Below are 95798 nucleotides of genomic sequence, written 5' to 3' on the forward strand. Positions count from 1 at the left end.
ACGTGTTCACTCTTGAGACTTGGTATTCATTTTTCGTCCGAGGACGTTAAGAATCCATGTCACTTTGAGTGCCCACACAGATTGTCTGATAAATTGTTAAAGAGCAGTTGCAACGCGGCTTTCAGCTCACCGTTGCGAGGTCCCGTATAATACGTTTTCCTCATTCAGAGTCAAGCCCTTATTTTGCTTTTCTCTGTCGGTTTTCAGCGCTGAACTTCATCGCCGAAACCCTGCTGACCCGGCGGCTTGCTTGCCGTTGTTCCGTGTCAGTGGAGGCGCATTATAGGGAGTTCTGAGACGTTGACAAGCCCTGTTTTCAAAAAATTATTCAACCGTCTCTTTTTTGTGCAAAACGCCGTTAAAGCGGTAATTTTTCCAGCGTCGAGAAGCCATAGCGATGCAAAACGGGTAAAAGTTGTTCCGTTTCTGCCGTCAACGCCATGCAGAATGCTTTATTCTCGTCGCTGGACTTCGCGTCCGGCGCTTCATGCTCTAACAGCCAGGCGGTGCGACGGGCAATCGCCGCGCCGGAATCGATCAGCCGCGTGCCCTCGGGCAGAACGTGCTGCAGCTCCTCCTGTAAAAGAGGAAAGTGGGTGCAGCCCAGCACCACCGTATCCGGCGGCTCCTGCATCCGCAGCCACGGGCGCAGGATACGGCGCAGTTCTTCTAACGGCACAGGCTCGCCGTGCAGCTTCGCTTCCGCCAGCTCCACCAGCTCCGCCGACCCCAGCATTTCAATCCGACATTCATTGGCAAAGCGGTCGATCAGCTCACGGGTATAAGGACGCTTTACGGTGCCGCGCGTCGCCAGCAGGCCAACAATGCCGTTCGCCGTTAAGCGGGCGGCGGGCTTGATCGCTGGCACCACGCCGACAACGGGGAAGGCGAACTTTTCACGCAGAGCAGGCAGGGAGACGGTACTGGCGGTATTGCAGGCGATCACCGCCAGCGCCAGGGGATAACGCTGCTGGACAGCGGTGACGATTTCCACAACGCGCTCAACGATAAACGCCTCGCTCTTCTCGCCATAGGGGAAGGCAACGTTATCGAAAGCATAGATGTAATGCAGATTCGGCAGCAGCTGCCGAATCTCATTATAAACCGACAACCCACCGACGCCGGAATCAAACACCAGCACGGTGGGACGTGGATCAGAAGGTGTAGCTGCCAGACAAGGTGTATTCCCGTCCTGCAGATTGGTAGCCATAAACTGTCTCGTAATCTTTATCGAACAGGTTGGCTATTTTACCACGAACTGTCAGGTGTGAGGTGACGGGATACGATAAACCGACATCCCAGAGGCTCAACCCACCCATATTGACGGTACGCGAGTTGTCGTAATCATAATCGTAGCGCTTGCCGATGTAGTGATACGTCACATCCCACCCCAGATCGTAGACCTGGCCGTTCAGCTCGTATTTCACCTGCTGCTTCGCCCGGCGATAGAGGATTTTGTTAGTTTCATCATCGCGAGGGTCAACATACTGCAGCGTCAGATGGTGCTCCACCGGCCCTGTGGTGACATTCCCCGTCCACTCCAGCCCCTTGATCGTCGCAGACTTGACGTTGTAATAGGCGTTGTTGTCGTAATCGATGAGGTTTTGAATCTCATAGCGATACGCGGAGAGACGCCAGTCGACCGGCCCCGTCAACCCTTCGAGGCCCGCTTCCCACTGCTTCGACTCCTCTGGCTTCAGGTTCGGGTTAGAGGCGATGCCAAAACGTTCTGCGCCGTACTGCTGTCCGAGGGAGGGGGCGAGGAATCCTGTACCGTACGAGAGCGTTGTCCGATAACCCTCGATAAATTCCCAGCCTGCCGCCGTCTGCCAGGTACCGTGCCAGCCAAACTGCTCGTCATGATCCTCACGGCCGGAAGCTTCCAGCGTCACGCTGTCAATCTGCTGCTGGCCCGTCAGATAAAGACCGGTGGTATCGCGCTTATACACGTCGGTACTGGTCGTTCCGCTGGATTTCAGCTTCTCCTGTTTCCAGTCTACGCCACCGCTCACTGCGCCATGGCCCACCACAACATTATTTCCCCATTGGATATAGCGTTGTTCCATATCATCCAGGGTGGTGCCCGCGGCATAGCGGCCAGCGTCGCTGCTGTAGTTGTAATCTTTAATACGCTGATAGTTCGCAATCAGCTGGGAGGAGTAAATTCCGGAATGGTAGTGCAGACCGGTGTCCCAGGATTGGGTATAGGACTGATCTTCATCGTTTCCACCTGCGTAGCCCCAGTTACCCTGGTCATAGTCAGCATTGGCGGAATAACCATAGCCGCGGAAGAACCCCGAGAAGTTGTCATCGAACTGATGCTGTACCCCGCCCCATAGCATTTTATTGCGGTAGCCGTCGCGATCGCTGTCGCCGCTATAAGAGGAGTTCGGCTGGACGTTAAACCCTTTGGTGGTCTGATAGGCGCCGGCAGCGGTAACCAGCGTATCGCCAAACCGCTTGTTAAAGGCGCCATCGTAGGACTGATAGCCGTTCGTTCCCGCGCCGGCGTTGATCTGCGAACGCTCAGCATCGGTCATGGTGATGATGTTCACCACCCCGCCGATCGCCCCGGAGCCGTACACCGCGGAGCGCGGGCCGCGGATGTATTCCACCCGCTGGACCAGAGAGATAGGGATCTGACTGATATCCACGCCGTTGGAGATCCCCGGACGCGCCATCGGCACACCGTCGATCAGCACCAGCACGTGGCGAGCCTCCGTCCCCCGAACATACAGCGAAGCGCTCTGCCCCATGCCGCCGTTGCGGGCAATATCGACCCCGGGAAGACGACGCATGACATCGTTTAAATCTTTGGACTGCCAGCGGTCGATGTCATCGCGCGTCACTATATCGGTCGGCGCCAGCACGGTATTGACCGGCTGTTGAAAACGGTTTGCTGTCACCACCAACGTGTCTGAATTGCTGTCCTGCGCCCAGCCGGAAAATGCCGTGACGGATAAGGCCGTCATCAGCGAAGCTTTTTTAATCATTGTAAAAGCATCCGAAACAGAAAAAGGATGCCGCAGGTTTTATCAGTTGCTCGCGACGATAAAACCCAGTGCGACGTATTCCGGCAGGTCTTCGGGCTTGGAGGTTGTTTCAAGAAATAATGACTTCCCACGGCTAACCGCAGTGTCTGCACCGAGTGCGCTCATTTCTCACCTTCCTTACCGCTGCGCGTCAGCCCCAGATTTCCACTGGGTTCCCTTTTAACTCACAGGACCGGTAGGCGAATGCTACAATCAGAAACATATAGATGTCCAGACTGCTAATTATATTTCCCGCGGCATTCGAGGCTGGACATCCCCGGCGCTTTCCCTACAATCCCCGCGTACTTATTTTATTCAGGATGCATCATGACCCCCGAACACCTTCCTACCGAACAATACGAAGCGCAGCTGGCAGAAAAAGTCGTCCGTTTGCAAACCATGATGGCGCCTTTCGCCGCGCCGGTTCCGGAAGTGTTTCGTTCGCCGGTCAGCCACTACCGTATGCGCGCCGAGTTCCGTCTGTGGCACGATGGCGACGACCTGTACCATATTATTTTCGATCAGCAGACCCGGTCGCGGATTCGCGTTGACAGCTTCCCGGCCGCCAGCGCGCTCATCAATCAGCTGATGACCGCCATGCTGGAGGGCGTGCGCAACAATCCCGTGCTGCGCCATAAGCTGTTTCAGATTGACTATCTGACCACCCTCAGCAACCAGGCGGTCGTCTCGCTGCTGTATCATAAAAAGCTCGATGATGCCTGGCGTGAGCAAGCGGAGGCGCTGCGTGACGCCCTGCGAGCCCAGGGGCTCAATGTGCATCTGATTGGTCGGGCGACTAAAACTAAAATCGAGCTCGATCAGGATTATATAGATGAACGCCTGCCGGTTGGCGGTCGGGAGATGATCTACCGTCAGGTGGAAAACAGCTTTACCCAACCGAACGCGGCCATGAACATTCAGATGCTGGAGTGGGCGCTGGATGTCACCAAAGGGGCGACCGGCGACCTGCTGGAATTGTACTGCGGCAACGGTAACTTCTCGCTGGCGCTGGCGCGTAATTTCGATCGCGTACTGGCCACCGAAATCGCCAAACCGTCGGTGGCGGCGGCGCAGTACAACATCGCCGCCAACCATATCGACAACGTGCAGATTATCCGCATGGCGGCTGAAGAGTTTACTCAGGCGATGAACGGCGTGCGTGAGTTCAACCGGCTGCAGGGTATCGATCTGCAAAGCTATCAGTGCGAGACTATTTTCGTCGATCCGCCGCGTAGCGGGCTGGACAGTGAAACGGAGAAAATGGTGCAGGCCTATCCGCGCATACTGTACATTTCGTGCAACCCGGAAACGCTGTGCCGTAATCTGGAAACGCTAAGCCAGACGCACAACGTTACCCGGCTGGCGCTGTTCGACCAGTTCCCGTATACCCATCACATGGAGTGCGGCGTTCTGCTGACCCGGAAATAGGCCAAAAAAAACCGGCAACGTCATATTGCCGGTTTTTTATCACTGGCGGCTTATTCAGCGGCGGTATTTTTGCGGTTACGCATCTTGTAGCCAATCCAGAAGACCATCGCGACGGACAGAACGGCCGGGAAGAAGTTAGAGCCGATATCCGGGTACTCCGCACGCACGACGGTGCTGTACAACAGCACCCCGAGAATAAAAAAGGCGGCGGCCAGGCCCGGTAGCCCGACAGGCATACTGCGATTCTGATAGCGCTGATGCAGACAGTAGACCGTCAGCAGCAGGGATAAGATGGGGAAGACGGAAAACGGAACTATCGAACTGAACAGCGCCGCAAAGGCGCCATTAATAGATAACCCGGCAATCAGCGCCAGCAGCAGCGTACCTTTATCTTGAACTGAGTGTTTCATTGCTCGTCCTTCACGTTATTCGGAATGATGTGACATTTTTTCTTGTTCACGGCGATACCAGTAATACGCGCCTTTAGAGATCATTCTGAGCTGCAGTACCAACCGTTCTTCCAGCTGTCGGCGCTGTTCAGGGCCGACATCCAGCGCTTCCGCGCCAGCGCTAAAAACGATGGTGACCATAGCTTCAGCCTGCGCTTCGGTAAAGGCGCGCGGCATATGGTTTTCGAGTTCTAAATAGTCGGCGAGTTCCGCAATAAAATGCTGGATTTCGCGTGCGACGGCGGCGCGAAACGCCGCAGACGTTCCCGAGCGCTCGCGCAGCAGCAGGCGGAAAGCGTTCGGGTTGTTACCGATAAACTCCATAAAGGTCGAGACCGAGGTGCGGATCACGCTGCCGCCTTTGGCAATCCGCTGGCGCGCCTGGCGCATCAGCTGGCGCAGCATCAGTCCGCTCTCATCGACCATCGTCAGGCCTAACTCATCGACATCGCGAAAATGACGATAAAAGGACGTCGGCGCGATCCCTGCTTCCCGCGCCACTTCACGCAAGCTCAGGCTGGCGAAACTCCGCTCAGCGCTAAGTTGGCTGAATGCCGCTTCCACCAGCGAACGGCGGGTTTTTTCTTTTTGTTGTGCTCTTACGCCCATCACGATGTATGAATCCTTCCAATAGCCCTGCTGGCACTATACCAGAGATTAAAACTAATCGGTTTGCCCTGGATTGTGAATGATTGTTTACGAGCCGTTTCTGCTTTTAAGCCGCAAAAAAGCACAACGATAATTGGGTTAAAGCGCAGCGAATGTTATCATCGTGTTTATTTTATGTATAAAACAGGTGAGTAATGCCATGTCACACTCTTGGGATTATGATGCAATAGTGATTGGTTCCGGTCCTGGCGGCGAAGGCGCCGCCATGGGACTGGTGAAACAGGGAGCACGCGTTGCCGTCATCGAGCGCTACCATAATGTCGGCGGCGGTTGCACCCACTGGGGCACCATCCCGTCGAAAGCCCTCCGCCATGCCGTCAGCCGTATTATCGAGTTTAACCAAAACCCCCTCTACAGCGACCACTCCCGCCTTCTTCGCTCTTCTTTCGCCGACATCCTTAACCATGCCGACAGCGTCATCAACCAGCAGACTCATATGCGCCAGGGATTCTATGAGCGCAACCACTGTGAAATTCTGCAGGGCAATGCCCACTTCGTTGATGAGCATACTCTGGCGCTGGAGTGCCATGACGGCACGGTCGAGACGGTGACCGCGGAGAAATTCGTTATCGCCTGCGGATCTCGCCCCTATCATCCGGCGGATGTCGATTTCCACCACCCGCGCATCTATGACAGCGATTCGATTCTCAGCCTGCAGCATGAGCCGCGCCATGTGATCATTTACGGCGCCGGGGTAATCGGTTGTGAATATGCGTCGATCTTCCGCGGCATGGAGGTGAAGGTCGATCTGATCAACACCCGCGATCGTCTGCTGGCCTTCCTCGATCAGGAGATGTCAGATTCGCTCTCCTATCACTTCTGGAACAGCGGCGTGGTCATTCGCCACAACGAGGAGTACGAAAAGATTGAAGGCGTTGATGACGGCGTCATCATGCATCTGAAATCCGGCAAAAAGCTCAAAGCGGACTGCCTGCTGTACGCCAACGGCCGCACCGGCAATACCGACACTCTGGCGCTGGAAAACATCGGTCTGCAGACCGACAGTCGCGGCCAGCTGAAGGTCAACAGCATGTACCAGACCGCCCTTCCGCACATTTATGCGGTTGGGGATGTCATCGGCTATCCGAGCCTCGCCTCCGCGGCGTACGATCAAGGACGCATTGCCGCCCAGGCGCTGGTAAAAGGCGAAGCCTCAGCGCATCTGATTGAAGATATCCCGACCGGGATCTACACCATTCCGGAAATCAGCTCCGTCGGGAAAACCGAGCAGCAGCTGACGGCGATGAAAGTGCCGTATGAGGTGGGTCGCGCTCAGTTTAAACACCTGGCGCGGGCGCAAATCGTTGGCATGAGCGTGGGAACCCTGAAGATCCTGTTCCACCGGGAGACCAAGGAGATCCTCGGCATTCACTGCTTTGGCGAACGCGCAGCCGAAATCATTCACATCGGCCAGGCGATCATGGAGCAGAAAGGTGGTGGTAACACCATTGAGTACTTCGTCAACACCACCTTTAACTACCCGACCATGGCGGAAGCGTACCGGGTTGCCGCGCTGAACGGCTTAAACCGCCTGTTTTAACGCCTTGTCGAAATGGCCATCCATCGTGCCGCGGATGGCCTCCGCCAGATGTTCATAGCGGCTGCGCAGCGGTGAGCCCGGACGGTAAACCAGACCGATGGTGCGTCTTGGCTCTGGCTTAATGCACGGCAGGTAGACCACGCCATCGCGTTTTCTTTCCTGCGGCACTGCCAGCGCAGGCAGCAGGGTAATACCGCTGCCTGCCGCCACCATATTGCGCAGCGTTTCCAGGCTGGTCGCGCGGAAGTGGGTATCCTCATCCGCCCCCGCTTCAAAGCAGAAGCCCATCGCCTGATCGCGCAGGCAGTGGCCATCCTCCAGCATCAGCAGCTTTTCACCGGCCAGATCCGACATCGGCACCCGGTCGCGGTTTGCCCACGGATGATCTTCATAGATAGCCAGCATCATCGGCTCATCGAACAGCGGCACCTCGATAAAGGCCTCGCTCTCTTTGACCAGCGCCAGGATGGCGCAGTCGAGCTTACCGCTGTCGAGCTGAGCCAGCAGCTGATGGGTCTGCGCTTCGTGCAGATACATTTCCAGCTTCGGGAAGGTCTGATGCAGCATCGGAATGATGTGCGGTAGCAGGTACGGGCCAATTGTCGGGATCAAGCCGATATGCAGCGGCCCGGACATGGTTTCCCCTTGTTGGCTTGCCATCTCCTTGAGCACTTTTACTTCGCGTAACACGGTACGCGCCTGATCCACCAGCAACAGCCCCGCCTGGGTAAACAGAACCTTACGGCTGGTGCGCTCCAGCAGCATGACGCCAAGCTCATCCTCCAGCTTGCGGATCTGTCCGCTGAGCGTCGGTTGGCTCACATGGCATGAGTCAGCCGCCCGCCGGAAGTGGCGGTGTTCGGCGAGCGCTACCAGGTATTCAAGATCGCGAATATTCATTATTCATCCTCCATCGCCACGATAGTCCATGGCGATAGATAGCATAGCAACGAACGATTATCCCTATCAAGTTTTCTGTTCAATAATACGCCCATAAAGACGGTGAACCTGTGAAAACCACTGACCCGTCACACTGTTTCTCAACCCGAACAACTAAAGCCAACGTGAACTTTTGCGGACCTTGCGTCCGCTTTTTTTTTGCATAAAAAACCCGGCGTCGCTGGGCTCGGCCGGGTCAGGGAAGACAGATATCTGTGGATTAGCTCAGACGGGCCTTCGCCTCGTCGATAGCCTGCGCCACCTGCTGCGGCGAGACGCCGCCTTTTGCCGCGCGTTTATCAAGGCAGGACTGCAGCGACAGGATCGGATAAACATCGTCCGCAATCACCGGGCTGAATTTCTGCAGGTCGGCCAGGGCCAGCGCTTCCAGCGGTTTCCCTTGCGCAATGGCTTCCACCACCGCTTCACCGACAATATGGTGCGCCTCGCGGAACGGTACGCCTTTCGCCACCAGATAATCCGCCAGCTCAGTGGCGTTGGCATAGCCCTGCTGCGCCGCTTCCGCACAGCGCGGACGTTTCACCTGGATACCATCCAGCACCAGGGTCGCCATATGCAGGCAGTCGAGCCAGGTATCCAGAGCGTCGAAAAGTCCCTCTTTATCTTCCTGCATATCTTTGTTGTAGGCCAGCGGCAGCCCTTTCAGGGTCATCATCATGCCGGTCAGCGCGCCCTGCACGCGGCCGCATTTGCCACGGATAAGCTCCAGGGCGTCCGGGTTTTTCTTCTGCGGCATCAGCGAGGAGCCTGAGGTTACGCGGTCGGAAAGCTCGACGAAATTTGCTTCGCCGGAGTTAAAGAAAATCAGATCTTCCGCAAAGCGCGACAGATGGACCATGCCGATAGAGGCATCGGAAAGCAGCTCCAGAACATGGTCGCGGTCAGACACGCTGTCGAGGCTGTTGCGGGTGGCGGAGGCAAAGCCCAGCCAGCCGGCCAGCTGCTCGCGGTCGATTTCATACGCCGTCCCCGCCAGCGCGCCGCAGCCCAGCGGGCTAACGTCGAGGCGCTTCAGCGCGTCCTGCAGGCGGCTTTCATCGCGCGCCAGCATTTCGACATAGGCCAGACACCAGTGCGCGAACGTCACCGGTTGGGCGCGCTGCAGGTGGGTGTACCCCGGCATCACCGCGTCCTGGTTCTGCTGGGCCGTCTCCACCAGCGCGCTCTGCAGCTGGCGGTTCGCCGACAGCAGTTCGACAACGGTATCTTTGCACCACAGTTTAAGATCGGTAGCGACCTGGTCGTTACGGCTGCGGCCGGTATGCAGTTTCTTGCCCAACTGGCCCACTTTGTCGATCAGTTTGCCTTCCACCCAGCTGTGAATATCTTCAGCATCGCTGGCGAGGATTTGCTGCGGATTGGCGCGCACCTCTTCCAGTAGCACGTTCAGCGCTTCTTCCAGCTGCTGTTGTTCATCGGCACTCAGAACGCCGACCGTTACCAGCGCTTTCGACCAGGCGACAGAGCCAACGATATCCTGCTCCGCCAGACGATAGTCGAAGCGCAACGAGTCGTTGAACTGTTTGAACCGTTGATCTGCTGCCTGTGTAAAACGCCCGCCCCAAAGTGCCATAACATGCTTCCTTTATTCGTTAGTTCCGCCGGTGGCGTTGTGCCTCCCCGGCCTACGGTCTTGTAAGCCCGGCAGACAACGCGCCGCCGGGCATGAAATCTTAAGCCAGAATACGTGTGCCGATAGGCGTGCCGTTAAACAACGCCGGCAGCTGCTCGGCGTGACGCCAGGAGGCGATATCCACCGGACGGCCCAGAGCACGCGCCGCGTCGAGGGCCGCATTCACTTTGACAATCATGCCGTCAGTGATAATCCCCTGCTCGATCAGCTGCTCCGCTTTCTCGGCGGTCATCTCGGCAATACGCTGCCCTTTACCGTCGAGGATACCGCTGACGTCAGACAGCAGGATCAGATCCGCCCCCAGGGTAGCCGCCAGCGCCGTCGCCGCCTGGTCAGCATTGACGTTCATCAGCTGGCCCTCGTCGGTCACGCCGATAGAGCTCACCACCGGCAGGTAACCGCCCGCCAGCAGGGTGTTGATCAGCGTCGGAGAGCCCGGCTGCGCCAGCCCGACATGGCCCAGCTCAGCATCCAGCTGTGTCACCTTCACGCTATCGCCATCGCCGAGGAACAGGCCGACAGAGGCCAGACCGTGCTTTTTCGCCCACGCCAGCAGCGTCTTGTTGGCGGTTCCCGCCAGCGCGCCGGTGATGATGTCGATTTGCTCAGCCGGCGTCACCCGCAGACCATTTTTCTTCTGCACCGGCAGGTTGAGCTGCTTCATCAGCTCATCCACCACGCAGCCGCCGCCATGGACGATAATCAGCGGACGCTGGTGCGCTTCACGGTAATTGACCAGCGCGGTAAACAGACGCTCCAGCGCTTCTTCGCTATCGAGTAATACGCCGCCGAGTTTGATAATTAATGGGTTCATCATCACACCTTAAATAAGAGACTGCGTCTCAGCGAAGCCGAAACGAATATTCGCGCACTGCACCGCCTGCGCTGCGGCGCCTTTCAGCAGGTTATCTTCTGCCGCGACGACGATGAGATGGTCGTCCTGCACGGCAAAACCGATATCACAGAATGGCAGACCTTCGACGCTTTTCAATGCGGGCACGCCTTTATCATATAAACGTACCAGCGGTTTATCGGCGTAAGCCTGCTGGTAAACCGCCGCGATCTGCGCATGGCCAACGCCCGGCTTCAGGCGGCAGGTAATGGTTTCCAGAATGCCGCGCTTAAAATTACCCAGATGCGGGGTAAAAATCACCTTCGCTCCGAGGTGGCTGGCAATCTCCGGCTGATGACGATGGTTAAAGATGCCGTATGGCTGCAGGCTGACTTCACAGAAGCTGTTGCCGATCGCGGCTTTGCGTCCCGCGCCGCTCACCCCGCTGGTGGCGTTGATCACTGGCCACTGGTTGAGATCCAGCAGACTGGCATCAATCAGCGGCTTCAGCGACAGCTGTGCCGCCGTCGGGTAGCAGCCAGGCACCGCGATTAACTGCGCTTCTTTAAGCGCATCCGCGCTCCACTCCGCCAGACCATACACCGCCTGTTTGAGCAGGTCGGGATGCTGATGAGTGAAACCATAATATTTTTCGTAGAACGCCCCATCGTTAACGCGGAAGGCACCGGAGAGATCGAACACCACGCAGCCGGCGGCAAGGAACTGCGGCGCCAGATCGTGACTCACTTCGTGCGCGGTGGCGAGAAACACCACGTCCACGCCAGCGCTGAATTCGCTGATATCGGACATCGGCTGCAGCGGCATATCGACAATGCCTTTGAGCTGCGGATGCAGGTCGGAAATTAATTTTCCCGCATCATTGCTTTGCGCGGAGACCGTCAAAGCGGTTATGTTCATATGCGGATGACGATTGATATAGGTCACCAGCTCTGCGCCGGCATAACCACTGGCACCCACAATCAGCGTATTTAACATTGGAAGCGCATCTCCTTACATTCGATGGGTTTTCTTACGCTCAACGATATTGTATTTTTATTCACAATAAATGCATGAATATTGATACTATCACGACCCAAGGTGTGTCAACAATGAAAAACAATTTACCGCCCTTTATCGAGATTTACCGCGCGTTGATCGCCACACCGTCCATCAGCGCGACCGAAGAGGCTCTCGATCAGAGCAATGAGTCTTTAATCAATTTGCTGGCCGGCTGGTTCCGCGATCTCGGCTTTAATGTCGAGGTACAGCCGGTGCCGGATACGCGCCATAAATTCAACCTGCTGGCCAGCACCGGACACGGCGCCGGCGGCCTGCTGCTCGCCGGGCATACCGATACCGTGCCGTTCGATGATGGCCGCTGGACGCGCGATCCGTTCACCCTTACCGAACACGATAACAAGCTCTACGGCCTCGGCACGGCCGATATGAAAGGCTTCTTCGCCTTTATTCTCGACGCCCTGCGCGATGTCGACGTCACCACGCTGAAAAAACCGCTGTATATTCTGGCCACCGCCGACGAAGAGACCAGCATGGCCGGCGCGCGCTATTTTGCCGAAACCACCCGGCTGCGCCCCGACTGCGCCATCATCGGCGAGCCCACCTCCCTGCAGCCGATCCGCGCCCATAAAGGACATATGTCCAACGCGATCCGTATTCAGGGCCAGTCCGGCCACTCCAGCGATCCGGCGCGCGGGGTCAACGCGATCGAGCTGATGCACGACGCCATCGGTCGGATTATGCAGCTGCGCGATTTGCTAAAAGAGCGCTACCACTTCGAGGCGTTCACGGTCCCTTACCCGACCCTCAACCTCGGCGCCATCCATGGCGGCGATGCCTCAAACCGTATCTGCGCCTGCTGTGAACTGCATATGGACATCCGCCCGTTGCCGGGGATGACCCTCAACGACCTCAATGGTCTGCTGGACGAGGCGCTGGCCCCGGTCAGCGAACGCTGGCCGGGCCGCCTGACGGTCTCGGAGCTGCATCCGCCGATCCCCGGCTACGAGTGCCCGCCGGACCATAAGCTGGTGCAGGTGGTTGAGAAACTGCTTGGCGCCCAGACCGACGTGGTGAACTACTGTACCGAAGCGCCGTTTATCCAGACGCTGTGCCCAACGCTGGTTCTCGGCCCGGGCTCGATCAACCAGGCCCATCAGCCTGACGAGTTTCTGGAGACGCGCTTTATCAAGCCGACGCGGGAGCTGATTAGCCAGGTGGTTCACCACTTCTGCTGGCACTAAAATCGCCCTCTTTTTCCGCCCCGCTCTCCCGGGGCGGAACGGTGACGATCGTCACATTTCCATAAGCGATGCTTATCCAGCGCCCCCTGAGTTAAATTTCGCAAATTACGGGTATTTACTCGTTTGCTGAAGCGATTTCGCAGTAATTGACGTGGGGGTATTTACGTGGCTTTATAAAAGACGGGTTGCTTATCCGTTGCTCACGTTCCAGCGCAGCGGATATAACAAAATAAAATGAGATGGGGTGTCTGGGGTAACATGAACGAACAATATTCCGCATTGCGTAGTAATGTCAGTATGCTCGGCAAGGTGCTGGGCGATACCATCAAGGATGCATTGGGAGAAAATATTCTTGATCGTGTCGAAACTATCCGTAAGTTGTCCAAATCTTCACGCGCCGGCAACGAAGCTAACCGCCAGGAGCTGCTGACCACGCTGCAGAATTTGTCTAACGACGAACTGCTGCCGGTGGCCCGTGCCTTCAGCCAGTTCCTGAATCTGGCCAACACCGCTGAGCAGTACCACAGCATTTCGCCGAATGGCGAAGCGGCCAGCAATCCGGAAGTCATTGCGCGCACCCTGAGAAAGCTCAAAGACCAACCCAATCTCAACGAAGACACCATCAAAAAAGCGGTGGAATCTCTGTCCCTGGAGCTGGTGTTAACCGCCCACCCGACCGAGATCACCCGCCGGACGCTGATCCATAAAATGGTGGAAGTGAACAACTGCCTCAAGCAGCTGGATAACAAAGATATCGCGGACTACGAGCACCACCAGCTGATGCGCCGCCTGCGCCAGCTGATCGCCCAGTCCTGGCATACCGATGAAATTCGTAAGCACCGCCCTTCCCCGGTCGATGAAGCCAAATGGGGCTTCGCGGTGGTGGAAAATAGCCTGTGGGAAGGGGTGCCTAACTACCTGCGCGAGCTGAACGAACAGCTGGAAGCCAACCTCGGCTATCAGCTGCCGGTGGACTTTGTCCCGGTGCGTTTCACTTCGTGGATGGGCGGCGACCGCGACGGCAACCCGAACGTGACCGCCGATATCACCCGCCACGTGCTGCTGCTCAGCCGCTGGAAAGCGACCGATCTGTTCCTCAAAGATGTGCAGGTGCTGATCTCCGAGCTGTCGATGGTGGAGTGTACTGACGAATTGCGCGCCCTGGCCGGCGCCGAGGGCGCTCAGGAACCGTACCGTTACCTGATGAAGAAACTGCGCACTCAGCTGATGGAAACCCAGGCCTGGCTGGAAGCGCGTCTGAAAGGTCAGAAGCTGCCGAAACCGGCGGGACTGATCACTCAGAACGAGCAGCTGTGGGAGCCGCTATACGCCTGTTATAAATCGCTGCAGGCCTGCGGCATGGGCATTATCGCCAACGGCGAGCTGCTCGACACCCTGCGCCGCGTGAAGTCTTTCGGCGTACCGCTGGTGCGTATTGATATCCGTCAGGAAAGCACCCGCCACACCGAAGCGCTGGGCGAAATGACCCGTTACCTCGGGATCGGCGATTACGAAAGCTGGTCAGAAGCCGACAAACAGGCTTTCCTGATCCGCGAACTAAATTCCAAACGTCCGCTGCTGCCGCGCCAGTGGGAGCCAAGCGAAGAGACCCGCGAAGTTCTCGACACCTGTAGAGTGATCGCCGAGGCGCCGCGCGGATCGATCGCCGCCTACGTGATCTCGATGGCCAAAACGCCGTCCGACGTGCTGGCGGTTCATCTGCTGCTGAAGGAGGCCGGGATTGGCTTTGCCCTGCCGGTGGCCCCGCTGTTCGAAACGCTGGATGACCTGAACAACGCCAACGACGTCATGACCCAGCTGCTGAATATCGACTGGTACCGCGGCTTTATCCAGGGCAAACAGATGGTCATGATCGGCTACTCTGATTCCGCGAAAGACGCGGGCGTGATGGCCGCCTCCTGGGCGCAGTACCAGGCGCAGGACGCGTTGATCAAAACCTGTGAGAAAGCCGGGATCGAACTGACGCTGTTCCACGGTCGCGGCGGCTCCATTGGCCGCGGCGGCGCGCCGGCCCACGCCGCGCTCCTCTCACAGCCGCCGGGAAGCCTGAAGGGCGGCCTGCGCGTTACCGAGCAGGGTGAGATGATCCGCTTTAAGTACGGCCTGCCGGAAGTCACCATCAGCAGCCTGTCGCTCTATACCAGCGCGATCCTCGAAGCCAACCTGCTGCCGCCGCCGGAACCAAAACCGCAGTGGCGCGACATCATGGCCGAGCTGTCCGACGTGTCGTGCAAGATGTATCGCGGCTACGTGCGTGAAAACAAAGATTTCGTGCCTTATTTCCGCTCCGCCACTCCGGAGCAGGAGCTGGGCAAACTGCCGCTGGGTTCGCGTCCGGCAAAACGTCGTCCGACCGGCGGCGTCGAGTCGCTACGCGCCATTCCGTGGATCTTCGCCTGGACCCAGAACCGCCTGATGCTTCCAGCCTGGCTGGGCGCTGGCGCTGCGCTGCAGAAGGTGGTTGAAGGCGGAAAACAGAGTGAACTGGAAGCGATGTGTCGCGACTGGCCGTTCTTCTCCACCCGCCTCGGCATGCTGGAGATGGTTTACTCGAAGGCCGACCTGTGGCTGGCGGAGTACTACGATCAGCGCCTTGTGAAACCGGAGCTGTGGGCGCTGGGTACCGAGCTGCGCAAGCTGCTGGCTGCCGATATCAACGTCGTGCTGGCCATCGCAAACGACTCCCATCTGATGGCTGACCTGCCGTGGATCGCCGAGTCTATCCAGCTGCGTAATATCTATACCGACCCGCTGAACGTCCTGCAGGCGGAACTGCTGCACCGTTCGCGCCAGGCTGAAGAAGAGGGCAAAGACCCGGATCCGCGCGTTGAACAAGCGCTGATGGTCACCATCGCCGGCGTCGCCGCCGGTATGCGTAACACCGGCTAATCGCTGTCTTTCCCCCGGCCGCCCGGCCGGGGGATTTTTCACCCGTTCTAGTGGTGCAGCATCTCATCAACGATCTGCTCTTTATGCAGCGCATACGGATAATAGGTCGGCCAGTTATCCATCTCTTTCAGCAACGCTTCCTGTGATTCATTGCCCATGAAAATATGGAAATGCTGCGATTTACGCGGGCCAATGATGTGGTCGCTGAACTGGACATATTTTGGCGCGCTGGCATCGCCCTGCTGGCACTCGAACAGATAACGTACGCCCTTCTTACCGGAGGCGTAATGCAGGATTTTGTAGCCTGAATAGCGGTATTTGCAGCTGTTGACGGTCTCGCCAATGTGGAACTCAATCACGTCATCTTCAATGCCAATCTGTTCCACATCGGTGGCATAGCCCTTCTTATAATAGGCGCGATACTCCTCCACGCTCTTGCCGCCGGGCTTTTTCGCCTTCTGCTCCAGCACCGGATCGAGATCGCCGTTGAGCAGATACGGGTTCACCGACTGCCAGACGCCCTCCCAGTCGCTCAGCGCGCGGTCCTGCACATCTTTATCCGCAAAAATACCTTCGCTGGCCTGACGCTCCACTTCGGTTAGCGCCGGCCCATGGCTATGGTTGCCGTGGGCGAACGCCTGGGCGCTGGCTAGCGCCATACCGAGTCCCAAGGCCAGCAGGGGGATCTTTCTGGTCATTACTCTCTCCTGAGTTTGCTATCAATGGCGACAAATTGTTACGATATAACATATCGTAACTGAGAAGCAATAGCGACAGGCTGGCGCTTTTACCGCTGGAATAATGTCCGGTATGATGAAAAGGGTGATGCGCGGGGCGGAACAATGATGGACAACGATATCAATCAACTTATTGATGCATTGCTAAAAAAGCAGACCAGCCTCGGACGGGTTTATTTCGCCGGCGAGACGCGCTCGCCTGCTGAACCGGTGGTGCAGGTTGATTTTCCCCGTCTGAATATCCTCCTCGATGGGCAGCTGCGCGACCAGGCGCTCGGCGATAACGCCCCGCTCCTGGAGGCCCATGACGTGCTCTATATTCCTGGCGATAGCTGGAACTGCCCACAGTGGCAGGCGCCCTGCCTGCTGTTAAGCATCCTGTTCGCTAAGCAGCAGCTGGAGTGCTCACTGCAGCGCTGGAATGGCAAGACGATCGCCGTTGTTGAAAAGCTACAGGCGCTGCGTCGCGGGCCGCGCGTCGGTTCCTTCCTGCTGCAGGCGCTCAACGAGATCCGGATGCAGCCGCAGGAGCAGCAAACCGCCCGCAGCATCGTCATCAGCCTGCTCAGCCACTGCCATGATCTTCTCGGCAGCCAGGCGCAAACCTCCTCGCGCAGCCAGGCGCTGTTCGAGGCAATCCGTCAGTACATCGAGGTCCATTACGCGGAGCCGCTGAGCCGGGAATCGGTCGCCCAGGCGTTCTATCTCTCTCCCAACTATCTTTCCCATCTGTTCCAGAAATGTGGGCCAATGGGCTTCAATGAATATCTAAACCACATTCGTCTCGAACAGGCCCGTATGCTGCTGAAGGGCCACGATATGAAAGTGAAAGACATCGCCCACGCCTGCGGCTTCGCCGACAGCAACTACTTCTGCCGCCTGTTCCGCAAAACCACGGAACGCTCGCCGTCTGAATACCGCCGTCAGTACCATAGCCAGCTGACGGAAAAATCGTCCGCGGCAAAGAACTAGATTTTTGTGTGTTAAACCTGACTTTTGTGCGCGCTATAGTTTCCTGCCATCCCAGCCAGCGTCGATAAATGTGATCTAAATCATCCTTAATCGCGATGCGTACATTTATCCAGTTTTTGGCAAATTTGTCATCTGGCGATCCTTCGAACGAAAGCCGTATGCTTACCTCAACGACAGCACCGAATTAAGCATTGAGGAAAACACTATGGAACTCTATCTGGATACCGCCAACGTCGCCGAAGTGGAACGCCTGGCCCGCATCTACCCGCTGGCCGGGGTGACCACCAACCCGAGCATTATCGCCGCCGGTAAAACCCCGGTGTGGGATGTACTGCCGCGCCTGCAAAAAGCCGTTGGTCCGGAAGGGATTCTGTTCGCGCAGACCATGAGCCGCGATGCGCAGGGCATGGTGGCAGAAGCCAAACGCCTGAGCAACGCCGTGCCGGGCATCGTGGTCAAAATCCCGGTCACCGCCGAAGGCCTCGCCGCTATCAAGCTGCTGAAGAAAGAAGGCATCCCGACCCTTGGCACCGCCGTCTACAGCGCTTCACAGGGTCTGCTGGCCGCGCTGGCCGGCGCAAAGTACGTCGCGCCTTACGTTAACCGCGTCGACGCTCAGGGCGGAGACGGCATCCGCATGGTGCAGGAACTGCAATCCCTGCTGGAAATGCATGCGCCCGAAAGCAAAGTGCTGGCGGCAAGCTTCAAAACGCCCCGTCAGGCGCTGGATTGCCTGCTGGCTGGCTGCGAAGCAATCACCCTTCCACTAGATGTAGCGCAACAAATGCTCGGCACCCCTGCGGTAGAGTCAGCCATAGAGAAGTTTGAACAGGACTGGAATAACGCCTTTGGCACGCTGAACCTGTAACCGGACCCGCGCGCCGCCTGCGGGCGGCATCACGGTCATCGAGGAGGAATCGAAATGGATCGCATTATTCAATCACCAGGCAAATACATCCAGGGCGCAGGCGCCATCAAGCGCCTTGGCGACTACCTGAAACCGCTGGCCGAACGCTGGCTGGTCGTTGGCGATAAATTCGTGCTGGGATTCGCGGAAGAGATGCTACGCAAAAGCCTGGCTGACGCCGGCCTGGCGGCGGAAATCGCGCCGTTCGGCGGTGAATGTTCGCATAATGAAATCAATCGCCTGCGCGATATCGCCGGCAGTGCGAAATGCACCGCCGTGCTGGGGATCGGCGGTGGTAAAACCCTGGATACCGCGAAAGCGCTGGCCCATTTTATGAAGGTGCCGGTGGCGATCGCCCCCACCATCGCCTCCACCGATGCGCCGTGCAGCGCGCTGTCGGTGATTTACACCGACGAAGGCGAGTTCGACAGCTATCTGATGCTGCCGCACAACCCTAACATGGTCATTGTCGATACGCAGATCGTTGCTGGCGCGCCGGCTCGCCTGCTGGCCGCCGGGATTGGCGATGCGCTGGCCACCTGGTTCGAAGCCCGCGCCTGCTCACGCAGCGGCGCCACCACCATGGCGGGCGGGAAATGCACCCAGGCGGCGCTGGCGCTGGCCGAGCTGTGCTACAACACCTTACTCGAAGAGGGTGAAAAAGCGATGCTGGCCGCCGAACAGCACGTGGTCACTCCGGCGCTGGAGCGGGTGGTGGAAGCCAACACCTATCTGAGCGGCGTCGGTTTTGAAAGCGGTGGCCTGGCGGCAGCCCACGCGATTCATAACGGCATGACGGCCATCCCTGACGCCCACCACTATTATCACGGTGAAAAAGTGGCGTTCGGCACCCTGACGCAGTTGGTGCTGGAAAACGCGCCGGTGGAAGAGATCGAGACTGTCGCCGCGCTGTGTCACAGCGTTGGGCTGCCGATCACGCTGGCGCAGCTGGATATCAAAGGCGACATCCCGACCAAAATGCGCCTGGTAGCGGAAGCCGCCTGCGCTGAAGGCGAAACCATCCACAATATGCCGGGCGGCGTCGACGCCGACCAGGTCTACGCCGCGCTGCTGGTCGCCGACCAATATGGCCAGCGCTTCCTGCAGGAATGGGAATAATCCAGAGCAAAACAAAACACCCGGCGTCAGCCGGGTGTTTTTTTATGTTTATCAGCCGGACGCGTCGCCCACTGACGGCGGAAACGGCAAACACTCAGGCCGGACGCACGCCCAGCGTATGACAGATGGCGTAGCTCATTTCGGCGCGGTTAAGGGTGTAGAAGTGGAAATCTTTTACCCCTTCCCGACTTAAGATCTTCACCATGTCCATGGCGATATTCGCCCCCACCAGCTGACGGGTTTCGGCGTCATTATCCAGCCCTTCGAACATTTTCGACATCCACACCGGGATACGAACGTTGGTCATATCCGCAAACTTTTTCGCCTGTTTAAAGTTGGAAACCGGCAGGATACCCGGAATAATTTCCACGTCGATGCCCGCCGAGACGCAGCGATCGCGAAAACGCAGGTAGCTTTCCACATCGAAGAAGAACTGGGTGATCGCGCGGTTGGCGCCTGCCTCGACTTTGCGTTTCAGGTTGAGCAAATCCGCCTGCGCGCTTTTCGCTTCCGGATGCACTTCCGGATACGCGGCGACGGAGATATCAAAATCCCCCACCTCTTTCAGCAGAGTGACCAGATCGGCGGCGTACATCTCCGGTTTACCGCTGCCCGGCGGCAGGTCGCCGCGCAGAGCGACGATATGGCGGATGCCGTTGTTCCAGTAATCCTGGGCGATAGTTCGCAGCTCATCGCGAGTAGCATCGATACAGGTCAGGTGCGGCGCCGCTTCCAGACCGGTTCGCTCTTTAATACCTTTGATGATGCTGTGGGTGCGATCGCGCTCGCCGGAGTTCGCGCCATAGGTCACCGAGACAAACTTCGGTTTCAGACTGCTCAGGCGATCGATGGATTTCCACAGGGTTTGCTCCATTTCACTGGTGCGCGGCGGAAAGAATTCAAAGGACACATTAATCTGGCCCTGGACTTCCGCCAGGCTCTGATTCAGGGCTTCCCGCTGATTGGCGTGAAAAAAGCTCATACCTTACCTCATCAATCGCATGTAATGGCTGTTGTGTTGCGAACTTCTATACGTTTAGACGTCCAGATGTAAAAATGACGGAAAAGCGCCCGGGCGTCAATAGAAAAATCTGCGTAAAGAGTGAGGAAAAGGCTGCCAACATGAAAAAACTTCATCTACCGGCGCTTTGCCAGCCGAAAGAGCCCGCTCTGCGGTCAACATGGGGTAGAACGATATTCAGCATGGGACGAGCAAGTCGTCAGGCGATCATCCAGCAGTGAGAGCCATTGCCGCACGGCTCCTGCCTGGTGAGGCGCGTAGATCACCCCAAGGCTTAACGGCATGCTGTCGCCTTCAGCGACAGGACAGAACACCACCCCCTGACGCTGGATCGCGGAAAAGGACGCCGGCAGGAGGATCATGCCTTCCCCACGCGCGATTCGCGCCAGCAGCACATCATGTTCGGCAGGCTCTTCCACATAAGCGGGGGTATAGCCAGCCCGGTCGAAAATGCGCCGCGTGTAGTCAAAGAAATCGGGGTTACGCTCGCGTTTAAACCAGAATAGCGGCCGATGATTGAGCGCGCTTAGCGTTAACGCTGGTATGACGGCTTCCGGCCAGGAGGCTGGCACTGCCGCGATGAGCGGCTCCTGATACGGCAATGGATGCAGGTGCAGCCCTTCAGTATTGAGCGGCAGCGCGACCAGCGCCGCATCGAGTTTGCCTTTGCGCACCTGCTGCGCCAGCGCCGGTGAGGCGTGACGGGTGATATGCAACCCGCGGGTATGTTCGCTCAGCGCAGATTCAACAGCAGCGAAAATGCCTTGTTCGAAGGCGGTGGTCACGCCCAGACGCAGAGACGGCGGCGAGTGAACGGAGAGCTCACTCAATGCCGCCAGCGTGCGTTCCTGGAGCGCCAGCATAGGCCGAATGATCGCCAGCACCTCTCTGCCCGCGTCGGTAAGGATCAGGCCTTTGCTATGGCGCTGAAACAGCGTCACCCCCAGCTGCGCTTCCAGATAGCGCATATGGCGACTCAGCGGCGGCTGCGAGATAAATAACCGCTGCGCCGCCCGGCTGATGTTATTTTCCTCCGCCACCACGGCAAAGGCACGCAGCAGGCGGATATCGAGAGAATGTAATCGCGAAGTTGTCATACTGAAAAGGTATCACGAAAAGGGTATTACTCAAGTCCGGTAAACTTCCCTACCCTTCCTCTCAACGCATCATCACAGAGAGGAAAAAACGATGTCCAGCGAACGTTATACCACCGGTCAGGAAATGCTTCAGCGCGTGGACGGTCGCGGCGGGGAGGCCGTCGTCAACAGCCTGCGGGATATCGCCCCCGACTTCGCCCGCTATCTGATTGAGTTCCCCTTCGGCGATATTTACGCCCGGCCAGGGCTTGATTTGCGTAGCCGGGAAATCGCCACCATCGCCGCGCTCACCGCGCTGGGTAACGCCGAGCCGCAGCTGAAAGTGCATATTGCCGCGGGATTAAATGTCGGTCTGACGCAAGAGGAAATTACGGAAGTGATCATGCAGATGGCGGTCTACGCCGGATTCCCGGCGGCGCTAAACGGCCTGTTTGCCGCTAAAGCAGTTTTTGCGGCGCACTAACAAAAAAGACCAGGCCGCGCCTGGTCTTTTTCCCGGGACTACAGCAGCTGCGCCAGACGGTTAATATCCGACTGGATCGCCCCGGCGGTCACATCGCGCCCGGCGCCGGGCCCGCGGATCACCAGCGGATTATCGCGATACCAGCGGCTTTCGATAGCGAACACGTTATCGCACGGCAGCAGCGCCGCCAGCGGGTGCTCTTCGCGTACCGCTTCCACGCCGACGCGTGCTTTGCCGTTGGCATCAAAACGCGCCACGTAGCGGAGCACCAGCCCCATCTCGCGGGCCGCCTCCAGGCGCTGCAGCATCTGCTCGTTCAGCTCTTCGCCATTCTCAAAGAAGTGATCGACCGAACCCTCTTCACAGTGCGCCGGGACCAGTGATTCCACGCGCACCTGATCCGGCTCGATGTCGTAACCCGCTTCCCGCGCGAGGATCACCAGCTTGCGCATCACATCTTTACCGGACAGATCGACGCGCGGATCCGGCTCGGTCAGACCCTGCTGCCACGCCTGATCCACCAGGTCGGTGAACGGCACGGTGCCATCAAACTGCAGGAACAACCAGGAGAGCGTTCCCGAGAAGATACCGCTCAGGCCGAGGATGGTATCGCCGCTGTCGATCAGGTCGCGCACCGTATGGTTCACCGGCAAGCCGGCGCCCACGGTGGCGTTATACAGCCAATGGCGCCCTGTCTTCTCAAACGCGTCGTGGATCTGGCGATACTTATCGCTGCTGCTGGCCCCCGCCAGCTTGTTGGCGCTGATCACGTGGAAGCCATGGCTGGCGAAATCAAGATACTGGTCGGCCAGTTGCTCGCTGGCGGTGACGTCCAGCACCACTAAATCATCATACGGGTGCGCGCGCATCCACAGGAACAGCGACTCTTCATCCTGCTCCACCGCTTCATCGTTGAAGAAAGCCAGCGCCCGGCTGGCGTCCAGCCCGTCGTAGTTCAGCAGACTGCGTTTACTGTCGACCACGCCGGCGAGCACAAACTCAAAGCCGGTGCGCGCCGAGAGCGTGGTTTGTTCACGGGCGAACAGCTCCAGCCAGCGGGAACCGATGTTCCCTTTGCCGAACAGCATCAGGCCGATACGCTTTTCGGCACGAAACAAGGACTGGTGCAGCCCCTGGATCAGGCTTTCCGTCGGCCCGGCGCGCAGGACGGCCACCAGGCTGATCCCCTCTTCCGACTGCCAGGTGAACTCCACCGGCTGCCCTTTCAGCTGCTGCCAGAAACGGTGGCAGTGCAGTGGGTTGCGGGTGACGCCCGCGCCCACCATCGCCACCAGCGCCAGCTTCTGACGCAGACGCAGCTCGCCCGGCAGACCTGCCTCATCGAGCAGCTTCAGCGCGCTGTCGGCCACCTCGGAGGTATAGCAGAACTGCAGCAGTTTGCGGTCGGCATGGACGCCAACGGCTAACGGGCGCAGCTGGGCGCGTTTGAGCAGGGCGTCCAGCTCTTTATGCGCCAGTTTGAAATCGTGACCGGCCGGCACCTGGAACTCCACCAGGCAGACATCGTCATGGCTGGTGACAATCCGGGCGCCAGTGCCGGAGGCCAGCACGCGCTCAATGCGCGTGGAACCCTGTTCCGGCGTATAGCTGCAGCGTAACTGCAGATCGATATCGCTGGCGGAAACCGGCTGTAGCGTGCGGGCATGGAGCACCGGCGCGGCCAGACGCGCCAGCTCGCTGGCTTCGTCCAGACGCAGCAGCGGCAGCAGACAGGCGTCTTTCACCTTGCGCGGATCCGCGCTGTACACCCCGGCGACGTCGCTCCAGATGGTGACGCGGGAAGCACCCGCCAGCGCGCCGATCTGAGTGGCAGAGTAGTCAGACCCGTTACGGCCCAGCAGGACGGTTTCACCGGCCTGGTTGCGGGAGATAAAGCCGGTCACCACCAGACGCTTGTTAGGATGCTGCGCCATCAGCTGCTGCAGCAGTGGATAGGATAATCCTTCATCCACCTGCGGCTGCGCGGCGCGTTCCGCGCGCAGGAACGCGCGCGCGTCCAGCCAGGCGGCTTCCATTCCCAGCTGGTTGAGAACCGCCGCCATCAGGCGCGCGGACCACACTTCCCCATGGCCGACCACTTCCGCATAGACCGCTTCGGAAACCCCGCCGTCCAGCAGACCAGCCAGACGCTCAAGGTCGTGGATAAAGGCGGCGATCAACGTATCCGCCGCCGCAGGCTCCACCAGACCGCCAATCAGCTCGGTGTGATAGCGGCGAAGCGACTGCTGAACCTGATGCGCAGCAAGGCGATCGCTCTGGCTAAGCTTAAGCCAGCTGATCAGCTGGTTGGTGGTGCTGCCAGCGGCGGAGACGACCATCATGTCCCCCGCCTGCGAATACTCCTTCATGATCCCCGCGACGCGCAGGTAACATTTCGCATCCGCTAAACTACTCCCACCAAATTTGTGCAGCTGACGACCCTTCGCCCCTGCCTGCGCAATCACACTCATCTTTATTCCTCGTTTGCTGCCCGGAAGCCATTTTCCAGGTCGGCAATTAAATCTTCACCATCTTCGATACCGGTCGAAATACGCAGAAGCGTTTCTGAAATTCCGGCGGCGGCACGCGCTTCAGGCGCCATGCCGGCATGCGTCATCGTTGCCGCATGGGAAATCAGGCTTTCAACGCCCCCCAGCGATTCCGCCAGTGTAAACAGCGACAGCCCGCTCAGGAAGCGGCGCAGCGTCTGCTCGTCACCATCCAGCTCGAAGCTTAACATTGCGCCAAAACCTTTTTGCTGACGCGCCGCAATTTCATGCCCCTGGTTTTCCGGCAGCGACGGATGATACAGCTTTTTCACCAGCGGCTGGGTTTTCAGATACTCGACGATCGCCAGGGCATTACGTTGCGCCACTTCCATGCGTGGAGAAAGCGTCCGCAGCCCGCGCAACAGCAGATAGCTGTCGAAGGCGCTGCCGGTGACGCCAATGTTATTCGCCCACCATGCCAGTTCGGTGACAGTCGCCGGATCGTTGGCAATCACCACCCCGGCCACCACATCAGAGTGACCATTAAGGTATTTAGTACAGGAGTGCAACACCAGATCGGCGCCCAGCGCCAGCGGGTTTTGCAGCGCCGGACTCAGGAAGGTGTTATCGACCACGCTGATCGCCCCGGCTTCGCGCGCCAGACCACAGATTTTCGCAATATCCACCACCCGCAGCAATGGATTACTTGGGCTTTCGACCAGCACCAGCTTCGGTTTTTCCGCCAGCGCCGCCCGCAGCGCCTGCTCATCGTTTTGATCGACGAACTGAACGCGATAGCAGCCGCGCTTCGCCAGGCTATCGAACAGACGGTAGCTGCCGCCGTAGCAGTCGTGCGGCGCCACCAGCAGATCGCCAGGCTTAAGGAACACCGTCGTCACCAGCAGGATCGCCGACATACCGGTATTGGTCAGCACCGCGCCAGCGCCGCCCTCCAGCTCCGCTAAAGCGCGCTGCACCACATCACGCGTCGGGTTGCCGCGGCGGGAATAGTCGTGAGCGCGAGGTTCATTAAAGTCGGTGAAGTTATAGGTACTGGAGAGGTGGATCGGCGGGACAACGCAACCGTACTGCTCGTCGTCATTTAAACCGCTACGCACTGCGATGGTGGCCTGTTTACGCGTCATGTTGGGAAGTTCCTGGGCTGAATCGGTGAAAAGTCAGGCTTCAGAGTAAACATTGTCATAATAGACGTCAATACATCTGGACATCTAAACTTCTTTGCGTATAGATTGAGCAAAGTGCAAATAGCCGTTAAAATTATATGCATTAGCGCACGTCGGCGGCGGCTTATCTCATGTCAGAAAGCCCGCGCATACGGTAAACTACGCGCGATTATAGCCCGGGCGGAATATTCTGGCCCTTCACTAATAAACAGAGGATTAAGGTATCTCATGGCTGAATGGAGCGGCGAATATATCAGCCCATACGCTGAGCACGGTAAGAAGAGTGAGCAAGTAAAGAAAATTACGGTTTCCATTCCTCTGAAGGTGTTAAAAATCCTCACCGATGAACGCACGCGTCGTCAGGTGAATAACCTGCGTCACGCGACCAACAGCGAACTGCTGTGCGAAGCGTTCCTGCATGCCTTTACCGGACAACCGTTGCCTAACGATGAAGACCTGCGTAAAGAGCGCAGCGATGAGATCCCGGAAGCGGCGAAAGCGATTATGCGTGAACTGGGTATCGACCCGGATACGTGGGAATACTGAGACGATAAAAAGGGCGGAAGCACGCTTCCGCCCTTTTTCTTTCCCGCCCAGGCAGGCGAGAGACACAAAAAAGCCGCCCTGAGGCGGCTTCTTCTGGCAACTTACTTGCTGCCCGGGATGCTGAAGCGCTTGTTGAAGCGGTCAACACGGCCACCGGTAGCAACATCACGCTGTTTGCCGGTGAAGAACGGGTGGCATTTGCCGCACACGTCGAGGTTCAGGTCGTGACCTACGGTGGAGCGGATTTTCATGACATTACCGCAAGAACAGGTAGCAGTAATTTCGTCGTAATTTGGGTGAATACCTTTTTTCATGGGAGAACCTCAGTTAAGGCCGCGTCGCTCTTCCAGCCCTAACGCCAGACACCACGCGATATTAGTAATTTCCCGTCGCCCTCTACGCTGTTGACAGCGTGAAGCACGCGGTAATGGTCAATCTTCAATGCGATATAAAGCGCATTAAAGGCGGCGAATCATACAGAATTTGACCAGCATATGCAAACTGATCCGCGCCGCCTTATCGTAATGTGTATACTATCCCGCCAGATTTCAAGTCAGGAAGATGACATGCCCGTCGCCCACGTTGCCCTACCCGTTCCGCTACCGCGCACTTTTGACTATCTGCTGCCTGAAGGCATGGCGGTCAAAGCGGGCTGTCGGGTGCGGGTGCCGTTCGGCAAACAGGAGCGGATCGGTATTGTCGCGGCGGTCAGCGAACGCAGCGAGCTGCCGCTGGACGAGCTAAAACCGGTCGCGGAAGCGCTGGACGACGAACCGGTCTTCTCCGGTACCGTCTGGCGGCTGCTGATGTGGGCGGCTGAGTATTACCATCATCCGATTGGCGATGTGCTGTTCCATGCGCTGCCCATTCTGCTGCGCCAGGGCAAACCCGCCAGCGCGACGCCGCTGTGGTACTGGTTCGCCACCGAGCAGGGGCAGGCCGTCGACCTTAACGGTCTGAAACGCTCGCCGAAGCAGCAGCAGGCGCTGGCGGCGCTGCGCCAGGGAAAAATCTGGCGTCATCAGGTTGGCGAACTGGAATTTAATGAAGCGGCGCTGCAGGCGCTGCGCGGCAAAGGGCTGGCGGAGCTGGCCTGCGAAGCGCCCGCCCTCATCGACTGGCGCAGCGCGTATTCGGTTGCCGGCGAACGCCTGCGTCTTAATACCGAGCAAGCCACCGCCGTCGGGGCGATCCACAGCGCCGCCGATCGCTTCTCCGCCTGGCTGCTGGCGGGTATTACCGGCTCAGGGAAAACGGAAGTCTATTTGAGCGTGCTGGAGAATGTGCTGGCGCAGGGGCGCCAGGCGCTGGTGATGGTGCCGGAGATCGGTCTGACGCCGCAGACCATCGCCCGTTTCCGCCAGCGCTTTAACGCGCCGGTGGAAGTGCTGCACTCCGGACTCAATGACAGCGAACGTCTTTCGGCCTGGCTGAAGGCGAAAAACGGCGAAGCGGCCATTGTGATCGGCACCCGCTCCTCGCTGTTTACCCCGTTTAAAGACCTCGGCGTCATCGTTATCGACGAAGAGCATGACAGCTCCTACAAGCAGCAGGAGGGCTGGCGCTACCATGCCCGCGACCTAGCGGTATGGCGCGCCCACAGCGAACAGATCCCGATTATTCTCGGCTCGGCGACGCCGGCGCTGGAGACCCTGCATAACGTCCGCCAGGGCAAATACCGCCAGTTAACCTTAAGCAAACGCGCGGGCAATGCGCGCCCTGCCCAGCAGCACGTGCTCGATCTCAAAGGGCAACCGCTGCAGGCGGGTCTGTCTCCCGCGCTGATTAACCGTATGCGCCAGCATCTGCAGGCGGATAACCAGGTGATCCTGTTTCTTAACCGCCGCGGCTTTGCGCCAGCGCTGCTGTGCCACGACTGCGGTTGGATAGCGGAATGTCCGCGCTGCGACAGCTACTACACGTTGCACCAGGCGCAGCACCATCTGCGCTGCCACCATTGCGACAGTCAGCGCCCTATCCCGCGCCAATGTCCCTCCTGCGGCTCCACGCACCTGGTGCCGGTGGGTATCGGCACCGAACAGCTGGAGCAGGCCCTGGCGCCGCTGTTCCCTGACGTGCCTATCTCGCGTATCGACCGCGATACCACCAGCCGCAAAGGGGCGCTGGAGGAGCATCTCGCCGCCGTCCATCGCGGCGGGGCGCGTATTTTAATTGGCACCCAGATGCTGGCCAAAGGCCACCACTTCCCGGACGTCACCCTCGTCTCCCTGCTGGACGTCGACGGGGCGCTGTTTTCCGCGGATTTCCGCTCCGCCGAGCGTTTCGCTCAGCTCTATACCCAGGTCTCCGGGCGAGCGGGACGGGCAGGAAAACAGGGCGAAGTGATCCTGCAAACCCACCATCCTGAACACCCTCTGCTGCAGACCCTGCTGTATAAAGGCTACGACGCCTTCGCCGAACAGGCGCTGGCAGAGCGGCAGACAATGCAGCTACCGCCGTGGACCAGCCATGTGCTGATTCGTGCGGAAGACCATAACAACCAGCAGGCGCCGCTGTTTTTACAACAGCTGCGCAATCTGCTGCAGGCCAGTCCGCTGGCCGACGACAAGCTATGGGTGCTCGGTCCGGTTCCGGCGCTGGCGCCGAAGCGCGGCGGCCGCTGGCGGTGGCAGATATTGCTGCAGCATCCTTCGCGGGTACGCCTGCAGCATATCGTCAGCGGTACGCTGGCGCTGATCAATACGCTGCCGGAGGCGAAAAAAGTGAAGTGGGTGCTGGATGTCGATCCTATTGAAGGGTAAGCCTTCTCTTGCGAGCCGGATCGAAAAATTTAACAAGCATCACGTTTTTCATGAAAATTCTGTAACTCACTGCCGCGACTATCTGATAAAAATGATGCAGCAGTTAGCGCGCAAGGGAAATGCCAGCGCCATTCAGCGAGGAGAAACCAGGTGAAGCCCAAAAAACAAGTGGTTGCCGCCACCATGAAAGACGTCGCCTTAAAGGCAAACGTTTCCACGGCAACCGTGTCCCGAGCGTTGATGAACCCTGATAAGGTGTCGCAAGCCACCCGTAACCGGGTCGAGCAGGCGGCGCTGGAAGTCGGCTATTTACCGCAGTCGCTCGGACGCAATATGAAGCGCAACGAATCGCGGACGATCCTCGTGATCGTCCCGGATATCTGCGATCCCTTTTTTAGCGAAGTGATCCGCGGTATTGAAGTCACTGCCGCCGAGCACGGATATCTGGTGTTAATCGGCGATTGCGCCCACCAGAATCAGAAAGAAAAAACCTTTATCGACCTTATCATCACCAAGCAGATTGACGGCATGGTGCTGCTCAGCTCGCGCCTGCCGTTTGACGCCAGCGTGGAAGAGCAGCGCAATTTGCCGCCGATGGTCATGTCGAACGAGTTCGCGCCGGAGCTGGAGCTGCCCACCGTCCACATCGATAACCTGACGGCGGCTTTTAACGCGGTAAACTATCTTCACGAGCTGGGACACCAGCGTATCGGCTGCATCGCCGGCCCGGAAGATATGCCGCTGTGCCATTATCGCCTGCAGGGTTACGTGCAGGCGCTGCGCCGCAGCGGTATCACCGTTGATCCGCACTATATCGCTCGCGGCAACTTTACCTTCGAAGCTGGCGCCAATGCGCTGGAGCAGCTGCTGTCGCAGCCGGTACCGCCCACCGCGGTCTTTTGCCATAGCGATGTGATGGCGCTGGGCGCCTTATCGCTGGCGAAACGCCGCGGTCTGAAAGTGCCGGACGACCTGTCGATTGTCGGCTTCGATAACATCGCGTTGTCTGAATTTTGCGATCCGCCATTGACCACCGTGTCACAGCCGCGTTTTGATATCGGCCGTGAAGGAATGCTGCTATTACTTGAGCAAATGCAGGGTCATAACGTGAACAGCGGCTCGCGCCTGCTCGATTGCGAACTGATTGTTCGCGGCAGTACGCAAAAAATCAGACGATAACCATCAGGCTTTCGGGCCTGCTCTTCTGGTCAAAGGCCCGCCGCTTAAGTAACATGGCGGGCTGACGAACGAATATAAGACAGCGAAACGATAGTGGCACAACGAGATTATGTACGCCGCAGCCAACCGGCTTCTTCGCGGCGCAAAAAGAGCACTACCCGAAGCTCAAGGAATAAGCAAAGCAGCCTCCCGGCAATTTCACCGGCTATGGTGGCGATCGCGGCGGCTGTGCTGGTGGCCTTTATCGGTGGACTCTATTTCATTACGCACCATAAGAAAGAAGAAGCGGAAGCGATGCAAAATCGCCAGGCCGCCGGCAACGGCTTGCCGCCAAAACCGGAAGAGCGCTGGCGCTATATTAAAGAGCTGGAAAGCCGCCAGCCGGGCGTTCGCGCGCCGACCGAACCGACCGCCGGCGGCGAAGTGATGAAACCGGAGCAACTGACCGACGAACAGCGTCAGCTGCTGGCCCAGATGCAGGCCGATATGCGTCAACAGCCGACTCAGCTGACCGAAGTGCCGTGGAACGAACAAACGCCGGCCCAGCGCCAGCAGACGCTGCAGCGTCAGCGTTTAGCGCAGCAACAGCAGCAGGCGCAACAGCAACAGTGGGCGCAAACTCAGCAGCAGACCGTGCAGCAGCCGCCGCGCGTTCAGCAGCCGAAGCCGGTCCAGCAGCAACAGCCGAAGCAGACCGCGTCAAACCAGCAGCCGTACCAGGATCTGCTGCAGACGCCGGCGCACACTACGACTACGCAGCCGCGCGCGCAGGCCGCCGCGCCGGTGACTCGAGTGGAGGAAGCGCCGAAAACGACCGCCGAGAAAAAAGACGATCGTAGCTGGATGATCCAGTGCGGCTCCTTTAAAGGCGCCGAGCAGGCCGAAACCGTCCGCGCTCAGCTGGCTTTCGAAGGGTTTGCCTCGCACATCACCACCAACAACGGCTGGAACCGCGTGGTCATTGGCCCGCTGAAAGGCAAAGAAAGCGCCAACGAGATGATCACCCGCCTGAAGATGGCTGGACACGCGAACTGCATTCGTCTCGCCGCCAGGGGTTGAAACCCTCAAAATCCCCCCCATCTATAATTGCATTCGGCCCCGCGGACAGCGCGGGGCCCCTGTTCCGCTTTTGCAACCAAGGGGTCTGCTCGTGACTACAATTGTAAGTGTTCGCCGTAACGGCCATGTTGTTATTGCCGGTGATGGCCAGGCCACGCTGGGCAACACCGTAATGAAGGGCAACGTGAAAAAAGTGCGTCGTCTGTACAACGACAAAGTGATTGCCGGTTTCGCTGGCGGCACCGCCGACGCCTTCACGCTGTTCGAACTGTTTGAACGCAAACTGGAAATGCACCAGGGCCATCTGGTGAAGGCCGCCGTTGAGCTGGCTAAAGACTGGCGAACCGATCGGATGTTGCGCAAGCTGGAAGCGCTGCTGGCCGTCGCGGACGAAAACGCGTCGCTTATCATCACCGGTAACGGTGACGTGGTACAGCCGGAAAACGATTTGATTGCTATCGGCTCCGGCGGTCCTTACGCCCAGGCCGCGGCCCGCGCGCTGCTGGAAAACACCGATATGGGCGCGCGCGATATCGCCGAGAAAGCGTTGGATATTGCAGGTGATATCTGCATCTATACCAACCATTTCCACACCATCGAAGAATTACCTTCTAAAGCGTAAGGATCTCCCATGTCTGAAATGACCCCACGCGAAATTGTCAGCGAACTGGACAAACACATTATCGGCCAGGACGCCGCCAAGCGTTCTGTTGCTATCGCCCTGCGTAACCGCTGGCGCCGGATGCAGCTTAACGAAGAGCTGCGTCATGAAGTCACGCCGAAAAACATTCTGATGATCGGCCCAACCGGCGTCGGTAAAACCGAAATCGCTCGTCGTCTGGCGAAACTGGCCAACGCGCCGTTTATTAAAGTTGAAGCGACGAAGTTCACCGAAGTAGGTTATGTCGGTAAAGAAGTGGACTCTATCATCCGCGATCTGACCGATGCGGCGATCAAAATGGTTCGTATGCAGTCCATCGATAAGAACCGTTACCGCGCGGAAGAGCTGGCGGAAGAGCGCGTGCTTGACGTGCTGATCCCACCGGCGAAGAACAACTGGGGCCAGACTGAGCCGTCGCAGGAACCGTCTGCGGCGCGCCAGGCGTTTCGTAAGAAACTGCGTGAAGGCCAGCTGGACGATAAAGAGATTGAAATCGATCTCGCTGCGGCGCCGATGGGCGTTGAAATCATGTCCCCTCCGGGCATGGAAGAGATGACCAGCCAGCTGCAGTCCATGTTCCAGAACCTCGGCGGCCAGAAGCAGAAACCGCGTAAGCTGAAAATCAAAGACGCGATGAAGCTGCTGATTGAAGAAGAAGCGGCCAAACTGGTCAATCCGGAAGAGCTGAAGCAGGAAGCCATCGACGCTGTTGAGCAGCACGGTATCGTCTTTATCGACGAAATCGACAAAATCTGTAAGCGCGGCGGCAACACCTCCGGCCCGGACGTCTCCCGTGAAGGCGTACAGCGCGACCTGCTGCCGCTGGTGGAAGGCTGCACCGTCTCCACCAAGCACGGGATGGTCAAGACCGACCACATCCTGTTTATCGCCTCCGGCGCGTTCCAGGTGGCCAGCCCGTCCGATCTGATCCCGGAACTGCAGGGGCGTCTGCCGATCCGCGTTGAGCTGAAGGCGCTGACCACCCATGACTTCGAGCGCATCCTGACCGAACCGAACGCCTCCATCACCGTGCAGTACAAGGCGCTGATGGCGACCGAAGGGGTGAATATCGAATTCACCGAAGACGGTATCAAGCGTATCGCTCAGGCCGCATGGCAGGTAAACGAAACCACCGAGAACATCGGCGCGCGCCGTCTGCACACCGTGCTGGAGCGCCTGGTGGAAGATATCTCCTATGAGGCCAGCGAGATGAACGGCCAGACCGTCACTATCGATGCCGAATATGTGAGTAAGCACCTGGATGTTCTGGTGGCAGATGAAGATCTGAGCCGTTTTATCCTATAATCCGGTGCAATGCATTTTCATCACTGTTGATGGGGGCTATCGCCCCCATTTTTATTGGCTAAAATAACTATGACTGATATCAGCCGTTCTCAGGCGTGGCTGGAAAGCCTGCGTCCTAAAACGTTACCGCTAGCGTTTGCCGCGATTATTGTTGGCACCGTCCTTGCCTGGGAGCAGGGGCATTTTGATCCCTGGGTCGCCCTGCTGGCGCTGATCACCGCCGGCTTGCTGCAAATTCTTTCCAACCTCGCCAATGACTACGGCGACGCGGTCAAGGGGAGCGATAAACCGGACCGCATCGGGCCGCTGCGCGGGATGCAGAAAGGGGTGATTACCCCCCAGCAGATGAAGCGCGCCTTGATTGTCACCGTCGCGCTGATCTGTCTGTTTGGTCTGGCGCTACTGTGCGTCGCCTGGCAGAGCGTCGGCGATTTCATCGGTTTCCTCGCGCTGGGTGGCCTGTCGATCGTGGCCGCCATCACCTACACAGTGGGCACCCGCCCGTATGGTTATATTGGCCTCGGTGATATTTCGGTACTCGTTTTCTTCGGCTGGCTGAGCGTCCTCGGCAGCTGGTATCTGCAAGCCCACAATGTGGAAGCGGCCATTTTTCTGCCGGCAACGGCCTGCGGTCTGCTGGCGACCGCCGTACTGAACATCAATAACCTGCGTGATATCGACAGCGACCGGCAGAACGGGAAGAACACCCTCGCCGTGCGCCTGGGGCCGGTCAATGCCCGCCGCTATCATGCCTGCCTGCTGCTCGGCGCCCTGCTGTGTCTGGCGCTGTTTAACCTGCTGGCGCTGCATTCTGCCTGGGGCTGGCTGTTTATTCTCGCCACGCCGCTGCTGGTCAAACAGGCGCGTTACGTCCTGCGCGAATCCGATCCGCTGGCGATGCGGCCGATGCTCGAAAAGACGGTCAAAGGGGCTTTGCTGACCAACCTGCTGTTTGTTATCGGGATTATTGCCAGTAAGCTGGCGGCTTAACTGACAAATATCAATTAACAATTGATGATTTTGCCAACAATGCGATTCGCGGGATATACTAAAAACTCTCGCAGCAACTGAACGTTAAGCCTATGAAATACGATACTTCCGAGCTTTGTGACATCTACCAGGAAGATGTCAACGTCGTGGAACCGCTGTTCTCTAACTTTGGAGGACGGTCGTCGTTTGGTGGACAGATCATTACGGTAAAATGTTTCGAGGATAACGGGTTGCTCTACGATCTGCTCGAGCAGAATGGCCGTGGTCATATTCTCCTGATCGACGGCGGCGGCTCAGTACGACGCGCGTTAATTGACGCTGACCTGGCGCGTCTGGCCGTACAGAATGAATGGGAAGGGTTGGTGGTCTATGGCGCGGTGCGCCAGGTTGACGACCTTGAGGAACTGGATATCGGCATCCAGGCGCTGGCGGCCATTCCGGTCGGCGCGGCTGGCGAAGGCATAGGCGAAAGCGACGTGCGCGTCAATTTCGGCGGCGTGACCTTCTTCAGCGGCGACCATCTGTATGCCGATAACACCGGGATGATTCTGTCGGAAGACCCGCTGGATATCGAATAAACCTTGCGCCATAAAAAAGGCCTTCTCCATGAGAAGGCCTTTTGTTTATCCGGCGCGTAACTTAGTACAGTTTCTTCGCGCAATCCAGCCAGTCGTTCTTGAACGGACGCTTCATGTTCTCGATGGCATCGATGATGTCGTGGTGCACCAGCTTCTCGTTCTGGATGCCGACGCAACGGCCGCCATGGCCCTGCAGCAGCAGCTCAATCGCATAGGCGCCCATGCGGGAAGCCAGGATACGGTCGTAAGGAACCGGGGAACCGCCGCGCTGAATGTGGCCGAGGACGGTAGCGCGGGTTTCACGGCCGGTCTCTTTCTCGATGTAGCTTGCCAGCTCGTCAACGTCGCACATGTGTTCGGTGATCGCCACGATAGCGTGTTTCTTCCCTTTCGCGATGCCGGCTTTGATTTCCGCTACCAGATCGTCACGGGTATATTCCACTTCCGGCACCATGATGAACTCACAGCCGCCGGCAATCGCCGCCGCCAGAGTCAGGTCGCCACAGTAACGGCCCATCACTTCCACCACGGAGATACGCTGGTGCGAAGAGGAGGTGTCGCGCAGACGGTCAATCGCTTCCACCACGGTGCTCAGAGCGGTGAAGAAGCCGATGGTGTAGTCAGTGCCTTTGATATCGTTGTCGATGGTGCCCGGCAGGCCGATGCACGGGAATCCCATCTCGGTCAGGCGCATCGCCCCCATATAGGACCCGTCACCACCGATAACCACCAGCGCGTCCAGGCCACGCTTCTTCATGTTTTCGATAGCCACTGCGCGGATGTGTTCTTCGCGGAATTCCGGGAAGCGAGCGGAGCCCAGGAAGGTGCCGCCGCGGTTGATCATGTCGGAAACGCTGTAACGGTCGAGCTGAACCATACGGTCTTCGTACAAGCCGAGGTAACCGTCATAGATTCCAAAAACTTCCAGACCTTCCGTTAATGCCGCGCGCACAACGCCACGAATTGCTGCGTTCATGCCCGGCGCATCACCGCCACTTGTCAACACACCGATTTTCTTAATCATGACTACCTCTGAACTTAGGAAGCAAAAAATAATTCTGTTGCCTGAAGCGCTCCCTCACCAGGAGTGCACGACGCTAATGACAATAGTATATCAAACGCCTCAAGCTGAATTGATTCAGGTCAGACCAAACGGCGGTAATTTATACAAAAAATGCCGAGCTGACCCACATTTTTACATCGAGTTTACAGACTATAACCTAACGCTCAAAAAAGCCCTGCTGCGCCGCCGGCACCACAGAACTGGGATCCTGATGGATAATGACATCGGAACCCGGGAAACGGCGCAGAATCGCCTGCTCCACCTGGTCTGCAATCACGTGGGCTTGCACCAGCGGGAGGTTATCTTCCATTTCCAAATGAATCTGAATAAAGCGGGTCGGCCCTGACTGCCGCGTTCGTAGATCGTGCGCCCCGCGGATGCCGGGCCATGCGGTCACGATGGTGATAATGTCCTGACGCTCCTCGTCAGGCAAAGCGCGGTCGAGTAACGACTGAACCGCCTCATAGCCCATCCGCAGCGCGCTATATAAAATATAGATGCCAATTCCTAAGGCAAACAACGCATCGGCGCGATGCCAGCCGTACCAGGAGAGGCCCAGCGCCACCAGAATGGCGCCGTTCATCATAACATCAGACTGATAATGAAGCATATCCGCCCGCACCGCCTGGCTTTGGGTTTTTCGCACCACCCAGCGCTGGAAGGTCACCAGCGCCAGCGTGCTGAACAGGGCAATCAACGTGACGACAACCCCGACGCCGGCGGCCTGTAGCGGCTCCGGACGCACCAGGTGCTGAATACCGGTAAGAAACAGAAACAGCGCCGAACCGGAGATAAACATGCTTTGCGCCAGCGCCGCCAGCGACTCTGCTTTGCCGTGGCCAAAGGTATGTTCTTCATCAGCAGGCTGCAGCGAATAGCGCACCACCAGCAGGTTGGTCAGCGAGGCGGCAATATCCACCAGCGAATCCACCAGCGCGGCCAGAATACTGACTGAACCGGTATACCACCACGCAAAAATTTTGATCAAAAGTAACGCGGAGGCCATCGCCGTCGCAGCGATAGCGGCGCGGCTGACCAACCGGCCATAAGATTGATTCATATAGGCTCCTTCTCCTGCACTGCGCTTAGTATAACCTGAACTGGTGACGCTCACGGGACAGGCGAAGAAGTTGATTTGCCGAAAAAAGGACAAAAAAAACCCCCACATCATGTGGGGGAAGACAGGGATGGTGTCTATGGCAAGGAAAACAGGGTTTGTTACTGGGGTTGCAGGGTGTTGCTACTACTCGAAAGCATCATCGCTGAGCCTTTCTGCGTCCTTGCAACCTCACGCAACTGATCCATACGTTGCTGGTGCTTAGCATTTAAAACCGCTTGCTGCTCTGGCGTAAGCAGGTGGTACATCTGGTTGCGGACCTTAGCCATCTCGACCTGGCGAGCAACCTGTTCCTGCGCCATCTTTTCTGCCTGAGCGCGCACAGCGTTTTCATCAAAATTTTCTGCGGTGACAAGGCGATGCATTGTCTCCATTTCGCTAACATTAACGGGGAGCCTGTCGTGGCGTGCCCGTTGCATAAGATCCCGTAACTGCTGACGTTGCTGCTCGGTTAAACTTATGCCGTCAAACATATGGCTCTGGCTACCGCGCTGTCCCCCTTCGTCTCCGGGGAGCCAGTTAACGCTGGTAACGACTTCAGCGGCCTGGCTATATGCACTTAGCGCCAGCGTTGAGGCCATGACGGCAGCGATAACATTGCGCATCACATACTCCCAAAACGTTTGTGTCGCGATTCAACGAGAGACAGTCTACGATTCAGGCTGCAAACATGCGTCAGGGGGTGTAAAACAACGTAAAGTCATGGATTAGCGGGCCTTGATGACGTAATTTCTGCCTCGGAGGTATTTAAACAATGAATAAAATCCTGTTAGTTGATGATGACCGGGAGCTCACCTCCCTGTTAAAAGAGCTGCTCGATATGGAAGGTTTTAACGTGCTGGTGGCCCATGATGGGGAACAGGCGCTGGCCCTTCTGGACGACAGCATTGATTTATTGCTGCTCGACGTAATGATGCCGAAGAAAAACGGTATCGATACGCTTAAAGAGCTGCGTCAGACACACCAGACTCCGGTTATCATGCTAACAGCGCGCGGGAGCGAGCTGGATCGCGTTCTCGGCCTCGAGCTGGGCGCAGATGACTATTTGCCTAAGCCGTTCAACGATCGCGAACTGGTGGCGCGTATACGCGCGATTCTGCGCCGTTCCCACTGGAGCGAACAGCAGCAGACGACCGAAGCCGGCTCGCCGACCCTGGAAGTGGATGCCTTAAGCCTCAATCCGGGCCGTCAGGAAGCCAATTTCGATGGCCAGACGCTGGAGCTCACCGGCACCGAGTTCACCCTGCTCTATCTGTTAGCGCAGCATCTCGGCCAGGTGGTGTCACGCGAACATTTAAGCCAGGAAGTGTTAGGCAAGCGCCTGACGCCGTTCGACCGCGCCATCGATATGCATATTTCCAACCTGCGGCGTAAGCTGCCGGAGCGCAAAGATGGCCATCCGTGGTTTAAAACGCTGCGTGGCCGCGGGTATCTGATGGTTTCCGCTTCATGATTGGAAGTTTGACTGCACGCATCTTCGCCATCTTCTGGCTCACGCTGGCGCTGGTGTTGATGCTGGTGCTGATGCTGCCCAAACTGGACTCCCGGCAGATGACCGAGCTGCTGGAAAGCGAGCAGCGTCAAGGCATCATGATCGAGCAGCACGTCGAGGCCGAGCTGGCCAACGATCCGCCAAACGACCTGATGTGGTGGCGTCGTCTGTTTCGCGCCATCGATAAATGGGCGCCTCCGGGTCAGCGCCTGCTGCTGGTCACCAGCGAAGGCCGCGTGATCGGCGCAGAACGCAACGAGATGCAGATCATTCGCAACTTTATCGGCCAGGCCGATAACGCCGATCATCCGCAGAAAAAACGCTATGGCCGCCTGGAAATGGTGGGCCCGTTCTCCGTCAGGGATGGGGAGGATAACTATCAGCTGTATCTGATCCGTCCCGCCAGCACCTCACAATCCGACTTTATCAACCTGCTGTTTGACCGGCCGCTGCTGCTGCTGATCGTCACAATGCTGGTTAGCGCCCCGCTGCTGCTGTGGCTGGCGTGGAGCCTGGCGAAACCGGCGCGTAAGCTGAAAAATGCCGCTGACGAGGTCGCCCAGGGCAACCTGCGGCAGCATCCAGAGCTGGAAGCCGGACCGCAGGAGTTTTTAGCCGCTGGCGCCAGCTTTAACCAGATGGTGACGGCCCTGGAGCGGATGATGACCAGCCAGCAACGGCTGCTGTCCGATATCTCGCACGAGCTGCGCACGCCGCTCACGCGCCTGCAGCTGGGCACCGCCCTGCTGCGCCGCCGCAGCGGTGAGAGCAAAGAGCTGGAGCGTATCGAAACTGAAGCGCACCGGCTGGACAGCATGATCAACGACCTGCTGGTGATGTCGCGCAATCAGGCGAAAAACGCCCTGGTGAGCGAGACGGTCAAAGCCAATCAGCTGTGGGGCGAAGTGCTGGACAACGCGGCGTTTGAAGCCGAGCAGATGGGTAAATCGTTCACCGTTGAGTATCCGCCGGGTCCGTGGCCGCTGTACGGTAACCCCAATGCGCTGGAAAGCGCGCTGGAGAATATCGTCCGCAACGCCCTGCGCTACTCGCACACGAAGATTTCCGTCAGCTTCTCAGTGGATAAAGACGGGATTACGGTTAACGTCGATGACGACGGCCCGGGAGTCAGCCCGGAGGATCGCGAGCAGATTTTCCGGCCATTCTACCGGACCGACGAGGCGCGCGACCGCGAGTCCGGCGGCACCGGCCTGGGGCTGGCGATTGTCGAAACCGCTATTCAGCAGCACCGTGGCTGGGTGAAGGCCGACGACAGCCCGCTGGGCGGTCTGCGCTTAACCCTCTGGCTACCGCTGTATAAGCGGACCTGACGCTAACCCGGCCTGCGCTGCGCCGGGTTACCGCCAGGAACGGTCAGGTCGCCCGGGTAAGGCGCTTGCGCCGCTACCCGGGAGACTCTGCGGAAAGCGCCAATATGGGGGAATTATTTCCCCCACAATCGCCGTGAATTATCCTCGATCTTGCCGCTTAAACGGCGCTTCTGCATGGTTCGACTCCAGCTTACCGACAGGCCCGCTGCCGACAATAAGCGGTGGTACTGATCGTCATCAAACGGCATATGCCAGGCAATCGCCCCGGCCTCATGGACGCTGACATCGCTCAGGCGAGAGACCAGTTCGAGCGGCGCATCGCTGGAGACTTGCCCCCCGGCGATCACCCGGTACAACCAGCCGGTCTTCCCGCTGTTTTGCATCAGCTGCGCCATATCACCGATCGCAAAATGAAAGTTGAGCTTGAAGCACGGAGAGCGCGGCTGGGTGACCTGGATCAGCGCCTCGCCCCAGCGAAAGATATCGCCAATGTAGACGTTTTGTTCGGTGAGGCCGGTAGTGGAGAGGTTTTCGCCGAACGCCGGGGCGCAGAACCGATCGGCCTGCTGGGGGAATTCACGGATCCAGTCGGCATAGTGTTCGCGCGGATAGTGACACAGCGCGCGGTCCGGCCCGCCGTGTATTTTCTTCTCCGCCTGCTCATCCCCTTCGAGACCGAGATCGCCGAGCTGCAACTCGCCGTCAACCTGGATTTTGCCGATCGCGCTGGGACGACTGCCCGTGTAGTCCCTGATTTTGCCGACAAAGACATTCACCGGATAATGCATGTCTGCTCTCCTTGCTACCGATATAAAAAAAGCGAGCCATCAGACTCGCTTCTCTTTTAGCACATTGCAACCTTATTTTTTGGCGGCAAAACGCGCTGCAGCTTCGTCCCAGTTCACCACGTCCCAGAAGGCTTTGATGTAGTCCGGGCGACGGTTCTGGAATTTCAGGTAGTAAGCGTGTTCCCACACGTCCAGACCCAGGATCGGGAAGCCGGAAGCGCCGGAAATGGCTTCGCCCATCAGCGGGGAATCCTGGTTTGCGGTGGAGACAACGGCCAGTTTGTCACCTTTCAGGACCAGCCACGCCCAGCCGGAACCGAAACGGGTCGCAGCGGCTTTTTCGAATTCCGCTTTGAAGTTGTCCACAGAGCCGAAATCGCGCTCGATAGCCGCTTTCAGGTCGCCCTGCAGGGTGGTACCGGTTTTCAGGCCTTTCCAGAACAGGCTGTGGTTCGCGTGGCCGCCGGCGTTGTTACGCAGTACGGTTTTTTTGTCAGCCGGCAGCTGATCCAGCTTGGTGATCAGCTCTTCAGCGGACAGGTTAGCGAACTCCGGCAGGCTTTCCAGCGCGGCGTTGGCATTGTTCACGTAGGTCTGGTGGTGTTTGGTGTGATGGATCTCCATCGTCTGCTTGTCGAAGTGCGGTTCCAGAGCATCGTAAGCGTACGGCAGGGATGGCAGGGTATAGCTCATAATCATCTCCATTATTGTCGAGCGGCTCAAGTGTTAACGCCGCGTAAGCAGTTTGTCCATTATAGTTAATTAAATGGTATTGAAAATGCTTATCAATGCCGTATTTTTCATATGGATATAACCAGAAGAAATACCCGTCGTTTTGTGATGTAGAACAACTAATTAAGCCCATGGTTGCCAGAGTTCGCCATCCTGTGGCAACGTCCTGAAGGCGGCCAAAGCGGCTAATTTTTACACTCATCGCATCGGAAGCCGCCGTCTCCGATAAAAAAAGATGAGGATAAAATCAATGAACCACGCGATTACGATGGGTATTTTTTGGCATTTGATAGGGGCCGCCAGTGCCGCCTGTTTCTATGCCCCGTTCAAGAAAGTAAAACACTGGTCGTGGGAAACCATGTGGTCGGTCGGGGGGATCGTCTCCTGGCTGATCCTGCCCTGGGCCATCAGCGCCACCCTGTTACCCGATTTCTGGGCCTACTACCGCTCCTTTAACGCCTCCACGCTGCTGCCGGTCTTTCTGTTCGGCGCCATGTGGGGCATCGGTAATATCAACTATGGCCTGACCATGCGCTATCTCGGCATGTCGATGGGGATTGGCATCGCCATTGGCATCACGCTGATTGTCGGTACGCTGATGACGCCGATTATTAACGGTCAGTTTTCGGTGCTGATGCACACCCAGGGCGGTCAAATGACGCTGCTCGGCGTGCTGGTGGCGGTGGTTGGCGTTGGCATCGTCACCCGTGCGGGCCAGCTGAAAGAGCGCAAAATGGGCATCAAAGCCGAAGAGTTCAATCTGAAGAAAGGGCTTCTGCTGGCGGTGATGTGCGGTATCTTCTCGGCAGGGATGTCGTTCGCGATGAACGCCGCCAAACCGATGCATGATGCCGCCGCGGCGCTCGGCGTCGACCCGTTACATGCGGCGCTGCCAAGCTACGTGGTGATTATGGGCGGCGGGGCGCTGGTCAACCTTGGCTTCTGCTTTATTCGTCTGGCGAAAGTGAAGACCCTGTCAGTCAAAGCCGATTTCTCACTGGCCAAACCGCTCATCATCAGCAACCTGCTGCTTTCCGCCCTCGGCGGCCTGATGTGGTATCTCCAGTTCTTCTTCTATGCCTGGGGCCACGCCAGCATTCCGGCGCAGTATGACTATATGAGCTGGATGCTGCACATGAGTTTCTACGTACTGTGCGGCGGTCTGGTGGGTCTGGTGCTGAAAGAGTGGAACAACGCCGGTCGTCGTCCGGTGAGCGTCCTGAGCCTCGGCTGCGTGGTGATCATCATCGCCGCCAACATCGTCGGTCTGGGAATGGCCAGTTAAGCACCGGATCATCTGCCTGACAAAGACGCTCTTCAGGCGGCGGCGCGACTGCGCTGCCGCCACTGACCCGGCGACATGCCGATTTCCCGGCTGAACACCACCGAAAAGTAGTTACTGTCCTCAAAGCCGCACTGCATGGCGATATCGCCGATTAAGCGCTCGGTATGCTGCAACAGATACTGCGCATGGCAGATCCGTAGCTGGCGTAAATAGTGATTGATGGTCATGCCGGTTTGCTGGCGAAATTGCTGCCGTAGCGCCCGCTCGCTGCCGCCCTCCTGCTCGCAGAAACGCTCCAGGACAAAGGGTCGGCTCAGGCTGGCCGCCAGCGCGGCCAGCAGTTTGTCCAACAGCGCTTCGCGCTGCGTCGCCGCCAGATTATCCGTCGCGTAGCGATGGCGCTGGAGGGTCAGCGCCAGCTGAGCAAACAGCAGCTCGGCCATCGCATTCCCCTGCGCATCGTGCCGGGAACACTCATGCTCAAGCTGGCTAATTACCTGGCGCGCCTGCGCCATACCGGTGCTGCCCATGCGCCAGTGGGGCTTCCACGGCGTGCCGAAGAGGCCAGGGATCGCCCCCGCCCAGTCGAAATTGAGCTGCAGCCGCTCCGGGCAATAGATGATGTTCTGCAGAACCAGATCGTTAACGGAAGCATAGGAGTGTTTATCTTCGGCGCGAATATAGAACAGATCGCCACGGGTAATGCGCCAGGGACGGTCGTTGAGAACGTGTAGCCCGTTGCCCCGCCACACCAGCACCAGCTCGCAGAACTCATGGGTGTGTTCAGCGAAGACGTTTTGCGGGTAGCGGTCGGCCACCGCCACCGCCTGCGTGGCGGAAGGGAAAAACTCCTCTTTACGTAGAATCAGACCGGCCACGGCTCACACTCCCAACGCGGATAACGGCGCATTATTCGCGTTTTTGGTCCGCAATACGTTGACTCCTCTCGCGTTACTGAAGAATAGCGTCGCGCCCCTGGCGGATATCGCGCGGCGACCAGGAAAACTCGCGGCGAAAAAGCGTCGAAAAGTGGTTACTGTCGCCGAATCCGCAGCGATAGGCGATATCAGTCACGCTTTCATCGCTGTGGCGCAGCAGGTGGCGGGCTTTCATCAGGCGCACCCGATTGAGATAGCGCTGCGGCGTCAGGCCGGTCTGCTGCTTCAGCTGGCGGTGTAGAGTACGCAGCGACAGCGAAAACTGCGCCGCCACCTCCTCCCAGCAGATCTCCTGCGCAAAATGGTCTTCCAGCCAGGCCAGCAGCTGATTCAGCCGCGCATCGTTGTTGGTGGCCTCTTCCGCAAGGCTGCTTTTCCGCAGCAGCACCAGCAGCTGCATAAACAGGATCTCACGGCTGGCGACGGCATGGGTATCCGTTTCGCTCCCCATGGCCTCCATCTGCGCCACGATATGCCGCACCTGCTGCAGGACCGTCTGGTTTACCCGCCAGTGCGACGGGTAGTTGCCCTCCTGCTCCTGGGGCAGCAGCTGGCTGACCCCGGCGAGAAAACGAAACGCATCCGGCGCGCGATAGAGCACGTTGGTCAGACACAGATTGTCTGTGTGCTCGTAAAGATGCCGGTCGTGATCGCGAATAAAGCAGACCGAGCCGCCGCCGATGGTATAAGGCTGGCCATTGAAGACGTGAATGCCCGTGCCCTGCTCCACGATGACAATTTCATGGAAATCATGGTGATGCTCCGGAAAGGCCGACTGAGGGAGGCGGGGTTCAATAGCCACCGTCGAGATCCCGGCCTTAAAGAAATCCGTACTGTGCAATATGGTCATGATGCCACCCTCGTAATGAGAAAAATTATCAGTCACCGGCTGATAGTAATGAAGGGTTGGCTATCCGGCCTTCAATTTTTGACCGCGAAATTCGTAAATCCTGCCGCTTTTTCAAGAATCAGCCGGAAAGATGCGGAACTGCGGACCCCATCACATCCTCCTCACCACCGCCCAAAACCGCAATTTGTGATTTTCCTCACGGTCACCTTTGCTTTCTTGCCAGCGGCCAGTTTCGGCTGTCCGTAGCGAGAAGGTGTTAGTCAGCGCCCTTTTTTAGACTGCGGACAATGATTTTAAGAAGGGTCGTTCCATGAGTATTCGTCATTGTGTCGCCGTCGATTTAGGCGCCTCCAGCGGGCGGGTCATGCTCGCCAGCTATCAGTCCGGGCCGCGCGCCCTGACGCTGCGTGAAATTCATCGCTTCACCAACAGCCTGCAGAAGGTGGATGGCTTCGACTGCTGGGATCTCGATAGCCTCGAAGGCGAGATCCGCCGCGGGCTGGAGAAAGTGTGTGAGCAGGGCATCCTGATCGACAGCATCGGCATCGATACCTGGGGCGTGGATTATGTCCTGCTGGATAAGCAGGGTCAGCGCGTCGGGCTGCCGGTCTCCTATCGTGACGATCGCACCCAGGGCCTGCTACGTCACGCTGAAGAACAGCTGGGCCGGGCGGAGATCTATCGCCGCAGCGGCATTCAGTTTCTGCCGTTTAACACCCTCTATCAGCTGCGCGCCCTGGTGGAGCAGCAGCCGGAGCTGGTCAGTCAGGCCGCCCATGCCCTGCTGATCCCCGACTATTTCAGCTTCCGGCTGACCGGCAATCTGAACTGGGAATATACCAACGCCACCACCACCCAGCTGGTCAACATCCACAGCGATAGCTGGGATGAGACGCTGCTGAACTGGACCGGCGCGCCGCGCGAATGGTTCGGTGCGCCGACGCATCCCGGCAACGTTATCGGCCACTGGATTTGTCCGCAGGGCAATAACATCCCGGTGGTCGCCGTCGCCAGCCACGACACCGCCAGCGCGGTGATCGCCTCCCCGCTGGCCGACCGCCACGCCGCCTATCTTTCCTCCGGGACCTGGTCGCTGATGGGGTTTGAAAGCCTGACCCCGTACACCTGCGACGCGGCGCTGCAGGCCAATATCACCAACGAAGGCGGGGCCGAAGGCCGCTATCGGGTGCTGAAAAATATTATGGGGCTGTGGCTGCTGCAGCGGGTGCTGAAAGAGCAAAACGTCAGCGACCTGCAGGGGCTAATCGCCCGCACCGCCGCGCTGCCGGCGTGCCGCTTCATCATTGACTGCAATGACGACCGCTTTATCAACCCGGCCAGTATGAGCGCCGAGATCCAGGCCGCCTGCCGCGGATCCGGTCAGCCGGTTCCTGACAGCGACGCCGAACTGGCGCGCTGCATTTTCGACAGCCTGGCGCTGCTCTACGCCCGGGTGCTTAACGAGCTGGCGGCGCTGCGCGGCCAGCCCTTCAGCCAGCTGCATATCGTCGGCGGCGGCTGCCAGAACGAACTGCTCAACCAGCTGTGCGCCGACGCCTGCGGGATCGTCGTCGTGGCCGGCCCGACAGAGGCCTCCACCCTCGGCAATATCGGCATCCAGCTAATGACCCTCGACGAGCTGGCCAGCGTCGATGAGTTTCGTCAGGTGGTACGCGGCAACGCGTCCCTCACCACCTTTACCCCCAATCCTGATAGTGAAATTGCCCGTTTCGTGGCGCAGTTTCAGCCACAACAGACCAAGGAGCTTTGCGCATGACCACTCAACTTGAACAAGCCTGGGAAATTGCTAAGCAGCGCTACGCCGCCGTCGGCGTGGATGTCGAGGAGGCCCTGCGCCAGCTGGACCGTCTGCCCGTATCCATGCACTGCTGGCAGGGTGACGACGTCGCCGGGTTCGAAAATCCGGCGGGAAGCCTGACCGGCGGCATCCAGGCCACCGGCAACTACCCGGGCAAAGCGCGCAATGCTCATGAGCTACGCGCCGACCTTGAGCAGGCGCTGAGCCTGATCCCGGGGCCAAAGCGTCTCAACCTGCACGCTATTTATCTGGAATCCGACGCGCCGGTGGCGCGCAATGAGATTAAGCCGGAGCACTTTAAAAACTGGGTTGAGTGGGCGAAAGCCAACAAACTGGGGCTGGATTTCAACCCCTCCTGCTTCTCGCATCCGCTGAGCGCCGACGGCTTTACCTTGTCGCATGCCAACGATGAGATCCGCCAGTTCTGGATCGACCACTGCAAAGCCAGCCGCCGCGTATCCGCTTATTTTGGCGAACAGCTGGGCACCCCGTCGGTGATGAATATCTGGGTGCCGGACGGCATGAAGGACATTACCGTTGACCGCTTCGCGCCGCGCCAGCGGCTGCTGAACGCGCTGGATGAAGTCATCAGCGAAAAATTCGACCCGGCGCATCACATTGACGCTGTGGAGAGCAAGCTGTTCGGTATCGGCGCCGAAAGCTACACCGTCGGCTCCAACGAGTTCTATATGGGCTACGCCACCAGCCGCCAGACGGCGCTGTGCCTGGATGCCGGCCACTTCCACCCGACGGAGGTCATCTCCGACAAGATCTCCGCCGCCATGCTCTACATCCCGCGTCTGCTACTGCACGTCAGCCGCCCGGTGCGCTGGGACAGCGACCACGTGGTGCTGCTGGATGATGAGACCCAGGCCATCGCCAGCGAAATCATTCGCCATAACCTGTTTGACCGCGTGCACATCGGCCTCGACTTCTTCGATGCCTCCATCAACCGCATCGCGGCCTGGGTGATTGGTACCCGCAATATGAAAAAAGCGCTGCTGCGCGCCCTGCTGGAACCGACCGACCAGCTGCGCCAGCTGGAGAACGACGGCGATTACACCGCCCGCCTGGCGCTGCTCGAAGAGCAAAAATCCCTGCCGTGGCAGGCCATCTGGGAGATGTACTGCCAGCGTCACGACACGCCGGCGGGCAGCCAGTGGCTGGACAACGTGCGGGCTTATGAGAATGCGGTTCTGAGCCAGCGCGGGTAATGCACGGGCTTCCCCGGGTCGCGGCTGACGCCTTACCCGGGCTACGAACCGGTAGCCCGGATAAGCCGTTTACGGCGCAATCCGGGGGCACGCACATATTTAGGGTGAGGGGGTCAACCCCTCACCGAATCAACAGGAAAGACAAGACTATGCAGAACATTATCGACGCCTGGTTCGTCCAGGGCATGATCAAAGCCACCTCCGACGCCTGGCTGAAAGGCTGGGACGAGCGCAACGGCGGCAACCTGACGCTGCGTCTGGATGAGGCGGATATCGAACCTTACGTGGCGGATTTCCACGCTAAACCGCGCTATATCGCCCTCAGCCAGCCGATGCCAACCCTGGCTAACCAGCCGTTTATCGTCACCGGCTCCGGCAAATTCTTCCGTAATGTCCAGCTCGACCCGGCCGCTAACCTTGGCGTGGTGAAAGTCGACAGCGACGGCGCGGGATACCATATCCTGTGGGGTCTGACGGAGGATGCAGTGCCGACCTCCGAGCTGCCGGCACACTTCCTGTCGCACAGCGAGCGCATCAAACTGACCGACGGCAAGGACCGGGTGATCATGCACTGTCATGCCACCAACCTGATCGCCCTGACCTACGTCCTGGAGAACCACAGCGATCTGTTCACCCGCAAGCTGTGGGAAGGCAGCACCGAATGTCTGGTGGTCTTCCCGGACGGCGTCGGCATTCTGCCGTGGATGGTGCCAGGCACCGATGAAATCGGCCAGGCCACTGCGGAAACCATGCAAAAACACTCGCTGGTGCTGTGGCCGTTCCACGGCGTCTTCGGCAGCGGCCCAACCCTGGATGAGACCTTCGGCCTGATCGACACCGCCGAGAAGTCCGCCGAAGTGCTGGTGAAAGTCTTGTCCATGGGCGGTATGAAGCAGACCATCACTCGCGAAGAGCTTATCGCCCTTGGCAAACGATTCAACGTGCAGCCGCTGCAGTCCGCGTTAGATCTTTATCCATAACAACATCGCGCCCCGCTCACCGAGACGGGGCGAAGCCTCACCTGCAAACCCTACAAAACTGACTCATGTGGAGTAAAAGCAATGAAAACAAAGACAAGCTTGATCCTCACCGTTGCCGCCCTGGCGTTGTCCGGTTCCGCCTTAGCAGAAGTGAAAATCGCCCTCGTGGCGAAATCGCTGGGAAATGGCTTCTTCGAAGCCGCCAACGTTGGCGCCCAACAGGCAGCCAAAGAGTTAGGTGATGTCAAAGTGATCTACACCGGCCCGACCACCACTACCGCCGAAGCGCAGATCGACGTGCTGAACGGGTTGATCGCCCAGGGGGTGGATGCGATCGCTATTTCCGCTAACGATCCGGACGCGGTGGTGCCGGTGCTGAAAAAAGCGATGCAGCGCGGCATCAAGGTGGTCTCGTGGGACTCCGGCGTGGCGCCGGCAGGCCGCCAAATCCATCTTAATCCCTCCAATAACGCCTTAATTGGCGAGACCAACGTCAAGCTCGCCGCCGATGCGCTGAAGGCGCTGAACGTGGAGAAGGGGGATGTGGCAGTGTTAAGCGCCACTCCGACCTCCACTAACCAGAATATCTGGATTGAGGAGATGAAAAAGGTGCTGCCGCAGTATCCGTCCGTACACCTTGTCACGGTCGCCTACGGTGACGATCTGTCGGATAAAAGCTACCGCGAAGCGGTGGGCCTGCTGAAATCATATCCGGACCTGAAAGTCATTGTTTCGCCGTCATCGGTGGGGATCGTTGCCGCCGCGCAGGCGGTGAAGGACCAGGGCAAAATCGGCAAAGTGTATGTCACCGGGCTGGGGCTGCCGTCGGAAATGGCCGGCGCGATCAAGTCTGGCGCCAGCAAAAGTTTCGCCATCTGGAACCCGATTGACCTGGGCTACGCCGCCACCTATCTGGCCGACGATTTAGTCAAAGGCACCGCGACCAAAACCGAAGCCAGTATGGGCAAGCTGGGCAAAGTGAAGCTGGATGCCGAGGGGAACGGCGCGATGGCCGAGCCGTTTGTCTACGATGCGAGCAACATCGATAAGTTCTCGAAGATTTTCTAACCCTTGTTCCCTCACCCCGGCCCTCTGCGCGATGCGGCCAGCGGGCGCCGGACCGTTCCCTCTCCCCTTTGGGGAGAGAGTTAGGGTGAGGGGCGATTTTACGGAGAACTATCATGTCAGCATCAACGCCACTGCTGTCGCTGAAGGGCATCACCAAGATTTTTCCCGGTGTGCGTGCCCTTGAGAACGTACAGCTTGATCTCTGGCCCGGCAAAGTGACCGCCCTCATCGGCGAAAACGGCGCGGGGAAATCCACGCTGGTCAAAGTCATGACCGGTATTTATCAGCCCGAAGAGGGGGAGATCCTCTATAAAGCGATCCCCATTCATCTGCCGACGCCGGAATCGGCGCACAAGGTGGGGATCACCGCCATTCACCAGGAAACCGTGCTGTTTGACGAACTCTCGGTCAGCGAAAACATTTTCGTCGGCCAGTATCTGTATAAGGGGCTGTTCAAAACGCTCGACTGGCCCGCGATGCATCGCCGGGCTGGCGAGATCCTCGCCCGGCTTGAAGTTCTGATCGACCCGCGCGCCACGCTGAAAACGCTCAGCATCGCCCAACGGCACATGGTGGCGATTGCCCGGGCGCTGGCTTTCGACGCCCAGGTGGTGATCCTGGATGAGCCGACCGCCGCGCTCTCGCAACATGAAATTCTGGAGTTTTATCAGATCGTTGAGCGTCTGAAGCAGGACGGCAAAGCGATCCTGTTTATCTCGCATAAGTTTGATGAGATTTTCGAGCTGGCGGACTACTACACCATTCTGCGCGACGGCGTTTACGTCAGCTCCGGAGCGATAAACGACATCACCGAAGAGCGGATGGTGGCGATGATGGTGGGCCGCGCGATTACCCAAACCTACCCGAAAGTTGACTGTACCCCAGGGGAAACGGTGCTGGAGGTGCAAGACCTCTGTCACCCCACCGAGTTTGCCCATATCAGCTTCAGCCTGCGCAAGGGAGAAATTCTCGGCTTTTACGGCCTGGTGGGCGCCGGACGCACCGAGCTGATGCAGGCGCTCTCCGGCGTAACGCATCCCTCCTCCGGCGAGATCCGGCTGAACGGCAGCCCCATGCGCTTTCGCCAGCCCGCCGACGCCATCCGCGCGGGCATCGTCTGCGTACCGGAAGAGCGGCAGAAACAGGGGGCGATCATCGCCCTGCCCATCGCCCAAAACATCAGTCTGCCGCAGCTCAGTAAGCTCAACCCTAACGGCGTCCTGAACGACGCCCGGGAATGGCGGCTGGCGGACGAGTACGCCTCGCGCCTGCAGGTTAAAGCCTTCAGCTGGCGGCAGCCGGTGGAGACCCTCTCCGGCGGCAACCAGCAGAAAGTGGTGATCGGCAAATGGCTGGCGACTCATCCCGAGGTGATTATCCTCGACGAGCCGACCAAAGGCATCGATATCGGCTCAAAAGCCGCCGTGCATCAGTTTATGTCCGAGCTGGTCAGCCAGGGGCTGGCGGTGATTATGGTCTCGTCAGAGTTGCCGGAAGTGATGGGCATGGCCGACCGGATTATCGTGATGCACGAAGGGCTGATGGTCGCCGAGTACCGGGCCGGAGAAGCGACGGCGGAAACCATCGTCAGCGCCGCCAGCGGCATTGGCCAGGAGGCAGCATGATGGGACACGCATGGCTGAAGCATCGCGAAGCGCTGCTGGCGGTGGTCATCATTTTGATGATCGGCGCCATTGGCAGCCGGGCGCCATCGTTCGTTTCACCGGGCAATCTGGTGGAGATGTTTAACGATACCGCCATCCTTATCATCCTCGCCCTCGGGCAGATGATGGTGCTGCTCACCAAAGGCATCGATCTGTCGATGGCCGCCAACCTGGCGCTGACCGGGATGATCGTCGCCCTGCTTAACGCCCACTATCCGGGTATTCCGGTGGTGGCGCTGCTGGCGCTGGCAACCCTGCTGGGCCTGCTGATGGGGGTGATTAACGGCCTGCTGGTCTGGCGCCTCGGCATTCCCGCCATCGTGGTGACCCTGGGCACCATGAGCATTTATCGCGGCATTATCTTTCTGCTGACCGACGGCGGCTGGGTTAACTCACATCAGATGAGCGCTGATTTCCTCAGTCTGCCGCGCAGCGCCCTCCTGGGATTGCCGCTGCTGAGCTGGTGCGCCATCGCCGCGCTGCTGCTGGTGGGTTATTTCCTGCGCTACAGCCGCACCGGCCGGGCCTTATACACCGCAGGCGGCAACGCGACGGCGGCGTACTACACCGGTATTAACGCCGGGAAAATGCAGTTCGTCAGCTTCTGCCTCTCCGGCGCGCTGGCCGGCTTCTGCGGCTATCTGTGGATCTCGCGCTTCGCCGTCGCCTATGTCGACGTGGCGAACGGCTTTGAACTGCAGGTGGTCGCCGCCTGCGTGATCGGCGGTATCAGCACCATGGGCGGAAGCGGACGGGTGCTGGGCTGCCTGTGCGGCGCGCTGTTCCTCGGCGTCATCAATAATGCCCTGCCGGTGATCGGCATCTCGCCGTTCTGGCAAATGGCGATTTCCGGGGCGGTGATCGTCATGGCGGTGCTGCTTAACGAGCGCGGCAATCGCGGTCACGGGCGGTTAATCCTGCGTAACGCGGCGCTAGCCCGGCAGAAACAGGGGGTGAAATCATGAGCAAGATGATGGTATCTGAAGAGATGAAAAACGCCCCGGCCGCGCCGTCGCCGCTGCGCCGCCTGCTGTGCTGGGAAGGGTTTTTACTGGCGGTCACCCTGGCGGTATTTATCGGCAACGCCCTGGCTTCCCCTTATTTCCTTAATATCTGGAACCTGTCGGACGCCACCTTCACCTTTACCGAGAAAGCGATCGTCGTCCTGCCGATGGCGATGCTGATTATCGCCCGGGAAATCGATCTGTCGGTAGCCTCGACGATGGCGCTCAGCTCAACGGTGATGGGCTTCTGCGCGGCGGCGGGGATGGATACGCCGCTGCTGGTATTGGTCGGGCTGGGCGTGGGTCTGCTGTGCGGCCTGTTCAACGGTATCCTGGTGACGCGTTTTAACCTGTCGTCGATCGTGATCACCATCGGCACCATGAGCCTGTATCGCGGCATCACCTATATCCTGCTGGGCGATCAGGCGCTCAACCACTACCCGGAGAGCTTTGCCTGGTTCGGCCAGGGGTACGTGTGGGGCGCGCTCTCTTTTGAGTTTGCGCTGTTTATCCTCCTCGCGGCCGCCTTCACCTTCCTGCTGCATAAAACCAACTTTGGTCGCCGGACCTACGCCATCGGCAATAACCCGACCGGCGCCTGGTACTCCGGGATCAACGTGAAGCGCCATAACCTGGCGCTGTTCGCGCTGGTCGGGCTGATGGCCGGACTGGCGGCGGTCCTGCTGACCTCACGGCTCGGCAGTACCCGCCCTACCCTGGCGATGGGCTGGGAGCTGGCGGTTGTCACCATGGCGGTGCTCGGCGGCGTCAATATTCTCGGCGGCTCCGGCAGCATGCCCGGGGTGATCATCGCCGCCTTTCTGATGGGGCTGGTGACCTTCGGCCTGAGCCTGCTCAACGTCCCCGGCATCGTGATGTCGGTGATTATCGGCGCGATGCTGATCGTGGTTATCTCCCTGCCGATTATGACCCGGCGGATGCTGCAGCGAAGACGATGTTAATTTCCCCCTCGCCCTAAATCCCGGAGGCGGTGCTACGCACCTGTCCTGGCTACCGGCCTGCAGACGCCAGTGAACCTGTAGCCCGGGTAAGGCGCCAGCCGCGACCCGGGAGCGGGTGAAGGGAAACGGATTACCCAAATCAACATTAAGGAGAATTATCATGAGTTTTATGTTGGCACTACCTAAAATCAGCCTCCACGGCGCAGGCGCTATCGGCGATATGGTCAAGCTGGTAGCGGGCAAACAGTGGGGCAAGGCGCTGATCGTCACCGACGGGCAGCTGGTGAAGCTGGGCCTGCTGGACAGTCTGTTTTCCGCGCTGGATGAACAGCAGATGGCATATCAGCTGTTTGACGACGTGTTCCCCAACCCTACCGAAGCGTTGGTGCAGCAAGGCTATGCGGCGTACCAGGCGGCCCGCTGCGATTACCTGATCGCCTTCGGCGGCGGCAGCCCGATTGATACCGCCAAGGCGATAAAAATCCTCACCGCCAACCCTGGCCCCTCCACAGCCTACTCCGGCGTCGGCAAAGTGAAAAACGCTGGCGTGCCGCTGGTGGCCATCAACACCACTGCCGGCACGGCGGCGGAGATGACCAGCAACGCAGTGATTATCGATAGCGAGCGTCAGGTAAAAGAGGTGATTATCGACCCGAACCTGATCCCGGATATCGCCGTCGACGACGCCAGCGTGATGCTCGACATCCCGCCAGCCGTTACCGCCGCCACCGGCATGGACGCCCTGACCCACGCCATCGAGGCCTTTGTCTCCGTTGGCGCCCATCCCCTGACCGACGCCAACGCCCTCGAGGCCATCCGCCTGATCAACCTGTGGCTGCCGAAAGCGGTAGACGATGGACACGATCTGCAGGCCCGCGAGCAGATGGCGTTTGGCCAGTATCTGGCGGGCATGGCGTTCAACAGCGCCGGCCTCGGGCTGGTACACGCCCTGGCCCATCAGCCTGGCGCCACCCACAACCTGCCGCACGGGGTGTGCAACGCCATCCTGCTGCCGATCATCGAAAACTTTAACCGCCCGAACGCCGTGGCGCGCTTCGCCCGCGTGGCGCAGGCGATGGGTGTCGATACCCGCGGCATGAGCGATGAAGCCGCCAGCATGGAGGCCATCAACGCCATTCGCGCGCTGAGCAAACGCGTGGGGATCCCCCAGGGCTTCAGCCAGCTTGGCGTCAGCAAAGCCGATATCGAAGGCTGGCTGGACAAAGCGCTGGCCGACCCGTGCGCGCCATGTAACCCGCGCCCCGCCAGCCGCGATGAGGTCCGCGAGCTCTATCTGGAGGCATTATGATCCGTAAAGCCTTTGTCATGCAGGTGAACCCCGACGCGCACGAGGAGTACCAGCGCCGTCATAACCCCATCTGGCCGGAGCTGGAGGCTACGCTGAAAGCGCACGGCGCGCACCACTACGCCATCTATCTCGATAAAGAACGCCACCTGCTGTTCGCCACGGTGGAGATTGAGTCGGAAGCCCGCTGGGAGGCGGTCGCCAGCACGGAAGTGTGCCAGCGCTGGTGGAAATACATGCGCGAGGTGATGCCCAGCAACCCGGACAACAGCCCGCTGAGCGCGGAGCTCAAAGAAGTGTTTTATCTGGCGTGAACCCCCACGACGCCGGAGAGTACCTTCCCCGGCCTCCCGCCATGCGTGCTGGAGGCCGTTTCAACGGCGGTAATGCAAAACAGGGGACACGACCCTTTGCGCTCCCCTGTTTCTCTCGCCCATCATCCGGGAAAAAGTACGTATTTGTCTTTATCCGCATCGGTAATTTCTCTTAATACCCGGCAAGGTACGCCTGCGGCAACCACATTCGCCGGTATGGAGCGATTGACCACACTGCCCGCGCCTATGACTGAATTCTGGCCAATCGTTACCCCGGGATTAATAATCACCCCCGTGCCTAACCAAACCCCATCTTCAATCACCACCGGTAATGAAAACTGTTGATGCGTATGGCGCAGCGCGGGGTGGATGGGATGCCCGGCGGTGGAGATAGTGACATTTGGCGCAAACATGACGTTATTGCCGATGATAATGTCCGCATCGTCGACCAGCGTGAGGTTAAAATTGGCATAAAAATTATCACCAATCGTCGTATGGATCCCATAGGCAATATTGATCGGCGGCTCTATCCAGCATTGTTCGCCGACTTTCGCGAACATGCGCTGAATAATATCGTTGCGCAATTCCTGATTAAACGGATGCGAATGATTATATTCATAGGCCCGCGCTTTACCCATCAGCCGCTGCTCCGGCAAGCCATATCCTGCATCCAGGTAAAGCTCACCGCTGTTCATACGTTTTTTCATATCCATCATGACCTCTTCCTTCTCTGTCAGGCACCACCCTGTGCCACGGAATGTTGATAATTAAACCGTCATCGCATTATCGCGCAGCGGCTCAGTTTTCGTCTTACCCGCTAACGTAAACGCCGATATTAAAGTGACGGTGAGGGCAATACCGCCGAGGATCATATAGGTCTCCTGGAAACCGATCCGATCATACATATTGCCGGCGAAGGCGGAGAGGAAGATCGCCGCCACCTGCTTGGCGAACTGGAAGCCCACCAGGTAAATGGTCGCCGACAGCCGGACGTCAAACACGCCGGTAATATATTTAAAGGCGCCCACCAGCAGGAACGGCACCTCCAGCGCATGGAGCATTTTCAGCGCCACCACTTCCGCGGCGGTGGTGGCGAAGGAAGAGCCAATCATTCTTGCCGCCATCACCATCCCGGCAATCAGCAAGGTATTCTTCGCCCCGATGCGGTTAATAATCCACGGCGAGCTGAACATAATGATGGCGTTACAAATTTCTCCCGCGGTGGTGGCGAAACCAAAGGCACGGGTGCCTGCTTCCGGGGTCGCGAAGAACGATTTGAAGAAGGTGGCGAACTGCTGATCGAAAACGTCATACACGCAGGCTACGCCGATGACGTACAGAATAAACATCCACATCTTCCGCTGGCGGAACATGCGCACCGCCGTTTTTAAATCGATCGCCGGGCGATTGGCGCCGAGCGAGTCCATTACCTGCGCGGACTGACTGGCCTGCGGTTTGGCGATAGCCACCAGCACCACCAGCAGCAGCGCGGCGGCCGAGCCCATCCAGAACACCCACTCCGGGTTAACGCTGAACAGCATCCCCGCCGTGGTGGCGCACAGCGCCCAGCCCAGGCAACCAAAGGTGCGCGCCTTGCCGTATTCAAACCCGCTGTTGCGGCTTACCCGTTCGATATAGGCCTCCATCGCGCCGGCGCCGGCGGAGAACACAAAGCCAATGTAAGCGCCGCCGCTCAACGCCCCGAGCCAGATATTGGTTTTCAGCAGCGGAGCGAAAACATAAAGGAAGAAGGGAGCAATCAGCACCAGCAAAACGGTCACGATCCACATCAGGTGTTTTTTCAGCCCCAGCTTGTCAGAGATCACCCCGAGGATCGGCTGGAAACAGATGGCGAACAGCGACAGGCTGGAGAAAACGAGGCCGGTTTCGGTTTTATTCAGGCCGATGACGTCCGACAGCCAGATCGGCAGAAACGGAAAGCAGGTGGCCATGATGAAGAAGTAGAGAAAGAAGAACAGCCCGAAAATCCAGAAGTTGGGGTTGTTTTTGTGGGTACAGACGGTCGGGTTCATTATATTTTCCTCAAGAAGGGCCGCGGCGCGGCCCGGTACCATCACACGCGTTGCAGGCCAATCAGAATGGCGCTTTCCGGGTCGAGGATGGGCAGCGCCAACCCCGCCTGCTGTAGCCACTCACCGCTTACGGTCTGCGGCGTCGTCATCCATGCCGGCAGCTTCCGCATGGTGTGGCCGCCCTCGCCGGTAATCTGTATGTTCGGATGATCGAGGAGCGTCACCTGATAGCGGGCGCTCGCCTCCAGCCCCGCCAGGCGCAGCGGCGCCATCAGGGTGTAGTCCGGCATCGCCAGCTGACTGACCAGGAAAATCGCCTGCGCTTTATCCGGGCTGACGACGCCATGAGCAAGGGTGGTGGCATCCGGCATATCCATCCGCCACTGCACGCCGTGATGGATCACGTCGCGCCACTGCTTATGCAGGGCCGCGTATTTCCGGTAACCGGCGCGTTCTTCTTCATCGGCGCTCACCGGATCCAGCTCAAGCCCCATATGACCGAACAGCGCCGTCAGGCCGCGGAAGGCGATACTGTGCTGGCGGAAGGTGGCATGACAGTGGCGATTACCGATGTGCGCGCCCATCACCTCCGGCGGGAAGAAGTAGCTCATGCCGCGCTGGATGGTATTGCGTTCAAGGGCGTCATTGTTGTCAGAAGCCCAGAAGCGATGGCTGCGCTTGAGGACTTCATAATCGATACGACCGCCGCCGGAGGAGCAGGATTCAAATTCAATATGCGGGAAGCGGGCCACCAGCGTATCGAGCAGGCGATAGAACTGGCGGGTTTGCGCATCGGCGGCAGCTTTACCGTTATGCCCCGGCTGCACCAGCTCGCGGTTCATATCCCACTTCACGTAGTCCACCGCGTGCTCGCCCAGCAGCCAGCTCATCCGCTCCAGCAGATAATCAAAGGCTTCCGGAATATTCAGGTTCAGGACAAACTGATGACGCCCGGGAAGCGGCGTATAGCCCGGCAGCGCCAGCACCCAATCAGGGTGTGCCCGAAACAGATCAGAATCCGGGTTAATCATCTCAGGCTCCACCCAGATGCCGAACTCCATCCCCAGCGATTTCACGTGGTCGATAACCGGCGTCAGGCCGTGGGGATATTTGTCCTCATCGAGATACCAGTCGCCGAGCGCCGCCCAGTCGTCGTTGCGTCCTTTAAACCAGCCGTCGTCAATGATAAAACGCTCCACGCCCAGCGCCGCTGCTTCATCCGCCATGCGCATGATGTAGTCCGGATCGTGGTCGAAATAGATCCCCTCCCAGGTGTTGAGATGCACCGGGCGCGGCTTGTTGCCCGGGAAGCGAATAATCCGTTCGCGCAGATAACGATGGAACTGCTGGCTCATGCCGTTCAGCCCGTTCGCCGAGTAGCTGGCATACAGGTACGGCGTCCATAAGGTTTCCCCTTCCGCCAGCGCCATTTCGCCAGGCAGATAGAGCGCCTCGGCCTGCAGATAGCGGCGGCCATCGGTTTTCACCTCCGCCCGCAGGCGATGGTTGCCGCTCCAGCCCAGATGCACACCCCAGACTTCACCCTGCATCTCGCTAAAGGCGTGGCTGCCGGTGATCAGTGCCGGGAAATGTTCGTGAGAGGTACGCCCGCGGCGGTTCTCCAGCACAAAGCTGTCGTGCTCCAGGGTCAGGCGATGAGGCTGAAACTCGCGGATCCAGCGGCCGTGGAAAGCCATTACCTCGCGAGCGCGTTCGGCGACCGGCAGCGTGACCGCCAGGCGATCCACCTGCCATGGGCTGGCGCGCAGATTGGTCACGCCATGGCGCACGCTCAGCACGCCGCTGCTATCAAGCTGGATTTCACTGCACAACCGCAGGCCGGCCTGCGGGTCTTCGCTGACCAGGGTCAGCGTCTGGCCCACGTGCCGCACTTCGCTGGTAGCAAAAATCGGCGAGGCATCCAGCCCATGGCGATGGCCTTCAATGCCCGGAGTGCCAAACAGACCGTGACCCAGCTCCGCCATTAAGGTGACCGGGGAATCGACGTCGAGGCGGCCGTTGGCGACCGGCCGCGTCAGGCTGTCGGCATCCTGCAGCGAAAAGTGGCTTAAATGCGGCCCCCAGTAGATAATTTCGGCGAAAGGGTGGGTTTTGATCACCACGTCAGCCGCTGCGCTTTGCAGGCGTATAATCGAATCAGACATTAGACATCTCCACTTCAAGGAATGCCTTACTGTTGATCCGAAACGTTTCGGACACCAACCAAAACGTTTCGGATCCGTGATCGAGTTCAGGAAATTAATCTGTGGAGAGCGGTATCAGGCGGTTTCGCCGGGGATGAATTCGGGCTGCCAGAGCACCTGGAGCGAGGCCAGATCCTCGCCGGCGATTAAGCGGCGGACCATCGTGGCTATCTGGCGTCCCACCCCCTGTCGGGTGGACTGAACCACTGCGCCTACCGGGGTGTCGATGATACTGTCCTGCGGCAAACCGTCGTAGACCACCAGTGAGACGCGATCGGCGCCGGTAAGACGCCCAAGCTGAGCCAGGGCCATCGCCGCGCCGTCGCCATGGGTGTTGCAATCGGTGACAATCGCCGTTGGCGGTTCAGGCAAGCGCAGCAGCTCCATCGTTGCCTGAAACCCGCCGCGGCGGGTGGGCGGCACGCTGCGCAGCCAGGTTTCCGCCAGGCCCGCTTCGCGCAGGGCTTCCAGGTAACCGTTGCGCCGTTGGGTAATAAACGCCTGATTATTATTTTCACTCAGCAGCGCGATGCGCCGATGCCCCTGGCTAATCAGATGGCGGGTGGCGCGGTAGGTGCCCGCCTGGTTATCGAAATCAAACCAGGCGTAGGGCTGCGGCAGGCGGCTACGGCCCAGCGCGAGGAAAGGAAAGCCGGAAGAGAGCAGCTGAATCAGGCGCGGGTCGTCGTCCAGGGTATGCGCGACGATCAGCGCATCGACGCGACGACTCTGCACCATGCGCATATACCCGTGCTTATCGGCCTGTTCATCATCGGCGATCAGCAGTAAATCAATCTCATAGCGCGCCAGTTCGTGGCTGATTTCTCCCACCATTTCGAGAAAGACGTTGTTATTCAGCGGCGCGGGGCGCACGGGGAACACGAGGCCAACGGCGTCGATTTTGCCCATTTTCAGGCGACGCGCGAACGTGTTTGGCCGATATCCGCGACGCTGCGCTTCAGCCTCGACGCGAGCACGGGTCTCCTGCGACACATCATCATAGCCGTTTAACGCGCGGCTGACGGTCGTAACCGAGATCCCAAGTTCTTTAGCAATGGCTTTCAGCGACATAGGTATGCCTGTCTTCGCGGAAGAATGCGGCTAGTGTCCCGCAATACGGCTATGGCGTCCAGCGAGAGCGCGACGCCCGCCGGTGCGATATCAGTTTTGCTCAGCGATCAGCAGCGCCTGCGTATCCGGCTCCAGGGCCTGAAACACATGCTCCTGATCCGCCGGGTAGCAGATATAGTCGCCCTCGCCGAGCTCTTCCGGCGCCGACGTCAATCCTACCCGCGCGCGCCCCTGAGTGACGATAATATGTTCCACTGACCCTGGCGGATGCGGATGCGAAATGCGGTCGGCGCCGGGCTGGGTGAGCAGCAAATAGATGTCCCGACGCGCGCCGGGCGGGCAGGCGGCCAGCAAAATAGCCTGATAGTTCGCCTGCTCCGCCACCACTTTTGTCCCCTCGCCGCGGCGGATCACCTGCGTTTTGTTCACCTGCGGCTCAAGCAGCCGGGCAAATGGAATATCCAGCGCCACGCAGAGCGACCACAGCGTTTCCAGACTAGGATTACCGTTGCCGGACTCCAGTTGCGATAGCGTGGATTTGGCGATACCCGCCCGACGCGCGACTTCCGCCAGCGAAAGCCCGGTCCGCGCCCGCTCCCGCACCAGACTTTTGGCGATAACGCTGATTGGCTGTGTCATACCCGCCCCTTTGTTTTTTATATCGAACGATTCGTTCGCCTTGAAAAACGATTATTATGTGTTCATTATAATGGAAATTCGTTCGATATGGCTAAGTGATATGAAACAAACTCTCTCCAGTCTCAGCGGAGACACGATAAAAGCGATTGCTTTAGTTTGCCTCGCCGTCGGGGTGGTGGGCATGTCCTATGGGTCGCTGGCGGTGGCTTACGGCTTCCCCTTATGGGTGCCGCTCGTGCTTTCGGTGTCCGTGCTGGCGGGCGCCTCTGAATTTATGTTTATCGGCATTGTCGCCAGCGGCGGTAGCCCACTTGCCGCCGCCGCCGCTGGCCTGTTAGTCAACGCGCGTCATATCCCTTTCGGGGTGACCGTGCGCGAACTGGTGGGTCGGCGCGGCTTAAGCTTTATCGGGTGCCACATTATGAACGACGAGAGCGTGGTCTTTGGCTTGTCGCAGCCCACCCCCGCGCAGCGCAAAGCGGCCTACTGGCTGTGCGGCGCCGGCGTGGCGCTGATCTGGCCTTTGGGTACGCTCACCGGCGCGGCCGTCGGCAAACTGCTGCCGGCGCCGGAGACCATCGGGCTCGATGCGGTCTTCCCGGCAATCCTGCTGGCGCTGGTGATCCCGGCCTTTAAAAACCGTACCACGCTGATCCGCGCCGCCAGCGGCGCCGCGCTGGCGCTTGCCGCCGTGCCGTTTGCGCCTACCGGGCTGCCGGTGCTGCTCTCGCTGTTTGGTTTACTGTCGAGGAAAAAATAATGGGCAATATGACGCTGTTTATCGCCGGTATCGCCATCCTGTCGCTGGGAACCTATCTGATGCGTCTTGGCGGCGCGAAGCTTGGTAATCGGCTGGCCTTTTCCGAGCGCTCGCAGGCGCTGCTTTCCGATGCGGCGACGGTGCTGCTTTTTTCCGTCGCCCTGGCCACCACTTTCTATGAAGGCGCGCATTTCGCCGGCATGGCGCGCGTTCTGGGCGTTGCAGTCGCCGTGTTCCTCGCCTGGCGCAAGGTGCCGCTGATCGGCGTAATTATCGCCGCGGCGGTGGTGACGGCTCTGCTGCGGCTGGCGGGTATGCCCTAGGACGGGTATGCGAAATTCGCCAGGGCGGTGCGTTGTCCGCTAATTGTGCCTTCAAGCCAGTGAATAACCGGCGTTATCTCCAGCGGGCGCCGCTGGTCTATCGTCAGAAGGGGCCCTAAAGACATGGGCTGCGCACGCCCGGCCAGCTGGGCCAGCTCCGGCAGATACTCTTCGCCGGGGTGGCCCGGCGACCGCGTCGCCAGCCGCGAGGCATAGCGCGCGACCGCCAGCTCGGGGGAGATATGGTTCCAGATCTCAATCACCTGCTCCACGCCCGCCTGCTGCAGCAATTTTTGCAAGGTCTCCCGGGGCTGGAAGCCGAACCAGGCGTCGATCAACCAGACCATGCTGGCAGGCGATGCGCCGACAATCGACCAGATCACCTCATACGCCGCACAGCCCAGTTGGCGATTCATTGGCCGGTCGACCGGGGCCAGACGCGCCATAAACGGCTCTTTGATGCCGTCGATCGTCAATACCGGCAGGCTGAAGGTCTCCGCCAGCAAACGGGTAATGGTACTCTTCCCCGAAGCCGGAATGCCGTTGATTAAAATAGCCGTTTTGCAGACTGGGGTCAGATGTCTGTTCATAGTAATGCGACAACCTCCTCCCGGCTGCGGGCCATCCGCAGTTTGGCCATCGTGTCATTGTTATCCAGCAGCGCGACGATGGAGCGGATCCCCTCCTCGATATGCGCATTGCTATCCCGGGCGCCAAACATAATGACGATGTCGGCCTTTTCACTGTCTGCAAAGGGAATCGGCTTTTCCAACAGCACCAGGCTAAAGCAGTTGCGTCTGACGCCGCACTCGGGTCGGGCATGGGGGATAGCAATACCTTCATCGAAAACGTAATAGGCGCCATGGTTCAGGGTATTGTCGATCACCGCCTGGCTATATTCGGTCGAAATAAAGCCTTTTGCCTCCAGCGGGCGGGCAGCCAGCTTTATTACCCGCTGCCAGTCGGACTCCACAACGCCAACCTGAATGGCATCGGCCTCAATAAGCAGTTCTTTTATGGTCATGCTGTATTCCTAAATATTGCGGCGAATAATATTGCGTAAATTATCAATCTGCAGAAACAGCGTATCAATATCCTGCCGGTGGGTGGTGCTTTTGGCATATATGGATAGCGCCCGGTTGTAAGTCAGCATCAATGTTTTTTGCACCTCGCTATTGCCAGGCTGGCGCTGTAGTTCGCCTTCCAGCCTGGCAATCTCCTCCGCCAACTGACGGGACTGTTGATCATAATCCTGCAGCGGGGTTTGCTCTTTTTTCCACAACGTTTTCAATGATTCAAACATAGCAAGTTCCCTCCCTGGCGGAAGACAGGGCAACGAAATAGAGAGTGACGGAGAAAACGTTATTTAAATAACGCCATTTTTTCCATTAAGACATCAGTGACAGCCTGGTTGGCGGGAATTAAGAATTTCCGTACGCTGTCATTCACTTTCCCTTTCTCAAACGTCGTTTTACAGCGGTCAACCCACTGCACGTTCATTTCCGTCCCGACGTTCACTTTATTAATCCCTTCGGTGACGGCCAGCCGCATATCCTCATCGCTGACGCCGGTACCGCCGTGCAGCACCAGCGGCACGCCGGTCGCCGCGCTAATCTGTTTCAGCCGCTGGTGCTGTATCTGCGCTTTACCGGTGTAGAGGCCATGCACAGTGCCCACCGAGACGGCCAGCATATCGACCTGGGTCTCCTCCACAAAGCGTTTCGCGTCTTCGACGGTGGTAAAACAGATATCTTCCGCCGCCACCGCTTTTCCATCCTCTGACCCGCCGATCGCCCCCAGTTCGCCTTCTACCGTAATATTGCGCGGGCGGGCCATCTCCACCACTATTCGCGTATTACCGATATTTTCCTCAAGGCTTAAATGTGAGCCGTCGTACATCACCGACGAAAAGCCCGCGTTCATTGCCGTCTCGATGGCCTTAATATCTGAGCAGTGGTCAAGATGCAGACAGGTTGGAATATTTTCACTGTCCGCTAATGAACGCACGGCGTCGACCAGCAAACGATAGCCGAGGTACTCCGCGGTCCCGGTTGAAATTTGGATCATTAACGGGCTGTGGCTGTTTTGCGCGGCTTTGAAAAATGCCGGTAGCATCTCAATACAGTGCAAGTTAAACGAGCCAATCGCTTTAAAATTTCTCTCTTGGGCGATTTTTAAAATCTCATTGAAATTATACAGACTCATGAACATTTTCCCCTTTCGGCTTAGCGGATTTCCCGTTGACAAACCATGCCAGTGCGGCGACAAACACAATAAATAAGGCGACAAAGAGCCAGTTATTCTGGAAGGCGTGGCCTAATACCAGACCCGAGCTGATGACGTCAGAGTCGCTGAAGGTGACGCCCGTAAAGCCGTAACTCTCCAGCATGGGCACCAGAATGGCCGGCAGAAACGTGATAAACAGACCGTGAATAACCCCGCCGATCATTGCCCCTCGGCGTCCGCCCAGCGCGTTGCCAAATACCCCTGCCGTGCCGCCGGCGAAAAAGTTGGTTAACAGCCCGGGGAGGATCATCGCCAGACCGAACATTGGGAAGACCAGCATGCCGATAATCGAGCCGACGGTCGTCGCCAGAAATCCGACAATCACCGCATTCGGCGCATAAGGAAACAGTACCGGGCAATCGAGAGCCGGCTTCGCATCCGGGACAATACGCATCGCGATACCGCGAAAGGCCGGCACCAGCTCATTGAGCAATAAACGCACGCCGCTATAGAGGACAAAAACCCCGGCGACAAACTGAATGGACTGCATAAAGGCATACATCAGGTAGTTAATCCCGCCGGAGAACTGCGCGATGTACTGCGGGCCCGCCGCGATAGCCGGGATGAGATACATCGGCACCATCACCACCGCCATGGCCAGATAGGTATCCTGCAGAAACTTAAAGTTATCAGGCAGCTCGAGATCTTCCGTGGAGCGGGAACCTTTGCCGACGACCTTCGCGACGGCGGCCTGCACCAGATAACCGATGGTACAGAAGTGCCCCAGGGCTACGTCGTCAGACCCGGTTATGCGCCTGACCACCGGCTGCGCCAGGGCCGGCATTAACACCGCCATCACGCCGCCGAAGATGCCCCCGGTTAAAATCAGCGGTACGCCGGTGAGCCCGGATTTATAGCCAATCACGGCGCCGATCGTCGCCATCCACAGCAGCGCCTGACCGGTCAGGAAAATATATTTTAGCGGCGTCAGACGGGCGATAATTATATTGACGGCAAAGATCACCAGCAGCGTCAGCGCCACTTCCGAACCTAATTCCCGATTCGCTAACCCGGCGATGGCGGCCACATCGGTAATGTAGCCCTTCATGCCAAACCCCTGGGTGAAGATATCGTTGAGGAAGGTTAGCGTGGCGACAATGATGTTGATCCCGGCCATCATAATTAAGAAGCCGAGCAGCGTTTTAAACGTCCCTTCCGCGGTTTTGCCCGGGGATTTCTTTTGCAGGATCAGGCCAAGCATGGCAATAAAAGCAATAAGAATAGATGCCTGACCAAGTAAATCCTTAACGATAAACGCAACGAAGCTATTCATAATCAGCCACCTTCAGATGACGTTCTTTTAAGAATGCAACGATTTTTGTTTCAATTTCCTCTTTATCCGTAAGCTTATTGAGCACCACGACGCGTTTAATTTCCTCTTCAGTGGCATCGGCGGTTAAGATGTCGGCAAAGGTTTTTTGCGTCAAAATCATATCCGATTTAAAGGCTCCGGCTTCGGATACGGTGGTGTGTTCAATATGAGCGGGAATTTCCAGTTTTTTTAAAACTGCCTTCGCCGTCATTTCAATGGCAAAGCTTGAACCGAGGCCGCAGCCACATACGCATAAAATTTTCAGCATGGAGGGTCTCCTCAAATAATATTGAGTTGCTTGGCAAGTTTATAATGATGTCCTTCAGTATCGACCAGACGTTTTTTCATACTGACTAAATCAATCGGAATAGGTTTATTACTGGAATTAATTATTATGGCTTTATTTTTCATACCTGACTGAATACAGCGAACCACCTCACTGGCCATAATGGTGCCCTGATAAATCTCTTCACAGGTCGGTTCACCGCTGCGTAAGCCATAGCCGACAATCGTTTTACGGATACGGACGCCAATTTGCGGTTCCAGCTGTTTGATCATGGTATCAATCGCTCCCTGAAAGCCGGGAGAGTACTCTTTGGTGTAGCCTTCTGAGCAGAGGATAACGACGCTGTTCTGCATGCTCAGCTTCCGGGTAATCCGTTCCGCAAGCATGGCCAGCGGCATCTGCGCCTCCGGGATCAGGGCAATATCCGCATTGCATTTAATGGCGGACTGTAACGTTAGTTCTCCACAATAACCTCCTAATATCTCAACCATAAAAACCCGCCCCGGCAGCGCTCTTCCGGTATTTCTTAAACGGGAGACTTCTTTAATAATCTGCTCGCAGGCCGTGGAAAAACCAATCGTATAATCACTGCCATACACATCATTATCGATAGTCATTCCCACGCCAAAGCAATTAATATCAAATTCACTTAGGGTATTGAGAAACTGCAGGCTGCCATCCCCCCCGGCCATAATAAGCACATCAATACGCAACGATTTAAGTTTTTTAGCAATCATTTCATATTCGCTGCGCTGCAGTTTGCGACTGGTGCGTCCGGAGGTAATGATCGGCACAGCGGTAATAGAGAAATCAACCAGATCGCGCCACGCGATATCCTGATGATTTTTCTCCAGCAGGCCAGGAATACCGCCATTAAACAGGGTGATCTCGGCATCAGCCTGCCTGGCAATCTGGAATATAAAATTATTCATTCCCGAAACATCCCCGCCGCTAATAACGATGCCAATTTTCATGACGCTTCCTCGCTCATTTGCCTGACGACATTTTTCCCTGACTGCAAGACTTCTATTTGCAATGGAGATCACATAATGCGTATTAAATTAGGTCCGTGAATAGTTGACAAGAGTGATATCACGCTTATTTTTGTGATAAACATCTCATTAAAAGAGAGTGATCTTCATCGCTTTCTGGTTTTAATATCTTTATATTTCATAGCGTTAAAACATCGAGATATTCAGCATTGAAGATGTTTCATTTGCGGTAATAATGGGGATTTAAGAAAAGAACGGAAACGTGAGTACTGCCACATTTTTTTCGCGGCGGTGGGAAATAGTGGCTGTTTTTTGCCAAAGCGGAAACAAAAAAAAGCGCCCTGAGGCGCTCTTTCGACAGTAGCGTTACGCTTATTTGTTCAGTTCCGCAGTCATATGCACGCGGTTGCCGGTAAACGCTTCGGTAATTTTGTAAGACGAAGCGCCTGCTGCCTGGGCCTGTGCGGCGATTTTCGCTTCCGCGCCGTCCATCGTTGTCGCGGTAGCGGTGACGGTTTCAGCAGCGAAGGAAGCAAAAGAGGCGGCCATAGCGATTACTGCGACAAAAGTTTTGATGCTTTTCATGAGATAAACCCTTTCATTTAGTTGTTTAGATAAGGCGTTGTGCCTTGATGTGTTAAATAGTAGCCCGCACATCACCAAACAAAAAGCGGAAGGATTTGCTGTCATTGTTCAAATTTACTGATCAACTTTTAACCCGCATTCAAACGCTGCGGGTGGGTGTAGATCGTCGCCCTGCCCGGCTTGCAAAAGCCCACCAGCGTCAGGTTGCAGCGCTCGGCGACTTCCACCGCTAAGGTGGTAGCTGCTGATACCGCGAACAGGATCTCGACGCCGCACATCGCGGCTTTCTGCACCATTTCATAGCTGGCGCGGCTGGATACCAGCGCGGCGCCAGGCAGCCAGCCCTCGCCGATTTCCGCCCGCCGGCCGAGCAGTTTATCCAGCGCCACATGCCGGCCGACGTCTTCAAAACCGCCCGCCAGTTCGCCCGTCGACCGGACCCAGGCGGCCGCGTGGGTGCAGCCGGTGAGTCGGCCGATCGGTTGAAAGTCGTTAAGATGCGCCAGAGCCTGGTCGAGGTTGGCGAGATCGAACGTCTGGGTGAACGGCAGCGGCTGGACCGGCTTACCAATATCATTGAGCTGCTCGACGCCGCATACCCCGCAGCCGGTGCGCCCGGCCAGCGCGCGTCGCCGGGCTTTGAGCCCCATAAAACGCCGGCTGGAGAGTTCAATCTGCACCTCAAGGCCTTTGCACATCGACACCACGTCCATGCCGAAAATCTCCCGCCGATGCTCAATAATCCCTTCGGATAAGGAGAAGCCGACGGCGAATTGCTCGAGGTCTTTCGGCGTGGCCATCATCACTACGTGGGAGATACCGTTGTAGACCAGCGCGACGGGGACCTCTTCCGCTAACTCATCTGGCTGAGGGTGTTGCAGATCCTCGCGCTTCCAGAGGGAGACCCGGCGATATCCTGTGACGTTCGTCACATTTTCGATTTGTTCGAGAGGCTTCTTGTTCACTTTGCTTTAACCGTATTGGAACAGGCATACACACAATGTGGTATTCTGTTTTTATCCCTTCAGGAATGAGGGAAATATGCCCTAATTCTGAACCTTTGCGGCCTTCACCGCAAAGCAAATAACTACATGTGACAATGTCGAAACAAGGAGCGAACCATGCAGGTCAGCAGAAGGCAGTTCTTTAAGATCTGCGCTGGCGGTATGGCGGGAACCACGGCAGCAGCGCTGGGCTTTGCCCCGGCAACTGCGCTCGCGGAGACACGGCAGTACAAATTGCTGCGCACACGCGAAACCCGTAACACCTGCACATACTGTTCTGTCGGCTGTGGGCTGTTGATGTATAGCCTCGGCGACGGCGCAAAAAACGCCAAAGCATCCATTTTCCATATCGAAGGCGATCCGGATCATCCGGTTAACCGTGGTGCGCTCTGTCCGAAAGGGGCCGGTCTGGTGGACTTTATCCATTCTGAAAGCCGCCTGAAATTCCCGGAATATCGCGCGCCAGGCTCCGATAAATGGCAGCAAATCAGCTGGGACGAAGCGTTCGATCGCATCGCGAAGCTGATGAAAGAGGACCGCGACGCCAACTTTATCGCGCAAAACGACGCCGGCACCACCGTCAACCGCTGGTTGACCACCGGGATGCTGTGCGCCTCCGCTTCCAGTAACGAAACCGGCTATTTAACGCAAAAATTCACCCGCGCCCTCGGGATGCTGGCGGTGGATAACCAGGCGCGTGTCTGACACGGACCAACGGTAGCAAGTCTTGCTCCAACATTTGGTCGCGGTGCGATGACCAACCACTGGGTGGATATTAAGAACGCCAACCTGGTCGTGGTGATGGGCGGTAACGCCGCTGAAGCGCATCCGGTGGGATTCCGCTGGGCGATGGAAGCCAAAATCCATAACGGTGCCAAACTCATCGTTATCGATCCGCGCTTCACGCGTACAGCGTCGGTGGCTGATTTCTATACCCCGATTCGTTCCGGTACCGACATTACTTTCCTGTCGGGCGTGATCCTGTACCTGCTGAATAACGAAAAATTCAACCGCGAATACACCGAAGCCTACACCAACGCCAGCCTGATCGTGCGTGAGGACTACAGCTTCGACGACGGGCTGTTCAGCGGCTATAACGCAGAAAAACGCCAGTACGACAAAACCAGCTGGAACTATGAGCTGGACGAAAACGGCTTCGCCAAACGCGATACCACGCTGCAACATCCGCGCTGCGTCTGGAACCTGCTGAAGCAGCACGTTTCCCGTTATACCCCGGATGTGGTCGAAAACATCTGCGGTACGCCGAAGGCCGACTTCCTCAAAGTCTGTGAATACATTGCCGAAACCAGCGCGCCGGATAAAACCGCGTCGTTCCTGTACGCTCTCGGCTGGACCCAGCACTCCATCGGCGCGCAGAACATCCGCACCATGGCGATGATCCAGCTGCTGCTCGGCAATATGGGGATGGCAGGCGGCGGCGTCAACGCCCTGCGCGGCCACTCCAATATCCAGGGTCTGACCGACCTCGGCCTGCTCTCTACCAGCCTGCCGGGCTACATGTCGCTGCCTAACGAAAAACAGGCCGACCTGCAGACCTACCTGACGGCTAACACGCCGAAGCCGCTGCTGAAAGACCAGGTCAACTACTGGGGCAACTATCCGAAGTTCTTCGTCTCCATGATGAAAGCCTTCTTCGGCGATAAAGCGACAGCAGAAAACAGCTGGGGCTTTGACTGGCTGCCGAAGTGGGATAAGAGCTACGACGTTCTGCAGTACTTCGAGATGATGAATCAGGGCAAAGTGAATGGCTATATTTGCCAGGGCTTTAACCCGGTCGCCTCGTTCCCGAACAAAAACAAGGTCGTCGCTTCCCTGTCGAAGCTGAAGTTCCTCGTGACCATCGACCCGCTCAATACCGAAACGTCCACCTTCTGGCAAAACCACGGTGAGTCGAACGATGTTGACCCGTCGAAAATCCAGACCGAAGTGTTCCGTCTGCCGTCCACCTGCTTCGCCGAAGAGAACGGGTCTATCGTCAACTCCGGCCGCTGGCTGCAGTGGCACTGGAAAGGTGCGGACGCCCCGGGGATCGCTGTCACCGATGGCGAAATCCTCGCCGGTATCTTCACTCGCCTGCGTAAGATGTATGCCGAAGAGGGTGGCCCGGCGCCAGAGCCAGTGCTCAACATGACGTGGAATTACTCCACACCGCATGAGCCGGCGTCGGAAGAAGTGGCGATGGAAAGCAACGGTAAAGCGCTGGCGGATATTACCGACCCGGCGACCGGCGCGGTGATCGTCAAGAAAGGGCAGCAGCTGAGCTCCTTCGCACAGCTACGCGACGACGGCACGACCTCCAGCGGCTGCTGGATCTTCGCCGGCAGCTGGACGCCGGAAGGCAACCAGATGGCGCGCCGCGATAACGCCGATCCGTCCGGTCTGGGCAATACGCTGGGCTGGGCCTGGGCATGGCCGCTCAACCGCCGCATCCTGTATAACCGCGCCTCCGCGGACCCGCAGGGTAAACCGTGGGATCCTAAACGTCAGTTGCTGAAGTGGGACGGCGCGAAATGGGGCGGCGTGGATATTCCGGACTACAGCGCCGCCGCGCCTGGCAGCGACGTCGGTCCGTTTATCATGCAGCCGGAAGGGATGGGCCGTCTGTTCGCTATCGATAAGATGGCGGAAGGACCGTTCCCGGAACACTACGAGCCGTTTGAAACGCCGCTCGGGACTAACCCGCTGCACCCGAACGTGGTCTCTAACCCGGCCGCTCGCGTCTTCAAAGGCGATCTCGAGCAGATGGGCAAAGCGGAGAAATTCCCGTACGTCGGCACCACTTACCGCCTGACCGAACACTTCCACTACTGGACCAAGCACGCGCTGCTTAACGCCATCGCGCAGCCGGAGCAGTTTGTGGAGATCGGTGAAAAACTGGCGAATAAGCTTGGCATCAGCCATGGCGATACCGTCAAGGTCTCCTCCAACCGCGGCTACATCAAGGCCAAGGCGGTGGTGACCAAACGTATTCGCACGCTGAAAGTGGACGGTAAGGATATCGATACCATCGGCATTCCTATTCACTGGGGCTATGAGGGCGTGGCGAAAAAAGGCTTTATTGCCAATACCCTGACGCCGTTCGTCGGTGATGCGAACACGCAGACGCCGGAGTTCAAAGCTTTCCTCGTGAACGTGGAAAAGGTGTAACGGAGACGACTTATGGCTTATCAATCGCAAGATATTATTCGTCGTTCCGCGACTAACGGTTTCACTCCCGCGCCTCAGGCGCGGGACCACCAGCAGGAGGTGGCGAAGCTTATCGACGTCACCACCTGTATCGGCTGCAAAGCCTGTCAGGTGGCCTGCTCCGAATGGAACGATATTCGTGATGAAGTCGGTCACAACGTCGGGGTGTATGACAACCCGGCGGACCTGACCGCCAAGTCATGGACGGTAATGCGCTTCTCGGAAGTGGAGCAAAACGACAAGCTGGAATGGCTCATCCGCAAAGATGGCTGCATGCACTGCGCCGATCCGGGCTGCCTGAAGGCCTGCCCGTCAGAAGGCGCGATCATTCAGTACGCCAACGGCATCGTCGATTTCCAGTCCGAGCAGTGCATCGGCTGCGGTTACTGTATTGCTGGCTGTCCTTTCGATGTGCCGCGTCTGAACCCGGAAGACAACCGCGTCTACAAATGTACCCTGTGCGTAGACCGCGTCACCGTCGGCCAGGAACCGGCCTGCGTGAAAACCTGCCCAACCGGCGCCATCCACTTTGGCTCCAAAGAGGATATGAAAACGCTGGCCGGCGAGCGCGTGGCTGAGCTGAAAACCCGCGGTTACGACAATGCGGGCCTGTACGATCCGGCCGGCGTCGGCGGCACCCACGTCATGTACGTGCTGCACCATGCCGACAAGCCGAATCTGTACCACGGCCTGCCGGAAAACCCGGAGATCAGCCAGACCGTCAAGTTCTGGAAAGGCATCTGGAAACCGCTGGCGGCCGTCGGCTTCGCCGCGACCTTCGCAGCCAGTATCTTCCACTACGTCGGCGTCGGTCCGAACCGCGCGGAAGAGGAAGAGGACAACCTGCATGAAGAGAAAGACGAGGTGCGCAAATGAAACGACGTGACACCATCGTGCGCTACACGGCGCCGGAACGCATCAACCACTGGGTCACCGCCTTCTGCTTCATCCTGGCGGCGGTAAGCGGGTTAGGCTTTTTCTTCCCGTCCTTTAACTGGCTGATGCATATCCTCGGCACGCCGCAGCTGGCGCGAATTCTCCACCCATTCGTCGGGGTGGTGATGTTCGCGTCGTTCATCATCATGTTTTTCCGTTACTGGCACCACAACCTAATCAATCGGGATGATATCTTTTGGGCGAAGAATATTCGTAAGATCGTCGTCAACGAGGAGGTAGGCGATACCGGGCGCTATAACTTCGGCCAGAAATGCGTATTCTGGGCGGCGATTATCTTCCTGGTACTGCTGCTGGTGAGCGGTGTGATCATCTGGCGTCCGTATTTTGCGCCGGCTTTCTCAATCCCGGTGCTCCGATTTGCGCTGATGCTGCATTCATTTGCCGCAGTGGCGTTAATTGTGGTTATCATGGTGCATATCTACGCCGCCCTCTGGGTGAAAGGCACCATTACCGCGATGGTGGAAGGCTGGGTCACCAGTACGTGGGCGAAGAAACATCACCCGCGCTGGTACCGAGAGGTCCGCCAGAAACAGGAAAAGTCATCTGAATGAGTATTCGCATAATCCCGCAAGACGAGCTGGGTTCGAGCGAGAAACGCACGGCGGAAGCCATTCCGCCGCTACTGTTCCCCAGACTGAAAAATTTGTATAACCGCCGCGCTGAACGCCTGCGCGAGCTGGCCGCCAACAACCCTCTGGGCGATTATCTGCGCTTTGCCGCGCTGATCGCCCATGCCCAGGAAGTGGTGCTGTACGACCATCCGCTGCAGATGGATCTCACCGCCCGCATTAAAGCGGCCAGCGAACAGGGCAAGCCGCCGCTGGATATCCACGTCCTGCCGCGCGACAAACACTGGCATAAGCTGCTGCACTCGCTGATTGCCGAGCTGAAGCCGGAGATGAGCGGCCCGGCGCTGGCGGTGATTGAGAATCTGGAAAAAGCCTCTGAGCAGGAGCTGGAGCAGATGGCCAGCGCGCTGTTTGCTTCCGACTTCGCCTCGGTCAGCAGCGATAAAGCGCCGTTCATCTGGGCCGCGCTGTCGCTCTACTGGGCGCAGATGGCCAGTCTGATCCCCGGGAAAGCGCGCGCCGAATACGGCGAACAGCGCCAGTTCTGCCCGGTGTGCGGCTCGATGCCGGTCTCCAGCATCGTGCAGATCGGTACCACCCAAGGGCTGCGCTATCTGCACTGCAATCTGTGCGAAACCGAGTGGCACGTGGTACGCGTCAAATGTAGCAATTGCGAACAGAGCCGCGATCTGCACTACTGGTCACTGGACAACGAGCAGGCTGCGGTGAAAGCTGAAAGCTGTGGCGACTGCGGAACCTACCTGAAGATTATGTATCAGGAGAAGGATCCGAAAGTCGAAGCCGTCGCCGACGATTTGGCATCCCTGGTGCTCGACGCCCGCATGGAGCAGGAAGGCTTCGCCAGAAGCTCAATAAACCCGTTCATGTTCCCCGGCGAAGGGGAGTAAGTTCTCATCAAACCGGGAAGCACTTGCGACCCGGTCTTTCAATGCGTTTCTATAAAGATCATCTTGCTACGCCATTGGCTTACAGTAATCGAATCAGGCTCGTACAGCTACCAGTCACACATTACAAGTCCCAAACCGCAGTATCCAGCACCTCGGCCGGCGTACACGCATTTTTGCGAGCCGCTTTCCAGAACGTAAAGGCGATCTCATCAAGTCTGTCTTTTCGCCACAATCCAGGCTATAACACTGGATATTAAAACAGTATAAGGAACTTCACATGGCGCTGGAAAAAGGGATTGCTTCGCTGGTTGAGGCGTTTATTGCGGCAGAGCGTCCGTCATCACGCGTTCAACATATTGATGATCGGAGAGCCGGCTATATCGCCAGCGCGGTGCTCGCCGGAGAGATGGAAACGAGAGTGCGGGTGGAGGATATCACGCTGGAGGGGATGAACTTCCGCATCGTTTCACCGCCCACCGCCAGCGGCTTGTTGCCGACACTTATCTACTACCACGGCGGCTGTTTTGTCAGCGGCGGCTTTGCCACCCACGACAATCAGCTCCGTCAGCTAGCCTGGTTCAGCGGCTGCCGGGTGATCGCCGTGCAGTACCGCCTGGCGCCGGAGCATACCTTTCCGGCAGCGCACGATGACGCAGAACAAGGTGTCATGATTATCCACCGACACGCGGAGCAGCTTGGCGTTGACGCATCACGCATCACCCTGGCTGGCGACAGCGCCGGCGGGCACCTCGCTCTGGTAACGGCCCTGCGCCTGAAAGCGAATATGGCGTGGCAACCCGCGCAACTGATTCTGATTTATCCCATGCTTGACCCCACCGCCAGCATGGCAAGCTACGTCAGCAACGGCGCTGACTATGTGATTACCCGGGACACGCTGCTGAGCGGCTATGAAATGTACCTCGCCTCGACGCCGGCGAACCACCCGGATGCCAGTCCGCTCTGGCGCGACGATTTTCACGGTTTGCCGCCGGTGCATATTCTGACGGCGGAGTTCGATCCTTTACGCGACGAGGGCGAAGCGCTGCATCGAAGGCTGATGGCGCAAGGGGCGGAGAGTTCCTGTCAGCGCTATCTGGGGGTGATCCACGGCTTCTTTCAGCTGGGGGGGATCAGCCGCGCCGCGCGAGAGGCCATGCGGGATATCGCCTGGCGCGTAGCATCGCCAGGACGATAACCGCCCGGGGCTACTCTTCCTCGTTGCCGCCCTCTTCGTAAGAGCCAAAGGGCTTCGCCGGCAGCACGATGTAGATCCCCTCGAATACGGCGCCCTGTTTATCGTCGCCAAAAAGCTCCACCTGCATTTGCACGCGGGCTTTACGCCCACGCGCCAGACGGTCAAGATCGCCGCTCAGAGAACCGAGGTCGGCAATGGCGCTGGGGCGGCCGCTAATGGGCTGACTGTAGCGGATGTGCGCATCCGCCAGAATGATGGTGCCCCCCAGGTGCCGCTCGCGCAGCATCAGCCAGATAAGCCCCCATCCGGTTAAGGTGGCGAGAGAGAACAAGCTGCCGGCAAACAGCGTGTGGTGCGGATTCTGATTCCCCGCTTCCGGCATGGTAGTAATAAATTTCTGCCCGGTGTACTGCTGAATGCGCACGCCCATCTTTTCACTCAGCGGGATATGCTGATACCACGCCTGCTGTAGCTGCGCGCACCAGTCGCCGCGGTGGAGAATATCGTCCAGCGACGCGACCGGTTTAATCATCAGGAAATGACGGATCGGCGTGGTGGTCGGGGTAGTAATCTCCCCCTGATTGACAAAGCCGAGCTTGGCGAAAAACTCCACCGCATCTTCGCGAGCGCTACAGGTGACCCGCTTAACCCCTTCCTGACGCGCGACGGACTCGAGGGTCATCGCCATCAGCGTACCCAGCCCTTTATCCTGCACCGAGGGATGAACGGCCATAAAGCGAATGGAAGCTTCATTCTCCGCATTGATATATAGCCGGCCGACGGCCACCAGGTTGCCCTCTTCATCCACCACCATCTGATGATGCGCCATCGCATCCCAGGCGTCACGTTCCGAACCCTTAGGCTGATGCAGCGGCTTACGCAGCATTTCCCAACGGAACTGATAGTAGCTCTCTAACTCTTCTGCTGTTTGCGGTACACGAAGGTGATACATAGTCGTACTCTCTTTTGTTACCCGCAGCCTGCCCGGAAGCTGGGTCATACCTGCAACCAAAAGGTCACGGGACCATCATTGACCAAAGAAACCTGCATATCCGCAGCGAATCTTCCGGTCTGGGTGTTCATTTCCTGCTGGCGACAGCGGGCGACAAAATACTCATACAGCGCCTCAGCGCGGTCCGGAGCAGCGCCTTTCGAGAAGCTCGGCCGCATCCCCCGCTCGGTATCGGCCGCCAGCGTAAATTGCGAAACCACCAGCACGCTGCCGCCCGCCTGCTGAACATTCAGGTTCATTTTCCCCTCCGCATCGCTGAAGATGCGGTAGCCCAGCACGCGCTCGCAGAGGCGATTCGCTTTTTGTTCATCATCGTCTTTTTCGACCCCCAGCAGCACCAGAAGCCCCGGGCCAATTTCGCCCGTCACTTCGTCCGCCACGGTAACGCTTGCACGGGATACGCGTTGAATTAATGCAATCATGGTTGTTCTGTTTCTTCTGTTTTAAGTTTGCGGTATTCACCGAGAGTGACAGTAATTTCAGCGCCAAGCAAGACGATACACCAGGTCCAGTACACCCAGACGAACAAAATCGGCACCACCGAAATCACGCCATAAATGAGCTGATAGGACGGAAAGGTGGTGATATAGAGGGCAAACGCTTTTTTACCTGCCTCGAACAGCAGCGCCGCCACCAGCGCCCCGATCACCGCGTCGCGGTTACGCACCTGGGTGGTGGGTACAATACTGTAGAGCAGCCAGAATGCTGCCCAGGAGAGGATCAGCGGGAAAAGGCGGAGCAGATTATCAATTACGCCGTCCAGGTCGCTTGCCCAGCGCAGCGACAGCAGATAGGAACTGATCGCCAGGCTGGCGCCCGCCAGCAGCGGACCAAGGGTCAGGATCATCCAGTAGACGGCAAAGGAGTAAACTTTGGGCCGGCTGCGCGTGCTGCGCCAGATGGTGTTTAGCGCGCTGTCGATCGAGTACATCAGCAGCAGCGAGGTCACGATCAGGCCAAAGGCGCCTACGGCGGTCATGCGGCTGGAATTGGCGACGAACTGCTCGATATATCCCTGGATCACATCCCCGGTCGCCGGAATAAAATTGGCGAAGATAAAATGGCGGATCTGCACGCTGACTTCGGAGAACATGGGGAAGGCCGCAAACAGCGCGAACACGACGGCAATCAGCGGCACCAGGGACAGTAATGACACATAGGCGAGGTTCCCCGCCAGGGTGGTCATATGGTCTTCATCAATACGCCGCCACAGCAGCTTAAGCCACGCCAGCAGCGGCCGGGTATGGTGGAGTAATTTTTGATGAACGGTTCTTAGCATAGCTGTTTCGCGAAATAGTCAGGGATGGTCTTCTTCCCGGTCACCAGAATACTGGTGATCCCCAACCGGTTAGCCCCTGCTATATTATCGACGTTATCATCAAAAAAGACCGTATCTGCGGCGGAAAAACCCTCTTCTTCCAGTACTCGCTGATAAATTTGCGCTTCAGGCTTACGCATTCCCATCTCCTGAGACAGATAGATGCGATCGGCGGCAGCGCGAACTTCCGGGTATTCATCCGGCCAGAACGTGGTGTGAAGACGATTGGTATTGGAGAGCACCACCACGCGATGGCCCTGGGCACGCAGTTTTTGCATGATCGCAATCACTTCCGGACGCAGCGCGACAAACACCGCCTGCCAGCCGTGAGCAAACTGCTCATAGCTGAGGGACATATTCATTTCATGGCACATGGCGGCGGCAAAATCTTCATCGCTGAGCTCGCCGCGCTCATGCTGATGGAAAGCCTCTCCCATGGTGAAATGCTGCTTCAGCGTCGCAAGAGGGATGCGGGTTAAATCGCTCCAGGCCCCCAATACCCGGTTGAAGTCAATGTCGACAATCACATTACCTAAATCAAAGATATAGAGCATTTTCGTCTCCTTCCGCGCCGTGGAAAATTAACTTTAGCGGGAAAGGCAGGATTTGACTATTGGCGTGTGATGCAGGAATCAAAAAAAGAAACCCCGCCGGAGAGGCGGGGTTTTACGAACAACAAGAAGAATAAATTACTCTTCTTTTGCACCGCGCATTGCGCGTTTACGGTCGTTCTCGGTCAGGTGACGTTTACGGATACGGATAGAGGTCGGAGTGACTTCTACCAGTTCGTCGTCATCGATGAACTCCAGAGCCTGCTCCAGGGTCATCTTAACCGGCGGAACCAGAACCGTGGCTTCGTCAGTACCGGACGCACGCATGTTGGTCAGTTTCTTACCGGTCAGGCAGTTTACCGTCAGGTCGTTAGAACGGCTGTGAATACCGATGATCTGGCCTTCGTAAACTTCCGCACCGTGACCGAGGAACAGCTTACCGCGATCCTGCAGACCGAACAGGGCGAACGCTACCGCTTTACCCTGACCGTTGGAGATCAGCACGCCGTTGTTACGCTGGCCCACTTCGCCCGGACGAACGTCGTCGTAGTGGCTGAAGGTGGAGTACAGCAGACCGGTACCGGAGGTCATGGTCATGAACTCTGAACGGAAGCCGATCAGACCGCGGCTTGGGATCACGTAGTCGAGACGTACGCGGCCTTTTCCGTCCGGATTCATGTTTTTCAGGTCGCCTTTACGCTCGCCCAGCGCCTGCATAACAGAACCCTGGTGCTGCTCTTCGACGTCCAGCGTCACGTTCTCGAACGGCTCTTGTTTACGGCCGTCGATTTCACGGAAGATAACTTTCGGACGGGAAACCGCCATCTCGAAACCTTCACGACGCATGTTTTCAATCAGAACGGACAGGTGCAGTTCACCACGACCGGAAACGCGGAACGCATCAGCGTCTTCGGTTTCTTCAACGCGCAGCGCCACGTTGTGCACCAGCTCTTTGTTCAGGCGGTCCAGAATCTGGCGAGAGGTAACGAACTTACCTTCTTTACCGCAGAACGGAGAGGTGTTGACGTTGAAGAACATGGAAACGGTCGGTTCATCGACGGACAGAGCCGGCAGCGCTTCGACATTCTGCGGGTCGCAGATGGTGTCGGAGATGTTCAGCTCGCCCAGACCGGTGATCGCGATGATGTCGCCAGCTTCAGCTACGTCGCTCTCGATACGCTCAAGACCCAGGTGGGTCAGTACTTTACCGACTTTACCGTTACGGGTTTTGCCTTCGCTATCGATGATAGTGACCTGCTGGTTCGGCTTCACTTTACCGCGTTTGATGCGGCCGATGCCGATGACGCCAACGTAGTTGTTGTAGTCCAGCTGGGAGATCTGCATCTGCAGCGGACCGTCAAGGTCAACGTCCGGTGCCGGCACGCGATCGACAATCGCCTGGTACAGCGGGGTCATGTCTTCAGCCATGTCTTCGTGGTCCAGACCCGCGATACCGTTCAGCGCGGACGCGTAAACGATCGGGAAGTCCAGCTGTTCGTCGGTCGCGTCGAGGTTAACGAACAGGTCGAACACCTGATCGACAACCCAGTCCGGACGTGCGCCCGGGCGGTCAACTTTGTTGATGACCACGATCGGCTTCAGACCGTGGGCAAAAGCTTTTTTGGTCACGAAGCGCGTTTGCGGCATCGGGCCATCAAAGGCATCTACCACCAGCAGCACAGAGTCAACCATGGACATAACACGCTCAACTTCACCTCCGAAGTCGGCGTGCCCTGGGGTATCAACGATGTTGATACGGTAATCATTCCATTTGATTGCGGTGTTTTTCGCGAGGATGGTAATCCCACGCTCTTTCTCCAAATCGTTGGAGTCCATCACACGTTCTTGTGCTTCAGTACGTGCGTCGAACGTACCGGATTGCTGTAGCAGCTTGTCAACCAGGGTAGTTTTACCATGGTCAACGTGCGCGATGATGGCGATATTACGCAGATTTTCGATCACAACTTTGCCTCAGGCATTAGAAATAGCGCGTTATTGTACACGTATTAAGCGAAGGACTGAACAGGATCACAAACATCCTCCGCAAACAAGTATTGCAGAGTTTCTTTGTGACCGCTTTCACGGAGCGATAAAAGGGCACCGTAACAAAAATTGCACCAAAATGGTGCTCAATGTTCACACTGAGGCACTATTTTGGTGCATTATCTCCATCATGGTGCAGTCCTTTTGCACTATGGTGCGCATGATACAGCGTTTTATAGGGCATTTAAAAGTTGGCACAGATTTCGCTTTATATTTTTTAAGGCAACAACGCCACTTTTAAGCAGTATGAAGTTTTCGTTACCACGACGACAATGACCAATCCGGGAGAGTTTAAGTATGTCCGCTGAACACGTTTTGACGATGCTGAACGAGCACGAAGTGAAGTTTGTCGATCTGCGCTTCACCGATACCAAAGGTAAAGAACAGCACGTCACGATTCCGTCTCATCAGGTAAATGCCGAATTCTTCGAAGAAGGCAAAATGTTTGATGGCTCCTCGATTGGTGGCTGGAAAGGTATCAACGAATCTGACATGGTCCTGATGCCGGACGCTTCCACCGCGGTCATTGACCCGTTCTACGAAGAACCGACCCTGATCATCCGCTGCGATATCCTCGAGCCAGGCACCCTGCAGGGCTATGACCGTGACCCGCGCTCCATCGCGAAACGCGCTGAAGAGTACCTGCGCGCCACCGGCATCGCTGACACCGTCCTGTTTGGGCCAGAACCAGAATTCTTCCTGTTCGACGACATCCGTTTCGGCGCCTCTATCTCCGGCTCCCATGTCGCGATCGATGACATCGAAGGTGCGTGGAACTCCTCCACCAAATACGAAGGCGGTAACAAAGGTCACCGTCCGGGCGTGAAAGGGGGTTACTTCCCGGTTCCGCCAGTAGACTCTTCTCAGGATATCCGTTCCACCATGTGTATGATCATGGAAGAGATGGGCCTGGTTGTTGAAGCTCACCACCACGAAGTGGCTACCGCAGGTCAGAACGAAGTGGCAACCCGCTTCAACACCATGACCAAAAAAGCGGACGAAATTCAGATTTACAAATACGTTGTTCACAACGTCGCTCACCGCTTTGGTAAAACCGCGACCTTTATGCCGAAACCGATGTTCGGCGATAACGGCTCCGGCATGCACTGCCATATGTCTCTGGCGAAGAACGGCACCAACCTGTTCTCCGGCGACAAATACGCAGGTCTGTCTGAGCAGGCGCTGTTCTACATCGGCGGCGTAATCAAACACGCTAAAGCCATCAACGCCCTGGCGAACCCGACCACCAACTCCTACAAGCGTCTGGTCCCGGGTTACGAAGCGCCGGTTATGCTGGCTTACTCTGCCCGTAACCGCTCTGCCTCCATCCGTATTCCGGTGGTGACCTCTCCGAAAGCGCGTCGTATCGAAGTGCGCTTCCCGGACCCGGCTGCCAACCCGTACCTGTGCTTTGCGGCGCTGCTGATGGCTGGCCTCGATGGTATCAAGAACAAAATCCATCCGGGCGAAGCAATGGACAAAAACCTGTACGACCTGCCGCCGGAAGAAGCGAAAGAGATCCCGCAGGTTGCCGGTTCTCTGGAAGAAGCCCTGCAGGCCCTGGATGCTGACCGCGAGTTCCTGACAGCTGGCGGCGTATTCACTAATGACGCTATCGATGCTTACATCGCCCTGCGTCTGGAAGAGAACGACCGCGTACGCATGACTCCGCATCCGGTTGAGTTCGAACTGTACTACAGCGTCTAATTTTGCTGTAAATCCAGGGTATGTCGTGTTGTGGCGCGGGATGCCCGGGATATTTTGTTGCCGTGGAAACTTTCAGCCCATCTCAGGATGGGCTTTTTTCTCCACCAACACGCTGATCTCGCGAGCTTTTTACCGATAAAAAGCTATACTGCACTAAATTGGTGCACTCTTTTTCAGGAGACTGTCGAATGGCAACAGGCACACTGCCCGATGCTGGGCAGATCCTTAACTCTCTTATCAACAGTATCTTACTGGTCGATGACGACCTGGCGGTGCACTTTGCCAATCCTGCGGCCCAGCAGCTGCTGGCGCAGAGTTCGCGCAAACTGTTTGGCACCCCGTTACCTGAGCTGTTGAGCTATTTCTCATTGAATATCGGGCTGATGCAGGAGAGTCTGCAGGCGGGCCAGGGTTTTACCGATAACGAAGTGACGCTGGTTATCGATGGCCGCTCGCATATCCTGTCGCTGACCGCCCAGCGGCTGCCGGAAGGCTTTATTCTGCTGGAAATGGCGCCGATGGATAACCAGCGCCGCCTGAGCCAGGAGCAGCTGCAGCACGCGCAGCAGGTCGCCGCCCGCGATCTGGTCCGCGGCCTGGCGCACGAGATTAAAAACCCGTTAGGCGGCCTGCGCGGCGCGGCACAGCTGCTCAGCAAAGCCCTGCCCGACCCGGCGCTAACGGAATATACCAAAGTGATCATCGAGCAGGCCGACCGGCTGAGAAATCTGGTCGATCGCCTGCTCGGGCCACAGCATCCGGGCATGCACGTTACCGAAAGCATCCACAAGGTCGCCGAACGGGTAGTGAAACTGGTCTCGATGGAGTTGCCGGACAACGTGAAGTTGATCCGTGATTACGACCCCAGCCTGCCGGAACTCCCCCACGACCCGGATCAAATTGAACAGGTGTTGCTGAACATCGTCCGTAATGCGCTGCAGGCGCTGGGGCCGGAAGGGGGCGAAATTGTTCTCCGTACCCGGACCGCTTTCCAGCTGACGCTGCACGGGGTGCGTTATCGCCTCGCCGCCCGTATTGACGTCGAAGATAATGGCCCGGGTATTCCGCCCCAGCTCCAGGATACGTTGTTTTATCCGATGGTCAGCGGCCGCGAAGGCGGTACCGGCCTGGGCTTATCTATCGCCCGCAGCCTTATCGATCAGCACTCCGGCAAAATTGAATTCACCAGCTGGCCGGGTCATACCGAATTTTCGGTATACCTGCCTATTCGGAAGTAGAGGTGTTTATGCAACGAGGGATAGCCTGGATCGTTGATGACGATAGCTCCATCCGCTGGGTGCTTGAACGCGCGCTCACCGGAGCCGGCTTGAGCTGCACAACGTTCGAAAGCGGCAATGAGGTGCTAGATGCCCTCACCACCAAAACCCCGGATGTACTGCTGTCAGATATCCGTATGCCGGGAATGGATGGCCTGGCGCTGCTCAAACAGATTAAGCAGCGTCATCCAATGCTTCCGGTCATCATAATGACCGCGCATTCCGATCTGGACGCCGCGGTCAGCGCTTATCAACAAGGCGCGTTTGATTATCTGCCCAAACCTTTTGATATCGATGAAGCCGTCGCCCTCGTCGACCGGGCGATTAGCCACTATCAGGAGCAGCAGCAGCCGCGAAATGCGCCGATAAGCAGCCCCACCGCCGATATCATTGGCGAGGCGCCGGCCATGCAGGATGTCTTTCGCATTATTGGCCGTCTGTCGCGCTCATCCATCAGCGTGCTGATCAATGGCGAATCCGGTACCGGTAAAGAGCTTGTCGCTCATGCCCTGCATCGTCATAGCCCGCGCTCAAAAGCGCCATTTATCGCGCTGAATATGGCGGCGATCCCCAAGGACCTGATCGAATCGGAACTGTTTGGGCATGAAAAAGGGGCCTTTACCGGCGCCAATACCGTCCGTCAGGGTCGCTTTGAACAGGCTGACGGCGGTACGCTGTTCCTGGATGAAATTGGCGATATGCCGCTGGATGTCCAGACTCGCCTGCTGCGCGTTCTGGCGGATGGCCAGTTTTATCGCGTGGGCGGTTACGCGCCGGTGAAGGTCGATGTGCGGATCATCGCCGCCACCCACCAGAATCTGGAGCAGCGGGTGCAGGAGGGGAAATTCCGTGAAGATTTATTCCACCGCCTGAACGTGATCCGGGTGCATTTGCCGCCGCTGCGCGAGCGTCGGGAAGATATTCCTCGTCTGGCCCGCCATTTTCTGCAGATTGCCGCCCGCGAGCTAGGTGTTGAAGCCAAACAGCTGCATCCGGAAACGGAGACAGCGCTGACCCGCCTGGCGTGGCCGGGCAACGTTCGCCAGCTGGAAAACACCTGTCGCTGGCTCACCGTCATGGCCGCCGGCCAGGAGGTGCTGACGCAGGATCTGCCGAGCGAACTGTTTGAGACCACCATTCCTGATAGCCCGACGCAGATGCAGCCAGACAGCTGGGCGACGCTGCTGGGTCAGTGGGCCGATCGGGCGCTGCGCTCCGGTCATCAAAACCTGCTCTCAGAAGCGCAACCCGAAATGGAACGCACGCTGCTGACAACCGCCCTGCGTCATACTCAAGGACATAAACAGGAGGCTGCGCGCCTGCTGGGATGGGGTCGTAATACCCTGACGCGTAAGCTAAAAGAGTTGGGTATGGAGTAGGGTTTAACGGCGTGATGAAAAATAGCCGATCAGCGCAAAGTGCTGCTATTTTGTACTTTACTGTTCCGATGAGTTGAGTATGATCGTGCCCGGCATTAGGGGAGAGCATCATGTTTGAATCACTGGTGAGTATGATATCGAGCGGCGCCGCTGCGAGTCACACGCCGCAAACGGCAGTCGCTGCCGTGCTGTGCGCTGCGCTGGTCGGGCTGTTCAGCTAATTGTTCCCCCTCTCCTGCGGGAGAGGGGGAAAACATTAAATCACCCGTGAGAACTGCTGCATCCGAGCCTTTTGCCGGAGATAGGCATCAAAGCACATGCAGATGTTGCGGATCAGCAGGCGGCCTTTCGCCGTTACCTGGATAGCCTTACTCTCCACCACCACCAGCCCGTCATGCGCCAGCGGCGCCAGCAGTTTCAGGTCCTCGGCAAAATAAGTCTGAAAATCCACAGCCCACTGCGCTTCGACGGCATCAATATCCAGACGGAAGTTACAGATCAACGCCTTAATCACGTCGCGACGCAAACAGTCGTCACGGGTTAACGCGATCCCGCGCCACAGGGCGTTCCCTTGCTCTGCCACCTGCTGGTAGTACTGCTTCAGCTCTTTTTGGTTCTGAGCGTAGCTGTCGCCAATCATGCTGATCGCAGACACGCCCATCCCCAGCAAATCGGTATCGCCCTGAGTGGTGTAGCCCTGGAAATTGCGATGCAGTACGCCGTGACGTTGTGCGACCGCTAATTCATCATCAGGACGCGCGAAGTGGTCCATGCCGATAAACTGATAGCCCGCCGCCGTCAGCGAGCCGATGGTCTCCTGGAGGATCTCCAGCTTCTGTTCAGCAGAGGGCAGATCGGCATCTTTAATTTTGCGCTGTGCGGCAAAGAGCGTGGGCAGATGCGCGTAGTTAAACACGCTCAGGCGGTCAGGGTTGAGCTCGGCGACCTTTTGCAGGGTGAAGGCAAAGCTCTCCGGCGTTTGCTTCGGCAGGCCGTAGATGAGGTCGATATTGGTCGAAGTAAATCCAATCTCCCGCGCATGGCGAAGCAAGTCAAAGATGAACGCTTCGTCCTGCTCGCGGTTAACCAGACGCTGAACCTCTTTATTGAAGTCCTGCACGCCCATACTCAGGCGGTTGAAACCCTCAGCGCGTAAATGATCGAGGACATCCAGCTCGATTTCACGCGGATCGACCTCGATAGAGATCTCGGCTTCGGCGCTGAAATGAAAATGGGTACGCAACAGATCCATCAGGCGACTGATTTGCGCCTTATTGAGATAGGTCGGCGTGCCGCCTCCCCAGTGCAGTTGCTTAACCTGACGGTTGGCAAACAGCGGCGCGCGGTGGATGATCTCCTGTTCAAGGAGATCGAGATACTGATCGGCCTTATGCTGCTGGCGGGTGACGATCTTATTGCAGCCGCAGAAATAACACAGCTTATGGCAAAACGGGATATGCACATACAGCGACAGGGGGCGCTGTGGGTAACGGGCCACAGCGGCATCGAATTCCGCCGCGCCGAATTGTGGTGAAAACTCCAGCGCGGTGGGATACGAGGTATAGCGCGGCCCGGAATAGTTATATTTCTGGATCAGGGCCAGATCCCAGTCGATTATCTGCTCAGACATGCTCACTCCTTCCGATGGTGCCGCCGACGGGTACGCCGTCCCGGCCCCACCGCACCGCGGGTCATGAGCCGGTTGCGCAGCCATTTCTGACGCCGCGACAACCGTCGTAGTTTAACGAATAACCACAGCAGATAACATATAACCAGAAGGGTTATAAGCAGTACCGGGGATCCGATGGGATGCAAATGTTATTTTCCACCCTTCAGCAGACGCATCATATCTTCCTGACGCTCTTCCTCTTCTTCATCTTCGTCATCGTAAGAGAGGCCGAGCTGCTGCATCAGCTCATCAATACGATCCAGTTTGGCATCCACCCAGCTCTGCTCTTCTGCATTCAGGGTACCGCCCTCTTCCAGACGTTCCAGCAGCGCGTCCAGGCGCTCATCATTCTCCAGCAACTCCAGCTCAGCCTGCGGTGAAAGCATAGGTTTCTCGCTCTTTGGTTTATGCTGCTTGGGAGCTGGAGCGCTGCTTTCGCTCGCGCCCAGCGGGATTGGTTTTTTGCTGCCCACGCGCGGATCTTGCGCCTGGCGCTGTTTTTTACCCGCTGAAGCCGCATCGCCGCCGTTCGCGCGACTTCCTGCCGCGTGGCCACGATGTTTCTTCTGCCGTTTGCGATCGCGAGCTTCCTGATTTAACTCTTCACGCGACTTGCGGCCGGATTTGCCACGGGTGGCGGATGTCGGTTTTTTCATGGTGTGTAATCTTCAGACAGTATTATTCAGTATAGAATTGAGGCGGAATCTAGCAGAAAGCAAGCAAAGAAAAAAGGCGACAGATTACTCTGTCGCCTTTTTCCTCACTGACCACCCTTAACGGGCTCTTCTTTCCCTGTTCGCTAACGACTTACCCTGTCTTTCCCTTAGCGTCCAACGGTCCCTGTTTCTTCCTTTTCCCTTTGAAACGTTTCCAAAACGCGTGTCATCCTGACAATCCTGTGGTCTTCGCCTCCTGGCGCTTCCTGACCCCTCGTCCTGAGTCCTCATCCTTTTCAGCATCCTCGCCGTTGTGTATTACTTTACCGTGTTGACAAAAATCGACAACCAGTCTGGCCGTTAAAAATCTACTTTCAGATTTCTCTATTTTTATAATTTATTTACTTTCATATGGTTATGATTTGTTGGCCTTATTTTTCTCAGGCATGTCCTATACGAAGAATAGCCAATGTCTCACAAAGTGCAGGGTTTTTACTTACAGAACCGGCGTGCGGTAAAAACAGCCTTTTTCTGCTGTTCAGGTATAATCCCTGCCATAGCCTGTTTTAACGGAGACGACCGTCTTGACCAACTGGAATTATCAACTGACGCACTTTGTCACCAGCGCGCCAGATATCCGCCATCTTCCTGCCGATACTGGTATTGAAGTGGCATTCGCCGGCCGCTCCAATGCGGGAAAATCCAGCGCACTGAATACGCTGACCAACCAGAAAAGCCTGGCGCGGACCTCCAAAACGCCCGGACGTACACAGCTGATTAACCTGTTCGAAGTTGCCGAAGGCAAACGCCTGGTCGACCTGCCCGGCTATGGTTATGCGCAAGTCCCGGAAGAGATGAAGATCAAGTGGCAGCGCGCGCTGGGAGAATACCTGGAAAAACGTCTGTGCCTGAAGGGCCTGGTGGTTCTGATGGACATTCGCCACCCGCTTAAAGATCTCGATCAGCAGATGATCCAATGGGCGGTAGAAAGCGATATTCAGGTGCTGGTGCTGCTGACCAAAGCCGACAAGCTCGCCAGCGGCGCGCGTAAAGCGCAAGTGAATATGGTGCGTGAAGCGGTACTGGCCTTCAATGGCGATGTCCAGGTTGAACCCTTCTCCTCGCTGAAAAAATCTGGCGTGGATAAGCTGCGACAGAAGCTGGATAGCTGGTTTAACGAAATCCCGCCGCAGGAAGAAGAGCGCGCCGTAGACGAGTAATCGTCACGAACAGCCGGATAAGAGCGTACCGCGCCTTATCCGGGTTCCTCTCCAGAATCAAGCACAAGCGTGTCCTGTCCCTTTGCCACTTTTCTTTCGCGCAATAAAAAACGCCCCGGTCATAAATGACCGGGGCGGCTAAAATATTCAGCCAAATCCGATTACGTGAAGTAAAAGGTCTGAAAGATAGAACATCTTACCTCTGTACCCTACGCGAATAACTCTACTCTTCTTTCGCTCACGGATAAAGCATTTTTTGTAGTTTTTTTTCACTATTTACATAGCAAATTCAAATGATCCTCACAAAACTCTATAAGTTATGTTGCTTACTTACAGAAAATCGCGTTGCGCTTTGTATACTTAGTGCGCTTGATCCCAGTTTTCTCCGCTGCCCACTTCCACCAGCAACGGTACCGCCAGCGTAGTGCTGTTCTCCATCAGTTCGTGGATCTTTTTCGATACGGCATCGAGCTCATCTTTATGCACTTCAAAGACCAGTTCATCGTGAACCTGCATGATCATCAGCACGCGAGGCTTCTCGCTGCGCAGCCATTCATCAACGGCAATCATCGCCCGCTTGATGATATCCGCAGCCGTCCCCTGCATCGGGGCGTTAATCGCCGCACGTTCCGCACCGGCGCGACGAGCGCCATTGCTGGACTTGATATCCGGTAAATAGAGTCGACGGCCATCCAGCGTTTCAACATAACCTTGCTCCTTCGCCTGTGCGCGGGTGCGCTCCATATACTCCAGCACGCCCGGATAACGCTCGAAATAAAGATCCATGTACTTCTGCGCTTCTTTACGCGGGATGTTCAGCTGGCGGGCCAGGCCAAAGGCGCTCATGCCATAGATCAGACCGAAGTTGATAGCTTTCGCACTGCGCCGCTGTTCGCTGCTGACGCTGTCCAGCGGTAAGCCAAACACTTCAGCCGCCGTCGCCCGGTGAATATCCTTCCCTTCCGCGAAGGCGGTCAGCAGGCCTTTATCCCGCGACAGGTGCGCCATAATGCGCAGCTCGATTTGCGAGTAGTCCGCCGAGACAATGACGTAATCTTCCGGCGCGATAAACGCCTGGCGAATACGGCGCCCTTCTTCGTTACGCACCGGAATGTTTTGCAGGTTTGGATCGGTAGACGACAAACGGCCAGTGGCGGTAACCGCCTGATGATAGGAGGTATGCACGCGGCCCGTTTTGGGGTTAATCATCAGCGGCAGCTTATCGGTATAGGTCGACTTCAGCTTCGCCAGCCCACGGTACTCCAGAATCACCTTCGGCAACGGGTAATCGAGCGCCAGCTCTTCCAGTACCTCTTCAGAGGTTGACGGCGCGCCGCCCGGCGTCTTCTTCAGCGGTTTGATACCCTGTTTTTCAAACAGGATCGTTTGCAGCTGTTTGGTGGAGGAGAGATTAAACGCTTCCCCGGCGATCTCATGCGCCCGCTGCTCCAGCTCAACCAGGCGCTGGGCAATTTCCTGCGAGTGCGCATGCAGCACGGCGGGGTCGATTTTAACGCCATTGCGCTCAACGCGAGACAGCACCGGCACCAGCGGCATTTCAATGTGCTGGAAGATATTCAGCGGACCTTCATGCTGCTGCAGCTTCGGCCACATTTTCAGATGCAACTGAAGCGTGACGTCGGCGTCTTCCGCCGCGTAGCGACCAGCCTCTTCCAGCGCAATCTGGTTAAAGGTGAGCTGATTCTTACCCTTGCCAGCGATCTCTTCGAAGGTAATCGTTTTATGCTTCAGCCAGCGGTCGGAAAGACTGTCCATATCGTGGCGGCCCGCCACGCTGTCGAGAATGTAAGATTCCAGCATGGTATCGAACGCAATCCCGCGCAGCTCAATGTCGTAATTAGCCAAAATGCCGCGATCGTATTTGAGATTTTGCCCAACCTTGAGCAGCTTCTCATCCTCCAGCAGCGGTTTAAGCAGCGCCAGCACGCGCTCGCGCGGGATCTGGTCCGGCGCATCAAGGTAATCATGCGCTACCGGGACATAGGCGGCCACGCCCGGCTCAACAGCGAATGAAAGGCCGACCATGTTGGCGGAGATGTTATCCAGGCTGTCGGTTTCCGTATCAAAGGCAAAGAGCGGCGCCTGCTTCAGCTTATCGATCCAGGTGAGCAGCGTAGCCTCATCAAGGATAGTGACATAGTGCTCTGCTGAAAGTGCAGTAGCGGCTTCAACCTCTTCTTCGGCTTCTGCCGCTGCTGCAGGCACTGCAGGTTTCGCAGCCGGTTTGCCCCCCTTCGCCTGCAGCCATTTCCCGGCTTCAACGTCGGTGGTCCAGCGCTTAAACTCATACTGTCTGAACAGCGCCAGCAGATCGTCTGCCGCCGGCGGCTGCACCTCAAGCTCTTCACAAGTGAGCTCCAGCTCGACGTCGGTTTTGATGGTCGCCAGCTGATAAGAGAGATAAGCCACCTCCTTGTTCTGCTCCAGCTTCGCCGCCATCGTTTTCGCGCCGCGGAAGCTCAGTTGAGCGATTTTCTCCGGTTCCGCATACAGCGTATCGAGGCCGCCAAGGCCTTGCAGCAGCGCCTGGGCTGTCTTTTCGCCCACGCCCGGCACGCCAGGAATGTTATCCGAGGAGTCGCCCATCAGCGCCAGGAAATCAATAATCAGCTCCGGCGGGACGCCGTATTTGGTAACCACCTCATCCGGCCCGAGGATAGTGTTGGTCATGGTATTGATCAGGGTGATCCCCGGCGTCACCAGCTGGGCCATGTCTTTATCGCCGGTACTGATCAGCACCGGACGTCCGGCCCTTTCCGCTTCCCGCGCCAGGGTGCCAATCACATCGTCAGCTTCGACGCCCGGGACCGCCATCAGCGGCAGCCCCATCGCTTTCACCATCTTATGCAACGGCTCAATCTGCGCGCGCAGATCGTCCGGCATCGGCGGGCGATGAGATTTGTAATGTTCGAACAATTCATCACGGAAGGTTTTCCCTTTCGCATCAAAGACCACGACGGCATGAGTCGGTTGATACTGCAGAATCAAACTGCGCAGCATATTCAGTACGCCGTACATAGCCCCGGTGGGCTCCCCTGCGCTGTTAGTCAGCGGCGGAAACGCATGATACGCCCGATAAAGATAGGAGGAGCCGTCAACGAGGATGAGAGGGTTTTCTGGGATCTGAACCATAATTTCCGTGCCTGTTTATCAGATTATGGATAAAGGATGCCACAGACGGGCATGAAATCCTGAATTTTTCCCGCATTTCGCGGAAAAGATTCAACGATCGTCGCGATCGCGCGACAACTTAGCTTGTGGATAACTTTGTGCATAGTTTTACAACGTCAGCTTATCCGCCCCGGGAAATAAATGAATAAATAGTATTAATTACTATTTATCAATCACTTAAAAACAGATCAACGATCCTGGCATTAATTTGATGACCTAATCTTCCATGTGGATAGAAGATCCTTGTTTTTTTCTGTTCTGGTAAGACCCGTCATTTGCCGCGTTTTCTGGTAAAATCAGCCCCTTGCGCAGCTTAAAGGCGCTCTTTGTCAGCCTAACTTTCTGAATAAACTAACTATGTCGAGATTACTCGCTGCGATAACACTTCCGCTGAGTATCGCCTTAACCATCTTAGTCACCGTTATCTGCTCTGTACCGATCATCGTCGCCGGGCTGATTAAACTGCTGGTCCCCATTCCAGCGGTATGGCGCTCTATATCCGTTTTTTGCAATTTTATGATGTACTGCTGGTGCGAAGGGCTGGCGCTGCTGTTGCATCTCAATCCCTGGCTAAAATGGGACGTCCAGGGTCTGGAAGGCCTGAACAAAAAGAACTGGTATCTGCTGATCAGCAACCATCACAGCTGGGCAGATATCGTGGTGCTGTGCGTACTGTTCCGCAAGCATATTCCGATGAATAAGTACTTCCTTAAACAGCAGCTGGCGTGGGTACCGTTCATCGGTCTCGCCTGCTGGGCGCTGGATATGCCTTTTATGCGCCGCTATTCGCGTAGCTATCTTATTCGTCACCCGGAACGCCGTGGTAAAGATGTCGAAACCACCCGCCGTTCATGTGAGAAATTCCGCTCACATCCGACGACTATCGTCAATTTCGTGGAAGGCTCGCGTTTTACCGACGCAAAAAAGCGCGAGACGCGCTCCCCTTACCACAATCTTTTACCACCGAAAGCGGCAGGTATTGCCATGGCGCTCAATGTTCTCGGTTCGCAGTTCGATAAACTGCTGAACGTTACGCTGTGCTACCCGGAAAATAATGCAAGGCCGTTTTACGACATGTTAAGCGGCCGACTGACGCGCATTGTGGTTCGTATCAATCTGGTACCGATTGGCGAAGAGCTACACGGCGATTACGTCAACGATAAGAACTTTAAGCGTGGCTTCCAGCGCTGGCTGAATGGGCTGTGGGAAGAGAAAGACCGTCAGTTAACTGACATTATGCGGGACAAAGAAGGGGCGCCACGGTAAAGCAGATAGAGTAACGCCGGTCAGTGACCGGCGTTTTTTTTATTTCTTCTCAACCAGCTGCTTCACGGTATCCGCATACTGAGCGACGAAGACATCCATATTGCTGGTGTCCATCCCCTGCGGGTTCAGCTGGTACTTACCATTGACGTACATAGCCGGTACCCCCTGCAGCTGCAGATCGGCTGCCGCTTTCTCCTGCTGAGCGACCAGAGATTTCACCACGAAGCTGTTCCATGCGGCATCGTAGTCTTCCCCTTTCACGCCAGCGTCGACGAACACTTTACGAATGTCAGCCAGGCTCTGCACGGTCTGGTTTTTCTGCACCGCTTCGAACATCGGCGCCGTAATTTTGTCTTCAACGCCCAGCGCGATGGCAACAGCCCATGCCTGCGTCAGCTCCTTGCCCAGCGGCCCCAGGAACTCGACGTGGTATTTGGTCATTTTGGTGCCTTCTGGCAGTTTCTGGCGCACGCTGTCAGAGACATGCAGCACTTCTTCAAACTGATAGCAGTGCGGGCAGTAGAATGAAAAGAACTCAAGCACCTGTGGCTCGCCAGCAACCGGCTTATCAAGGGTGATGTACTGCTTGCCGTCGGTGATCTGGGCAGCGGATGCACTAAAAGCCAGAATCATACCAGCCAGCGCCAGCCAAACTTTTTTCATGATTTACTCTCTCCTGGATATATCACATTAATACATTGGCGTTAACTGAAGCGGGGGTTCCTGTAGAACCTTCACCTGCTCGAGAAAAGTAGACGTCTGCCCTCGCCAGTAATCCTCCCCGGTTAACCAGGGGAAATTAACCGGGAAAGCCGGATCGTCCCAGCGTCTGAGCAACCACGCCAGATAATAAACCAGTCGCATGGCGCGTAAAGGTTCAATAAGCGCGATTTCATCGCTGTTAAAGGGGCTGAATTCCTCATAGGCCTCGACGATGGTCTCCAGCTGCATACGCTGTTCAGCCTTATCGCCGTTGAGCAGCATCCACAGATCCTGAATCGCCGGGCCGGTTCGCGCATCGTCTAAGTCAACAAACAGCGGCCCATCGCGCCAGAGGATATTGCCTGCATGGCAGTCACCATGCAGGCGCAAAGTAGTCCCGCCGCCGTGCCATTGGGTCATGACGGCAGCGATGAGTTTATCGGTCGCCTTCAGGAAATCGGCCTTCAGGCCTGACGGGATAAGCGTCGACTGTTCAAATACCTGGCGCGGTTCCAGCAGATACTCCTGCACGCCAATCTCCGGACGCGCAGAAAAGCGCTGTTTGCGCCCGGTCTGGTGCAGGCGCCCAAGATAACGGCCAACCCACTCCATCTGATCAAGGTTATCCGCCTCGAACTGTCGGCCGCCAAGGCTTGGGAAAACGGCAAAATAAAATCCCTGATGCTGATGAAGCGTACTGTCGTTAAATAACAGCGGCGCAGCAACGGGCACTTCATCTTCTACAAGCTGAAGCGCAAACTGGTGTTCTTCAAGGATCTGCGCTGCCGACCAGCGCTCAGGACGATAGAACTTCACCACATAGCGATGACGCTCTTCGTCCTGGAACTGATAAACGCGGTTCTCATAGCTGTTCAGCGGGGTAAGACCGGAGTCCACCCGCATACCCAGATCGAATAATCCATCGATAATGGTATCCGGGCGAAGCGTCTGAAAAGTAAAAGCCTTATCGTGCATCCTGACATCCGACAATCGTACGAATAGTTCAGGATATCATCTCATTGCGCTTTACGCGGCAGCGCTTACAACCTTTTACTCTTTTATTACGCCGCGGGCGCGCAACAGCGCGGTTTTAAAGTCCTCTTCATAATCCTTCTGAATACCCGGGATGACAGCATCTTTTGAAGAATCACGCATCTTCAGGTGATAAATCAGAATATCATCGGAAAGATCGCTCAGTTCGCCATCATAGCCGGCCTCTTTCGCCAGCTTCTGCAAAAATTGCATCAGGTTCAGTTCAGGCTCTTTCTGCCAGGCGGGCTGGAGGAGTTCAATTACTTCATTCAGACGTTTACATTTCATGGTCATGCTCCTTACTCTTGATAGGGACAAGTTAACAGGGTCAATCCCACAATGAAAGAGGCGATATTCATATGCAAAGCGAGGCGATAACCGGCGTCGTGCTGGCGGGCGGCAGGGCCACGCGAATGGGCGGCATTGATAAAGGATTACAGTTGCTCAATGGACGTCCTCTCTGGCGACACGTCGCGGAGGCATTAGCTCCGCAGGTAGATGAGTTAGTGATTAGCGCCAACCGTCACCTTACGCAGTGGCAAGCCAGTGGATATCCGGTGTTTCGTGATACGCAGGCGGGGTACCCGGGTCCTTTAGCCGGTATGCTTGCCGTGATGCAGCAGGTCGCGAGTCCATGGTTTGTTTTTTGCCCCTGCGACACGCCCTTCATTCCGTCATTTTTAGTTGAGCGCTTTATCCAGCAAAAAAGCGCTGCGCCGGTGGTTTGGGCCCATGACGGCGAACGGGATCATCCCGCCGTTGCGCTGGCGCATCGTCAAATTATTCCGCATCTGGAGGCCTATCTTGCCAGCGGCGAACGCCGGGTAATGGTGTTCATGCGCCAGATGGGCGGCCATCCGGTTAGCTTCAGCGAGGTAAAATCGGCTTTTATGAATGTGAATACGCTCGAGGATTTGCAACGTATGCAGGAGCCATCATGATCCCGCTATTAGCGATTGCCGCCTGGAGCGGTACAGGGAAAACGACATTATTAAAGCGTCTCATTCCTGAGCTGTGCGCTCAAGGATTACGCCCTGGTCTGATCAAGCATACCCATCATGATATGGACGTGGATAAGCCGGGCAAAGATAGCTATGAATTGCGCAAGGCGGGCGCTGCGCAAACCATTGTCGCCAGCGAACAGCGGTGGGCGCTGATGACCGAAACACCCGAGAAGCCGGAATTAGATCTCACATGGCTGGTCAGTCGAATGGATGCCAGCAGACTGGACCTTGTTTTGGTCGAGGGTTTCAAGCATGAAGCAGTGCCTAAGATCCTGCTTTTTCGGCAAAACAGCGGCCATCGTGTGGAAGAGTTAACGATGGATGATCATACGATCGCCGTGGCCAGCGATGTATCGATCGCGACCTCACTTCCGCTGTTGGATTTAAATAATATTCCGCAGATTGCGACATTTATTGTCGGCTGGTTAGCGAAGCAGTAGCAGAACTTCAGGCGATATTTTTCCCTGAGTCAGTGCTGCATATCTTGTCCGCGCCACAGGGGCGTAGCCCCATGTCAGATCCGTAGCCCCGGTAAGCGCAGCGCCACCGGGGAGGCGTACCGGCACCCTCCCCGGAGGACACAAACGCAAAAAAGCCCGGTCTTTCGACCGGGCTTTCTGCTTTATTTGATGCCTGGCAGTTCCCTACTCTCACATGGGGAGACCCCACACTACCATCGGCGCTACGGCGTTTCACTTCTGAGTTCGGCATGGGGTCAGGTGGGACCAC

The 95798-nt window shown here is 57.4% G+C and carries 89 protein-coding genes, 1 rRNA gene and 1 riboswitch; of the genes, 43 read left to right on the forward strand and 47 right to left on the reverse strand.

Annotated features, from left to right (window positions below; all coding sequences use genetic code 11):
* Positions 1-358: 358 nt before the first annotated feature.
* Both murI and btuB read right to left on the reverse strand, forming a co-directional pair.
* Positions 359-1210, reverse strand: a complete 852-nt coding sequence (gene murI, locus ACLH1U_RS23245; RefSeq protein ID WP_032454490.1) for a glutamate racemase — start codon at positions 1208-1210, stop codon at positions 359-361.
* Positions 1155-2993 carry a TonB-dependent vitamin B12 receptor BtuB gene (gene btuB, locus ACLH1U_RS23250; RefSeq protein WP_032454489.1) on the reverse strand — a complete coding sequence of 613 codons (1839 nt, stop codon included), beginning with the start codon at positions 2991-2993 and terminating at the stop codon, positions 1155-1157. The genes murI and btuB overlap by 56 nt, the downstream gene beginning before the upstream one ends.
* Positions 2994-3057: 64 nt before the next feature.
* Positions 3058-3245, reverse strand: a riboswitch (cobalamin riboswitch).
* Between the two features lie 114 nt (positions 3246-3359).
* Between btuB and trmA the strand changes: the two genes are divergently transcribed.
* Positions 3360-4460 carry a tRNA (uridine(54)-C5)-methyltransferase TrmA gene (trmA, locus tag ACLH1U_RS23255; RefSeq protein WP_004203692.1) on the forward strand — a complete coding sequence of 367 codons (1101 nt, stop codon included), beginning with the start codon at positions 3360-3362 and terminating at the stop codon, positions 4458-4460.
* A gap of 50 nt (positions 4461-4510) precedes the next feature.
* Here trmA and ACLH1U_RS23260 read toward each other — a convergent pair whose 3' ends face one another.
* Both ACLH1U_RS23260 and fabR read right to left on the reverse strand, forming a co-directional pair.
* A complete protein-coding gene (locus ACLH1U_RS23260) occupies positions 4511-4870 on the reverse strand; it encodes a YijD family membrane protein (RefSeq protein WP_004203691.1) in 360 nt (119 codons plus the stop codon).
* Positions 4871-4885: 15 nt separating this feature from the next.
* A complete protein-coding gene (fabR, locus tag ACLH1U_RS23265; RefSeq protein ID WP_004151856.1) occupies positions 4886-5521 on the reverse strand; it encodes an HTH-type transcriptional repressor FabR in 636 nt (211 codons plus the stop codon).
* 196 nt (positions 5522-5717) lie between these two features.
* Here fabR and sthA point away from each other — a divergent pair, with 196 nt between their 5' ends.
* Positions 5718-7118, forward strand: coding sequence for a Si-specific NAD(P)(+) transhydrogenase (gene sthA / locus ACLH1U_RS23270; RefSeq protein WP_002883016.1), 1401 nt, complete (start codon positions 5718-5720; stop codon positions 7116-7118).
* On the opposite strand, the gene oxyR is transcribed toward sthA, so the two are convergent.
* The 4 genes from oxyR to argC form a co-directional block, all read right to left on the reverse strand.
* Positions 7101-8018: a DNA-binding transcriptional regulator OxyR gene (gene oxyR / locus ACLH1U_RS23275; RefSeq protein WP_002883015.1), complete on the reverse strand. Its 918-nt coding sequence runs from the start codon at positions 8016-8018 to the stop codon at positions 7101-7103. The genes sthA and oxyR overlap by 18 nt on opposite strands.
* A 259-nt stretch (positions 8019-8277) precedes the next feature.
* Positions 8278-9651: an argininosuccinate lyase gene (argH, locus tag ACLH1U_RS23280; protein WP_044520936.1), complete on the reverse strand. Its 1374-nt coding sequence runs from the start codon at positions 9649-9651 to the stop codon at positions 8278-8280.
* A 100-nt stretch (positions 9652-9751) separates the two neighbouring features.
* Complete coding sequence (gene argB, locus ACLH1U_RS23285) at positions 9752-10528, reverse strand: acetylglutamate kinase (protein WP_085955164.1); 777 nt, start codon at positions 10526-10528, stop codon at positions 9752-9754.
* 6 nt (positions 10529-10534) lie between these two features.
* Positions 10535-11539 carry an N-acetyl-gamma-glutamyl-phosphate reductase gene (argC, locus tag ACLH1U_RS23290; protein WP_025710967.1) on the reverse strand — a complete coding sequence of 335 codons (1005 nt, stop codon included), beginning with the start codon at positions 11537-11539 and terminating at the stop codon, positions 10535-10537.
* A gap of 113 nt (positions 11540-11652) precedes the next feature.
* On the opposite strand from argC, the gene argE reads away from it, so the two are divergent.
* Both argE and ppc read left to right on the forward strand, forming a co-directional pair.
* Positions 11653-12804 carry an acetylornithine deacetylase gene (argE, locus tag ACLH1U_RS23295; protein WP_023291537.1) on the forward strand — a complete coding sequence of 384 codons (1152 nt, stop codon included), beginning with the start codon at positions 11653-11655 and terminating at the stop codon, positions 12802-12804.
* Between the two features lie 258 nt (positions 12805-13062).
* Complete coding sequence (ppc, locus tag ACLH1U_RS23300; protein ID WP_023291536.1) at positions 13063-15714, forward strand: phosphoenolpyruvate carboxylase; 2652 nt, start codon at positions 13063-13065, stop codon at positions 15712-15714.
* Between the two features lie 47 nt (positions 15715-15761).
* Here ppc and zinT read toward each other — a convergent pair whose 3' ends face one another.
* Positions 15762-16412: a metal-binding protein ZinT gene (gene zinT / locus ACLH1U_RS23305; protein ID WP_023291535.1), complete on the reverse strand. Its 651-nt coding sequence runs from the start codon at positions 16410-16412 to the stop codon at positions 15762-15764.
* Between the two features lie 69 nt (positions 16413-16481).
* On the opposite strand from zinT, the gene ACLH1U_RS23310 reads away from it, so the two are divergent.
* The 3 genes from ACLH1U_RS23310 (at position 16482) to ACLH1U_RS23320 (ending at position 19449) form a co-directional block, all read left to right on the forward strand.
* Entirely contained in the window at positions 16482-17423 is a 942-nt protein-coding gene (locus ACLH1U_RS23310; protein ID WP_224256479.1) for an AraC family transcriptional regulator, read from the forward strand.
* A gap of 205 nt (positions 17424-17628) precedes the next feature.
* A complete protein-coding gene (fsa, locus tag ACLH1U_RS23315; RefSeq protein ID WP_004203684.1) occupies positions 17629-18291 on the forward strand; it encodes a fructose-6-phosphate aldolase in 663 nt (220 codons plus the stop codon).
* A 54-nt stretch (positions 18292-18345) separates the two neighbouring features.
* Positions 18346-19449, forward strand: coding sequence for a glycerol dehydrogenase (locus tag ACLH1U_RS23320; RefSeq protein ID WP_032454483.1), 1104 nt, complete (start codon positions 18346-18348; stop codon positions 19447-19449).
* A 94-nt stretch (positions 19450-19543) separates the two neighbouring features.
* On the opposite strand, the gene metF is transcribed toward ACLH1U_RS23320, so the two are convergent.
* Positions 19544-20431: a methylenetetrahydrofolate reductase gene (metF, locus tag ACLH1U_RS23325; RefSeq protein WP_023291532.1), complete on the reverse strand. Its 888-nt coding sequence runs from the start codon at positions 20429-20431 to the stop codon at positions 19544-19546.
* 194 nt (positions 20432-20625) lie between these two features.
* Positions 20626-21567 (reverse strand): LysR family transcriptional regulator, encoded by a 942-nt coding sequence (locus tag ACLH1U_RS23330; RefSeq protein WP_374014426.1) that lies wholly within the window; start codon positions 21565-21567, stop codon positions 20626-20628.
* Between the two features lie 91 nt (positions 21568-21658).
* Between ACLH1U_RS23330 and ACLH1U_RS23335 the strand changes: the two genes are divergently transcribed.
* Positions 21659-22030: a carboxymuconolactone decarboxylase family protein gene (locus ACLH1U_RS23335; RefSeq protein ID WP_049013703.1), complete on the forward strand. Its 372-nt coding sequence runs from the start codon at positions 21659-21661 to the stop codon at positions 22028-22030.
* 38 nt (positions 22031-22068) lie between these two features.
* Here the strand turns inward: ACLH1U_RS23335 and ACLH1U_RS23340 are convergent, their stop codons facing one another.
* Together ACLH1U_RS23340 and metB are read right to left on the reverse strand one after the other, a co-directional pair.
* Positions 22069-24501, reverse strand: coding sequence for a bifunctional aspartate kinase/homoserine dehydrogenase II (locus ACLH1U_RS23340; RefSeq protein ID WP_023291529.1), 2433 nt, complete (start codon positions 24499-24501; stop codon positions 22069-22071).
* A 2-nt stretch (positions 24502-24503) separates the two neighbouring features.
* Complete coding sequence (gene metB, locus ACLH1U_RS23345; RefSeq protein WP_004203678.1) at positions 24504-25664, reverse strand: cystathionine gamma-synthase; 1161 nt, start codon at positions 25662-25664, stop codon at positions 24504-24506.
* Positions 25665-25931: 267 nt separating this feature from the next.
* Between metB and metJ the strand changes: the two genes are divergently transcribed.
* Positions 25932-26249: a met regulon transcriptional regulator MetJ gene (metJ, locus tag ACLH1U_RS23350; RefSeq protein ID WP_002882924.1), complete on the forward strand. Its 318-nt coding sequence runs from the start codon at positions 25932-25934 to the stop codon at positions 26247-26249.
* 101 nt (positions 26250-26350) lie between these two features.
* Here the strand turns inward: metJ and rpmE are convergent, their stop codons facing one another.
* The gene (gene rpmE, locus ACLH1U_RS23355) at positions 26351-26563 is read right to left on the reverse strand and encodes a 50S ribosomal protein L31 (RefSeq protein WP_002882922.1); all 213 of its coding nucleotides are present in this window, start codon (positions 26561-26563) and stop codon (positions 26351-26353) included.
* Between the two features lie 252 nt (positions 26564-26815).
* Between rpmE and priA the strand changes: the two genes are divergently transcribed.
* From priA to rraA, 7 genes are all read left to right on the forward strand, one after another.
* On the forward strand, positions 26816-29011 hold the full coding sequence (gene priA, locus ACLH1U_RS23360; RefSeq protein WP_044520924.1) for a primosomal protein N': 2196 nt from the start codon (positions 26816-26818) through the stop codon (positions 29009-29011).
* Positions 29012-29161: 150 nt separating this feature from the next.
* Positions 29162-30190 carry a DNA-binding transcriptional regulator CytR gene (gene cytR, locus ACLH1U_RS23365; protein ID WP_004203676.1) on the forward strand — a complete coding sequence of 343 codons (1029 nt, stop codon included), beginning with the start codon at positions 29162-29164 and terminating at the stop codon, positions 30188-30190.
* A gap of 93 nt (positions 30191-30283) precedes the next feature.
* A complete protein-coding gene (gene ftsN / locus ACLH1U_RS23370; protein ID WP_071997579.1) occupies positions 30284-31249 on the forward strand; it encodes a cell division protein FtsN in 966 nt (321 codons plus the stop codon).
* A gap of 91 nt (positions 31250-31340) precedes the next feature.
* Positions 31341-31871 (forward strand): ATP-dependent protease subunit HslV, encoded by a 531-nt coding sequence (gene hslV / locus ACLH1U_RS23375; protein WP_002882918.1) that lies wholly within the window; start codon positions 31341-31343, stop codon positions 31869-31871.
* A gap of 9 nt (positions 31872-31880) precedes the next feature.
* Entirely contained in the window at positions 31881-33215 is a 1335-nt protein-coding gene (gene hslU / locus ACLH1U_RS23380; RefSeq protein WP_065806004.1) for an HslU--HslV peptidase ATPase subunit, read from the forward strand.
* A 69-nt stretch (positions 33216-33284) separates the two neighbouring features.
* Complete coding sequence (menA, locus tag ACLH1U_RS23385; protein WP_004203673.1) at positions 33285-34205, forward strand: 1,4-dihydroxy-2-naphthoate polyprenyltransferase; 921 nt, start codon at positions 33285-33287, stop codon at positions 34203-34205.
* Between the two features lie 92 nt (positions 34206-34297).
* Positions 34298-34783 (forward strand): ribonuclease E activity regulator RraA, encoded by a 486-nt coding sequence (gene rraA, locus ACLH1U_RS23390; RefSeq protein ID WP_002882913.1) that lies wholly within the window; start codon positions 34298-34300, stop codon positions 34781-34783.
* Positions 34784-34844: 61 nt separating this feature from the next.
* On the opposite strand, the gene pfkA is transcribed toward rraA, so the two are convergent.
* The 3 genes from pfkA to cpxP form a co-directional block, all read right to left on the reverse strand.
* The gene (gene pfkA, locus ACLH1U_RS23395; RefSeq protein ID WP_002882911.1) at positions 34845-35807 is read right to left on the reverse strand and encodes a 6-phosphofructokinase; all 963 of its coding nucleotides are present in this window, start codon (positions 35805-35807) and stop codon (positions 34845-34847) included.
* A gap of 196 nt (positions 35808-36003) precedes the next feature.
* The gene (gene fieF, locus ACLH1U_RS23400) at positions 36004-36906 is read right to left on the reverse strand and encodes a CDF family cation-efflux transporter FieF (RefSeq protein ID WP_008807873.1); all 903 of its coding nucleotides are present in this window, start codon (positions 36904-36906) and stop codon (positions 36004-36006) included.
* Between the two features lie 158 nt (positions 36907-37064).
* A complete protein-coding gene (cpxP, locus tag ACLH1U_RS23405; RefSeq protein WP_023291526.1) occupies positions 37065-37568 on the reverse strand; it encodes a cell-envelope stress modulator CpxP in 504 nt (167 codons plus the stop codon).
* A gap of 149 nt (positions 37569-37717) precedes the next feature.
* Between cpxP and cpxR the strand changes: the two genes are divergently transcribed.
* Together cpxR and cpxA are read left to right on the forward strand one after the other, a co-directional pair.
* Positions 37718-38416, forward strand: coding sequence for an envelope stress response regulator transcription factor CpxR (cpxR, locus tag ACLH1U_RS23410; protein ID WP_004203671.1), 699 nt, complete (start codon positions 37718-37720; stop codon positions 38414-38416).
* Positions 38413-39786 carry an envelope stress sensor histidine kinase CpxA gene (gene cpxA / locus ACLH1U_RS23415; protein WP_008807874.1) on the forward strand — a complete coding sequence of 458 codons (1374 nt, stop codon included), beginning with the start codon at positions 38413-38415 and terminating at the stop codon, positions 39784-39786. Before cpxR ends, cpxA begins: the two co-directional genes overlap by 4 nt.
* A 113-nt stretch (positions 39787-39899) precedes the next feature.
* Here the strand turns inward: cpxA and yiiM are convergent, their stop codons facing one another.
* Entirely contained in the window at positions 39900-40574 is a 675-nt protein-coding gene (yiiM, locus tag ACLH1U_RS23420; protein WP_064158482.1) for a 6-hydroxyaminopurine reductase, read from the reverse strand.
* A 72-nt stretch (positions 40575-40646) separates the two neighbouring features.
* A complete protein-coding gene (gene sodA / locus ACLH1U_RS23425) occupies positions 40647-41267 on the reverse strand; it encodes a superoxide dismutase [Mn] (RefSeq protein ID WP_004203668.1) in 621 nt (206 codons plus the stop codon).
* A 289-nt stretch (positions 41268-41556) separates the two neighbouring features.
* Between sodA and rhaT the strand changes: the two genes are divergently transcribed.
* Positions 41557-42591 carry an L-rhamnose/proton symporter RhaT gene (gene rhaT, locus ACLH1U_RS23430; RefSeq protein ID WP_411299477.1) on the forward strand — a complete coding sequence of 345 codons (1035 nt, stop codon included), beginning with the start codon at positions 41557-41559 and terminating at the stop codon, positions 42589-42591.
* A gap of 32 nt (positions 42592-42623) precedes the next feature.
* On the opposite strand, the gene rhaR is transcribed toward rhaT, so the two are convergent.
* Both rhaR and rhaS (ACLH1U_RS23440) read right to left on the reverse strand, forming a co-directional pair.
* Complete coding sequence (gene rhaR, locus ACLH1U_RS23435; protein WP_004203666.1) at positions 42624-43469, reverse strand: HTH-type transcriptional activator RhaR; 846 nt, start codon at positions 43467-43469, stop codon at positions 42624-42626.
* Between the two features lie 73 nt (positions 43470-43542).
* The gene (gene rhaS / locus ACLH1U_RS23440) at positions 43543-44379 is read right to left on the reverse strand and encodes an HTH-type transcriptional activator RhaS (protein ID WP_004203665.1); all 837 of its coding nucleotides are present in this window, start codon (positions 44377-44379) and stop codon (positions 43543-43545) included.
* Positions 44380-44689: 310 nt separating this feature from the next.
* On the opposite strand from rhaS (ACLH1U_RS23440), the gene rhaB reads away from it, so the two are divergent.
* The 9 genes from rhaB (at position 44690) to rhaM (ending at position 54710) form a co-directional block, all read left to right on the forward strand.
* A complete protein-coding gene (gene rhaB, locus ACLH1U_RS23445) occupies positions 44690-46156 on the forward strand; it encodes a rhamnulokinase (protein WP_050534178.1) in 1467 nt (488 codons plus the stop codon).
* Complete coding sequence (locus tag ACLH1U_RS23450) at positions 46153-47412, forward strand: L-rhamnose isomerase (protein WP_048336609.1); 1260 nt, start codon at positions 46153-46155, stop codon at positions 47410-47412. The genes rhaB and ACLH1U_RS23450 overlap by 4 nt, the downstream gene beginning before the upstream one ends.
* Positions 47413-47561: 149 nt before the next feature.
* On the forward strand, positions 47562-48392 hold the full coding sequence (rhaD, locus tag ACLH1U_RS23455) for a rhamnulose-1-phosphate aldolase (RefSeq protein ID WP_023291521.1): 831 nt from the start codon (positions 47562-47564) through the stop codon (positions 48390-48392).
* Positions 48393-48473: 81 nt separating this feature from the next.
* Positions 48474-49460 (forward strand): rhamnose ABC transporter substrate-binding protein, encoded by a 987-nt coding sequence (gene rhaS / locus ACLH1U_RS23460; RefSeq protein ID WP_023291520.1) that lies wholly within the window; start codon positions 48474-48476, stop codon positions 49458-49460.
* 113 nt (positions 49461-49573) lie between these two features.
* Positions 49574-51085, forward strand: coding sequence for a sugar ABC transporter ATP-binding protein (locus ACLH1U_RS23465; RefSeq protein WP_048296391.1), 1512 nt, complete (start codon positions 49574-49576; stop codon positions 51083-51085).
* Complete coding sequence (locus ACLH1U_RS23470; protein WP_072096694.1) at positions 51082-52089, forward strand: ABC transporter permease; 1008 nt, start codon at positions 51082-51084, stop codon at positions 52087-52089. The genes ACLH1U_RS23465 and ACLH1U_RS23470 overlap by 4 nt, the downstream gene beginning before the upstream one ends.
* Positions 52086-53090, forward strand: coding sequence for an ABC transporter permease (locus ACLH1U_RS23475; protein ID WP_032454468.1), 1005 nt, complete (start codon positions 52086-52088; stop codon positions 53088-53090). Before ACLH1U_RS23470 ends, ACLH1U_RS23475 begins: the two co-directional genes overlap by 4 nt.
* A 160-nt stretch (positions 53091-53250) precedes the next feature.
* Complete coding sequence (gene fucO / locus ACLH1U_RS23480; RefSeq protein WP_050534182.1) at positions 53251-54399, forward strand: lactaldehyde reductase; 1149 nt, start codon at positions 53251-53253, stop codon at positions 54397-54399.
* Positions 54396-54710, forward strand: a complete 315-nt coding sequence (rhaM, locus tag ACLH1U_RS23485) for an L-rhamnose mutarotase (RefSeq protein WP_025710935.1) — start codon at positions 54396-54398, stop codon at positions 54708-54710. Before fucO ends, rhaM begins: the two co-directional genes overlap by 4 nt.
* Positions 54711-54832: 122 nt before the next feature.
* Here the strand turns inward: rhaM and ACLH1U_RS23490 are convergent, their stop codons facing one another.
* From ACLH1U_RS23490 to ACLH1U_RS23510, 5 genes are all read right to left on the reverse strand, one after another.
* Positions 54833-55426 (reverse strand): maltose acetyltransferase domain-containing protein, encoded by a 594-nt coding sequence (locus ACLH1U_RS23490; protein ID WP_072414121.1) that lies wholly within the window; start codon positions 55424-55426, stop codon positions 54833-54835.
* A 51-nt stretch (positions 55427-55477) separates the two neighbouring features.
* On the reverse strand, positions 55478-56743 hold the full coding sequence (locus ACLH1U_RS23495) for an MFS transporter (RefSeq protein WP_023291509.1): 1266 nt from the start codon (positions 56741-56743) through the stop codon (positions 55478-55480).
* Between the two features lie 41 nt (positions 56744-56784).
* Positions 56785-58908: an alpha-galactosidase gene (locus ACLH1U_RS23500; RefSeq protein ID WP_411299478.1), complete on the reverse strand. Its 2124-nt coding sequence runs from the start codon at positions 58906-58908 to the stop codon at positions 56785-56787.
* A gap of 114 nt (positions 58909-59022) precedes the next feature.
* The gene (locus ACLH1U_RS23505; RefSeq protein ID WP_032454463.1) at positions 59023-60018 is read right to left on the reverse strand and encodes a substrate-binding domain-containing protein; all 996 of its coding nucleotides are present in this window, start codon (positions 60016-60018) and stop codon (positions 59023-59025) included.
* Positions 60019-60108: 90 nt separating this feature from the next.
* Complete coding sequence (locus ACLH1U_RS23510; protein ID WP_002882865.1) at positions 60109-60657, reverse strand: helix-turn-helix domain-containing protein; 549 nt, start codon at positions 60655-60657, stop codon at positions 60109-60111.
* A gap of 100 nt (positions 60658-60757) precedes the next feature.
* Here ACLH1U_RS23510 and ACLH1U_RS23515 point away from each other — a divergent pair, with 100 nt between their 5' ends.
* Positions 60758-61417, forward strand: a complete 660-nt coding sequence (locus ACLH1U_RS23515; RefSeq protein WP_032429035.1) for an AzlC family ABC transporter permease — start codon at positions 60758-60760, stop codon at positions 61415-61417.
* Entirely contained in the window at positions 61417-61740 is a 324-nt protein-coding gene (locus ACLH1U_RS23520; RefSeq protein ID WP_008807893.1) for an AzlD domain-containing protein, read from the forward strand. Before ACLH1U_RS23515 ends, ACLH1U_RS23520 begins: the two co-directional genes overlap by 1 nt.
* On the opposite strand, the gene ACLH1U_RS23525 is transcribed toward ACLH1U_RS23520, so the two are convergent.
* The 9 genes from ACLH1U_RS23525 to fdhD form a co-directional block, all read right to left on the reverse strand.
* On the reverse strand, positions 61737-62330 hold the full coding sequence (locus ACLH1U_RS23525; protein ID WP_032454460.1) for an AAA family ATPase: 594 nt from the start codon (positions 62328-62330) through the stop codon (positions 61737-61739). The genes ACLH1U_RS23520 and ACLH1U_RS23525 overlap by 4 nt on opposite strands.
* Complete coding sequence (locus ACLH1U_RS23530; RefSeq protein WP_004203645.1) at positions 62327-62764, reverse strand: PTS sugar transporter subunit IIA; 438 nt, start codon at positions 62762-62764, stop codon at positions 62327-62329. The genes ACLH1U_RS23525 and ACLH1U_RS23530 overlap by 4 nt, the downstream gene beginning before the upstream one ends.
* A 9-nt stretch (positions 62765-62773) precedes the next feature.
* The gene (locus ACLH1U_RS23535) at positions 62774-63043 is read right to left on the reverse strand and encodes a hypothetical protein (RefSeq protein ID WP_017899833.1); all 270 of its coding nucleotides are present in this window, start codon (positions 63041-63043) and stop codon (positions 62774-62776) included.
* 59 nt (positions 63044-63102) lie between these two features.
* Positions 63103-63945 carry a ketose-bisphosphate aldolase gene (locus tag ACLH1U_RS23540; protein WP_032429032.1) on the reverse strand — a complete coding sequence of 281 codons (843 nt, stop codon included), beginning with the start codon at positions 63943-63945 and terminating at the stop codon, positions 63103-63105.
* A complete protein-coding gene (locus ACLH1U_RS23545; protein WP_004203642.1) occupies positions 63932-65299 on the reverse strand; it encodes a PTS sugar transporter subunit IIC in 1368 nt (455 codons plus the stop codon). Before ACLH1U_RS23545 ends, ACLH1U_RS23540 begins: the two co-directional genes overlap by 14 nt.
* Positions 65292-65606 (reverse strand): PTS sugar transporter subunit IIB, encoded by a 315-nt coding sequence (locus tag ACLH1U_RS23550; RefSeq protein ID WP_004203640.1) that lies wholly within the window; start codon positions 65604-65606, stop codon positions 65292-65294. The genes ACLH1U_RS23545 and ACLH1U_RS23550 overlap by 8 nt, the downstream gene beginning before the upstream one ends.
* Before the next feature lie 11 nt (positions 65607-65617).
* The gene (locus tag ACLH1U_RS23555) at positions 65618-66598 is read right to left on the reverse strand and encodes a 6-phosphofructokinase (protein WP_032454459.1); all 981 of its coding nucleotides are present in this window, start codon (positions 66596-66598) and stop codon (positions 65618-65620) included.
* Between the two features lie 390 nt (positions 66599-66988).
* Positions 66989-67201 carry a YdgH/BhsA/McbA-like domain containing protein gene (locus tag ACLH1U_RS23560; protein ID WP_023291501.1) on the reverse strand — a complete coding sequence of 71 codons (213 nt, stop codon included), beginning with the start codon at positions 67199-67201 and terminating at the stop codon, positions 66989-66991.
* Positions 67202-67329: 128 nt separating this feature from the next.
* On the reverse strand, positions 67330-68166 hold the full coding sequence (fdhD, locus tag ACLH1U_RS23565; RefSeq protein ID WP_101862579.1) for a formate dehydrogenase accessory sulfurtransferase FdhD: 837 nt from the start codon (positions 68164-68166) through the stop codon (positions 67330-67332).
* A gap of 156 nt (positions 68167-68322) precedes the next feature.
* Between fdhD and fdnG the strand changes: the two genes are divergently transcribed.
* The 5 genes from fdnG (at position 68323) to ACLH1U_RS23590 (ending at position 75041) form a co-directional block, all read left to right on the forward strand.
* A complete protein-coding gene (gene fdnG / locus ACLH1U_RS23570) occupies positions 68323-71373 on the forward strand; it encodes a formate dehydrogenase-N subunit alpha (protein WP_089849836.1) in 3051 nt (1016 codons plus the stop codon).
* A gap of 12 nt (positions 71374-71385) precedes the next feature.
* Positions 71386-72288 (forward strand): formate dehydrogenase subunit beta, encoded by a 903-nt coding sequence (gene fdxH, locus ACLH1U_RS23575; protein ID WP_002882822.1) that lies wholly within the window; start codon positions 71386-71388, stop codon positions 72286-72288.
* The gene (gene fdoI / locus ACLH1U_RS23580; RefSeq protein WP_411299479.1) at positions 72285-72920 is read left to right on the forward strand and encodes a formate dehydrogenase cytochrome b556 subunit; all 636 of its coding nucleotides are present in this window, start codon (positions 72285-72287) and stop codon (positions 72918-72920) included. Before fdxH ends, fdoI begins: the two co-directional genes overlap by 4 nt.
* On the forward strand, positions 72917-73846 hold the full coding sequence (gene fdhE / locus ACLH1U_RS23585; protein WP_004203631.1) for a formate dehydrogenase accessory protein FdhE: 930 nt from the start codon (positions 72917-72919) through the stop codon (positions 73844-73846). The genes fdoI and fdhE overlap by 4 nt, the downstream gene beginning before the upstream one ends.
* Positions 73847-74123: 277 nt before the next feature.
* Positions 74124-75041, forward strand: a complete 918-nt coding sequence (locus ACLH1U_RS23590) for an alpha/beta hydrolase (RefSeq protein ID WP_411299480.1) — start codon at positions 74124-74126, stop codon at positions 75039-75041.
* Between the two features lie 10 nt (positions 75042-75051).
* On the opposite strand, the gene fabY is transcribed toward ACLH1U_RS23590, so the two are convergent.
* The 5 genes from fabY to typA all read right to left on the reverse strand — a co-directional run bounded on the left by fabY (position 75052) and on the right by typA (position 79884).
* Complete coding sequence (gene fabY / locus ACLH1U_RS23595; RefSeq protein WP_004178031.1) at positions 75052-75993, reverse strand: fatty acid biosynthesis protein FabY; 942 nt, start codon at positions 75991-75993, stop codon at positions 75052-75054.
* A 44-nt stretch (positions 75994-76037) separates the two neighbouring features.
* The gene (gene dtd, locus ACLH1U_RS23600; RefSeq protein WP_004203627.1) at positions 76038-76475 is read right to left on the reverse strand and encodes a D-aminoacyl-tRNA deacylase; all 438 of its coding nucleotides are present in this window, start codon (positions 76473-76475) and stop codon (positions 76038-76040) included.
* Entirely contained in the window at positions 76472-77332 is an 861-nt protein-coding gene (locus tag ACLH1U_RS23605) for a virulence factor BrkB family protein (RefSeq protein WP_004203625.1), read from the reverse strand. Before ACLH1U_RS23605 ends, dtd begins: the two co-directional genes overlap by 4 nt.
* Positions 77326-77925, reverse strand: a complete 600-nt coding sequence (gene yihX, locus ACLH1U_RS23610; RefSeq protein WP_017899838.1) for a glucose-1-phosphatase — start codon at positions 77923-77925, stop codon at positions 77326-77328. Before yihX ends, ACLH1U_RS23605 begins: the two co-directional genes overlap by 7 nt.
* Before the next feature lie 135 nt (positions 77926-78060).
* Positions 78061-79884, reverse strand: coding sequence for a ribosome-dependent GTPase TypA (gene typA / locus ACLH1U_RS23615; RefSeq protein ID WP_023291496.1), 1824 nt, complete (start codon positions 79882-79884; stop codon positions 78061-78063).
* Positions 79885-80262: 378 nt separating this feature from the next.
* On the opposite strand from typA, the gene glnA reads away from it, so the two are divergent.
* The 4 genes from glnA to ACLH1U_RS23635 all read left to right on the forward strand — a co-directional run bounded on the left by glnA (position 80263) and on the right by ACLH1U_RS23635 (position 84549).
* Positions 80263-81672, forward strand: a complete 1410-nt coding sequence (gene glnA / locus ACLH1U_RS23620) for a glutamate--ammonia ligase (RefSeq protein WP_004203622.1) — start codon at positions 80263-80265, stop codon at positions 81670-81672.
* Positions 81673-81860: 188 nt separating this feature from the next.
* Complete coding sequence (glnL, locus tag ACLH1U_RS23625; protein WP_004203621.1) at positions 81861-82910, forward strand: nitrogen regulation protein NR(II); 1050 nt, start codon at positions 81861-81863, stop codon at positions 82908-82910.
* A gap of 8 nt (positions 82911-82918) precedes the next feature.
* Positions 82919-84328 (forward strand): nitrogen regulation protein NR(I), encoded by a 1410-nt coding sequence (gene glnG / locus ACLH1U_RS23630; protein WP_002882749.1) that lies wholly within the window; start codon positions 82919-82921, stop codon positions 84326-84328.
* 110 nt (positions 84329-84438) lie between these two features.
* Complete coding sequence (locus ACLH1U_RS23635) at positions 84439-84549, forward strand: YshB family small membrane protein (RefSeq protein ID WP_004152951.1); 111 nt, start codon at positions 84439-84441, stop codon at positions 84547-84549.
* A gap of 35 nt (positions 84550-84584) precedes the next feature.
* On the opposite strand, the gene hemN is transcribed toward ACLH1U_RS23635, so the two are convergent.
* Together hemN and yihI are read right to left on the reverse strand one after the other, a co-directional pair.
* Positions 84585-85958, reverse strand: a complete 1374-nt coding sequence (gene hemN / locus ACLH1U_RS23640) for an oxygen-independent coproporphyrinogen III oxidase (RefSeq protein ID WP_050534191.1) — start codon at positions 85956-85958, stop codon at positions 84585-84587.
* Positions 85959-86146: 188 nt separating this feature from the next.
* Complete coding sequence (gene yihI / locus ACLH1U_RS23645) at positions 86147-86653, reverse strand: Der GTPase-activating protein YihI (RefSeq protein ID WP_085551814.1); 507 nt, start codon at positions 86651-86653, stop codon at positions 86147-86149.
* 584 nt (positions 86654-87237) lie between these two features.
* On the opposite strand from yihI, the gene yihA reads away from it, so the two are divergent.
* Complete coding sequence (yihA, locus tag ACLH1U_RS23650) at positions 87238-87873, forward strand: ribosome biogenesis GTP-binding protein YihA/YsxC (protein ID WP_048296381.1); 636 nt, start codon at positions 87238-87240, stop codon at positions 87871-87873.
* 360 nt (positions 87874-88233) lie between these two features.
* Here yihA and polA read toward each other — a convergent pair whose 3' ends face one another.
* Complete coding sequence (gene polA, locus ACLH1U_RS23655; RefSeq protein WP_411299481.1) at positions 88234-91026, reverse strand: DNA polymerase I; 2793 nt, start codon at positions 91024-91026, stop codon at positions 88234-88236.
* A gap of 396 nt (positions 91027-91422) precedes the next feature.
* On the opposite strand from polA, the gene ACLH1U_RS23660 reads away from it, so the two are divergent.
* Positions 91423-92331: an acyltransferase gene (locus ACLH1U_RS23660; RefSeq protein WP_049014350.1), complete on the forward strand. Its 909-nt coding sequence runs from the start codon at positions 91423-91425 to the stop codon at positions 92329-92331.
* Positions 92332-92370: 39 nt separating this feature from the next.
* Here the strand turns inward: ACLH1U_RS23660 and dsbA are convergent, their stop codons facing one another.
* The 3 genes from dsbA to ACLH1U_RS23675 all read right to left on the reverse strand — a co-directional run bounded on the left by dsbA (position 92371) and on the right by ACLH1U_RS23675 (position 94353).
* A complete protein-coding gene (gene dsbA, locus ACLH1U_RS23665) occupies positions 92371-92994 on the reverse strand; it encodes a thiol:disulfide interchange protein DsbA (protein WP_004203613.1) in 624 nt (207 codons plus the stop codon).
* A 27-nt stretch (positions 92995-93021) separates the two neighbouring features.
* Entirely contained in the window at positions 93022-94008 is a 987-nt protein-coding gene (locus tag ACLH1U_RS23670; RefSeq protein ID WP_004203612.1) for a serine/threonine protein kinase, read from the reverse strand.
* Positions 94009-94083: 75 nt separating this feature from the next.
* Complete coding sequence (locus ACLH1U_RS23675) at positions 94084-94353, reverse strand: YihD family protein (protein WP_002882612.1); 270 nt, start codon at positions 94351-94353, stop codon at positions 94084-94086.
* Positions 94354-94424: 71 nt separating this feature from the next.
* Here ACLH1U_RS23675 and mobA point away from each other — a divergent pair, with 71 nt between their 5' ends.
* A complete protein-coding gene (gene mobA / locus ACLH1U_RS23680; protein WP_023291489.1) occupies positions 94425-95006 on the forward strand; it encodes a molybdenum cofactor guanylyltransferase MobA in 582 nt (193 codons plus the stop codon).
* Positions 95003-95509 (forward strand): molybdopterin-guanine dinucleotide biosynthesis protein MobB, encoded by a 507-nt coding sequence (gene mobB / locus ACLH1U_RS23685; RefSeq protein WP_023291488.1) that lies wholly within the window; start codon positions 95003-95005, stop codon positions 95507-95509. The genes mobA and mobB overlap by 4 nt, the downstream gene beginning before the upstream one ends.
* A 191-nt stretch (positions 95510-95700) precedes the next feature.
* On the opposite strand, the gene rrf is transcribed toward mobB, so the two are convergent.
* Positions 95701-95798, reverse strand: a 5S ribosomal RNA gene (rrf, locus tag ACLH1U_RS23690); the annotation flags it as partial.

It is taken from the genome of Klebsiella sp. 1SOBk5mer (assembly GCF_046603115.1).
Taxonomy (GTDB): Bacteria; Pseudomonadota; Gammaproteobacteria; order Enterobacterales; family Enterobacteriaceae; genus Klebsiella; species Klebsiella quasipneumoniae.

Excerpts from the sequence above, each read along its gene's own strand:
- murI (WP_032454490.1), bottom strand. The coding sequence starts at position 1,210 with ATGGCTACCAATCTGCAGGACGGGAATACACCTTGTCTGGCAGCTACA.
- btuB (WP_032454489.1), bottom strand. The coding sequence starts at position 2,993 with ATGATTAAAAAAGCTTCGCTGATGACGGCCTTATCCGTCACGGCATTT.
- trmA (WP_004203692.1), top strand. The coding sequence starts at position 3,360 with ATGACCCCCGAACACCTTCCTACCGAACAATACGAAGCGCAGCTGGCA.
- ACLH1U_RS23260 (WP_004203691.1), bottom strand. The coding sequence starts at position 4,870 with ATGAAACACTCAGTTCAAGATAAAGGTACGCTGCTGCTGGCGCTGATT.
- sthA (WP_002883016.1), top strand. The coding sequence starts at position 5,718 with ATGTCACACTCTTGGGATTATGATGCAATAGTGATTGGTTCCGGTCCT.
- oxyR (WP_002883015.1), bottom strand. The coding sequence starts at position 8,018 with ATGAATATTCGCGATCTTGAATACCTGGTAGCGCTCGCCGAACACCGC.
- argH (WP_044520936.1), bottom strand. The coding sequence starts at position 9,651 with ATGGCACTTTGGGGCGGGCGTTTTACACAGGCAGCAGATCAACGGTTC.
- argB (WP_085955164.1), bottom strand. The coding sequence starts at position 10,528 with ATGATGAACCCATTAATTATCAAACTCGGCGGCGTATTACTCGATAGC.
- argC (WP_025710967.1), bottom strand. The coding sequence starts at position 11,539 with ATGTTAAATACGCTGATTGTGGGTGCCAGTGGTTATGCCGGCGCAGAG.
- argE (WP_023291537.1), top strand. The coding sequence starts at position 11,653 with ATGAAAAACAATTTACCGCCCTTTATCGAGATTTACCGCGCGTTGATC.
- ppc (WP_023291536.1), top strand. The coding sequence starts at position 13,063 with ATGAACGAACAATATTCCGCATTGCGTAGTAATGTCAGTATGCTCGGC.
- zinT (WP_023291535.1), bottom strand. The coding sequence starts at position 16,412 with ATGACCAGAAAGATCCCCCTGCTGGCCTTGGGACTCGGTATGGCGCTA.
- fsa (WP_004203684.1), top strand. The coding sequence starts at position 17,629 with ATGGAACTCTATCTGGATACCGCCAACGTCGCCGAAGTGGAACGCCTG.
- ACLH1U_RS23320 (WP_032454483.1), top strand. The coding sequence starts at position 18,346 with ATGGATCGCATTATTCAATCACCAGGCAAATACATCCAGGGCGCAGGC.
- metF (WP_023291532.1), bottom strand. The coding sequence starts at position 20,431 with ATGAGCTTTTTTCACGCCAATCAGCGGGAAGCCCTGAATCAGAGCCTG.
- ACLH1U_RS23330 (WP_374014426.1), bottom strand. The coding sequence starts at position 21,567 with ATGACAACTTCGCGATTACATTCTCTCGATATCCGCCTGCTGCGTGCC.
- ACLH1U_RS23335 (WP_049013703.1), top strand. The coding sequence starts at position 21,659 with ATGTCCAGCGAACGTTATACCACCGGTCAGGAAATGCTTCAGCGCGTG.
- ACLH1U_RS23340 (WP_023291529.1), bottom strand. The coding sequence starts at position 24,501 with ATGAGTGTGATTGCGCAGGCAGGGGCGAAGGGTCGTCAGCTGCACAAA.
- metB (WP_004203678.1), bottom strand. The coding sequence starts at position 25,664 with ATGACGCGTAAACAGGCCACCATCGCAGTGCGTAGCGGTTTAAATGAC.
- metJ (WP_002882924.1), top strand. The coding sequence starts at position 25,932 with ATGGCTGAATGGAGCGGCGAATATATCAGCCCATACGCTGAGCACGGT.
- rpmE (WP_002882922.1), bottom strand. The coding sequence starts at position 26,563 with ATGAAAAAAGGTATTCACCCAAATTACGACGAAATTACTGCTACCTGT.
- priA (WP_044520924.1), top strand. The coding sequence starts at position 26,816 with ATGCCCGTCGCCCACGTTGCCCTACCCGTTCCGCTACCGCGCACTTTT.
- hslU (WP_065806004.1), top strand. The coding sequence starts at position 31,881 with ATGTCTGAAATGACCCCACGCGAAATTGTCAGCGAACTGGACAAACAC.
- menA (WP_004203673.1), top strand. The coding sequence starts at position 33,285 with ATGACTGATATCAGCCGTTCTCAGGCGTGGCTGGAAAGCCTGCGTCCT.
- rraA (WP_002882913.1), top strand. The coding sequence starts at position 34,298 with ATGAAATACGATACTTCCGAGCTTTGTGACATCTACCAGGAAGATGTC.
- pfkA (WP_002882911.1), bottom strand. The coding sequence starts at position 35,807 with ATGATTAAGAAAATCGGTGTGTTGACAAGTGGCGGTGATGCGCCGGGC.
- fieF (WP_008807873.1), bottom strand. The coding sequence starts at position 36,906 with ATGAATCAATCTTATGGCCGGTTGGTCAGCCGCGCCGCTATCGCTGCG.
- cpxP (WP_023291526.1), bottom strand. The coding sequence starts at position 37,568 with ATGCGCAATGTTATCGCTGCCGTCATGGCCTCAACGCTGGCGCTAAGT.
- cpxR (WP_004203671.1), top strand. The coding sequence starts at position 37,718 with ATGAATAAAATCCTGTTAGTTGATGATGACCGGGAGCTCACCTCCCTG.
- cpxA (WP_008807874.1), top strand. The coding sequence starts at position 38,413 with ATGATTGGAAGTTTGACTGCACGCATCTTCGCCATCTTCTGGCTCACG.
- yiiM (WP_064158482.1), bottom strand. The coding sequence starts at position 40,574 with ATGCATTATCCGGTGAATGTCTTTGTCGGCAAAATCAGGGACTACACG.
- sodA (WP_004203668.1), bottom strand. The coding sequence starts at position 41,267 with ATGAGCTATACCCTGCCATCCCTGCCGTACGCTTACGATGCTCTGGAA.
- rhaT (WP_411299477.1), top strand. The coding sequence starts at position 41,557 with ATGAACCACGCGATTACGATGGGTATTTTTTGGCATTTGATAGGGGCC.
- rhaS (WP_004203665.1), bottom strand. The coding sequence starts at position 44,379 with ATGACCATATTGCACAGTACGGATTTCTTTAAGGCCGGGATCTCGACG.
- rhaB (WP_050534178.1), top strand. The coding sequence starts at position 44,690 with ATGAGTATTCGTCATTGTGTCGCCGTCGATTTAGGCGCCTCCAGCGGG.
- ACLH1U_RS23450 (WP_048336609.1), top strand. The coding sequence starts at position 46,153 with ATGACCACTCAACTTGAACAAGCCTGGGAAATTGCTAAGCAGCGCTAC.
- rhaD (WP_023291521.1), top strand. The coding sequence starts at position 47,562 with ATGCAGAACATTATCGACGCCTGGTTCGTCCAGGGCATGATCAAAGCC.
- rhaS (WP_023291520.1), top strand. The coding sequence starts at position 48,474 with ATGAAAACAAAGACAAGCTTGATCCTCACCGTTGCCGCCCTGGCGTTG.
- ACLH1U_RS23465 (WP_048296391.1), top strand. The coding sequence starts at position 49,574 with ATGTCAGCATCAACGCCACTGCTGTCGCTGAAGGGCATCACCAAGATT.
- ACLH1U_RS23470 (WP_072096694.1), top strand. The coding sequence starts at position 51,082 with ATGATGGGACACGCATGGCTGAAGCATCGCGAAGCGCTGCTGGCGGTG.
- ACLH1U_RS23475 (WP_032454468.1), top strand. The coding sequence starts at position 52,086 with ATGAGCAAGATGATGGTATCTGAAGAGATGAAAAACGCCCCGGCCGCG.
- fucO (WP_050534182.1), top strand. The coding sequence starts at position 53,251 with ATGAGTTTTATGTTGGCACTACCTAAAATCAGCCTCCACGGCGCAGGC.
- rhaM (WP_025710935.1), top strand. The coding sequence starts at position 54,396 with ATGATCCGTAAAGCCTTTGTCATGCAGGTGAACCCCGACGCGCACGAG.
- ACLH1U_RS23490 (WP_072414121.1), bottom strand. The coding sequence starts at position 55,426 with ATGATGGATATGAAAAAACGTATGAACAGCGGTGAGCTTTACCTGGAT.
- ACLH1U_RS23495 (WP_023291509.1), bottom strand. The coding sequence starts at position 56,743 with ATGAACCCGACCGTCTGTACCCACAAAAACAACCCCAACTTCTGGATT.
- ACLH1U_RS23500 (WP_411299478.1), bottom strand. The coding sequence starts at position 58,908 with ATGTCTGATTCGATTATACGCCTGCAAAGCGCAGCGGCTGACGTGGTG.
- ACLH1U_RS23505 (WP_032454463.1), bottom strand. The coding sequence starts at position 60,018 with ATGTCGCTGAAAGCCATTGCTAAAGAACTTGGGATCTCGGTTACGACC.
- ACLH1U_RS23510 (WP_002882865.1), bottom strand. The coding sequence starts at position 60,657 with ATGACACAGCCAATCAGCGTTATCGCCAAAAGTCTGGTGCGGGAGCGG.
- ACLH1U_RS23515 (WP_032429035.1), top strand. The coding sequence starts at position 60,758 with ATGAAACAAACTCTCTCCAGTCTCAGCGGAGACACGATAAAAGCGATT.
- ACLH1U_RS23520 (WP_008807893.1), top strand. The coding sequence starts at position 61,417 with ATGGGCAATATGACGCTGTTTATCGCCGGTATCGCCATCCTGTCGCTG.
- ACLH1U_RS23525 (WP_032454460.1), bottom strand. The coding sequence starts at position 62,330 with ATGAACAGACATCTGACCCCAGTCTGCAAAACGGCTATTTTAATCAAC.
- ACLH1U_RS23530 (WP_004203645.1), bottom strand. The coding sequence starts at position 62,764 with ATGACCATAAAAGAACTGCTTATTGAGGCCGATGCCATTCAGGTTGGC.
- ACLH1U_RS23535 (WP_017899833.1), bottom strand. The coding sequence starts at position 63,043 with ATGTTTGAATCATTGAAAACGTTGTGGAAAAAAGAGCAAACCCCGCTG.
- ACLH1U_RS23540 (WP_032429032.1), bottom strand. The coding sequence starts at position 63,945 with ATGAGTCTGTATAATTTCAATGAGATTTTAAAAATCGCCCAAGAGAGA.
- ACLH1U_RS23545 (WP_004203642.1), bottom strand. The coding sequence starts at position 65,299 with ATGAATAGCTTCGTTGCGTTTATCGTTAAGGATTTACTTGGTCAGGCA.
- ACLH1U_RS23550 (WP_004203640.1), bottom strand. The coding sequence starts at position 65,606 with ATGCTGAAAATTTTATGCGTATGTGGCTGCGGCCTCGGTTCAAGCTTT.
- ACLH1U_RS23555 (WP_032454459.1), bottom strand. The coding sequence starts at position 66,598 with ATGAAAATTGGCATCGTTATTAGCGGCGGGGATGTTTCGGGAATGAAT.
- ACLH1U_RS23560 (WP_023291501.1), bottom strand. The coding sequence starts at position 67,201 with ATGAAAAGCATCAAAACTTTTGTCGCAGTAATCGCTATGGCCGCCTCT.
- fdxH (WP_002882822.1), top strand. The coding sequence starts at position 71,386 with ATGGCTTATCAATCGCAAGATATTATTCGTCGTTCCGCGACTAACGGT.
- fdoI (WP_411299479.1), top strand. The coding sequence starts at position 72,285 with ATGAAACGACGTGACACCATCGTGCGCTACACGGCGCCGGAACGCATC.
- fdhE (WP_004203631.1), top strand. The coding sequence starts at position 72,917 with ATGAGTATTCGCATAATCCCGCAAGACGAGCTGGGTTCGAGCGAGAAA.
- ACLH1U_RS23590 (WP_411299480.1), top strand. The coding sequence starts at position 74,124 with ATGGCGCTGGAAAAAGGGATTGCTTCGCTGGTTGAGGCGTTTATTGCG.
- fabY (WP_004178031.1), bottom strand. The coding sequence starts at position 75,993 with ATGTATCACCTTCGTGTACCGCAAACAGCAGAAGAGTTAGAGAGCTAC.
- dtd (WP_004203627.1), bottom strand. The coding sequence starts at position 76,475 with ATGATTGCATTAATTCAACGCGTATCCCGTGCAAGCGTTACCGTGGCG.
- ACLH1U_RS23605 (WP_004203625.1), bottom strand. The coding sequence starts at position 77,332 with ATGCTAAGAACCGTTCATCAAAAATTACTCCACCATACCCGGCCGCTG.
- yihX (WP_017899838.1), bottom strand. The coding sequence starts at position 77,925 with ATGCTCTATATCTTTGATTTAGGTAATGTGATTGTCGACATTGACTTC.
- glnA (WP_004203622.1), top strand. The coding sequence starts at position 80,263 with ATGTCCGCTGAACACGTTTTGACGATGCTGAACGAGCACGAAGTGAAG.
- glnL (WP_004203621.1), top strand. The coding sequence starts at position 81,861 with ATGGCAACAGGCACACTGCCCGATGCTGGGCAGATCCTTAACTCTCTT.
- glnG (WP_002882749.1), top strand. The coding sequence starts at position 82,919 with ATGCAACGAGGGATAGCCTGGATCGTTGATGACGATAGCTCCATCCGC.
- ACLH1U_RS23635 (WP_004152951.1), top strand. The coding sequence starts at position 84,439 with ATGTTTGAATCACTGGTGAGTATGATATCGAGCGGCGCCGCTGCGAGT.
- hemN (WP_050534191.1), bottom strand. The coding sequence starts at position 85,958 with ATGTCTGAGCAGATAATCGACTGGGATCTGGCCCTGATCCAGAAATAT.
- yihI (WP_085551814.1), bottom strand. The coding sequence starts at position 86,653 with ATGAAAAAACCGACATCCGCCACCCGTGGCAAATCCGGCCGCAAGTCG.
- polA (WP_411299481.1), bottom strand. The coding sequence starts at position 91,026 with ATGGTTCAGATCCCAGAAAACCCTCTCATCCTCGTTGACGGCTCCTCC.
- ACLH1U_RS23660 (WP_049014350.1), top strand. The coding sequence starts at position 91,423 with ATGTCGAGATTACTCGCTGCGATAACACTTCCGCTGAGTATCGCCTTA.
- dsbA (WP_004203613.1), bottom strand. The coding sequence starts at position 92,994 with ATGAAAAAAGTTTGGCTGGCGCTGGCTGGTATGATTCTGGCTTTTAGT.
- ACLH1U_RS23670 (WP_004203612.1), bottom strand. The coding sequence starts at position 94,008 with ATGCACGATAAGGCTTTTACTTTTCAGACGCTTCGCCCGGATACCATT.
- ACLH1U_RS23675 (WP_002882612.1), bottom strand. The coding sequence starts at position 94,353 with ATGAAATGTAAACGTCTGAATGAAGTAATTGAACTCCTCCAGCCCGCC.
- mobA (WP_023291489.1), top strand. The coding sequence starts at position 94,425 with ATGCAAAGCGAGGCGATAACCGGCGTCGTGCTGGCGGGCGGCAGGGCC.
- mobB (WP_023291488.1), top strand. The coding sequence starts at position 95,003 with ATGATCCCGCTATTAGCGATTGCCGCCTGGAGCGGTACAGGGAAAACG.